At 70.2% G+C, this 115343-nt stretch carries 85 protein-coding genes (2 of these 85 cut by a window edge); 48 read left to right on the top strand and 37 right to left on the bottom strand.

Translation table 11 applies throughout. The features are described from left to right. The 5 genes from EOE66_RS05565 to EOE66_RS05545 all read left to right on the top strand — a co-directional run. Positions 1-643, top strand: partial view of a TolC family protein gene (locus EOE66_RS05565; RefSeq protein ID WP_128227691.1) — the 3' portion only. The gene continues 758 nt to the left of window position 1, outside the view; the window shows 643 of its 1401 coding nt (coding positions 759-1401); its start codon lies off the left edge, out of view; it ends in the stop codon at positions 641-643. 58 nt (positions 644-701) lie between these two features. Continuing rightward, on the top strand, positions 702-1328 hold the full coding sequence (locus EOE66_RS05560) for a class I SAM-dependent methyltransferase (RefSeq protein ID WP_128227690.1): 627 nt from the start codon (positions 702-704) through the stop codon (positions 1326-1328). After that, the gene (locus EOE66_RS05555; protein ID WP_128227689.1) at positions 1325-2116 is read left to right on the top strand and encodes a DUF4422 domain-containing protein; all 792 of its coding nucleotides are present in this window, start codon (positions 1325-1327) and stop codon (positions 2114-2116) included. Before EOE66_RS05560 ends, EOE66_RS05555 begins: the two co-directional genes overlap by 4 nt. Before the next feature lie 25 nt (positions 2117-2141). Further along, on the top strand, positions 2142-3254 hold the full coding sequence (locus tag EOE66_RS05550; RefSeq protein WP_310733093.1) for a UDP-galactopyranose/dTDP-fucopyranose mutase family protein: 1113 nt from the start codon (positions 2142-2144) through the stop codon (positions 3252-3254). A 100-nt stretch (positions 3255-3354) separates the two neighbouring features. Beyond that, on the top strand, positions 3355-4185 hold the full coding sequence (locus tag EOE66_RS05545; RefSeq protein WP_128227688.1) for an ABC transporter substrate-binding protein: 831 nt from the start codon (positions 3355-3357) through the stop codon (positions 4183-4185). 104 nt (positions 4186-4289) lie between these two features. Here EOE66_RS05545 and EOE66_RS05540 read toward each other — a convergent pair whose 3' ends face one another. The 7 genes from EOE66_RS05540 to guaD all read right to left on the bottom strand — a co-directional run bounded on the left by EOE66_RS05540 (position 4290) and on the right by guaD (position 25532). Continuing rightward, positions 4290-17228: an SPM autocatalytic domain-containing protein gene (locus EOE66_RS05540; protein ID WP_128227687.1), complete on the bottom strand. Its 12939-nt coding sequence runs from the start codon at positions 17226-17228 to the stop codon at positions 4290-4292. 403 nt (positions 17229-17631) lie between these two features. Beyond that, the gene (locus EOE66_RS05535) at positions 17632-18789 is read right to left on the bottom strand and encodes a BMP family ABC transporter substrate-binding protein (RefSeq protein ID WP_128227686.1); all 1158 of its coding nucleotides are present in this window, start codon (positions 18787-18789) and stop codon (positions 17632-17634) included. A gap of 45 nt (positions 18790-18834) precedes the next feature. Continuing rightward, entirely contained in the window at positions 18835-19755 is a 921-nt protein-coding gene (locus tag EOE66_RS05530; RefSeq protein ID WP_128227685.1) for an ABC transporter permease, read from the bottom strand. Between the two features lie 553 nt (positions 19756-20308). After that, complete coding sequence (locus EOE66_RS05525; protein ID WP_128227684.1) at positions 20309-21397, bottom strand: ABC transporter permease; 1089 nt, start codon at positions 21395-21397, stop codon at positions 20309-20311. Beyond that, entirely contained in the window at positions 21391-22929 is a 1539-nt protein-coding gene (locus EOE66_RS05520; protein ID WP_128227683.1) for an ABC transporter ATP-binding protein, read from the bottom strand. Before EOE66_RS05520 ends, EOE66_RS05525 begins: the two co-directional genes overlap by 7 nt. A 69-nt stretch (positions 22930-22998) precedes the next feature. Continuing rightward, complete coding sequence (locus tag EOE66_RS05515) at positions 22999-24063, bottom strand: porin (protein WP_128227682.1); 1065 nt, start codon at positions 24061-24063, stop codon at positions 22999-23001. A 116-nt stretch (positions 24064-24179) separates the two neighbouring features. Further along, a complete protein-coding gene (gene guaD, locus EOE66_RS05510; RefSeq protein ID WP_128227681.1) occupies positions 24180-25532 on the bottom strand; it encodes a guanine deaminase in 1353 nt (450 codons plus the stop codon). Positions 25533-25628: 96 nt separating this feature from the next. Between guaD and xdhA the strand changes: the two genes are divergently transcribed. From xdhA to EOE66_RS05490, 4 genes are all read left to right on the top strand, one after another. Next, entirely contained in the window at positions 25629-27143 is a 1515-nt protein-coding gene (gene xdhA, locus EOE66_RS05505; protein ID WP_128227680.1) for a xanthine dehydrogenase small subunit, read from the top strand. Further along, entirely contained in the window at positions 27140-29506 is a 2367-nt protein-coding gene (gene xdhB, locus EOE66_RS05500; RefSeq protein ID WP_245478924.1) for a xanthine dehydrogenase molybdopterin binding subunit, read from the top strand. The genes xdhA and xdhB overlap by 4 nt, the downstream gene beginning before the upstream one ends. Beyond that, positions 29506-30303, top strand: a complete 798-nt coding sequence (gene xdhC, locus EOE66_RS05495; RefSeq protein ID WP_128227678.1) for a xanthine dehydrogenase accessory protein XdhC — start codon at positions 29506-29508, stop codon at positions 30301-30303. The genes xdhB and xdhC overlap by 1 nt, the downstream gene beginning before the upstream one ends. A gap of 130 nt (positions 30304-30433) precedes the next feature. After that, positions 30434-31366 (top strand): zinc metalloprotease, encoded by a 933-nt coding sequence (locus EOE66_RS05490; RefSeq protein WP_205702640.1) that lies wholly within the window; start codon positions 30434-30436, stop codon positions 31364-31366. A gap of 34 nt (positions 31367-31400) precedes the next feature. Here EOE66_RS05490 and EOE66_RS05485 read toward each other — a convergent pair whose 3' ends face one another. Genes EOE66_RS05485 through EOE66_RS05475 form a run of 3 tightly spaced genes read right to left on the bottom strand, consistent with a single transcriptional unit; the run spans position 31401 to position 34879 of the window. Next, positions 31401-32738, bottom strand: a complete 1338-nt coding sequence (locus EOE66_RS05485) for a vWA domain-containing protein (RefSeq protein ID WP_128227677.1) — start codon at positions 32736-32738, stop codon at positions 31401-31403. A 1-nt stretch (position 32739) separates the two neighbouring features. Next, a complete protein-coding gene (locus EOE66_RS05480; RefSeq protein ID WP_245478923.1) occupies positions 32740-33831 on the bottom strand; it encodes an AAA family ATPase in 1092 nt (363 codons plus the stop codon). Between the two features lie 40 nt (positions 33832-33871). Then, positions 33872-34879, bottom strand: a complete 1008-nt coding sequence (locus EOE66_RS05475) for a hypothetical protein (RefSeq protein ID WP_128227675.1) — start codon at positions 34877-34879, stop codon at positions 33872-33874. A gap of 168 nt (positions 34880-35047) precedes the next feature. Between EOE66_RS05475 and EOE66_RS05470 the strand changes: the two genes are divergently transcribed. Continuing rightward, complete coding sequence (locus tag EOE66_RS05470) at positions 35048-36232, top strand: acetyl-CoA C-acyltransferase family protein (protein ID WP_128227674.1); 1185 nt, start codon at positions 35048-35050, stop codon at positions 36230-36232. 2 nt (positions 36233-36234) lie between these two features. Continuing rightward, entirely contained in the window at positions 36235-37665 is a 1431-nt protein-coding gene (locus EOE66_RS05465) for a serine hydrolase domain-containing protein (protein WP_128227673.1), read from the top strand. A gap of 21 nt (positions 37666-37686) precedes the next feature. Here the strand turns inward: EOE66_RS05465 and EOE66_RS05460 are convergent, their stop codons facing one another. The 7 genes from EOE66_RS05460 to serC form a co-directional block, all read right to left on the bottom strand. Beyond that, positions 37687-39144 (bottom strand): hypothetical protein, encoded by a 1458-nt coding sequence (locus EOE66_RS05460; protein ID WP_128227672.1) that lies wholly within the window; start codon positions 39142-39144, stop codon positions 37687-37689. Then, positions 39141-40037 (bottom strand): ABC transporter ATP-binding protein, encoded by an 897-nt coding sequence (locus EOE66_RS05455; protein WP_128227671.1) that lies wholly within the window; start codon positions 40035-40037, stop codon positions 39141-39143. Before EOE66_RS05455 ends, EOE66_RS05460 begins: the two co-directional genes overlap by 4 nt. Next, positions 40024-40440, bottom strand: coding sequence for a GntR family transcriptional regulator (locus EOE66_RS05450; RefSeq protein ID WP_128227670.1), 417 nt, complete (start codon positions 40438-40440; stop codon positions 40024-40026). The genes EOE66_RS05455 and EOE66_RS05450 overlap by 14 nt, the downstream gene beginning before the upstream one ends. A 142-nt stretch (positions 40441-40582) precedes the next feature. Then, positions 40583-42331, bottom strand: a complete 1749-nt coding sequence (locus EOE66_RS05445) for a DUF305 domain-containing protein (RefSeq protein WP_128227669.1) — start codon at positions 42329-42331, stop codon at positions 40583-40585. Between the two features lie 115 nt (positions 42332-42446). After that, complete coding sequence (locus EOE66_RS05440; RefSeq protein ID WP_128227668.1) at positions 42447-43472, bottom strand: PEP-CTERM sorting domain-containing protein; 1026 nt, start codon at positions 43470-43472, stop codon at positions 42447-42449. A gap of 89 nt (positions 43473-43561) precedes the next feature. After that, complete coding sequence (locus tag EOE66_RS05435) at positions 43562-44332, bottom strand: enoyl-CoA hydratase/isomerase family protein (protein WP_128227667.1); 771 nt, start codon at positions 44330-44332, stop codon at positions 43562-43564. Positions 44333-44338: 6 nt separating this feature from the next. Further along, the gene (serC, locus tag EOE66_RS05430; RefSeq protein ID WP_128227666.1) at positions 44339-45421 is read right to left on the bottom strand and encodes a 3-phosphoserine/phosphohydroxythreonine transaminase; all 1083 of its coding nucleotides are present in this window, start codon (positions 45419-45421) and stop codon (positions 44339-44341) included. A gap of 314 nt (positions 45422-45735) precedes the next feature. Between serC and EOE66_RS05425 the strand changes: the two genes are divergently transcribed. Continuing rightward, a complete protein-coding gene (locus EOE66_RS05425; protein WP_205702638.1) occupies positions 45736-47499 on the top strand; it encodes a S8 family peptidase in 1764 nt (587 codons plus the stop codon). 7 nt (positions 47500-47506) lie between these two features. Continuing rightward, positions 47507-47929, top strand: coding sequence for a hypothetical protein (locus tag EOE66_RS05420; RefSeq protein ID WP_128227665.1), 423 nt, complete (start codon positions 47507-47509; stop codon positions 47927-47929). Between the two features lie 35 nt (positions 47930-47964). On the opposite strand, the gene EOE66_RS05415 is transcribed toward EOE66_RS05420, so the two are convergent. Then, on the bottom strand, positions 47965-49221 hold the full coding sequence (locus EOE66_RS05415) for a hypothetical protein (protein WP_128227664.1): 1257 nt from the start codon (positions 49219-49221) through the stop codon (positions 47965-47967). Then, positions 49218-50111: a hypothetical protein gene (locus EOE66_RS05410; protein WP_205702637.1), complete on the bottom strand. Its 894-nt coding sequence runs from the start codon at positions 50109-50111 to the stop codon at positions 49218-49220. Before EOE66_RS05410 ends, EOE66_RS05415 begins: the two co-directional genes overlap by 4 nt. A gap of 193 nt (positions 50112-50304) precedes the next feature. Between EOE66_RS05410 and EOE66_RS05405 the strand changes: the two genes are divergently transcribed. From EOE66_RS05405 to EOE66_RS05395, 3 genes are read left to right on the top strand one after another with little or no spacing between them, the layout of a single operon-like run. After that, positions 50305-50748 (top strand): universal stress protein, encoded by a 444-nt coding sequence (locus tag EOE66_RS05405; protein ID WP_128227663.1) that lies wholly within the window; start codon positions 50305-50307, stop codon positions 50746-50748. Further along, entirely contained in the window at positions 50745-51992 is a 1248-nt protein-coding gene (locus EOE66_RS05400; RefSeq protein WP_245478922.1) for an NAD(P)H-dependent flavin oxidoreductase, read from the top strand. Before EOE66_RS05405 ends, EOE66_RS05400 begins: the two co-directional genes overlap by 4 nt. A gap of 19 nt (positions 51993-52011) precedes the next feature. Continuing rightward, complete coding sequence (locus tag EOE66_RS05395) at positions 52012-52692, top strand: DUF6781 family protein (RefSeq protein WP_128227662.1); 681 nt, start codon at positions 52012-52014, stop codon at positions 52690-52692. A gap of 39 nt (positions 52693-52731) precedes the next feature. Here EOE66_RS05395 and EOE66_RS05390 read toward each other — a convergent pair whose 3' ends face one another. Beyond that, on the bottom strand, positions 52732-54207 hold the full coding sequence (locus tag EOE66_RS05390; protein ID WP_128227661.1) for a hypothetical protein: 1476 nt from the start codon (positions 54205-54207) through the stop codon (positions 52732-52734). A 112-nt stretch (positions 54208-54319) separates the two neighbouring features. Here EOE66_RS05390 and EOE66_RS05385 point away from each other — a divergent pair, with 112 nt between their 5' ends. Beyond that, on the top strand, positions 54320-55441 hold the full coding sequence (locus EOE66_RS05385; RefSeq protein WP_128227660.1) for a beta-ketoacyl-ACP synthase III: 1122 nt from the start codon (positions 54320-54322) through the stop codon (positions 55439-55441). A 45-nt stretch (positions 55442-55486) separates the two neighbouring features. Here the strand turns inward: EOE66_RS05385 and EOE66_RS05380 are convergent, their stop codons facing one another. After that, complete coding sequence (locus EOE66_RS05380; RefSeq protein ID WP_128227659.1) at positions 55487-57505, bottom strand: M13 family metallopeptidase; 2019 nt, start codon at positions 57503-57505, stop codon at positions 55487-55489. Positions 57506-57612: 107 nt separating this feature from the next. Between EOE66_RS05380 and sbcB the strand changes: the two genes are divergently transcribed. Beyond that, positions 57613-59079, top strand: a complete 1467-nt coding sequence (gene sbcB, locus EOE66_RS05375; protein ID WP_128227658.1) for an exodeoxyribonuclease I — start codon at positions 57613-57615, stop codon at positions 59077-59079. Between the two features lie 52 nt (positions 59080-59131). Here the strand turns inward: sbcB and EOE66_RS05370 are convergent, their stop codons facing one another. Genes EOE66_RS05370 through EOE66_RS05360 form a run of 3 tightly spaced genes read right to left on the bottom strand, consistent with a single transcriptional unit; the run spans position 59132 to position 64477 of the window. Next, positions 59132-61525: a penicillin-binding protein 1A gene (locus tag EOE66_RS05370; RefSeq protein ID WP_205702636.1), complete on the bottom strand. Its 2394-nt coding sequence runs from the start codon at positions 61523-61525 to the stop codon at positions 59132-59134. Continuing rightward, positions 61525-63450 carry a bifunctional 2',3'-cyclic-nucleotide 2'-phosphodiesterase/3'-nucleotidase gene (locus EOE66_RS05365; protein WP_128227657.1) on the bottom strand — a complete coding sequence of 642 codons (1926 nt, stop codon included), beginning with the start codon at positions 63448-63450 and terminating at the stop codon, positions 61525-61527. The genes EOE66_RS05370 and EOE66_RS05365 overlap by 1 nt, the downstream gene beginning before the upstream one ends. A 22-nt stretch (positions 63451-63472) precedes the next feature. Continuing rightward, positions 63473-64477, bottom strand: coding sequence for an HpcH/HpaI aldolase/citrate lyase family protein (locus EOE66_RS05360; protein ID WP_128227656.1), 1005 nt, complete (start codon positions 64475-64477; stop codon positions 63473-63475). 282 nt (positions 64478-64759) lie between these two features. On the opposite strand from EOE66_RS05360, the gene EOE66_RS05355 reads away from it, so the two are divergent. After that, positions 64760-65434 carry a PEP-CTERM sorting domain-containing protein gene (locus EOE66_RS05355; RefSeq protein WP_245478921.1) on the top strand — a complete coding sequence of 225 codons (675 nt, stop codon included), beginning with the start codon at positions 64760-64762 and terminating at the stop codon, positions 65432-65434. Positions 65435-65537: 103 nt separating this feature from the next. Here the strand turns inward: EOE66_RS05355 and EOE66_RS05350 are convergent, their stop codons facing one another. Beyond that, a complete protein-coding gene (locus EOE66_RS05350) occupies positions 65538-66524 on the bottom strand; it encodes a malate dehydrogenase (protein WP_128227654.1) in 987 nt (328 codons plus the stop codon). A 122-nt stretch (positions 66525-66646) separates the two neighbouring features. On the opposite strand from EOE66_RS05350, the gene EOE66_RS05345 reads away from it, so the two are divergent. The 7 genes from EOE66_RS05345 (at position 66647) to gltA (ending at position 72641) form a co-directional block, all read left to right on the top strand. After that, positions 66647-67465, top strand: coding sequence for a GntR family transcriptional regulator (locus EOE66_RS05345; protein ID WP_128227653.1), 819 nt, complete (start codon positions 66647-66649; stop codon positions 67463-67465). 93 nt (positions 67466-67558) lie between these two features. Then, complete coding sequence (gene sdhC / locus EOE66_RS05340; RefSeq protein WP_128227652.1) at positions 67559-67981, top strand: succinate dehydrogenase, cytochrome b556 subunit; 423 nt, start codon at positions 67559-67561, stop codon at positions 67979-67981. 12 nt (positions 67982-67993) lie between these two features. After that, positions 67994-68359, top strand: coding sequence for a succinate dehydrogenase, hydrophobic membrane anchor protein (gene sdhD, locus EOE66_RS05335; protein ID WP_128227651.1), 366 nt, complete (start codon positions 67994-67996; stop codon positions 68357-68359). Between the two features lie 115 nt (positions 68360-68474). Then, positions 68475-70268 (top strand): succinate dehydrogenase flavoprotein subunit, encoded by a 1794-nt coding sequence (gene sdhA, locus EOE66_RS05330; RefSeq protein WP_128227650.1) that lies wholly within the window; start codon positions 68475-68477, stop codon positions 70266-70268. 17 nt (positions 70269-70285) lie between these two features. Further along, positions 70286-70990, top strand: a complete 705-nt coding sequence (locus tag EOE66_RS05325) for a succinate dehydrogenase iron-sulfur subunit (protein ID WP_128227649.1) — start codon at positions 70286-70288, stop codon at positions 70988-70990. A gap of 4 nt (positions 70991-70994) precedes the next feature. Then, positions 70995-71276 (top strand): FAD assembly factor SdhE, encoded by a 282-nt coding sequence (locus EOE66_RS05320; RefSeq protein ID WP_128227648.1) that lies wholly within the window; start codon positions 70995-70997, stop codon positions 71274-71276. A 54-nt stretch (positions 71277-71330) separates the two neighbouring features. Next, complete coding sequence (gene gltA, locus EOE66_RS05315; protein ID WP_128227647.1) at positions 71331-72641, top strand: citrate synthase; 1311 nt, start codon at positions 71331-71333, stop codon at positions 72639-72641. A 120-nt stretch (positions 72642-72761) separates the two neighbouring features. Here the strand turns inward: gltA and bamC are convergent, their stop codons facing one another. The 5 genes from bamC to EOE66_RS05295 all read right to left on the bottom strand — a co-directional run bounded on the left by bamC (position 72762) and on the right by EOE66_RS05295 (position 76880). Further along, entirely contained in the window at positions 72762-73946 is a 1185-nt protein-coding gene (gene bamC / locus EOE66_RS05310) for an NlpB/DapX family lipoprotein (protein ID WP_245478920.1), read from the bottom strand. Positions 73947-74022: 76 nt separating this feature from the next. Next, a complete protein-coding gene (gene dapA, locus EOE66_RS05305) occupies positions 74023-74910 on the bottom strand; it encodes a 4-hydroxy-tetrahydrodipicolinate synthase (protein WP_128227646.1) in 888 nt (295 codons plus the stop codon). 64 nt (positions 74911-74974) lie between these two features. Continuing rightward, the gene (locus EOE66_RS05300) at positions 74975-75556 is read right to left on the bottom strand and encodes a class I SAM-dependent methyltransferase (RefSeq protein ID WP_245478919.1); all 582 of its coding nucleotides are present in this window, start codon (positions 75554-75556) and stop codon (positions 74975-74977) included. After that, positions 75556-75684, bottom strand: a complete 129-nt coding sequence (locus EOE66_RS22280; RefSeq protein WP_259376387.1) for a hypothetical protein — start codon at positions 75682-75684, stop codon at positions 75556-75558. The genes EOE66_RS05300 and EOE66_RS22280 overlap by 1 nt, the downstream gene beginning before the upstream one ends. Positions 75685-75689: 5 nt before the next feature. Continuing rightward, positions 75690-76880 (bottom strand): MFS transporter, encoded by a 1191-nt coding sequence (locus tag EOE66_RS05295; protein ID WP_128228253.1) that lies wholly within the window; start codon positions 76878-76880, stop codon positions 75690-75692. Positions 76881-77014: 134 nt separating this feature from the next. Between EOE66_RS05295 and EOE66_RS05290 the strand changes: the two genes are divergently transcribed. The 6 genes from EOE66_RS05290 to parC all read left to right on the top strand — a co-directional run bounded on the left by EOE66_RS05290 (position 77015) and on the right by parC (position 86344). Beyond that, the gene (locus tag EOE66_RS05290) at positions 77015-78271 is read left to right on the top strand and encodes a D-amino acid dehydrogenase (RefSeq protein WP_128227645.1); all 1257 of its coding nucleotides are present in this window, start codon (positions 77015-77017) and stop codon (positions 78269-78271) included. Between the two features lie 57 nt (positions 78272-78328). Next, entirely contained in the window at positions 78329-80320 is a 1992-nt protein-coding gene (locus tag EOE66_RS05285; protein ID WP_128227644.1) for a DNA topoisomerase IV subunit B, read from the top strand. After that, complete coding sequence (locus tag EOE66_RS05280; RefSeq protein WP_259376391.1) at positions 80317-81264, top strand: SDR family NAD(P)-dependent oxidoreductase; 948 nt, start codon at positions 80317-80319, stop codon at positions 81262-81264. The genes EOE66_RS05285 and EOE66_RS05280 overlap by 4 nt, the downstream gene beginning before the upstream one ends. Then, the gene (locus EOE66_RS05275; RefSeq protein WP_128227642.1) at positions 81258-81803 is read left to right on the top strand and encodes a GNAT family N-acetyltransferase; all 546 of its coding nucleotides are present in this window, start codon (positions 81258-81260) and stop codon (positions 81801-81803) included. The genes EOE66_RS05280 and EOE66_RS05275 overlap by 7 nt, the downstream gene beginning before the upstream one ends. A gap of 135 nt (positions 81804-81938) precedes the next feature. Continuing rightward, positions 81939-83951 carry a M3 family metallopeptidase gene (locus EOE66_RS05270; RefSeq protein ID WP_164885007.1) on the top strand — a complete coding sequence of 671 codons (2013 nt, stop codon included), beginning with the start codon at positions 81939-81941 and terminating at the stop codon, positions 83949-83951. 83 nt (positions 83952-84034) lie between these two features. Beyond that, complete coding sequence (gene parC, locus EOE66_RS05265; RefSeq protein WP_128227640.1) at positions 84035-86344, top strand: DNA topoisomerase IV subunit A; 2310 nt, start codon at positions 84035-84037, stop codon at positions 86342-86344. 73 nt (positions 86345-86417) lie between these two features. Here parC and EOE66_RS05260 read toward each other — a convergent pair whose 3' ends face one another. After that, positions 86418-86927: a disulfide bond formation protein B gene (locus tag EOE66_RS05260; RefSeq protein WP_128227639.1), complete on the bottom strand. Its 510-nt coding sequence runs from the start codon at positions 86925-86927 to the stop codon at positions 86418-86420. Between the two features lie 8 nt (positions 86928-86935). Beyond that, the gene (locus EOE66_RS05255) at positions 86936-87400 is read right to left on the bottom strand and encodes a RidA family protein (RefSeq protein ID WP_128227638.1); all 465 of its coding nucleotides are present in this window, start codon (positions 87398-87400) and stop codon (positions 86936-86938) included. A gap of 128 nt (positions 87401-87528) precedes the next feature. On the opposite strand from EOE66_RS05255, the gene EOE66_RS05250 reads away from it, so the two are divergent. The 6 genes from EOE66_RS05250 (at position 87529) to EOE66_RS05225 (ending at position 92956) form a co-directional block, all read left to right on the top strand. Then, the gene (locus EOE66_RS05250) at positions 87529-88500 is read left to right on the top strand and encodes a ComEC/Rec2 family competence protein (RefSeq protein WP_128227637.1); all 972 of its coding nucleotides are present in this window, start codon (positions 87529-87531) and stop codon (positions 88498-88500) included. 688 nt (positions 88501-89188) lie between these two features. Next, positions 89189-89431 (top strand): DUF2188 domain-containing protein, encoded by a 243-nt coding sequence (locus tag EOE66_RS05245; RefSeq protein ID WP_128227636.1) that lies wholly within the window; start codon positions 89189-89191, stop codon positions 89429-89431. Between the two features lie 16 nt (positions 89432-89447). Continuing rightward, on the top strand, positions 89448-90512 hold the full coding sequence (locus tag EOE66_RS05240; RefSeq protein WP_128227635.1) for a hypothetical protein: 1065 nt from the start codon (positions 89448-89450) through the stop codon (positions 90510-90512). Continuing rightward, positions 90505-91017, top strand: a complete 513-nt coding sequence (locus EOE66_RS05235) for a gamma-glutamylcyclotransferase family protein (RefSeq protein ID WP_164885006.1) — start codon at positions 90505-90507, stop codon at positions 91015-91017. Before EOE66_RS05240 ends, EOE66_RS05235 begins: the two co-directional genes overlap by 8 nt. 129 nt (positions 91018-91146) lie before the next feature. Then, the gene (locus tag EOE66_RS05230; protein ID WP_128227633.1) at positions 91147-91863 is read left to right on the top strand and encodes an SIR2 family protein; all 717 of its coding nucleotides are present in this window, start codon (positions 91147-91149) and stop codon (positions 91861-91863) included. Positions 91864-91873: 10 nt separating this feature from the next. Further along, positions 91874-92956: a DUF3322 domain-containing protein gene (locus EOE66_RS05225; protein WP_128227632.1), complete on the top strand. Its 1083-nt coding sequence runs from the start codon at positions 91874-91876 to the stop codon at positions 92954-92956. A gap of 311 nt (positions 92957-93267) precedes the next feature. Here the strand turns inward: EOE66_RS05225 and EOE66_RS22445 are convergent, their stop codons facing one another. After that, positions 93268-93684: an antirestriction protein gene (locus EOE66_RS22445; protein WP_375137465.1), complete on the bottom strand. Its 417-nt coding sequence runs from the start codon at positions 93682-93684 to the stop codon at positions 93268-93270. A gap of 843 nt (positions 93685-94527) precedes the next feature. Between EOE66_RS22445 and EOE66_RS05215 the strand changes: the two genes are divergently transcribed. The 10 genes from EOE66_RS05215 to EOE66_RS05170 all read left to right on the top strand — a co-directional run bounded on the left by EOE66_RS05215 (position 94528) and on the right by EOE66_RS05170 (position 110313). After that, on the top strand, positions 94528-94941 hold the full coding sequence (locus tag EOE66_RS05215) for a hypothetical protein (protein WP_128227630.1): 414 nt from the start codon (positions 94528-94530) through the stop codon (positions 94939-94941). A 472-nt stretch (positions 94942-95413) separates the two neighbouring features. Next, entirely contained in the window at positions 95414-97144 is a 1731-nt protein-coding gene (locus EOE66_RS05210) for a DNA internalization-related competence protein ComEC/Rec2 (RefSeq protein WP_128227629.1), read from the top strand. A gap of 94 nt (positions 97145-97238) precedes the next feature. Then, complete coding sequence (locus EOE66_RS05205) at positions 97239-100751, top strand: transglutaminase family protein (RefSeq protein ID WP_128227628.1); 3513 nt, start codon at positions 97239-97241, stop codon at positions 100749-100751. A gap of 41 nt (positions 100752-100792) precedes the next feature. Further along, positions 100793-103465 (top strand): circularly permuted type 2 ATP-grasp protein, encoded by a 2673-nt coding sequence (locus tag EOE66_RS05200; protein WP_128227627.1) that lies wholly within the window; start codon positions 100793-100795, stop codon positions 103463-103465. Between the two features lie 8 nt (positions 103466-103473). Further along, positions 103474-104430: a transglutaminase family protein gene (locus tag EOE66_RS05195; RefSeq protein ID WP_128227626.1), complete on the top strand. Its 957-nt coding sequence runs from the start codon at positions 103474-103476 to the stop codon at positions 104428-104430. 16 nt (positions 104431-104446) lie between these two features. Continuing rightward, positions 104447-105886: a circularly permuted type 2 ATP-grasp protein gene (locus EOE66_RS05190; RefSeq protein ID WP_128227625.1), complete on the top strand. Its 1440-nt coding sequence runs from the start codon at positions 104447-104449 to the stop codon at positions 105884-105886. A gap of 17 nt (positions 105887-105903) precedes the next feature. Beyond that, on the top strand, positions 105904-106869 hold the full coding sequence (locus tag EOE66_RS05185) for an alpha-E domain-containing protein (RefSeq protein ID WP_128227624.1): 966 nt from the start codon (positions 105904-105906) through the stop codon (positions 106867-106869). A gap of 170 nt (positions 106870-107039) precedes the next feature. Then, positions 107040-107429: a hypothetical protein gene (locus EOE66_RS05180; protein ID WP_128227623.1), complete on the top strand. Its 390-nt coding sequence runs from the start codon at positions 107040-107042 to the stop codon at positions 107427-107429. Between the two features lie 59 nt (positions 107430-107488). Further along, the gene (locus EOE66_RS05175) at positions 107489-108157 is read left to right on the top strand and encodes an energy transducer TonB (RefSeq protein WP_128227622.1); all 669 of its coding nucleotides are present in this window, start codon (positions 107489-107491) and stop codon (positions 108155-108157) included. Between the two features lie 2 nt (positions 108158-108159). Then, positions 108160-110313: a S9 family peptidase gene (locus EOE66_RS05170; RefSeq protein ID WP_164885005.1), complete on the top strand. Its 2154-nt coding sequence runs from the start codon at positions 108160-108162 to the stop codon at positions 110311-110313. 25 nt (positions 110314-110338) lie between these two features. Here the strand turns inward: EOE66_RS05170 and mltB are convergent, their stop codons facing one another. The 4 genes in view from mltB to EOE66_RS05150 are tightly spaced (each overlapping or abutting the next) and all read right to left on the bottom strand, a layout consistent with a single transcriptional unit that may run on beyond the window. Then, positions 110339-111487: a lytic murein transglycosylase B gene (mltB, locus tag EOE66_RS05165; RefSeq protein ID WP_245478917.1), complete on the bottom strand. Its 1149-nt coding sequence runs from the start codon at positions 111485-111487 to the stop codon at positions 110339-110341. Then, positions 111484-113532 (bottom strand): transglutaminase TgpA family protein, encoded by a 2049-nt coding sequence (locus EOE66_RS05160; protein ID WP_245478916.1) that lies wholly within the window; start codon positions 113530-113532, stop codon positions 111484-111486. The genes mltB and EOE66_RS05160 overlap by 4 nt, the downstream gene beginning before the upstream one ends. Beyond that, positions 113529-114503, bottom strand: a complete 975-nt coding sequence (locus EOE66_RS05155) for a DUF58 domain-containing protein (RefSeq protein ID WP_128227621.1) — start codon at positions 114501-114503, stop codon at positions 113529-113531. Before EOE66_RS05155 ends, EOE66_RS05160 begins: the two co-directional genes overlap by 4 nt. Then, a protein-coding gene (locus EOE66_RS05150) for an AAA family ATPase (protein WP_128227620.1) crosses the window boundary here: on the bottom strand, positions 114500-115343 show its 3' portion. It continues 83 nt past the right edge of the window; 844 of the gene's 927 nt are visible here — the last part of the coding sequence; the start codon falls outside the window, past its right edge — the gene reads right to left on this strand; the stop codon is at positions 114500-114502. The genes EOE66_RS05155 and EOE66_RS05150 overlap by 4 nt, the downstream gene beginning before the upstream one ends.

The raw sequence follows: 115343 nt of genomic DNA, 5'->3' as shown, positions 1-115343 counted from the left end.
GTTCCTGGGCGTGCCCGAGCTGCCGCAACTGGTGGCCGACGTGGAACGCTCGGCCGAGATCGCGCAGTACGACGCGCAGGAACGCGCCGCGCGGCGCTACGCCGAGGCCGTGGCCGCCGGCACCAAGCCGCAGCTCAGCTGGAACTTGCGCGGGGACGTGATGGCCTCCACCGGCAACCGCAGCAACCAGGGCGGCGAAGAGCCGGGCGGCCCCGGCGGGCCGACGGCATCGCGCCGCAATGGCAGCTACTCGCTGGGGCTGAGCGTCAGCGTGCCGCTGATCAGCCCGGGCCAGGAAGCCGCCACCGGCGCTGCGCGCCTGCGCGCCGAGGCCGCGCGGCTGCAGCGCGCCGAGGCGCTGGAATCGCGGCGCTTCCGCGTGGCCGAGGTGCACGAGCAGGCCACCGCCGCCGCCGAACGCGCGCGCCGCCTGGCCGAGGTGCTGAAGAACAGCGACCAGGTGCGCAGCTTCACGCTGCAGCAGTGGCAGCAGCTCGGGCGCCGCAGCCTCTTCGACGTGATGGCCGCCGAGGCCGACCACTACAGCATGCGCATCGCCTACGTGAACGCACTGCACGACGTGCAGCAGCTCAACGCCAACCTGCTGACGCTCGGGCGCGGCGTCATCGAGTGGCTGCGCTGAACGCGCCGGCCGCAATCTCAGCCCTCTCCAGCCTCTTCCAACCGAAGGAACAGTCCCCATGAGCCAGAAGAAGGTCCTCAACGTCGGCGGCAACAACAAGTCCATCCCGCTGCCGCCGCAGTACGCCGGTTTCGAGCACCTGCTGCTGGACATCGACCCCACCGGCAAGCCCGACATCTGCTGCGATGCCCGCAAGCTGGCCACGCTGGACGCGGGGCAGTTCGATGCCATCTACAACTCGCACAACCTGGAGCACTACTACCGCCACGACGTGGGCGCGGTGCTCTCGGGCTTCCGGCATGTGCTGAAGGACGGCGGCTTCATCCAGATCCGCGTGCCCGACATGGCCGAGGTCTTCCGCCGCATCGTCGAGGGCAACCTGGACATCGACGACACGCTCTACCAGAGTGCAGCCGGTCCCATCATGGCGCTGGACGTGATCTACGGCTTCCAGCTGCAGATCGAGCGCAGCGGGCAGGAGTTCTTCGCGCACAAGACCGGTTTCACGCAGAAGTCGCTGATGCGGGCACTGCAGCGCGCCGGCTTCACCAAGGTCTACAGCAGCGTGGGCAATCTCGAAGTGAATGCCGTGGCCTTCAAGGGCCAGCCGAGCAACGAGACGCTGGCGCTGTGGGGCCTGCCGCCCGAGACCACCGTGGCCGAGCCCGCCGAGGCGCTGGCATGAGCGCGCGCCAGGCCCCGTTCGCGGCTGCGCTGCCACCCGCCGTGGCCGCACCCAGCATCAAGATCTACCAGACCTTCCACAAGGACCACGTCCACAACGCCCAGGCAGAGTGGCTGCGCCCGGTGGGCGTGGGCGGCTACACGCATGAGGGTTTCGAGTCGGACGCACAGGGCGACAACATCGCCGCGCTGAACCCGGCCTACTGCGAGCTGACCGTGCAGTACTGGGCGTGGAAGAACACGCGCAGCGACTACGTGGGCCTGTGCCACTACCGCCGGCTGATGAACTTCGTCGTCGACCAGTCGTGGCTGGCCGCAGGCAACTCCAGCGTCGCGCCAGACCAGGCCATGGTGGACTACCTCACGTCGCCGGCGCAGCTGCAGCGCCTGCAGGCGCTGCTGACGCAATACGACGTGGTGGTGCCGCGCCAGGTGCGCACCGTGCCTTCCATCGAGCACCAGTACCTGGCCTGCGTCGAACGCGCCCCGTGGGAGGCCTTCCTGCGCGTGCTGCGGCTGGTGTATTCGCAGCATGCCGGCGTGGAGGACTACTTCCGCCTCGCGCCGCAGGCCCCGATGTGGAACATGTTCGTGATGCGGCGTGATCTCTTCGAGGCCTACAGCCGCGAGCTCTTCCTGGTGCTGGACGCCGTCTACGAGCAGATCGGCATGCCCTACGACACCTACCAGAACCGCTATCCGGGCTTCCTGGGCGAGCGCTTCCTGGGCCTGTGGCTGCACCTGAACCGGCCTCGCACCTGCGAAGTGCCGATGCTGCACCTGGGCTGAACGCCCGCACGCAAGGAGAACCGCCGTGGCGAAGACCCTGAACATCGGCATGGCCGGCGCCGGCCTTTCGTGCGCGGTGATCGCGCGCGAGCTGGCCGAGGCCGGCCACCGCATCACCGTGCTGGAAAAGCGCCTGCACGTGGCGGGCAACTGCCACACCGAGCGCGACCCGCGCTCGGGCGTGCTGGTGCATGTCTACGGGCCGCACATCTTCCACACCGATGACGAAGAGGTGTGGAACCTGGTCAACCGCTACGTGACCTTCAGGCCCTACGTGAACCGGGTCAAGGCCACCACCGGCGGGCGCGTGTTCTCGCTGCCCATCAACCTGCTGACCATCAACCAGTTCTTCGGCAAGACCTTCAGCCCCTCGGAAGCGCGCGCCTTCATCGAAAGCCGCGCCGACCGTTCGATCACCGAGCCGAAGAGCTTCGAGGAGCAGGCGCTGCGCTTCATCGGCCCCGAGCTCTACGAGGCCTTCTTCAAGGGCTACACGCTCAAGCAGTGGGAAGTCGACCCCAAGCGCCTGCCCGCTTCCATCCTGAAGCGGCTGCCGGTGCGCTTCAACTACGACGACAACTACTTCTTCCACCGCTTCCAGGGCATGCCCGAAGAGGGCTACACGCCCCTGGTGCAGCGGCTGCTGGACCACCCGAACATCACCGTGCACCTCGGTGAAGGCCTGGCCGCCGCCGACGTGGCGCGCTTCGACCACGTCTACTGGTCGGGGCCGCTGGACGGCTACTACGGTTTCGACGAAGGCCGGCTGCCCTACCGCACGCTCGATTTCGAGCGCTTCGAGGGCGAGGGCGACATCCAGGGCTGCGCGGTGATGAACTACACCGACGCCTCGGTGCCCTACACCCGCATCACCGAGCACAAGCACTTCGCGCCCTGGGAGAGCCACGAACGCTCGGTGTGCTACCGCGAGTTCAGCCGCCACTGCGGGCCCGAGGACATTCCGTACTACCCGGTGCACCTGACCGAGGGCGACGCGCTGCTGCAGCGCTACCAGGCGCGTGCCCGCAACGAGCGCGGGGTCACCTTCGTCGGCCGCCTGGGCACCTACCGTTACATGGACATGGACGTGACCATCCGCGCCGCGCTGGACGTGGCACGCGCGGCGCTGGCGGGTTGAGGCGGCGGCCGCCTATGCGCGGCTGAACATATCGCGCAGCACGCGGGTGCTGGGAAGAATCGCGGGCTGGTTCCATCACGCCCGCGTCGGGCCTCTTGCCATGCGCACCCGCAGAAGTCTCTGGTCCCTGATCGCCGGCACGGCCGTGCTGGCCTTGTCTGGCGCCGTCGGCGTCGCCCAGGCGCAGGACAAGTTCATCGTCGTGGCCAGCACCACGTCCACCGAGCAGTCGGGCCTCTTCGGCCACCTGCTGCCCCTGTACAAGCAGGCCAGCGGCGTGAGCGTGCGCGTGGTGGCCCTGGGCACCGGCCAGGCGCTGGACAGCGCGCGGCGTGGCGACGCCGATGTCGTCTTCGTGCACGACCAGGCGGCCGAAGAGAAGTTCGTGGCCGAAGGCTTCGGCTTGAAGCGCCTGCCGGTCATGTACAACGACTTCGTGCTCATCGGCCCCAAGGCCGACCCTGCCGGCACGCGCGGCCTGGACATCGCTGCAGCGCTCAAGAAGCTCGCCGCCACGCCGCAGCCCTTCGTCTCGCGCGGCGACAAGAGCGGCACCCACGCCGCCGAGTTGCGCTACTGGAAGGGCGCCGGCATCGATGTGGCCGCCACCAGGCCCGCCGGCTACCGCGAATGCGGCTGCGGCATGGGCCCTGCGCTGAACATGGCCTCGTCCATGAACGGCTACGTGCTGGCCGACCGCGGCACCTGGCTGAACTTCAGGAATCGCGGCGAACTGGCGGTGCTGGTGCAAGGCGACCCGCGCCTCTTCAACCAATACGGCGTGATGGTGGTCAACCCCGCCCGGCATCCGCACGTGAAGACCGAACTCGCGCAAGGCTTCGTGGACTGGCTGGTTTCGCCGGCCGGCCAGGCGACCATCGCCGGCTACAAGATCGGCGGCGAGCAGCTCTTCTTCCCGAACGCCCGGTGACAACGGCCTCGTGAAAGCACCGCAGCGCCGGGCCCTGCACGGGCACCGGCGCTGCGGTGGCTGAAGCCGGCGGTGTGCCCCGCGAAGGGCACGCCGCTTCAGCCTCAGATCAGCGGCACCTGGCTGCGCAGCAGCTCGTCGTCGAGCGCGCCGCGGTTCATCACCAGGCCACCGACGCCACCCGCCGTGGCTGCGGCCGGGGTGTGGCCCGCGTCGCTGCCCAGCAGCTCGGCGGCAGGGCCGCTGAGCAGTTCGGCCGCCGTCGGCGTGGCCGCTTCCTTGGCGAACCACACGTCCACCATCGCCGCCTGCGTGCCGTCGGTCTTGGTGTAGTTGCCCACCAGGCCCATCAGGTTGCCGGCGTTGAGGTCGCTGGTCTTGGTGTAGTCGAGGTTCAGCTCGGCCACGCCCATCTCCAGCAGGCCCTTCAGTTCGCCGGCGTCGGTGACACCGTCGCTGTCGGCGTCCACCCACAGCTTCAGTTCGCCGAAGGCATCGTCGGCGGCGCTGAGCTTGCCGTCGCCGTTGCTGTCCAGCGCGGCCATGGCGCGGTAGCCGTCACCCGCACGCTGCCCGTTGGCCAGCTGCGTGGCGCCGCCGAAGAGCTCGGTGCCGTCGTTGATGACACCGTCGCCGTTGAGGTCGCGCACCAGCAGGCCGTCCTGCGCGCTGGCCCAGCCCACCTTCGAGGCCGTGCCCGTGCCGGTGAGGTCGAAGTTCACGCCTTCGGCGGCCGAGAGGGTCTGCACGCCGTCGCCGTTGAGGTCCAGCACGATCGGGGTCACCGCCTGCAGCGCGAAGAACTGCGCCGTGCTCATGGCCCCGAAGTCCTCGCCCTCGAAGGCGTTGTACTGCGTCATGGTCATGGCGCCGAGGTCCTGCGTCTCGAAGGCCACCACCTGCGTGGTGGTCAGCGCGACGATCTGCTCCTCGGTCAGGGCGCGGGCCTGGGCCGTGGTCAGGGCCACGATGTCCTGGGTCTCCAGGCCTGCGATCTGCGCGGTGCTCAGGGCCACGATCTGCGCCGTGGTCAGCGCCGCGAACTGCTGCGTGCTGAAGGCGGCGATCTCGGCGGTGTCGAAGGTTTCCAGCTGTTCCAGGGTCAGCGCCGCCACCTGCGTGGTGGTGAGCTGGCCGAGCTGTGCGTTGGTCAGCGCTTCGATCTGTGCCGTGGTCAGCGCCGCGATCTGCGCCGTCGTGAAGGCCTGCAGGTCGGCGTTCTCCATCTGCACCAGGTCAGCCGTCTCGATCGCCACCACCTGCTGGGTGCTCAGCGCGGCCACCTGTGCGGTGGTCAGGCCGGCCACCTGGGCGGTGGTCAGGGCTTCGATGGCCGCCGTGCCCAGGCCGCGGATCTGGGCCGTGGTCATGGCCGCGATGTCGGCCACGGCCAGCGTGGAGATCTGCGCCGTGCTCAGGCTGTTGACCTGGGCCGTGCTCATGGCCGCGATCTGCGCCGAGCTGAAGTTCGACAGGTCCGCGCCGGTCAGCGCCGTCAGTTGCGTGACGGTGAGTGCGGCCACCTGGGCGGTGGTCAGCGCAGCCAGCTGGCTGCCGGTCAGCGCGTCGATCTGCGCCGTGCCGAAGGCGGCCACCTGGGTGGCGCTCATCGCGGCCAGGTCGGCGTTCTCCAGCACCGCGACGTCGGCCGTCTCCAGCGCAAACACCTGGGCGGTGGTCAGCGCCGCGGCCTGCGCCGTGGTCAGGGCCTGGATCGAGGCCGTGCTCAGCGCCGCCATGGCCGCCGTGCCCAGCGAGCGGATCTGCGCCGTGCTCAGCACCGCCAGGTCGGCCGTCTCGAAGCCGGCCGCCTGGGCCGAGCTGATGGCGCCGATCTGTGCGGCGGTCATCGCCACGAACTGCGCGGTGGTGAACTGCGCCAGGTCGCCGGCACTGATGCCGCCGATCTGCCCGACGCTCAGCCCGGCCACCTGGCGGGTGGTCATGGCGGCGAACTGGCCGGCCGTCATGGCGCCGAGCTGGTCGACGTTGAAGGCGGCCACCTGGGTGACGCTCATCGCGGCCAGGTCGGCGGTTTCCAGGGCGGTGATGTTGGCCGTGGCCAGGGCACGCACCTGCTGCGTGCTCAGTGCCATCACCTGGGCGCTGCTCAGTGCGGTGAGCCCGGCGCCCGACAGGGCGTTGATGCCGGCCGTGCTGAAGCCGCGGATCTGCGAGCTGCTCAGCGCCGCCAGGTCCTCCGTCTGCAGGTTGCTCACCTGCGCGGTGCTCAGCTGGCCGAGCTGCGCCGTGGTCAGGGCCTGGAACTGCGTGGAGCTCAGCGCGTTCAGCGTGGCGGTGCCTATCGAGGCGATCTGCGCCGAGCCGATGGCTGCCAACTGGGCCGTGCCCATGTTGGTGAGCTGCGAGTCGCTCAGCGCGGCCACCTGGCCGGCCGTCAGCGCCCGCACCTGGGCCGTGCCCAGCGCGGCGATGTCCTCGGTCTGCATCACCGCCAGGTCAGAGGTCTGGATGGCCGTGATCTGGTTGGTGCGCAGTGCCGCCACCTGGGCCGTGCCCAGGGCCTGCAGCTGGCCGGCCGACAGCGCGACGATGTCTTCCGTGTCGAGCGCACGCACCTGGTCGGTGGTGAGCGCGGCGAGGTCGACGGTGTCGAGCGCGGCCACCTGGGCGGTGCCCAGCGCAGCGATCTGGGCCGTGGTCAGCACCTGGAACTGGGCCGTGCTCAGGGTGTTGAGCTTGGAAGAATCCAGGCCCGCCACCTGCGCCGTGGTGAGGTAGCTCAGCTGGCTGTCGGTCAGCGTGGTGAGCTGGTCGGTCGTCAGCGCGGCCACCTGGGCGGTGCTCAGGCCGGCGATCTGGCTCTGGCTCAGCTGGGTCAGGTCAGCGGTCTCCAGCAGCGCAAAGTTGGCGTTGCTGATGGCGCGCAGCTGGGCCGTGGTGAGGCCCGGGATCTGGTTCGTGGCCAGGGCCTGCAGCTGGGCCGAGCTCAGCGCTGCAATGCCGGCGGTGCTGATGCCGCGCAGTTGCAGGTCGCTCAGCGAAGCCAGGTCCTCGGTCTGCATCGCCTGCACCTGGGCCGTGGTCAGGCCGCCAAGCTGCGCCGCGCTGAGCGCTGCGAACTCGGACGTGCCCAGCGACTGCAGGCGGGTGGGGTCGATGGCGGCCAGCTGGGCCGTGCCCATGCTGCCCAGCAGCGTGTCGGTGAGGTTGGACAGCTGCGCCGTCGTGAGGGCTGCCACCTGGGTGGTGGACAGCGCGGCGAACTGCGTCGGGCTCAGCGCGTTCAGGTCTTCCGTGGCCATGGCCACCAGGGTGGCGGTGGGGATGGCACGCAGCTGTGCGGCCGTCAGCACCGCGGCCTGCGCCGTGCTCAGGGCCTCGAACTGGGCCTGGGTCAGCGCGCCGATGGCGGCCGTGTTCAGGGCCTCGATCTGGGCCGTGCCCATCTGGGCGATGTCCACCGTGTCCAGGCCCACGATCTGCGTCGCGCTCAGGCTGGCCACTTGCGTGGCGCTCAGGGCCGGCACCTGGGTGGAGGTGAGCGCGGCGATGTCGGCCGAGCTCAGGGCGCGCAGCTGGCCGGTGCTCAGGAAGCCCAGGCGGGTGTTGTCCAGGGCCGCGAGCTGGGCGGTGGTGAGGTCGGCGATCTGCACCGTGGTCAGGGCGGCCACCTGGGCGCTGCCCATGGCGTTGAGGTCTTCGGTCGCGATGGCCTGCACCTGCGCCGCCGTCAGGGCGCGCAGCTGCGCCGAGGTCAGCGCGGCCACCTGTTCGGTGCTCATGCCGTTGATCACGGCGGTGCTCAGCGCGGCCACCGCGGCCGTGCCGATGGCGGCCACCTGCGTGGCCGAGAGGAAGCCCACGTCGGTGCTGTCCAGCGCACCGGCCTGGCTGGCCGTCAGTGCCGGCAGCTGGGTGGTGGTGATGGCCTGCAGCTGGGTGCTGGTCATGGCGCTCAGGTCACCGGCCTCGATGGCGGCGAACTGCGCCGTGCTCAGGGCCTGCACCTGTTCGGTCAGCAGCGCGGCGGCGCCGGCTGCGGTCAGCGCGGCGATCGCCGCGGTGCCCAGGGCCTGCACCTGCGTGGTCGTCAGCGCGATCACGTCGGCCGTTTCCAGGTTGGCCACCTGGTCTTCGGTCAGGCGGGCGATCTGCGCCGTGCTCAGCGCCTGGATCTGCGTGCTGTTGAAGGCGGCCAGCACGGCCGGCTCCAGGGCGGCGATCTGCGTCGAGGTCAGCAGCGGCACTTGCGCGGCGGTGAGGCCGGCCACGGCCGCCGTGGTCAGCGCGGCGATGGCCGCGGTGTTCAGCGAGGCGATGGTCGTGGTGCCGAAGGCGGCGAGGTCGGCCGAGGTCAGCAGCGCGGCCTGTGCGTCGGTGAGGGCGCCCACCTGGGCCGCCGTCATGCCGGTGAGCTGGCCGGCCGTCAGGGCCGCCACGTCGTCGGCTTCCAGCTGCGTGATCTGCAGCGTGCTGAGCGCCGCGATCTGCGCGGTGCCCATGGCAGCGATGCCGCCGGTGGTCAGCGCGGCCAGCTGTTCGGCGCTGAGCGCACGCAGCTGGGCCGAGCCCAGGGCGGCGAGGTCGGCCGTCTCCAGGTTGGCGATCTGGTCCACCGTCAGCGCCGAGATCTGGCGCGTGGTGAGGGCCTGGAACTGCGCCGTGCCCAGCGAGTTCAGGCCGGTCACGCTCAGCTCGGAGATCTGCGTCGTGGTCAGCGCGGCGGCCTGACCCGTGGTCAGCGCGTTGATCTGTGCCGTGCTCAGCGCGGCCAGCTGCTCACCGCGCAGCGCGGCGATCTGGACCGTGCCGAGCAGGGCCACGTCGGCGGTGTCCATCGAGGCCAGAGCGGCAGCGTCCAGCGCGGCGATCTGGGCCGTGGTCAGCACCGGCACCTGGGCAGAGGTCAGGGCCTTGATGCCGTCGCCCGTCAGCGAGGCGATGACTTCCGGCGTGATGGCCCGCAGTTGGGCGCTGGTCAGCACCGAGAGGTCGACCGTGTCCATCGCGGACAGCTGGTCGGCGCTCAGGCTGGCCATCTGGGCGGTGGTCAGGGCCTGGAACTGGGCCGTGCCCATGCCGGTGAAGTCGGCGATGTCCAGCGCGGCGAGCTGGTTGGTCGTCAGCGCGGCCACCTGGGCGGTGGTGAGCGCAGCCACCTGCACCGCCGTCAGCGCGGTGACCTGGCTGTCGGTCAGCGAGCGCAGCTGCGTGCTGCCCAGCGCCCGCAGGTCAACCGTCTGCAGGCTGCTCACCTGGTCTTCGGTCAGGGCCGTGAGCTGGTTGGCCGTGAGCGCGGCGAACTGGGCGGTGGTCAGGGTGTTCAGCGTGTCGGTGCTCAGCGTGGCCAGCAGGCCGGCGTCGATGGTGGACACCTGGCTGGTGCTCAGCGCCGCGAGCTGGGCGCTGCTCAGCAGCGTCAGGCCTTCGGCGCCCAGGGCGTTGATCTGGGCGCTGCCCAGCTTGACGAGGTCGACGGTCTCCAGCGCGCTCAGGTTGCCCGAGGCGAGCGAGGCGACCTGGCCCACGCTCAGCGCGGCGGCCTGGGCCGTGGTCAGCGCGGTCACGGCGGCGGCCGAGAGTGCGCCCACGGTGTCAGGCGTCAGCGCCCGCACCTGGGTCACGCTCAGCGCGGCCACGTCGGCGGCTTCCAGCGCGGCAGCCTGCTCGGTGCTCAGCACCGCGAGCTGGGCGGTGGTGAGCGCGGCGTACTGCGCCGTCGTCATGGTGGCCAGGTTGCTGGCTTCCAGGCCGGCGATCTGCGTGGTGGTCAGCGCGGCCACCTGGCGCGAGGTGAGCGCACCGAGCTGCGTGCTGCTGAACTGGTTCAGCTGCTCGGCGGCGAAGGCGCCCACCTGTTCGGTGGTCATCGCGGCCAGGTCGACGGTCTGCAGCGCGGTCAGCACGTTGGCGCCGAGGCCCAGCACCTGGGCGGTGCCCAGCGCGGCCACCTGGGCCGTGGTGAGGGCCTGCACCGAGGCGCTGCCCAGGCCCGCCAGGGCCTCGGTGCTGAAGGCGCGCACCTGGGCCGTGGTCAGCGAGGCCAGCACTTCGGTGCTCAGCGCGCCGGCCTGTTCGGCCGTCATCGCGGCGATCTGGGCGGTGCTCAGCGAGAAGTACTGCGCGCTGCCCAGGGCCGCCTGGTCGGCGGCGTCGAGCGCGGCGAACTGGGCCGTCGTCAGCGCGGCCAGCTGGGCCGTGCTCAGCGAACCCACCTGGGTGCTGGACAGGGCCTCGATCTGCGCCGTGCTCAGCAGCTGGATCTGGGCGGTGCTGAGCGCACGCAGGTCGGCCGTTTCCAGCGCCGCCACCTGGCCGCCGGTGAGGGCGGCGATCTGTGCGTCGCTCAGGGCCTTGACCTGCGCCGTGGTCAGCGAAGGAATGGCGGCTTCGCTGATGGCAGCCAGCGCGGCGGTGCTCATCGCACGCAGCTGCGCGGTGCCCAGCACGGCCAGGTCGGCGGCCTGCAGGCCGGCGGCCTGGTCGGCGGTCATGGCGGCGATCTGCGCCGTGGTCATGGCCGCGTACTGCGCGGTGCCCATGGCGGCCAGGTCGGCCACCTCGATGGCGGCGAACTGTGCGGCCGTCAGCGCCGCCACCTGGCGGGTGCCCAGGCCGGCGAGCTGGGCGCTGCTCATGGCTTCCACCTGCGTGGAGCTCAGCGTGGCGAGCACCGGGGCGCCGATGGCAGCCAGGTCGACGGTTTCCAGCGCGGCGATCTGCTCGATGTTCAGCGTGCCCAGCTGGCTGCTCGTGAGCGCGCCGGCCTGCAGCGTGCCCATGCCGGCCAGTGCGGCGGTGGACAGCGCGCCGACGGCGGCGTCGCTCAGCGCCCGCACCTGCAGGGCGGTGAGTGCTGCGAAGTCGGCCGCTTCCATCGCCGCGGCCTGGGCCGTGGTGAGGGCGGCCAGCTGTGCCGTGGTCAAGGCGCGGAACTGCGCCGTGCCCATGGCGGCGAAGTCGTTGGCGTCGAGCGAAGCAAGTTGCAGCGTCGACAGCGAGGCCACCTGGCGCGTGGTGAGCGCGGCCACCTGGGCGCTGCTCAGCGCGTCGAGCTGGGCCGTGTTCAGCACTGCGAGCTGGGCCGTGTTCAGGGCGGCCAGGTCGGCGGTCTGCATGGCAGCCAGCTGCTCCAGCGTCATCGCCTGCACCTGCGAGGTCTGCAGCGCGGCGGCCTGCGCGGTGGTCAGCGCGGCGATGCCGTCGGCCGTCAGCGCGGCGAAGGCGGCGGTGGTCAGCGCGCGGATCTGCGCCGTGCTCAGCGCTGCGATGTCCACCGTCTCCAGCACCGGAGCCTGGGTCGAGGTGATGGCGGCAATCTCGGCGGTGCCCAGCGACTGGAACTGGGTGGAGCTCAACGCCGCCAGGTTCTCGGGCGTCATGCCCGCGATCTGGGCCGGCGTCCAGCCGTTGACCTGGCCGCTGCTGATGGCACCCAGCTGCGCCGAGGTGAACGCGGCGAACTGCGCCGAGCTCAGCGCGCCGAGCTGCGCCGTGGTGAGGGCTGCGACGTCGGCGGTTTCCATGCCGGCGATCTGCTCGGCCGTCAGCGCGGCCACCTGGGCCGTGCCCAGCGAGGCCACCTGGGCCGTGCTGAGGCCCTGGATGGCGGCCACCGAGAGCTGGGCCACGCGGTTGGCGCCCAGGGCGGCCAGTTGCGTGGTGGTCAGCGCGGTGACATCGGCGGCCTGCAGCTCAGCGGCCTGGGCCGTGGTGATGGCGGCGATCTGCGCCGTGCCCATGGCACGGAACTGCTCGGTCGTCATCGCGGCCAGGTCGGTCGGCGTGAGGCTGGCCACCTGGCCTGCCGTGAGCGCGGCCACCTGGGCCGTGGTCAGCGCGGCGATCTGGTCGGCGTCGAACACGTCGAGCTGCGCCGTGCTCAGGGCCTTGACGGCCGCGGTGTTCAGCAGCACCAGGTTGGCGGTGGTCAGGCTGCCCAACGAATCGGTGTCGATGGCGGCGGCCTGGTCGGAGGTCATGGCCTGGGCCTGGGCGGTGCTCAGCGCGGCGATGTGCACGCCTTCCAGCGCGGCCACGGCGGCGGTGCCCAGCGCGGCGAAGCGCGCGGCGCCCAGCGCGGTGACGTCGGCGGCGTCCATGCCCGCGGCCTGGGCCGCGGTGATGGCGGCCACCTGGGCCGTGCCCATGGCGGCGAAATGCTCGGTGCCCAGGGCAGACAGGTTGCCGGCGTCGATGTCGGCGATCTGCTCGGTGGTGAGCGCGGCCACCTGCGTGGTGGTCAGCGTGGCCAGCGAGGTGGCGCCCAGCGCATCGAGCTGCGCTTCACTCAGCGCACGCACCTGGGCCGTGCCGAGGGCACGCAGGTTGGCGCTGCTCATCAGGGCCAGGTCGCCGGTCTCCAGCACCGCCACCTGGGCGGTGGTGAGGGCCGCGGCCTGCGCCGTGGTCAGGCCCGAGATGCCGTCGGCCGACAGTGCAGCCACGTTCGTCGGGCTCAGCGCGGCGATCTGCAGCGTGGACATGGCGGCCACGTCGGCAGCCTCCATCGCGGCCACCTGGGCCGGCGTCAACGCAGCCACCTGCGCGGTGGTGAGCGCACCGATCTGCGTGGGCGTCAGCGAGGCGATGTCGTCGGCGCTCAGCAGCCCGAGCTGGGCCACGGTGAGGGCGCGCACCTGGGCCGTGCCGAGCGCGGCCAGCTGGTCGGCCGTCAGCGCGTTGATCTGCGTGTCGGCCAGTGCGGCCACCTGGGCGGTGCCCAGGGCGGCGAGGTCGGCCGTCTCCAGCTGGGCCAGCACGGCCGGCTCGATGGCGCGGACCTGGGCGGTGCTCAGCGCGGCGGCCTGCTCGGTGGTCAGCGAGAGCATCGTCTCGCCGGTGACGGCGGCGATCTGCGTGGGGCTCAGCGCGCGGATCTGCGTGGGCGTCAGCGCCGCGAAGTCGGCGGCTTCCAGCTGGCCCATCTGCTCGGCCGTGATGGCCGCCACCTGCGCGGTGGTGAGCTTGGCGAACTGGGCTGCGCTCAGCGCGTTGAGCTGGTCGGGCGACATGCCGGCAATCTGCGCCGTGCTCAGGCCGCTGACCTGCGCCGTGCTCAGCGCGGCCAGCTGGTCGGCCGACAGCGCGGCGAGCTGGGCGCTGCTCAGCGCCAGCACCTGGTCGCCGTCCAGCGCCGAGAGGGCCAGCGTGGTGACGCCGGCGAGGTCGTCGGCATCGATGGCGCGCAGCTGGGCGCTGCTCAGCGCGGCAGCCTGCGAAGAGGTGAGGGCGGCGATCTGCCCGCCGTCCAGCGCGGCGATGTTGGCCGTGCTCAGCGCGGCATAGCGGTCGGAGGCCAGCGCGGCCAGGTCGGCAGCTTCCAGCGCCACGGCCTGCGCGGTGGTGAGGGCGGCGATCTGCGCGGAGGTGAAGCCGGCGTACTGGGCGCTGGTCAGCGAGGCCAGGTCACCGGCCTCCATGGCCGCCACCTGCGCGGTGGTCAGCTGCGAGATCTGCAGCGTGCTCAGGCCGGCCAGCTGCTCGGGCGACAGCGCCTCGAGCTGGGCCGAGGAGAGCGTGCGCAGCTGGCTGCTGGAGAGCTGGCCGATCTGCGCGCTGCTGAAGGCGGTGAAGTCGTCGGCGTCGAGCGCACGCAGCTGGGTGGTCGTCAGCGCGGCCATCTGGGCGGTGCCCAGGTCCTTGCCGAGCGCGGCCACCTGGTCGGCGTTCAGCGCGGCGAGGGCGGCGGTGCTGAAGGCACGCACCTGGTTGGAGCTCAGCACGGCCAGGTCGGCCGTCTGCATCGCCACGGCCTGGTCGGTGGTGAACGAAGCGATCTGCGTCGTGGCCATGGCCGCGAAGGCCGCGGTGCCCAGGCCCGCGAGTTCATCGGCGGCAATGGCGCGCAGCTGTGCGGTGGTGAGGGCGGCGATGCGGGTCGGATCCAGCGCAGCCAGTTGCGCGCCGCTCAGTGCTTCGATCTGCGTCGTGGTCAGCGAGGCCACCTGGGCCGTGCCGAGGGCGGCAAGCTTGGCAGTGGGCAGCGCGGCGAGGTCTTCGGCGTCGATGGCACGCACCTGTTGCGTGCTCAGCGCCGCGACCTGTTCGGTCTTCAGCGCGCCCAGCGTCTCGGCGCTCATCGCGGTGATGGCGCTGCTGCTCAGGCCGCGGATGGCCGCGCTGCTGATGGCGGCGAGGTCTTCGGTCTGCAGCGAGGCGGCCTGCTCGGTGCTCAGGCGGGCGATCTGGCCCGAGCTCATCACCGAGAACTGCAGCGTGCTCAGCGCATTCAGGCGCTCCGGCGTCAGGCTGGCGATCTGTGCGCTGCTCAGGCCCGGGATCTGGGTGGAGGTGAGCGCGGCCAGCTCGGCGGTGTCGAAGGTGTCGATCTGCTCGGTGGTCATCGCACCGATCTGTGCCGACGTGAAGGCGGTCAGCTTGGCGGTGGTGAGCACCGCGAGGTCTTCGGTCTCCAGCGCACGCACCTGGGCCGTGGACATGCCGGCCAGCTGGGCGGTGCTCAGGCCGGCCACCTGGGCGGTGGTCAGCGCGGCGATGCCGGCGGCGCTGAGGCCGCCGATCTGCGTGGGCGACAGGCCCGAGAGGTCGATCGTGCTGCCGGCGTTGTCGGCGAACAGCGCGCCGAGCTGGGCCGAGCTCAGCGCGGCGAGCTGTGCCGAGCCGAAGTAGGTGGCTTGCTGCGTGCTCAGCGCGGCCAGCATGGCGGTGCTCAGGCCGCGCATCTGCGAAGCCGTGAGCGCGGCGAGGTCGGCGCTTTCGAAGGCCGCGAAGTCGGCGGTGCCCATGGCCGTGAAGTGGCCGACGGTCAGGCCCTGCACCTGCGCGGTGGTCAGCGAGTTGAGCTGGTCCGTGCCCATGGCGGCCACGGCCTGCGTGCTCAGCGCGCCGATCTGGCGCGAGTCGAGCGCGCCCAGGTCGGCGCCCGAGAGGTTGGTGACCTGCGTGGTGGTCAGCGCCCCCAGCTGCGAAGGCGTGAGCGCGGCGAACTGTGCCGTGCTCAGCAGGCCGATGTTGTTGCCCAGCGCGACGATGTGCTCACGCGTCAGGCCGGCCACCTGGGTGGAGCCCAGTTGGGCGAAGTCGGCCGTCAGGCCCGCCACCTGTGCGGTGGTCAGTGCGGCCACCTGCGCGGCGCTCAGCGCGGCGAGGTCGCCGTTGAGTTCGTTGACGTTGGCACCCAGCGCGGTGACCTGGCCGGCGCTCAGCGCGGCCACCTGGGCCGAGGTGAGGGCGCCGACTTCGGTGCCGTCCAGCGAGCCGATGACGGCCGTGCTCAGCGCGCGGATCTGCGGCACGCCCAGCGCGGCGATGGCGGCCGTGCCCAGCTGGGCGAACTGCGCCGTGGTGATGCCGGCCATGGGCCCGGCCGACAGGGTGACGATGTCGTCAGACGCCAGCGCCGTGCCCAGCGCGGCGATGGCTGCGCTGCTCAGGCCGTTGATCTGCGTGCTGGTCAGCACGCCGATGTCGGTGGTCAGGCCCACGGCCTGGGCACTGCTCAGCGTGGCCAGCTGGGCGCTGGTCAGCGCGGCCAGGCGCTCGGTGGCCAGGGCGTCCAGGTCGTCGGCGCTCAGGCCGTCCATCTGCACGCCGTTGAGCGCGCGAACCTGGGCGGTGGTCAGGGCGTTGAGCTGCGCGGTGGTGAAGGCGCCGAGCTGCGTGCTGGTGAGCGCGCTGATGCGAGAGGTGCCCAGACCGACGATGTCGTCAGTGGACAGACCGGCCAGTGCGGCAGTGTTGATGGCGCCCAGCTGGGCCAGCGACAGGGCGTTCAGCTGGTCGGAGCTGAGCACGTTGATGTCGGCGCTTTCCAGGCCCGAGATGGCGCCGGTGCTCAGCAGGCGCAGCGAGGCCGTCGACATCGCGGCGATCTCGGCCGTGGTCAGCGAGGTGCCGTAGGCGGCACCCAGCGAGGCCACCTGCGTGGTCGTCAGTGCAGCGAGCTGGGCTTCGGTGATGGTGTCCAGGCGCGCCAGTTGCGCGGTGGTCATGGCGGCCACTTGCGCGGGCGTCAGCGACTCGATCTGGGCCGTGGTCAGCGCGTCGATGGCGGCGGTGCCGAGGGCGCGGATCTGCGCCGTGCCCAGCACGGCCAGGTCGGCGGTCTCCAGGGCCGCGGCCTGCGGGCCGCTGAAGCCGGCCAGCTGCGCCGTGGTCATCGCAGCGAGGTCGGCGGTCTCCAGCGCGTCGATGGATGCGGTGGCGATGGCGCGGATCTGCGCCGAGCTGAGGGCGGCGATCTGCGAGGTGCGCAGCGCAGCGATGGCGTCGTCGCCCAGGCCCGGGATGGCGGCCGTGCTCAGCGCCTGGATCTGCGCGCTGCTCAGGGCGGCGATGTCGTCGGTGCCCAAAGCGGCCAGCTGCGCGCTGGTGAGCTGGCGGATCTGCGTGGTGCCCAGGCCCGCGATCTGCTGCGTGCTCAGCGCCGAGATCTGCTGGGTGGTGAGGGCGCCGAACTGCGCGCTGGAGAGCGCGGAAAGACCGGTGGTGCCCAGCGCGGCGATGTCACCGCTGCTGATGGCCTGGATGTCTGCCGTGCCCAGCGCCCGCAGCTGGGTGGAGGTCAGCGAGGCGATCTGCGCCGAGGTCATGGCGGTGAAGTCGGCCTCCGACATCGCCACCAGCTGGGCGCTGCTCAGGGCGCGCACTGCGCCGGTGGACAGCGAGCCGATCTGCGCGGTGTCCAGAGCCACGACGCCCGCGGTCCCCAACGCGGCGATCTGGCTGGCCGTCAACGCCGAGACGGCGTTGGTGGAGATGGCGGCGATGTCCACCGTCTGCATCGACGCGATCTGGCCGGTCGTCAGCGCCGCCACCTGCTGCGAGGCCAGGGCGTTGATCTGCTGCGTGGTGAAGGCCTGCACCTGCGTGGTGGACAGGGCCTGCACCTGCGTGGCCGTGAACTGCGTCACATCAGGCGCGTCGATCGCGGCGATCTGCGCTGCCGTGAACACCCGCAGCCCGGCCACCGCGATGGCCGGCATCTGCGCGGTGGTCAGCGCGGCCACCTGTGCCGTGCTGAAGGCCGCCCAGTCTTCGGTCGTCAGGGCCGCGATCTGCTCCGTCGTCATGACGGCGATCTGCGCGGGAGTGAAGTTCGGGATGTTCGAGGCCATGGAGCTGTCCTTTGGGGTACCGGGGGGCTACGACGGCGGGCTTCGGGTTCGGCCCGACCGCCTTCCGGGTCATGTCCTCGGGGTATCGGTGTCCATGGACCGCGACTTGAGGGGGAAGCGGCGGGCTTTTCAGCCGCTTTTTCACGCTGCGCACCTGGCAGGCCCGTGCTGGGGCCGCGCCGGGGCCTTGCGCCCCGGGGGAAGCGCCGCGCCAGGCCGGCGCAGCGAAACAGCAGCAGTGAAGCGGCGGGACGGTGACCCGCTCGCCTGTTGCATTTCGGCAGCTCCAAACGGAACTTGAGGGCCGCCGCACAAAAAAAGTCCGGCCCTGCGCACGCGGTGCGGCAGGGCCGGTTTCGGGGCCGGGGCGGCGCCCCGGGCCGGTGCGCTCAGCGCGGCGGCATCACTTGCCGGCGGGCACCTTGCCCTCCACGCCCTTGATATAGAAGTTCACGCCGCCGAGGAACTTGTCGTCGGCCACGGCGCCGGCGGCCAGCACTTCCTTGCCGTCCTGGCCGATGATCGGGCCCTTCCAGATCTGGAAGCTGCCGTCCTTCAGGCCGGCCTTGACCTTGGCGACCTGCTCCTGCGTCTCGGCCGGCACCATGGCGTTGATGCTCACGATGTCGATGGCGCCTTCCTTCACGCCCCACCACACGCCGCCGGTGGACCAGGTGCCTTCCAGCGCCTCCTTGGTCGCCTTGATGTAGTACGGCGCCCAGTTGATGATGGCGCTGGCCAGGTGGGCCTCGGGCGCGTAGGCCGTCATGTCGCTGTCCCAGCCGAAGGCCAGCTTCTTGTTCTTGGCGGCGGTCTGCAGCACCGCCGAGCTGTCGGTGTTCTGGAACAGCACGTCGGCACCCTGGTTGATCAGGCTCTGCGCGGCTTCGGTTTCCTTGGGCGGGTTGAACCACTCGTTGACCCAGACCACCTTGGTCTTGATCTTCGGGTTCACGCTCTGTGCGCCCAGGGTGAAGCTGTTGATGTTGCGGATGACCTCGGGGATGGGGATGCTGCCCACCACGCCCACCACGCCGGCTTTGCTCATCTTGCCGGCGATGATGCCGGCCATGTAGGCGCCCTCGTAGGTGCGGCTGTCGTAGGTGCGCATGTTGGCCGCCGTCTTGTAGCCGGTGGCGTGCTCGAACTTGATGGCCGGGTGGTCGGCCGCGACCTTGAGCATGGGCTCCATGTAGCCGAAGGTGGTGCCGAAGATCAGCTGAGCGCCCTGGCTGGCCATGTCGCGGAACACGCGCTCGGCGTCGGCGCTTTCGGGCACCTGTTCGACGAAGCTGGTGACGACGCGGTTGCCGAACTCCTTCTCGATGGCCTTGCGGCCGTTGTCGTGCGCGAAGGTCCAGCCACCGTCGCCCACGGGGCCGACGTAGGCGAAGGCGATCTTCAGCGGCGCAGGTGCGGCAGCCGAAGCGGCGGCCGAGGCCGGGGCCGCGGCCGCGGGGGCTTCTGCCTTCTTGCCGCAGCCGGCCAGCAGCGTGGCCGCGGCGGCCAGCGTGGCCCCTGCAGCGGTGCGCAGCAGCGTGCGCCGGGTGGTGGGGATCATGGGCTCTCTCCTGGTGGTGGTCGAAACAAGACAGTCGGCCGGCCTTCAGCCGCCCGGGAAAAACGGTTTGCCCAGCGCCGCGGGCATGTTGGCGCGCACCCAGCCCGCGTTGCGCGAGATGAGCACCAGCACCACGATGGTGGCGATGTAGGGCAGCATGCTCAGCAGCTGGCTGGCCACTTCCACGCCCTGGCCCTGCAGGTGGAACTGCAGCATCGTCACGCCGCCGAAGACATAGGCCCCCAGCAGCACCCGGCCGGGCCGCCAGGTGGCGAAGGTGGTCAGGGCCAGGGCGATCCAGCCCTTGCCCGCGACCATGCCTTCCACCCACAGCGGCGTGTAGATCACGCTCAGGTAGGCCCCGGCCAGTCCGCACAGCGCGCCGCCGGCCAGCACCGCCAGGAAGCGGATGCGCCGCACGGGGTAACCCAGCGCGTGCGCCGATTCGGGCGACTCGCCCACCGCGCGCAGCACCAGCCCGGCACGGCTGCGGTAGAGAAACCAGCCCAGCGCGAAGGCCAGCAGCAGCGCGACGTAGACCATCGGGTGCTGGCGGAAGAGGGCCGGGCCGAGGAAGGGGATGTCGGCCAGCACCGGCACCTGGAAGTTCAGGCGGGGGCCCAGTTGCGCCTGCACGAAGCCCACACCCACGAAGGCCGAGAAGCCGCCGCCGAAGAGGCTGAGCGCCAGGCCCGTGGCCACCTGGTTGGTGTTCAAGCCGATGGCCAGGGCGCCAAACAGTGCGGCCATGCCGGCACCGGCCAGAGCGCCGGCGCCGAAGGCCAGGATGTCGCTGCCGGTGGCCACGCCGGTGGCGAAGCCGGCGATGGCGGCCACGAGCATCATGCCTTCTGCACCCAGGTTGACGACACCGGCGCGTTCGTTGATGAGCAGGCCCAGGCCGGCGAGGGCGAGCACCGTGCCGGCGTTGAAGGTGGCGGCGATGAGGAGGGCTAGGGCGTCCATGGGCTCTTGTTCTGGATGCGGCTGCGCCTCGCGTCGCGGCGGGCGGTGCCCGCTGTGGGCGCAGGCTGGGGCGGTCGGCGCACAGCGCCCACTCCGCTGCGGTGCTCGGGCCCAGGGCGTGCCGCATAACTCGCTGCGTTCGCTGCGCTCACTCCGCTCAAACAGGATGCGGCAGAAATGATGTTGATGCGCGCTGCGCGCGCCGCCCTGGGCCCTGCGCTCCTCGCCGCCCCAGACAGCGCCCACAGCGGGCACCGCCCGCCGCTCTGGCGACGAGGCGGCGTTCGTGGGCGCGCTGCCGTGCTGCTGCAAAGGGTGGGGCGGGCTGGCTGCCGCGGGCGTGGGAAGCGCCGAGGAGCGCAGGGCCCGGGGCGGCGCGCGCAGCGCGCATCCACCTCTGACTGGCCGCAGCCTGTTTGAACGCAGCGAACGCAGTGAGCGAAGTGAGTTCTGCGGCCCGCCCCGGGGCCGAGCACCGCAGGGCAGTCGGCCGCAGGCCGACCGCTTCCGTCGACCGCGGCAGCCAGCCCGCCCCGCCCTTTGCTGCGAGGTCTCATGATCGCGCTCCCCGAGCCACCCACCGCACCCGGTAGGCAATCAAGGTGTCGCAAGCCAGCAGCGTGAACAGCAGCAGCCCCTGGAACACGCCCGTCAGCGATTTCGGCAGCCCCAAGCGAGACTGCGCCAGTTCGCCCCCGATGTAGAACATGCTCATCAGCACACCCGCGAACACGATGCCCACCGGGTGCAGCCGGCCCACGTAGGCCACGATGATGGCGGCGAAGCCGTAGCCGGCTGGCAGTTGCGGTGTCAGCTGGCCCAGCGGCCCGGCAGCTTCCAGCCCACCGGCCAGCCCGGCCAGGCCGCCGCTGAGCAGCAGCGCCGTCCACAGCGCGCTGCGCGACGAAAAACCCGCGTAACGCGCCGCCGCTGGCGCCAGCCCGCCCACCTGCAGGGCAAAGCCGCGGTAGCTGCGGAAGAGGAACACCCACACCAGCACCACCGCCACCAGCGCCACCAGCAGCCCGGCATGCATGCGCCAGGGCGGCGCCAGCCGCGGCACGCGCGCCTCGGCCGCGAAGGTGGCGGTCTGCGGGAAGTTGTAGCCGGCCGGGTCTTTCCACGGGCCATAGACCAGGTAGCTGAGCAGCAGGCCGGCCACGTAGACCAGCATCAGGCTCACCAGAATCTCGTTGGCATTGAAGCGGTCGCGCAGCAGCGCCACGATGGCCGCCCAGGCCATGCCCCCGGCCACGCCGGCCAGCAGCACCGGCACCACCCACCAGGGGCCGAAACCCAGGCCCCCACTGCCGCTGGCACCGGCCTGCAACGCCACCCAGCCCGCACACAGCGCGCCCACGATGTACTGCCCCTCGGCGCCGATGTTCCACACCTGGCTGCGGAAACACACCGCCAGCCCCAGTGCGATCAGCACCAGCGGCGTGGCCTTCACGCTCAGCTCCGACAGCGCGTAGCCACTGGAGAGTGGCAGCACGAAAAACACCTCCAGCCCGCGCAGCGGGTCGCGGCCCAGCAGCGCAAACAGGCCCGTGCCCACCAGCACTGTCAGCGCCAGGGCCAGCAGCGGGCTGGCCAGCGACATCCACTGCGAAGGCTGCGCACGCGGCTCCAGCTTCAGCATGCGGCGGCCTCCGCGCCGGCCGGGGTTTCGTCCCACAGCCCGCTCATCCAGACCCCGATCTGCGCCACGCTGGCCTGCGCCACCGGCACCGCGGGCGAGAGCCGCCCCTGCGCCATCACGCACAGCCGGTCGGCCAGCTGGAACAGTTCGTCGAGCTCTTCGCTCACCACCAGCAGCGCGCAGCCCGCCTCGCGCAAAGCCAGCAACTCGCCGCGGATCTGCGCCGCCGCGCCCACGTCCACGCCCCAGGTGGGCTGACTCACGATCAGCAGCTTCGGTTTTGCATCGATCTCGCGCCCCACGATGAACTTCTGCAGGTTGCCGCCCGACAGGCTCTTGGCCGCAGCACCCGCGCCGCCGGTGCGCACGCCGAAGCGCGCGATCAGGCTTTCGGCCAGGCGCTGCGCCTGCCCGTTGCGCAGCCAACCCCCGCGGCCCACGGCCTCGGTGCGCGTGAGCAGGGTGTTCTGCGCCAGGCTCAGCGTGGGCACGGCGCCGCGGCCCAGGCGTTCTTCGGGCACGAAGTGCAGGCCCAAGGCGCGGCGCTGGCGCGGGCCGGCGCGTGCGATGTCGGTGCTGCCCAGCGTGATGCTGCCCGGCGCCGCACGCGGGTCTTCGCCCGAGAGCGCGGCCATCAGCTCTTGCTGCCCGTTGCCCGAGACGCCCGCGATGCCCAGCACCTCACCGGCGCGCAGTTGCAGCGTCACGCCTTGCAGGTCGGTGCCGAAGGGGTCTTGCCGCGGCAGGCAGAGCTGCTGCACACGCAGCACCGTCTCGCCCTGCGTGGCGGCGCGCGGCTGCAGCGCCGGCGGCTCGGCGCCGATCATCAGGCGCGAGAGGCTGGCGTTGCTCTCTTCGCGCGGGTCCACCACGCCCGTGACCCGGCCGCCGCGCAGCACGGTGCAGCGCTGGCAGAGCGCGCGGATCTCGTCGAGCTTGTGGCTGATGTACAGGATGCTGCAGCCCTGTTCCGCCAGCCGCCGCAGCGTGACGAAGAGCTGCTCCACCGCCTGCGGCGTGAGCACCGAGGTCGGCTCGTCCAGGATCAGCAGCTGCGGCTTCGTCATCAGCGCGCGCACGATCTCCACGCGCTGGCGCTCGCCCACGCTCAACGTGTGCACCGGGCGTTGCGGCTCCACCGCGAGGCCGTAGCTGGCGGCGAGCTCGGTGATGCGCTGGGTCACCTCGGGCAGCTTCGGGCCGCGGTCCAGACCCAGCCAGACGTTTTCGGCCACGGTCAGCGTGTCGAACAGGCTGAAGTGCTGGTAGACCATGCTGATGCCCAGCGCGCGCGCCTGCGCAGGGCTCTGCAGCGCCACGCGCTGGCCGTTGAAGTGCATCTGGCCGGCGTCGGGCTGCACCGCGCCGTAGATGATCTTCATCAGCGTGCTCTTGCCCGCACCGTTTTCGCCCAGCACGGCGTGGATCTCACCCGGGGCCACGGTGAGGTGCACGCCGTCGTTGGCGCGCACGGCGGGGTACTGCTTGCTGATGCCGGCGAGTTCGAGGCGGGGGGTGGCCACGCTGTTCATGAGGCAGGCATTGTCACCATGGCGCCGGCCCGCCCCGCGCAGGCGGGGGCAGGCCGGCGAAGGCCGGCCTCAGAAGCGGTGGCGCATGCCGGCGGCCAGCGTGGTGCCGGTGCTGCGGCCGGTGTACTTGTCGCTCATGAAGATGCCGTAGAGCTCGGTGCGCTTGCTCAGGTTGTGGGTGTAGCCCAGCGTGATCATGTCGCTCTCGGGCTTCAGCGCCACGCCGCGGGTGGCAATGCTGCCCATGCCGTAGGCGGCCAGGAAGGCGCCCGTGCTGCCCACTGGCATGCTGGCGCTGAGGTTGATGTTCTTCACTTTCACCTTCGCCGTGGCGCTGGTTTCGATGACGCCGTACTGCACGAAGAACTTGGCGAACTTGGCGTCGAAGCTGCCGCCGAACTGGTAGGCGGTCTGGTCAGAGAAGCCCGGGAAAGCCGAGATGCCGCGGCCCAGCGTGCCCTGGGCCTGCACCTTCTGCCACGCCGCCGTGAAGCCGATGGGCCCGCCGAAGTACACCAGGTTGGCGCCCCAGTTCGGCCCGCGGGCCGTGGCAGCGCCTTCGCCAGCGGCCACCTGCACGTTGCCCGACAGGCCGCCGAAGCGCGGCGAGCTGTAGCCGATGCTGTTGTTCCAGCCCGAGTCGCCCACCAGCGGTGTGCCGTAGGGCGCGTTGTAGTACTGGCGGATGCTGGGCGAGTAGCCGAAGCTGTCGCCGAAGCTGTTGAACAGCAGCGTGCTGACGAACAGCGGCGGGCCCATGCGGCCGAAGCGCAGCGTGCCGAAGCCGCCCGAGATGCCCACGTTGGCGTTGCGGCCCCAGAAGCCGTCGACGCCGTTGACGCGGCCGGCCGTGCCGGCATCCACCAGCAGGAAGCTCTCGAGCGCGAAGTTCACCTTCAGGCCGCCGCCCAGGTCTTCGGTGCCGCGGAAGCCGATGTAGCTGGTGCTGAAGTTGCCGCTGTCCAGGCGCTTGACCTTGGCGCCGCCGGCCACCTGGAACTGGCCGGCGGCCACGTCGAGCAGGCCGTAGGCGGTGACGGTGGATTGCGCCTGCGCGCTGCCGGCGGCCAGCAGGGCGGCGGTGGCCAGGGCGGCCAGCGTCAGGGGGGACGGTGCGGTTCTCGTGGGGTGCATGTGGGGCCTCCTCGGGGCTTCGGGTCTGTCGGTCTTGTCGGGTTGCTGGCAGTCGTCTGCAGCGCCCTCCGACCAGCCCTCAGCAAGAAGCAGGCCTCATTTGTCATTGCGGTCGATCATCCGCCCCCACCGCGTCCTGCACGGCGTCGGCCGGCGACGTAGGTGGCCGCCAGCTGCCGCTCGTCGGCCAGCGTCAGCCAGGCGAAGACGCGCGCATGCAGCGGCTGGGCCGCCAGGCCCGGCACGGCACCGGTGGCCACGGCATCGCGGTGGTGTCCCACCGGGCCTTCGGCCCAGCGCCAGACGGCGAGGTCGGCCGTGGCGCCGGGGTCGAGGTGCCCGATCTCTCGGGACAGGCCCAGCGCCTCGGCCGCGCCGCGTGTGGCGGCGTGCAGCAAGGTCCAGGCGCTCAGCGTCGTGCCGCGCAGCGCCTGCACCTTGTAGGCCTCGGCCAGCGTGCGCGTCAGGCTCAGGCTGGTGCCGCCGCCCACGTCAGAGGCGATGCTGACGCCGTGGCCGCTGTCGACGGCCGCCTGCCAGTCGAAGAGGCCGCTGCCGAGGAAGAGGTTGCTGCTCGGGCTGTGCGCGATGTGTGCACCGGTGTCGCGCAGCAATGCCCTGTCCTGGGCATCCAGCCAGATGCCGTGCGCCAGCACGGCGCGTTCGTGCAGCAGGCCGGCGCGGTGGTAGACGTCGAGGTAGCTGCGGGCTTCCGGGAAGAGCCGGGCCACCCAGGCCACCTCGTCGCGGTTCTCGGCCACGTGGGTCTGCATGTAAAGGCCGGGGTGGTGGCGCCCCAGTTCGCCAGCCATCGCCAATTGTTCGGGCGTGCTGGTGACGGCAAAGCGCACCGTCACGGCGTAGGCGTTGCGGCCCTGGCCATGCCAGCGCTGGATCAGCGCCTCGCAGTCGGCTCGGGCGCCGTCCACGTCGTCGCGCAGACCCTCGGGCGCGTGGCGGTTCATCAGCACCTTGCCGGTGATCAGGCGCATGCCGCGCTGCGAGGCGGCTTCGAAAAGCGCCTCGGCACTCGCGCGGTGCACGGTGGGGAACACGACGGCCGCGGTGGTGCCGTGGGCCAGCAGCGCGTCGAGAAAGCGCGCCGCGCCCTCGGCGGCCACGGCCGGGTCGGCATAACGCTGCTCGGCCGGGAACGTGTAGGTGTTCAGCCAGTCCAGCAGCGTGGCGCCCCAGCTGGCGATCACGTCCAGCTGCGGCGCGTGCACGTGGGTGTCGATGAAGCCCGGCATCAGCAGGTGGCCGCGGTGGTCGTGCTGCTGCCAGTCGGGCCCCGGCGTGAACGTGGCCGCAGGCTCGGCACCCTGGATGCGGCCGTCGGCACCGACCAGCAGCCAGTGGTCGGGCCGGAAGCGCACGCCTTGCAGCGTGGGGCTGCCCCAGCTGGGCGGGGCGGTGAAGTCGAGCAGGTCGGCGCGCAGCGCCTGGGGGGCAAGGGCAGAAGAGGTCACGGGCGCATCATCGCCCAGACCTGGGCCCAAGCGGCAGGCCGAGCCCGGCGCGGGCCTTGCATCTGGCTTACCCTTGCGCCCGAAGTGAGTGAGCCCATGCCTGTCGAAGAAGTCCGCCCCGTCCGCTTTGTCCACCGCGGTGCCATCGTGGAGGTGGCCGACGCCGCGCCCACGCGCACGGTGCTGGAGTGGCTGCGCGAAGACGCCCGCTGCACCGGCACGAAAGAAGGCTGTGCCGAAGGCGACTGCGGCGCCTGCACCGTGGTGCTGGGCGACCTGGATGCGCAAGGCCAGCTGCAGCTGCGCCCGGTGAACGCCTGCATCCAGTTCCTGCCCACGCTGGACGGCCGCGCGCTCTTCACGGTGGAAGACCTGGCGCCGATGGCGCAGCGCTGCGGGGCTGGCGCCCTGCACCCGGTGCAGCAGGCGATGGTGGACTGCCACGGCTCGCAATGCGGTTTCTGCACGCCGGGCTTCGTGATGAGCCTGTGGGCCGGTTACGAGTTGCGCGTCGGCAGCGGTGCCGTGCCGACCCGGCAGGCGCTGGCCGACGAGCTCTCGGGCAACCTCTGCCGCTGCACGGGCTACCGCCCCATCCTCGACGCCGGCCTGGCCGCCCACGCCGCGCCCCCGGTGGCGCTGCCGCGCGAGCCGGTGCGGGCTGCGCTGGCCACGCTGGCGCAAGACCCGCCCCTGCACCACCAGGCCGGCGGCGTGCACTTCCACGCGCCGCGCACGCTGGCCGACTTTGCGGCTCTGCGGCTGGCGAAGCCGCAGGCGCGGGTGCTGGCCGGCAGCACCGACGTGGGGCTGTGGGTCACCAAGCAGTTCCGCGATCTCGGCGACATCCTCTACCTTGGCCGCGTGGCCGAACTGCAGGCGGTGCAGACCACGGCCACGCACATCCAGATCGGCGCCGGGGCCACGTTGCAGGCCGCCTGGGCGGCACTCGCGGCCGAGTGGCCGAGCCTGCGCGATGTGTGGCTGCGCTTCGCCGGGCTGCCGGTGCGGCTGAGCGGCACCATGGGCGGCAACGTGGCCAACGGCTCGCCCATCGGCGATTCGGCGCCGGTGCTCATCGCTTTGGGCGCAGCCATCGTGCTGCGCCAGGGTGAACGTGTGCGCGAAATGCTCCTGGAAGACTTCTATGTCGACTACATGAAGAACCGCCTGGAGCCTGGCGAGTTCGTGCAGGCGCTGCGCGTGCCGCGTGCCGTGCCAGGGCAGGTGGTGCGCGTCTACAAGATCAGCAAGCGCTTCGATTGCGACATCTCGGCCGTTTGCGCGGCCTACAGCCTGCATTTGGCCCAGGGCCGCGTGCAGCAGGCCCGCATCGCCCACGGCGGCATGGCCGGCACCGTGCGCCGCGCCCCGCAGGCCGAGGCGGCGCTGCAAGGCCAGCCTTGGGGTGGCGACGGCGAACCCGCCCTGCAGGCCGCCATGGCCGCGCTGGCGCAGGACTACACGCCGCTGACTGACATGCGCGCCAGCGCCGCCTACCGCCTGCAGGTGGCACAGAACCTCTTGCGCCGCTGCTGGCTGGAAACGCGCACCGACGCGCCTTGGCCCGAGTCGGCCGTGAACGTGTTTGCGCGGGAGGCCGCGCTGTGAACAAGCCTGCCGAGTTACCTGTGCAGACCACGCAGCCCGGCGCCGTCGGCCAGACGCGCCCGCACGAATCGGCCCATCTGCACGTGGCCGGTGCGGCGCCCTATACCGACGACATTCCTGAACTCGCCGGCACGCTGCACGCCGCGCTCGGCCTCTCGCCGCTGGCGCACGGTGTGATCGAAAGCCTGGACCTCGAGCGCATCCGCCAGCAGCCCGGCGTGGTGGACGTGTTCAGCGCGCGCGAGATCCCCGGCGCCAACCAGTGCGGTGCGCTGCTGCAAGACGAGCCCATCCTGGCGGGTGAAACCGGCGACACCCTGCGCTACCGCGGCCAGCCGGTCTTTGCCGTCATCGCCACCACGCGCGACGCGGCGCGCCGCGCGGCCGCGCTGGCGAAAGAGGTGGTGCGTGCAACGCCGCTGCCGCCGCTGCTGACACCCCAGGCGGCGCACGCCGCCCAGCAGTACGTGGTACCGCCCATGCACCTGGCGCGTGGCGATGCCGCCACCGCGATGGCCGCCGCGCCGCAACGCCTGGCCGTGGCCTTCGAACTCGGCGGGCAGGAACAGTTCTACCTGGAAGGCCAGATCAGCTACGCCGTGCCGCAGGAAGACGGCGGCATGAAGCTCTTCTGCAGCACCCAGCACCCCAGCGAGATGCAGCACCACGTGGCGCACGCACTGCACCGGCCGCTGCACGCGGTGCAGGTGGAGTGCCGGCGCATGGGCGGCGGCTTCGGCGGCAAGGAGTCGCAGAGCGCCGCCTTCGCCTGCGTGGCCGCGGTGGCCGCAGCGCGGCTGGGCCGCCCCGTGAAGCTGCGCGTGGACCGCGACGACGATTTCCTCATCACCGGCCGCCGGCACTGCTTCCATGTCGAAGCCGAAGCGGGCTTCGACACCGAAGGCCGGCTGCTCGGGGCCGAGGCCACGCTGGTCTCGCGCGCCGGGCATTGCGCCGATCTCTCGGGCCCGGTGATGACGCGGGCGCTCTGCCACTTCGACAACGCCTACTGGCTGCCGAACGTGGCGCTGCACGGCTACAGCGCGAAGACGAACACGCAGAGCAACACCGCCTTCCGTGGCTTCGGCGGGCCGCAGGGCGCGTTCGCGGTCGAGTACCTGCTCGACAGCGTGGCGCGCCGCCTGGGCCGCGATGCGCTGGACGTGCGGCGCGCCAACTTCTACGGCGTGGCCGAACGCAACGTCACGCCCTACGGCCAGACGGTCGACGACAACATCCTGCACCCGCTGGTGGCCGAGTTGGAGGCCAGCAGCGACTACCGCGCGCGCCGCGCTGCCGTGCATGCCTTCAACGCGCAGAGCCCGGTGCTGAAGAAAGGCCTGGCGCTCACGCCGCTGAAGTTCGGCATCAGCTTCAACGTCACGCACCTGAACCAGGCCGGCGCGCTGGTGCACGTGTACACCGACGGCAGCGTGCTCGTGAACCACGGCGGTACCGAGATGGGCCAGGGCCTCAACACCAAGGTGGCCCAGGTGGTGGCGCACGAGCTGGGCCTGCCGCTGGCCGCCGTGCGCTGCAGCGCCACCGACACGCAGAAGATCGCCAACACCTCGGCCACCGCCGCCAGCACCGGCAGCGACCTGAACGGCAAGGCCGCGCAGGACGCCGCGGCGCAGGTGAAGCGGCGGCTGGTGGCCTTCATCGCCGCGAAGTGGGGCTGCGCCGAAGCCGCGGTGGTGTTCGATGAGGGCCGCGTGCGTGCCCCGGGGCAGGACGCCGGCTTTGCCGAGGTGGTGCAGCAGGCCTACCTGGCCCGCGTGCAGCTGTGGAGCGACGGCTTCTACGCCACGCCCGGCCTGCACTGGGACAAGGCGAAGCTGCAGGGCCGGCCCTTCTTCTACTTCGCTTACGGCGCCGCCTGCAGCGAGGTGCTGCTGGACACGCTGACCGGCGAATGGAAGCTGCTGCGCGCCGACGTGCTGCACGACGTGGGCCGCAGCCTGAACCCGGCCATCGACATCGGCCAGATCGAAGGCGCCTTCATCCAGGGCATGGGCTGGCTGACGATGGAAGAGCTGATCTGGCATCCGGCCGACGGCTCGCCGCGCGCGGGCCTCTTGATGACCCACGCCCCCAGCACCTACAAGGTGCCCACGGCCAACGACTGCCCGGCCGACTTCCGCGTGAAGCTCTACGAGGGCGAGAACCGCCACGACAGCATCCACCGCAGCAAGGCGGTGGGCGAGCCGCCACTGCTGCTGCCCTTCAGCGTGTTCTTCGCGCTGCGCGACGCGGTCTCGGCGGTGGGCGGGCACCGCGTCGACCCGCCGCTGCAGGCCCCGGCCACCGGCGAGGCGCTGCTGCGCGCCATCACCGCCGTGCAGCGGGCCCCGGCCGACTGATGCTCGACCTGCGCAGCCTGGCGCTGCAATGGCAGGCTGCGGGCCGGCCGGCCGTGGTGGTGAGCGTGGGCGCCACGCAAGGCAGCGTGCCGCGCGAGAGCGGCACGCGTTTGCTGGTGGCGGCCGACGAGGTGCTCGGCACCATCGGTGGCGGGCACCTGGAACTGCAGGCCATCGCCGACGCCCGCGCGCTGCTTTCGAGCGGTGGCGCGGCCTTCGAGCAGCGCATCGCGCTCGGCCCCAGCCTGGGCCAGTGTTGCGGCGGCGCGCTCACGCTGCACTTCGCCCCCCTGGCGCAGGACGAGCCGGCCGCCTGGCAAGGCGAGCACCCGCGCTTCTTCCTGCAGCTCTACGGTGCCGGCCATGTCGGCCGGGCGATCGTGAAGCTGCTGGCCGACCTGCCTTGCCGCGTGCAGTGGGTGGACGAGCGTGAGAGCGAGTTCCCGCCCGGCCCCCTGCCGCCGCACATCGAAAGCGTCTGTGTCGATCCCGTGCAGGCCGAGGTGGCCGCCGCGCCGCCGGGGGCCTTCTTCCTCGTGCTGACGCACAGCCACGCGCTCGACCTCGCACTGGCCGAAGCCATCCTCGCTCGCGGCGACGCGGCCTGGTTCGGGCTCATCGGCTCCAAGACCAAGCGCGCGCGCTTCGAGCACCGGCTGCTGGCCCGCGGCTTTGCCCCCGAGGCGGTGGGCCGGATGGTCTGCCCCATCGGCCTGCCGGGCCTGGCGGGCAAGCAGCCCGAGGTGCTGGCGGTCTCGGTGGTGGCGCAGCTGCTGCTGGCGGCGCCGCCCCCGTGAACGCGGGTTGCGCCGCCGCAACGGCGCGGCGGTGCGGCCCGATTGACGCTGGCGCAGAGCGCCCTCCACACTTCAAAAGCCCCGCCATTTGTGGGGCAAAACAACCAGGAGTGAGGAAATGAGTCATCGCATGCTGCGTTCCATCACCGCATTGGCCATGAGCCTGTGCGCCTTCACGGCCAGCGCGCAAACCCGCGCGCCCTTCGTGATCGATGGCCACGCGTTCACCAGCCAGGACGCCTTCGTGAAGGCCGGCAAACGTTGTGCTTCGCCCGTCTTCGACATCGACCAGATGATGGAGATCGACACCTTCATCCTCAACAACCGCGGCGGGCCGAACAACCCCTTCCGCCCGGGCATGACGGAGCCGCCGCAGTCGGCCGTCACAGGCGGGCAGATCCAGGTCTACGTGCACGTCATCACCCGGGCCAACGGCACCGGCGGCGTGACGACGGCGCAGATCCAGCAGCAGATCCAGGTGCTGAACACCGGTTTCGCCAGCACCGGCTGGACCTACAACCTCGCCGGCGTGACCACCACCGCCAACGACGCCTGGTACACCATGCAGCCGGGCACCGTGGCCGAGACGCAAGCCAAGAACGCGCTGCGCGTGGGCACGGCCGAGACGCTGAACATGTACATCGCCGGCATCGGCGGCGGCCTGCTGGGCTGGGCCACCTTCCCGTCCAGCTACGCCGGCGCGCCCAAGATGGACGGCGTGGTGCTGCTGAACCAGTCGCTGCCCGGCGGCACGGCCGCGCCCTATAACCTGGGCGACACCGGCACGCACGAGGTGGGCCACTGGATGGGGCTGTACCACACCTTCCAGGGCGGCTGCTCGCGCAACGCCACCGGTGGCGGTGACCTCGTGGCCGACACGCCGGCCGAACGCTCGGCCGCCTACGGCTGCCCGACGGGCCGCAACAGCTGCACCAACATCGCCGGCAACGACCCGATCACGAACTTCATGGACTACACCGACGACGCGTGCATGTTCCAGTTCACCGCGGGTCAAGACGCGCGCATGGACGCCGCGTTCTCCGCCTACCGCTTCGGCCGGTGACCCCACGCAAGCGGGGCCACCGGCCCCGCTTGCGTCAGTCCAGCACCAGCAGTTTGCCGAAAGGCGGCAGCGCTGCGGCGTGCTGGGCCTGCACGGCCCAGATCACGGGCCAGCGTGGGCGGTAGTTCGCGGGGCCTTCCAGGTCGGTGAGCACCACGCCGATGTCGGGGCGGTGGCGGTCGGCCTCCTCCAGCATCGGCGTGAAGTCGGTGCCACCGCCGCCTTCGAACACGAGCTCGGCCAGCTGTGAACGGCCGGGCTCGCAGTGCGTTACCGCGCGCACGCGGTCGTCGCCCACCACCAGCGTGAGGCCGGCCTCCAGCCGGCGCGTGATCGCGTCGATCTCGCTGGCGAAGCGCCGCAGCACCGGCTCTTCGATGCTGCCCGAGACGTCCACCACCACCACCAGCCGCGGCACGCGGCGTGACAGGCTGAAGCCCGGCTCCCAGGGCAGGCGGTGGCCGGCGGCGTTGCGGCCCTGGTTGGCGATGTAGCTGCGCGCCGGGCGCGACCAGGCCACGCCCAGCTTGGGCGTCAAGGCCCGCGCCAGCTGCGTGCGGAGCACCTGCTGCCAGGGCGTGCGTGTGCGTGGCAGGTCGGCCAGCAGCGTGCGCAGCATCGAGAACTCGCCATCGCCGGCGTGCGCGCGCAGCAGGCGCTCGCCCCATTCGCGCGCGGCCTCGGCTTCGGCTTCGGGGGCTTCGCGCACCGCGGCGCTGGGGCGCAGGTCGCGCGCGGTGGCGGCGCCCAGCGCACGGGCGCGTGCGGCGCGCGGGCCGTCTTCGCGGGGCGCTTGTCTCGATGCTTGCGGGCTGCGCCCTTCGCCCTCTCGGCCGCCCTGGTGCGCCTGTGCATCGGGGTCGCGGCTGTTGCCACCACCACCGGCCGGGCGGCGGTCGTCCAGCGCGCGGTACAGGCGCTCGACGTCCCATTCGAGCAGCGATTTCTCCACCGGCTGTGCCAGCGCCAGCGTGGCTTCCAGCAGCTTGTCCAGCGTCACGCCGTCTTCGGGCAGCTGCAGCCAGGCCAGGTGCGAGAGCGCGCTGTTCACCACCGCATCGGCGCAGGTGTTGAAGAGCGTGAGGTCGACATCGCCCAGCACCGCCTGCAGCGCGAGAAAGCGCTGCGGGTGGCGCAGCGCGATGTGCAGCACCTCGTGCGCCACCCAGCCGGTCTGCTGCGCCAACGGCAGCGCGGCGAAGCCGGGGCCGTAGCGCAGTGTCAGGCCGTCGGTGGTGACGGGCGGCGGCGCTTCCGGCCCGGTGTCGTCCCGCGCGCCGGCATCGTGATGCCGCACCCACAGCGCCAGCCCGCCGGTGGAGGGGGCGTACTCCACCATGCGCTGCACGGCGCGCGTGCCGCGGTGGTCCATCTCAAGCGTTGGCTTGGCGCTGGGCCGAATAGCGGCGGTAGGCCGCGCTGTCCATCACGGTGGCCTCCAGCCCGGTCTCCAGCGCCTTCTGGAAGAGCAACTCCATCGCCAGCGTCTGCGCTTCGCGCAGCGGCAGGCCCGCGGCGGCGCCGGCGGTGTGCGTGGGCAGGGCTTCGACGATGTCCAGCGCCCGCGCCAGCACCGGTGCTTCGGTGCAGGCCGCCACCAGGCCGTAGATCAGGCCGTAAAGACCGTCCAGCGTGGTGGGCAGCAGCGCCAGCGTGGCCGCGCCGGGCGCGGCGGCCAGGATCTGCAGCACGTCGGCCCCGGCGCGCAGCTCGCGCAGCACGCCGAAGAACTCGGCCGCGTTGGCCGCGCCGATGCGGCCCTGCACGAAATGGCGCTGCACGGCCTCGCTCAGGCCGCTCTTCAGCACGTTGGAGATGTCTTCCCAGCCGCGCGGGCTGGCGCCCACCAGGTGATCGGCGGCCAGTTGTGCGGCGGTGTCGTCCAGCTTGTCGGGCCGCACCTTCAGGTAAGCCATCACCTCGGGCGCAAAACCCTGGGCCAGCGCGTGCGCGAGGAAGGCGTCGATGGTGGCCTGCACGTTGAAGTGGAAGAGCCGGTCGGCCAGCGCCGTGCCCATGTCGTGGCTGACGGCGCCGTGAAAACTCGCGTTGCCGGCGGCCACCACCATCCAGCCCTCGGGCAGGCGGTAGTGGCCCACCTGGCGGTCGAGGATCAGCGAGTAGGCGCTGATCTGCAGGCGCTGGTCGGCCGCGGTGAGTTCGTCCAGGAACAGGATGCCGGCCGGCATTTCGGGCCCGGGCAGGAACTCGGGCGGGAACCACACCGTCTTGCCCTGCACCTCGTCGGCATAGATGGCGCCGCGGATGTCCACCGGCTCGATGGTGGTCAGCCGCAGGTCCACCAGCGGCACGCCATGCTGCGCCGCCACCTGGCGCACGATGGACGACTTGCCCACGCCGCGCGGCCCCCACAGCATGGTGGCGCGCCGGCGCAGCAGCGGCTGCGCGAACTGCTCGGCCAGCGCCGCCTTGGCCGCCGCGATGCTGAGCGGCGGGATGTTCATCGGGTTGCTGTGCATGGGGCCCTTTGCCGCGTCGGCATCGTCAAGTGCTGCGCCACTGCGCCTGGCGCAGGCGCCGCGGCAGCGGCGGTATCTCCACGCGCGGCAGTTCGTTCAGGCAGAACAGCGCCACCATGATGATGGGCGGCGCGTGGAAGATCAGCATTCGGAACACCGATTCCTGCGGCAGGTCGGGCTCCAGCTTCGCGAAGGCCCAGGCGCCGATGATCATCAGGATGGCGCCCAGCAGCGGGATGCTGCGCCGCCCCGCCGCGGCCCAGCGCGCCGCGGCCTGCCGCTCGTGGAAACGCGCCGGTGGCTCGGCCAGGGTCTGCGCCAGGTGGTGCACGGCCCGTTCCAGCTTCAGTTCGCCGTCGCGGCTGCGCTTGAAACCCTCGCCCTGCAGGCGCAGGCGCGTCGTCCAGCCGTTCTGGCGCTTCACCAGCCGCGCCCAGCTCCAGCCCAGCACGGCCAGCAGGTCGTCGGGCAGGGCCAGGGGCTGGCCGTCGGCGGCCTCCAGCTCGAACTCGGCCGAGATGCCCTTCACCGGACTTTGCTTGTAGCGCAGCACCAGGCCGCCGGCGTGGGCCACGTGGGCCGTGGCCTGGCTCATCAGCAGCGGGGCGCTGGCGTCGGGCGCTGCCGCGCCCTTGGCTTCGAAGGCCAGGGTCTTGGCCACCAGCAGGCCAGGCCCGCACAGCAGCTGGCGCTGCAGCGGAACGGCGGCCACGCGCGCCAGCAGTTCGGCCGGCGTGCCGCCTTCGGCCACCAGCACGGCTTGCAGGCCGCCGGGCAGGTGCAGCGTGCGCGTCAGGCGCGGTGGGGCAGGGTTGCGGCCGCCGGGGCTGGGGATGTCGAGCTGCAGCACTTCCTGCAGCGCGGGGTGGCTGTCGGTGGCGGCGTGTTCGAGCGGCTTGAAGAGCAGCCGGCGCGCCGCGCGGTCGCTGGCGGGCAGGTCGATGCCGCGGCCGGCGCGCGTGAAGGGCTCCACCAGGCCCAGGATCTCGTGATGGCTGAGCGGTGTGACGGGGGGAGGGGGCGCGCTTCGCACGGGCGGCGGTGCCGCCAGCCGAACGGGCCTGGGGGGCTGCTCAAAGATGGCACGATTCTGCCCAAGCACGCCCGGGCGTGCCGGCGTGGGGCTGCGTCAGCCCTGCGCCAGCCGCCGGGCGCCCACTCGGTGCCGCACTTCTTTCAACACCCCCAGGAGACTTTCACCATGAGCACCCGCGACGTCGTCGTTCTTGCCGCCGCCCGTTCCGCCATCGGCACCTTCAACGGCAGCCTGGCCGAGCTGGAGCCCGCCGAACTGGCCGGCACCGTGATGAAAGAGGCCGTGCAGCGCTCGGGCGTCGACCCGAAGGCCATCAACTACGTGACGGTGGGCAACACCATCCCCACGGAAAGCCGCTTCGCCTACGTGGCGCGCGTGGCCAGCATCCAGGCCGGCCTGCCGATGGACAGCGTGGCCATGGCGGTCAACCGCCTGTGCAGCAGCGGGCTGCAGGGCATCGTCACCACCGCGCAGAACATCCTGCTGGGCGATTGCGATTACGGCATCGGCGGCGGCGTGGAGGTGATGAGCCGCGGCGGCTACCTGAGCCCCGCCATGCGCAGCGGCGCGCGCATGGGCCACACGCAGATGCTCGACATGATGGTGGCCACCCTCACCGACCCCTTCGGCGTGGGCCACATGGGCATCACCGCCGAGAACCTGGCCACCAAGTGGGGCATCACGCGCGAGGAGCAGGACGCCTTCGCGGTGGAGAGCCACCGCAAGGCCGCTGCTGCGATCGCCGAGGGCCGCTTCAAGAGCCAGATCGTGCCCATCGTCAAGCAGACGAAGAAGGGCGAGGTGGTCTTCGACACCGACGAACACGTCAAGCCCGCCACCACGATGGAGACGCTCGCCAAGATGAAGCCGGCCTTCAAGAAGGACGGCTCGGTGACGGCCGGCAACGCCAGCGGCATCAACGACGGCGCGGCGTTCTTCGTGCTGGCCGATGCCAGCGTGGCCGCGGCCCACGGCCACAAGCCCATGGCGCGCCTGGCCGGCTACGCCGTGGCCGGGGTGCCCAACGAGATCATGGGCGAAGGTCCCATCCCGGCCACCAAGCTGGCGCTGAAGAAGGCCGGCCTCACGCTGCAGCAGATGGACGTGATCGAAAGCAACGAGGCCTTCGCCGCCCAGGCCCTGGCCGTGGCGCGCGGGCTGGAGTTCGACATGGCCAAGGTCAACCCCAACGGCGGTGCCATTGCGCTGGGCCACCCCATCGGCTGCAGCGGCGCTTTCCTCGCCACCAAGGCCGTTTACGAACTGCACCGCACGGGCGCACGTTATGCGCTGGTGACCATGTGCATCGGCGGCGGCCAAGGCATCGCGGCCATCTTCGAGCGCCTTTGAGCATGGCCGCTTCAAAGAAGAAGGCCGCCTCCCCCAGCACCGAGCCCGCCTGGGCGGCGGCGCTGCCCTACCTGCAGCCCTGGCTGGCGCACCAGCTGCGCACCACCGAACAGCCGGGCGTCAGCGTGGCCGTGGCCCACCGGGGCCGCGTGCTGCTGAGCTTCGCGCAGGGGCAGGGTGGTGACGGCGCCAGGCTCACGCCGCGCCACCGCTTCCGCGTGGCTTCGCACTCCAAGACCTTCACCGCGGTGGCGGTGCTGAAGCTGCGCGAGCAGGGCCGGTTGAAGCTGGACGACGCCGTGGGCGCCTACGTGCCCGGGCTGCCGGCCGATGTGGCGGCGGCCACGCTCGCGCAGCTGCTCAGCCACACCGCCGGCCTGGTGCGCGACGGCTACGACGCCGGCCAATGGAGCGACCGCCGGCCCTTCCTGGACGAAGCGGCGCTGCGCGACGACCTGGCCCGCGGCGCGGTGCTGCCGGCCAACACGCGCTTCAAGTACAGCAACCACGGCTACGGCCTGCTGGGGCTGGTGGTCGAGGCCGTGACGGGCGAGCCCTACACCGCCTGGGTGCAACGCGAGGTGGTGCAGGCCGCCGGCCTGAAGGACACCGTGCCCGATGCGCCGCAGCTGGCCGACAGCACGCCTTTCGCCCAGGGCCACAGCGCCAAGTGGCCGCTGGGCCGGCGCGTGGGCATCCCGGGCCGCAACCCGACGAACGTGCTGGCCGCGGCCACCGGCTTCATCAGCACCGCGGCCGACCTGGCGCGCTTCTTTGCCAGCCTCGACCCCGACGCCGCCGACAGCGTGCTGACCCCCGCCAGCCGCCGCGAGCTGGTGCGCCGCCAGTGGCGCGACCCCTACGGCAGCGTGGAGCGCTGGTACGGCCTGGGCACGCTGAGCGGCGGCACGCCCGGTGGCGGCGCGGCGTGGGACCACTTCGGCCACACCGGCGGCTTCCAGGGCACGCTCACGCGCACCGTGTGCGTGCCGGCGCAGGGCCTGAGCCTGTCCATCCTCACCAACGCCGCCGACGGCATGGCCGGCGTGTGGGTGGACGGCGCGCTGCAGCTGCTGCGCACCGCGGCCGAACACGGCGCGCCCAGCGCCGCCGCGGCCGGCTGGGGCGGGCGCTGGTGGAGCCTGTGGGGCGCCAGCGACCTGCTGCCCCTGGGCAGGCGGGTGTTCGTGGCGAACCCGGGGCTCACGAACCCCTTGCTCGATGCGCCGCAGATCGAACCGGCGGCTGCGGTGGATGGCAGCACGCGCCATGGCCGTTTCGTGCAGGCCGGTGGTTTTGCGAGCTTCGGCGAAGCCGCGCGCCTGGAACACGACGCCCGCGGCCGTGCGCAGGCGCTGTGGCTGGGCGGCACGCGGCTGCAGACCGAGGCGCAGGCGGCGAAGGAGCTGGCGCGGCGCTACGGCGGGGGCTGAGCGCTGGGGCTTGCGCCCCGCTCAGGTCTCGACGTCGCCGGGCCTCGTCGGCGGGCGGCGCATCAGCGGCGCGAGGTCGGCGCGGCGCCAGGCCCGGCGGGCCAGCGCCGTGCACAGCGCGGCTAGCGCGAACTGCACGAAGAGGTAGGTGCCGTCGCGCGTGCCGAGCTCCGCAAGGAAGGCGGCCCCGGGACCCGGCGTCTGGGCCCAGGCCCACCGGGCGCAAAACCACAGCAGCGCGGCCCCGCCGATCACGAGCGCCGCCCGTTTCTGCGTGCCGAGTGCAGCGCGCAGCCACGCGGCCAGCGCCACGGCCAAGGCGAGATCGGCCACGACGGGTGGGGCGTAGCGCAGCGTCAGCTCTGGCAGCCGAGCCCAGGGCACGCCGGGCAGGAAGGGCAGCAGCGTGAACATCAGGCCCAGCACCGTCAGCACGAAGAGCAGCAGCGCCGTCATCGAGAGCAGCGTCGTGCCCACGATGCGCAGGCCCAGGTCGCGGCGGAAGTGCCCGCCGGGCGCGAGCAGCAGGCGCCAGTGCGGCGTGGCCCCGCGCAGCAGCAGCAAGGCCAGCAGCGTGAGCGTGGCCATGCGCAGGCCGTGCATCGCCGTGATGCTGCTGCCCCAGGCCTGGAAGACGTGCATCTGCGGGTTCGGGTTGCTGAGGTTCCCGGGCAATTGGCCCAGGATGATGGTCAGCCCCACGCCGGCCTTGCCGCCATCCACCAGCCGCCAGCGTTCGATGAAGGCCTGCCACCGCCGCCGCCAGGGCAGCAGCACGGCCGGGGCCAGCGGCAGTGCGCTCGGCGCCTGCTGCAGGCGCTGGTGCACCGTGTGCAGCGTGAGGGCGCCGGTGGCGAACAGCAGCATCAGCAAGACCAGGCCGTAGCCCTGCAGCCAGCCCCCCAGCCCCAGCGCGGGCAGCGCCGCGCGCGGCACACCGCCGGCCTCGGGCATCACCAGCACCAGCAAGGCCAGCCCCGCCAGCGCGCCCCAGGCCGCGGGCAGCAGCCGGGCCAGGGCCGCGGCCGCGGCGAGGGCCAGGCCCATCAGCGCAGCCAGCAGCGCGGCGGGCCACGCGGCCTCCAGCAGGGTCGCGCCCCAGGTCTCGGCTTCGGGCCGCGTCAGCACGCGCAGCAGCGCCAGCGGCAGGGCCACCAGGGCCCAGCTCAGCAGCAGTGCGCGGCGATGGTCGTGCAGCGCGCGCTGCCACGCTGGCAGCGGGGCCACGCGGCCCAGCCACACCGCGCGCTCGGCCCGCAACTGCGGCACGGTGAAGAGCGGCAGCGGCATCAGCAGCACGCAGGCCAGTGCGGTGAGGCCCGTCTGCCAGCCGGGCGAGACCACCTCGCCCTGGGCGGCAGCGGCCATCACCAGCAACACCGTCACGCCGTGCAGCAGCACGCACAGCCCCCAGAACACGAGCAGGCCCGACGGCACGCGGCCGAGGAAGCCCCGCTTCGACACCGCCCCTGCGCTCATGCGTTGAGCTCCGCAAAGAGGTCGTCCAAGCCCAGCGGGTGACCGGCAGCGGGCGGGGCGATGGCCGTGCGCGCGTCGAAGAGCACACGCACGCGGCCGTCCTTCTCGCGCCGGTGCAGCACGCCGGGGCCTTGCTGCAGATCCAGCAGCACGGCGGCGTGGGCCGGCAGTTCCAGCAGCCGCACGTGCTCAGTCAGCGCATCCCATTCGTCCACCAGCTGCAGCCGGCCCTGGCGCAGGAAGGCCACGTGCGTGACCACGCGTTCCAGGTCGCTGAGCAGGTGGCTGCTGATGAGCACGGTCCGCGGCGGCTGGTAGGGCGCGCGGCGTTCGAAGAGCGAGCGCATGAAGTCGCGCCGGGCCAGCGGGTCGAGGCTGGCCACGGGCTCGTCCAGGATGAGCAGGTCGGGGTCGTGCGCCAGGGCCAGCAGCACGCTGAGCTTCTGCTGGTCACCGCCCGAGAGCCGGCTGGCGCGCACGCCCAGCGGCAGTTCCAGCCGCGCGGCCAGCATCAGCGCGCGCCGCTCGTCGTAACCAGGGTAGAGCGCGCTGAAGCGCTGCAGGTGCTGCTCGCCATTGAGCCAATCGAAGAGGTCGGGCGTCTGCGCGCCGTAGCCCAGGCGCGCGCGCACGGTGTCGGGCAGGTCGAGCGAGGGCGCGCCCAGCAGAGTGCTTTGGCCCTCGCTGGGCGCGCTCAGCCCCACCAGGCAGCGCAGCAGGCTGCTTTTGCCGGCGCCGTTGCGGCCGACCAGGCCGACCACGGCGCCGGCCGGCACCTGCAGCGTCACGCCGCTCAGCGCGGTGTGCTGGGCGCCGGCCTGGCGGTAGCGCAGGCCCAGGCCTTGGGCTGCGATGGCGATGGGCGCGCCGTCGGGCGCTTCAACGGGGTTCATCGTCCCGGTCTCCGGAGGTGGGTGTGTGTTGAAGGCAGCGCTGGAAGAGCGACAGCGCCTCGCCGTCGGCAAAGCCCAGCTGGCGCGCCTGAAGTGCCGCGGCTTGCAGCGCGGGCTCGAGCAGCGCTTCACGCCGGGCTGCGCCCGCTGCACCGCCGGGCGAACGCCGCGCGGCCACGACCATGCCCATGCCCCGGCGGCGTTCGAGCAGGCCTTCGGCTTCCAGCAGGCTGTAGGCCTTGCTCACCGTCATCGGGTTGATGGCGTGCTCTTGCGCCAGCGCGCGCACGCTCGGCAGTTCGTCGCCGGCGCGCCACTGCCCACTGGCGACGTGACGGCGCACCTGCTCGACGATCTGCCGGTAGATGGGCTCGGGCGCCGAGGGCTGGATGCTGAAGCGCATCCATCTACTGTATTACTGCAGTAATACGGTAGTCAAGAAAGAACCCCGTCATGCAAGCCGCGGCAGCAGCGCAGCCTGCCGGCGGTGGCGATCGGGGCCCGGGCAGGCCGGCTGGATGGCCTGCCGCGGCCTGGGCTCTCTGTCAGCGATCGGGGCGCAGGAACTGCAGCGGCGCCGAGACGAAGACGCCCCACTTCAGCCCCGCCTCGCCGCTGCTGCGGCTGATCACGATGCCGGCGGCGAAGGGGTTCTTCTTGGCGGAGCCGTCGTTGGTGCGGAACAGGTAGAACGGCACCTCGGCATCGACCTTGTCGGTCTCCAGGTCCTGCTTGATCCGCAGGCCGACATCGAAGGCGGGCATGTGCTGGCGGATCTCCAGGCTCACCAGGCGGCCGTAGGTGCGCTTGGGAGCCCCCCATGAGCCGGTGTAGCAGCCCACCAAGGTGGCGGCCGTGCCGGTGGGGTCGACGGGGCACCGGGTCTGCACGTCGCTGTTCTTGTACCGGCGCTGGCTCTCCTGACCGAACACGAGCAAGGTCTTGTAGTCGCTGGTCGGATTCGCCAGAAAGACCCACTTGACCCCGAGACTCACCACCACATAGCTCTTCTCGACCTTGGTGACCTGCACGGGTGTTGCAGGGTCTGAGAGGTAATGGCTGCGCGTATCCTGGGCGGCCGCCACCGAGAACCCGAAGTCGTTGAGCGTGCCGATCGCAGGAAATCGGAAGGGCATGTTGGTCAGCTGGAAGCCGTACTTCACCGAGGCCAGGTTCTGCAGCGCATCGGTGCTGTCGGCGAAGCGCGTCACCCCGCTTTTGTCCTTGTTGGTGGGCGCTGAAAACACGAGGCTGGAGCGGTTCAGCCGGCCCAGCCACTTGCCGTCACCTTCCCACACGTAGCGGAAGCTCAGGTTCGAATCCTGCGCGCCGGCCGTGATGCCCACGGCGTCGCCGCCGAAGTAGGACTTCACGTCGGGATTGCTGTCCAGCAGCTTGCGGAAGGCCACCGCGCCTGGCAACTGCTCGGGCCGGATGTCCGGTTGCTGCTTGATCACTGCCAGCCCGTAGGCCGCCGTGCTCAGATCGGCATCGGCCTTGTCCGCTGCGTCGTGATGCTGGTCGAAGGCGAGCTTGGCGATCATGCCGGTCACCAGCGGCTCTTGCTGGCAGGCGTAGCGCCCCGGCTCTTCGCAGGCCAGGTAGGTGATCGCCGCCTTGACCAACTTGTCGGCCTCGGCCTGCGCTGCGGACAGGCTTTTCCTGAAGGTTCTGGGCAGGCGCTCGGCATCCTGGGCCCAGCGCCGCACTTCCGCCGAGACCGTGGCGCGGTCGGCGCCGGTGCCCACACGCGAGAAGTCGTTCAGGTCGATGGCGACCGAAGCGCCCGTATCGCCCCGTTCGTACGCGGTCTGGAACTTGGCCCGCAGCTTGTCGACCTTGGCCTGGGCATCTCGTGCCGCTTTCAACATGACGGCTTCGGGCGGCGGATCCGTCGGCTTGAGCTTCGAGGCGGCTTCCTTCAGGCTGGAGAGTTGGCAGAACTGCCGCAAGTCCTCGGCAGCTGGCTTGGGCAAGGCGGCTGCCTGGCGCTCCAGCTCTTCGGCCGGATCGCAGGCTTTGGCGAGGACGACGCCCTGCCCGGCCAGACTGCGCTCCAGCGGGGCCAGGCGCTCTTGCAAGAGCGCCGGGAATCCGTCCATGGTCTTCGGCCATTGGGCCCAGGCGGTGCCGCTGGCGAGCCCGGTGCAAAGCAGCCCCAGCGCAGCCCATTGTTGTCGTTTCACTTCTGCTCCTCGGTGTGGATGGATCGTCAGGGCGCATTCTTCGGTGCCGCGCCCGGGCGTCGTCAGCAAGGCTGGTGACGTGCAGGACGAGGCGGCCCAGGTCGGCAAGGGGCGGCTCAGGCGCTCGCCTGCCGTGGGGCGGGCGGCGCGGCGCGCGTTCTCTTGCGCTGGATGCGCTGGGCTCGGGGCGATGGCGGGCTCCGGTGCGGAACCCGAAGCTGTCTCAGCTTGCGGGCACCACCCGCCGCCGCGCCACGCCCACCACCGCCAGCAGCCCGGCGGCCATCAGCGCCCAGGTGCCTGGCTCGGGCACGGGCAGCACGGCAGCACTGATCCAGCCGCCATTCACACTGCCCAGCACCAGCGAGAAGTTGCTGTTGTTGGCCGGGCCGGCGGGGTCGATGGTGCCCAGGCCGCGCGCGGCGTTGGCGCCGCCCGACTCGCTGATGAGGTAGCGGCCGTTGCCCAGCTCGGCCACGCCGCGCACGCCCAGGCCAGGGGTGCCCGTCCAGCTGCTGACCAGGCTGCCGTTGGCGCCGAACTCGTACAGGCCGAAGCTGGCCAGCGGCTGCGAGCCGTTGGCCGCGGAGAGCACGTTGCCGTTGGCGCGAACGAACATCTGCTGCGGGATGTTGTTGAAGGCCGCCGTGAAGGCACCGCTGTAGCTGCCGTCGGTGTTGTAGAGCTGCAGCGCGCGCGAGGTGCCGTCGGACACCAGCAGCTGCCCGTTGTAGCTGACCACGTCCCACGGCGAGTTGCCCAGGGTGCCGCCGCTGGCGCTGGTGCTGAAGGCGCCCAGGATGTTGCCCGCGGTGTCGATGCGCACCAGCGAGGCGCCTGGCGCACCGTTGTCGGTGCCGGCGTTGACCGCGTAGACCACGCCGTCGATGAAACGCAGGCCTCGCACGTTGCTCAGGCCACCGCCGGGCACGTTGCCGCCGATGCGGCCGACATAGCCGCCGCCCAGGTCGAAGCGGTAGATGGCGTTGACGTTGGGGCTCTGGTCGCTGACCCAGATCTCCTGCCCCACCTGGATGGCGGCGCGCGGGGTCTGGAAGTCGAAGGGGCTGCCGGCGCCGATGTCGACGATGAAGTTCGCGTTGAGCACCGCGCCTGTTTGCGGGTCGAGCGTCATCACGCGGTTGCGGCCGGTGTCCACGGCCAGCAGCACGTTCTGCGTCGGCACGGGCTGGGCCGCGGCGAGCATCGAGCACAGGGTGGCACCGAGCGCGACCAGGATCTTCTTCATCACATCCTCCTGCATGAATAACGCCAGCGTTGATGGTAGGCGGCGCGGCGGGTTGCCGGCAGGGCGTCCCCGCGAACCCGGGGGCGCTGTCAGCGGCCTTGGAAGCGCGGCGCGCGGCGCGCGGCCCAGGCGGCCAGGCCTTCCTGCAGATCGGCACTGACGGCGCAACGCGCCACGCGCTCGGCGATGCGCGCCGCCGCCGCGGCATCGGGGCCGCGTGCGGTGTCGTCGAGCGAGAGCTTCATGCCCTGCAGCGCCAGGGGCGCGCCGGCCAGCAGCGCCTGCACGGTGGCGTCGGTGGCAGCGTCCAGCGCCTCGGCCGGCACCTGCTGGTCGAGGTAGCCGATGCGCAGCAGCTCGTCGGAACGCACCGCCTGCGCCAGCAGGAACAGGCGCTTGGCCGCCTGCAGCCCCAGGCGCGAGACGTAGCGTTGCAGCCCGCTGGGGTAGTAGTGCAGGCCCAGGCGCGCCGCGGGCATGCGCAGTTCCATCCCTTGCACGCCGATGCGGAAGTCGCAGGCCAGCGCCAGGTCGGTGGCGCCGCCATAGACGCTGCCGTTCAGGCGCGCCACGGTGGGCAGGGGCAGCGCCTCCAGTGCATCCACCGCGTGCTCGAAGAGCTGCGGGTCGGCGGCGCCGGCCTCGGCCTCTTCCAGTTCACCGAGGTGAAAGCCGCTGCAGAACACAGGGCCGCTGGCGGTGAGGACGAGCACGCGTGCGCGCGGCTCCTGCGCCAGCGCGCGCAGGTGCTGCTGCAGCGCGTGCAGGTCTTCGCGGTGCAGGCGGTGGTGGTGCTGCGGGCGTTGCAGCGTGAGGGTGGCGCGGCCGTCTTCGGCCAGGTGCAGCAGCGGCGGGCCCACCGCGGCTCAGCCTTGCGTCTTCTCGAACTCGCGCAGCCAGTCCACCAGCGCCTGTACGCCGGCCAGCGGCATGGCGTTGTAGAGCGAGGCGCGCATGCCGCCCACCACGCGGTGGCCCTTGAGCTGCACGAGGCCGCGCGCCTCGGCGCCCTTCAGGAAGGCGGCGTCCAGGCGCTCGTCGGGCAGGCGGAAGGTCACGTTCATGCGGCTGCGGCACTCGCGCGCCACGGGCGTGCTGTAGAAATCGCTGGCGTCCAGCGCACCGTACAGCAGCGCGGCCTTGGCGGCGTTGTGCTGCTCCATCGCGGCCAGCCCGCCCTGGGCCTTGATCCAGTTGAACACCAGCCCGGCGATGTAGATCGCGTAGGTGGGCGGCGTGTTGTACATGCTGCCGTTGTCGGCCACCACCTGGTAGTTGAAGGCCGTGGGCGTGCAGGGCAGGGCCTGGCCGAGCAGGTCTTCGCGCACGATCACCAGCGTAAGGCCGGCCGGGCCGATGTTCTTCTGCGCGCCGCCGTAGATCAGCCCGTACTTCGATACATCCACCGGCCGGCTGAGGATGCTGCTGCTCATGTCGGCCACCAGCGGCACCTCACCCACGTCGGGTGTGAAGTGGTACTCCAGGCCGCCGATGGTCTCGTTGCTGCAGATGTGCACGTAGGCGGCTTGCGGGTCGAGCTGCCAGGTCTCGCGCGCGGGGATGGCGGTGTAGCCGCTGCCCGCGCCGCTGGCGGCGATGTTCACGCCGCCGTAGCGCCGCGCTTCCTGTGCCGACTTCTTGCTCCACTCGCCGGTGTCGATGTAGTCGGCGCTGGCGCGGCCGCGCAGCATGTTCATCGGCACGATGGCGTTTTCGGCCAGCGCACCCCCCTGCATGAAGAGCAGCTTGTAGTTCGGCGGGGCCTGCAGCAGTTCGCGCAGCAGACTCTCGGCCTCGGCGGCGATCTGCGTGAACTGCGGGCCGCGGTGGCTCATCTCCATCACGCCCATGCCGCTGCCGCGCCAATCCAGCATCTCGGCGGCCGCCTGCTGCAGCACGCTCTCGGGCAGCGCCGCGGGGCCGGCGCTGAAATTGTGAACACGGGTCATGGTGGTGCTTGCCAGGGCCGGCCTGGGGGCGGAGGCGGAATTGCGGAAACAGGCCAGCCCGCGGCGGGAAGTGTAGCCAGCACCCGCAGGCGGTGACCGAGGGCAAGACTTGTCACCAGCATCGGCCGGCCTGCGGGTTGACCCTGGATGCGCGATCGCAGGGCGGGCCGAACAATGGCCTGCGGCAAAGGCTGCAGCACGCGCCGACGGGCATGGTGATGCCCGTGGCTCGTCGAGGCGCTAACGCTCGAAAAGCATGCATCCGGCCCCCCAACGGCAAAAACCTTCAACCGACTGCACAGCGAGGAATTGAGATGTCTCGACAAGTTCAACCCCAGCGTCACCTGATCGCCTGCGCCTTGGCGGCCCTGTGGGCGCTCGGCCCGCAGGCCCACGCGGGCCAGGAAGAGTTCCAGCCGATGCGCGAGGCCGTGCAACTGCCTGCGCAGGGCCTGATCGTGAAGTACCGCGACGGCGCGGCCGCGGCCGAACTGCGCGGCAGCGACGCCTCGTTCGCGGCGCGCACCCGCGTGATGCAGCGGCTGGAGGCGCTGTCGGCGCGCAGCGGCACGCCGCTGAAGCACGTGCGCGCGCTGGCCATCGGCGCGCAGCTGATCGACGTGGTCGAGACCAGCGGCGACACCCGCAGCACCCGCAAGCCCGACCTGGCGGCCCTGGCCGAGCAACTGCGCCAAGACCCCGAGGTGCTGTCGGTCGAACTCAACGCGATGATGCAGCCGCTGCTCACGCCCAACGACACGCGCTACCCCGAGCAATGGCATTACTTCGAAGCCACCGGCGGCATCAACGCCGTGCCCGCCTGGGACCGCGCCAGGGGCACGGGTGTGGCGGTGGCCATCATCGACACCGGCATCGTGCCGCACAGCGACCTGAACGCCAACGTGCTGCCCGGCTACGACTTCGTCTCCGACGCCGCAGCTGCGCGCGACGGCAACGGCCGTGACAGCAACCCGCGCGACGAGGGCGACTGGTCGCTGGCCGGCGAGTGCGGCCGGCCCACCGCCGCCAACAGTTCCTGGCACGGCACGCACGTGGCAGGCACCGTGGCCGCCGTCACCAACAACGCCGCGGGCGTGGCCGGCGTGGCCTTCGGCGCGAAGATCGTCCCGGTGCGTGCACTGGCCAAGTGCGGCGGCACGCTGGCCGACATTGCCGACGCCATCGTGTGGTCGGCCGGCGGCAGCGTGCCCGGCGTGCCGGCCAACGCCAACCCGGCCAAGGTCATCAACATGAGCCTCGGGGGCAGCGGCGCCTGCGGCACCACCTACCAGACGGCCATCAACACCGCGCGCTCGCTCGGCGCGGCCGTGGTGGTGGCGGCGGGCAACAGCAACGTCGACGCCGTCAACGCGCGCCCGGCGAACTGCACCGGCGTGATCACCGTGGCGGCCACCACGCGCAGCGGCGGCAAGGCCAGCTTCTCGAACTTCGGCACCGTGGTGGACGTGGCGGCGCCGGGCGCGGGCATCCTCTCCACGCTGAACAGCGGCACCACCGTGCCGGCGGCCGAAAGCTACGCCAGCTACAACGGCACCAGCATGGCCACGCCGCACGTGGCCGGTGTGGCGGCGCTGCTGTTCCAGGCCAAGCCCACGGCCACGCCCACCGAGATCGAGACCGCGCTGCGCAACTCGGCCCGCGTGTTCCCGCAGGCCTGCAGCGGCTGCGGCACCGGCATCGTCGATGCCAACGCGGCCCTCACCGCCATCAGCGGCACCACGCCGCCCCCGCCGCCGCCCGCGGGCAACGTGCTGCAGAACAACGTGGGCCGCGTGATCTCGGGCGCCACCGGCACCGACAACCGCTTCACGATGGTGGTGCCCGCCGGCCGCACGAGCCTGAGCTTCTCGATCAGCGGCGGCACGGGCGATGCCGACCTCTACGTGCGGTTCGGCACCGCGCCCACCACCACCACCTACGACTGCCGGCCCTTCCGCAGCGGCAACACCGAGACCTGCACCATCACCAACATCCAGGCGGGCACCTACCACGTGAACGTGCGCGCCTACTCGGCGTACTCGAACGTCACGCTGGTGGGCCGCTACACGCCGCAGTGAGTGGGCGGTGTTGACCAGGCGCCGCTGGGGCCGGGTGCTGGTGGCCGGCGTGGTGGCCAGCGCCGTGGGGCCGGCGGCCACAGCGGGGGCGCCTGCCCCCGCGCCGCGCCCGGCGGCCCCTGTGCAGGCTGACGAGCTCATCCTGCAGTTCAAGCGCCCCGAACTGCAGGCGGCTTTGCTGCAGGCCCAGGGCGACGCTGGCGCGCGCGGCACCGTGCAGCGCGCCCTGGACGCCCTGGCCCGCCGTCACGGCGTGGCGCTGCACTACCTGCAGACGCTGGGCGTGGGCAGCGCGCTGGTGGCGATGACCCCCGCAGCGGCGCAGGCCGCCGCGCTGCAGGCGCGGCTGGCGCGCCTGGCGGCCGATGCCGAGGTGCAGGCGGTGGAACTCAACGCCCGCATGAAGCACTTCCAGCCTGGCGGGCGCTGAGAAGACGCCACGGCGCCGGTGCCGCATCCGGCCGGTCAGGGTTGCAGCTGGCGCACCTTCTGCTCGGCCTCGGCCACATCCTTGCCCAGTTCGGTGAGGTAGCGCGTGCGCTCCTCGCTTTGCCACTCGGCCTCGGAGAAGCTCGCCAGCGCGTAGCTGCGAGAGCGGTGCTGCTCGCCGATGCGGCGCGCCAGCATCACGCGGTCTGGGAAGGTGTCGGGCTTCAGCAGGAAGCCCTCCACGTCGCGCAGCACCAGCGGAAACTCGGGCTTGGCGTCGCGGATGAGCTTGCCGAAGACCGGCAGCTTGAACTCCACGGCACCCGCGCCCACCTCGCCATTGAACTGCACCAGCGCCACGGGCGTGCCGCGTGCATCGTCGACGCGGCCGGTGACGACGTAGCGGCCGGGCTTGTGCACCTGCGCCTTCACGAAGAAATCGAGACCGGCGGGCGTGGCGGCCTCGCGCACGCCAGGAAGCCAGGTGGCGGCTTGCTCGGGGCTGTAGACGAGGTCGAAGTAGAGGAAGCCGGGCTGGCCGGCGTACTCCAGGTTCAGTTCCAGGCGCACCGTGCCGGCGAAGCCGGCGAAACCCTGCGCGCCGGGCTGCATCAGCACCGACCAGGTGCCGTCGCCGGCCACCAGGTCGCCCTGGGTGCCGGTGTCGTTGACGGCCAGCGCCACCTCGGCCGTGCGTGCCGTGGCGCCGGGGGGCGTCACTTCCTTCTGAACCGCGCGTTGCACGCGCAGGGGCAGCGTGCGGCCCTGCTCGTCGGTGAGCGTGATCGTGATGCGGTTGCTCTCCATGCCGCTGGCAAACACGCGCTCCTGCGTGGTGCGCAGGCGCACGCCCTGGGTGGTGCTGCCGCCCGGCATGCGCAGCGCGCGCTCTTCGGTGATGGGCGCGAAGGGGCGCAGCTGGTCCGGGTGTTCGCTCAGCGGCCGCGATTCGTGGGGGTACTGCGCCGCGGCCTGGTAGCCCTGCAGCGCCTCACGCGCGCGCTCGAGGCGGCCTTGCCAGAGTTCCAGCTGTTCGCGCCGCTGGGCCAGGCCCAGCGGGCTCAGGGGCGCCCCCAGGCTGCGTGAAGCGGGCGCTGCCGCGGGGCTGGGGGCTGCGGCGGGCGCTGGTGCCGCAGCCTGCGGTGCCAGCAGCTGCGCCGGCGTGGCGGCCCGCAGTTCGCCCAGCGCGCCCTGCCACCAGGCGAAGAGCGCCAGTGCAGCGGCCAGCACCGCCACGCCCAGCCAGGCTGCGCGCCCCTGTTGCGGGCGCTGGCGGCCCGGCCGTGGCTTCACTGCGCGTTGGCCACCATGTCGGCACGCACCTTCGAGACGATGCCCGCCCAGTTGCCGCGCGTGTAGTGGTCCAGCGCCTCGCCGTCATCGCGGAAGCGCACCGAGTGGTAGCTCCACTTCGCGCGGCCGCCCTGGTTGGCCGCGGTGCCCAGCGTGAGGTCGTTGCACAGCCAGTCGCTGGGGTTGCAGAACGAGGCGCCGCTGCTGCCCGAGACGCCGCCGCTGGAGTGGTAGGCGATGGCCTCGTCGTCCTGCCCCGGCAGCACGAAGCTGTACAGCGTGCCCTTGCTGCCGGCGTACATGTAGAACCACTTGCCGGTGGTGGCGTTGTGGTTGTACAGCGCGCGTGCCGTGCTGGTCTTCAGGTCGCTCACCAGCGGCTCGCTCAGCGCCCAGTCACCGGCATCGGCCAGTTCGCTGCCGCCGCCGGCGCCGCCGGCCACGTTCACCCACTTGATGTTCCAGCCCGTCTGCGTGCCGGCGCCACTGTTGCTGCATTGGCCGGCGCTGTTCGGCGTGGGTGTCTTGATGCTGCGGCTGCTGGTGCCGTAGAGCGACAGTGCGTAGCCGATCTGCAGGTTGCCGGCGGAGTGGGCCGCCACGTAACACCAGTTCGGCCCCGTGCAGTAGCAATCCAGTGCGTCGCGGATGTTGCCGTTGGTGGTGCTGATGCGGTTGTAGCCGTCCCAGTTCACGGCCTTCTTGTTGACGCCGGCGGCGGTGGTCGCCGGGCCCCAGTAGGTGAAGTCGGCGTGGTTGCCGACCTGGCCGCCGCCGGTGCGGCCGTTGATCCAGAGGCTGTAGTTGGTGGCCTGGGCCAGGGCCAGCCAGGCGCCCGCGCTCAGCAGGCCCAGCGCGGCCAGCCAACGCCATGGGGTGGTCTTGCGCATGCGTGTCTCCTCCTCGTTAGGTTCTGCGCTGGATCATCGGTGCGCCCTGGCGCTGGCAACAACGGGCGTTTTCCCGGAGCGCGGGCAGGGTTTCTTGCGGCTGCCCTTGACCCGCGTCAACCCTGCCTTGCCCCGTGTTTCCTAGACTGGGTTCGAAGTTCCGGTCCCTTGCCGGACACCCCGAGGCTGCCCCATGTACACCCATCTCTTCGTGCCGGTCGATGGCAGCGAGCTGTCCGAACGCACTTTCGTGCACAGCGTTCATCTGGCCAGCAAGCTGGGCGCCCGCATCACCGGCTTTGTGGCCGAGCCCATGCCACCACTGCCCACCGAGAGCTCGGCGATGACCTCCTACCTGCGCCAGGCCGATGAACACCGCCAGCGCACCGAAGCCCACGCTCAAGCCACGCTCGACCGATTCGCCGCCCATGCCGCGGCGGCCGGTGTGCCTTTCGAGGGCTGCTTCAAGCGCAGCGATGCGGTGGACAACACCATCGTCTCCACCGCCGTGGAGCATGGCTGCGATCTGCTGGTGATGGCCACGCACGGCCGAGGCGCACTGGGCGAGCTGATCTTCGGGTCTCACACCAAGAGCGTGATCTCGCGCAGCACACTGCCGGTGCTGGTGCTGCATTGAGCGCCGAGGCGGCCGATCGGCTGGCCGGACTGCTGGCGCGCAGCGGCCTGCGGCCGCTGCAGCTTGCGGGCCGCACCTTGCTGCCCGTCGTTCAAGGCGGCATGGGCGTGGGTGTGTCGGCCCAGCGCCTGGCCGGCGCGGTGGCGGCGGCCGGCGGCATGGGCACGATCAGCAGCGTCGACCTTCGGCGCCTCCATCCTGACCTGATGGCGCAGACGCGCGGCCTGGGCACTGGCGAGGCCGCCAAGGCCGCGATCGACGATGCCAACCTGGAAGCGCTGTCCCGGGAGATCGCGGCAGCGCGCCAGCGCAGCGGTGGCCGTGGCCTGCTTGCCGTCAACGTGATGCGCGCGGTGAGCGCCTACGCGGCCCAGGTGCGCCGCGCGCTGGAAGCCGGCATCGACGCCGTGGTGGTGGGCGCTGGCCTGCCGCTGGACCTGCCCGACCTGGCGCAAGACCACCCGCGCGCCGCACTCGTGCCCATCCTCAGCGATGCACGCGGCGTACAGCTCATCGTGAAGAAGTGGGAGCGCAAGAAGCGCCTGCCCGACGCCATCGTCATCGAGCACCCGCGCCTGGCCGGCGGCCACCTGGGCGCGGCGCGCGTGGCCGACCTGCAAGACCCGCGTTTCGATTTCGAGAACGTCATCCCGCAGAGCCTGGCCTTCCTGCGCAGCGCAGGACTGGAGCGCGAGGTGCCTTTGATCGCCGCGGGGGGCATCCGCCGCTTCGAGCAGATCGCCGGGCTGCAGGCGCTGGGCGCCGCCGCGGTGCAACTGGGCACGCCCTTTGCCGTCACCGCCGAGGCCGACGCCGACCCGGTGTTCAAGCGTGTGCTGGCCGAAGCACGCGAGGAGGACGTGGTCGAGTTCACCAGCGTCGCCGGCCTGCCGGCCCGCGCTGTGGCCACCCCCTGGCTGCGCCAGTACCTGGCGCACGAAGGGCGCCTGCAGGCCGTGGCCCACGCGAAGGCGCGCTGCACCAAGGCCTTCGATTGCCTGGCCCAGTGCGGGCTGCGCGACGGCTTGAAGGGTTGGGGCCAGTTCTGCATCGACCACCAGCTCGCTGCCGCTCTGCGAGGCGACGAGAAGAAGGGCCTGTTCTTCCGTGGCGCGGGCGAACTGCCCTTCGGCGCCCAGATCCGCAGCGTGCGCGAGCTGCTGGAACGCTTGCTCACCCCCGGCGAGGCGACGGGCTTGCCGTCGGCCGCACCGGGTGCGAGCATCGCGGCCCACGCCACCTGAACGCTGAAGGACCTGCCCCATGGCCAAGCCGATGTTCGACGCCGACGCGCTCATCTCGATGTTCGAGAGCGCCACCGCCCAGCAAGGCGCGCAGTTGCGCAAGGCCACCACCGAGGCCACGCTGGCCGCGCTGCAGGGCCGCGAGCTGACGCTGAAGAACATCCGCGGCGCGCTCAAGCAGGTGGCCGAGGCCGCCAGCACCGGCATCGCGAAGAACCCGCTGCCCGGCATCGACCCCGAGAGCCTGCTCGACCAGGCCGTCACCGGCATGGACCAGGCATTGCTCAAGGCCGTGGAGGCCAACCGTGTGGCCCTCAGCACGCTGGTGACGCAGGGCGCCGACCTGCGCGAGAAGCACCTGGGCAAGGCCCTGGCCGACCTGGAGAAGATGGAAGACACGATGTTCGCCGCCATGAAGAAGGCCGCGGCCGGGGCCGGGGCGCCGATGGCCGATGCCTGGGCGCCCATCCTCGAGAAGATGCAGGCCGGTGGCACGCTCAGCGGCGCGCAGGCCGCCACCACGGCCGAGGCCATGGCCGAGCAGATGCACAGTGCCATGCGCAGCAGCCGCGCCGCCAGCATGCGCGCTGCGCAGGTGCTGGCCGAGAGCTACACGGCCATGGTCAGCGGCGTGCTCATCGGCATGAGCGATGCGCTCAGCAGCGGCGGCAGCGCCGCGCGCAAGACCAAGGCGAAGTGAGGGGCGGGGCGATCAGCGCGCTTGTCCGGCGCGACCGCCTCACACCTTGAAGTCGGCCGGCCCCAAGCCGACGATGCGCGATTTGTCCACCTTGGGCAGCGGCGTGCCGCTGCCCAGCACACGTTCGATGCCGCCCGAGATGGCGTCGGCCACAGAGCCAAGCGCCGCGCCCGGCGCCGAGGTCACCTTGTCCAGGCCGGTCTTGTGGCTCCAGTTCGCCTCGCGGATGCCCTTGGCGTTTTCCATGCGCGGGATCTCGAAGCGCGAGACCTTGATGTAGTGCCGCGCCTTCTCCAGCACGAGCTGGATCTGCTTGACCAGGCGCTCCACGTCCAGCATCCAGTTCGGTGTGCCGTAGTCGGCCACGGCGAAGTTGATGATGCTGCTGTGGTCCTGCACCACCAGAAAGTAGCAACCCAGCACCGGACAGGTGCGGAAGAGGTCGATGTTCAGCGCGCCGAGCTGCAGCGCGCGGTTGGCGCGCTGCACTTCCTTGTAGTCGCGCACGTATTCCACGATGGTCTGGAAGATCTGCGCCAGCGTCTCCAGCGCGCCCAGCACCGGGCCCGTGACAGCGCCGCCATCCGCGAACACACCCAGCGCCTTGCCGGTGAAGGCCACGCTGTGCACCGCGGCCTTCTGGCTGGTGGCGGCGATTTCGCGGTCGAGCAGCAGCAGCACGGCCTCGAAGGCGGCCTCGGGGTCGCCGGGGCGGATGGCGTAGCGACGGTCGCGCACCTCCGAGCGGTCGTAGGCCAGCTTGGCCACGCTGGCCCAGCCGATGAGCGCCTTGCCGCCCGAGGAGATGGTGCCCAGGAAGGGCGCGAGGTTGGCCGCGAACTGCTCCACCGCGCCGAGGTTCAGCGCGTCGAAGACCCCCTGCGGCTCGACCCCCGGGCACAGCTCCTTGATGAAGGCGATGATCTTGGGCCTCAGCGACATCGCGTCGCTCTGCGCCGCCTGGTGCACCGCGCTCACACCGCCGCTTTGCAGCGCAGCCACGCGGGAGGGCATCTGCGCGAGTGAACGCCCGGCGATGGCGCCCTTCACCGCAAGGCCGCCGCCATCCACCACCACCGTGCTGGCACCGGTCTTGAAGCGTTCCCAGTTCGTGCGCGCCGAACTCGCCATGCCCAGCACGGTGTTGCGCTTGAACTGCAGCTGGCGCCCCATGAACTGCTTCTGCAGTGCCAGGCGCTGCTGCAACGCGATGTAGGCCAGCGCATCGCGCTCCTCGGGGCTGAGCTGGCGCTTGTCCACCTGGTTCAGTGCGCGGTGCAGCGCCGTGACGGCACCTTTCTGGTTGCGCACGCTCTTCGTCCAGTCCTTGCCCTGGCGGCTTTGGTCGAAGCGCCAGCGGTCCAGGGCCTCGCGCAGGGCCTTCAGGTTCGCTTCGCCGGGTTGCTTCTCGTGGGCCAGCAGCGCGGCGTCCACGCGCTTGAGCAACTCGCTGCGCGGCGAGGTCAGCGAGTAGGTGTCGGCCATCCAGCGCGTGTGGGCAATGATCTGGGCCATGGTCGGCAGTGGCGGTGATCGGAAAGTTGCCGAATGTATCCGCCGCCGCCGGCCGCGCCGGTTGGCAAATCCCCCGAAGCCCTCGGCCCGGGGCGCCGCCTACACTGCCGGCATGAAAAAAGTCGTCATTTCCGGGACCGGGCTGTTCCAGCCTTCGCAGGTGATCAGCAACGCTGAACTGGTGGCCAGCTACAACGCCTACGCTGACCTGCAGAACGCCAGGTACGCCGAGGAAATCGCCGCCGGCACGCGGCAGCCGCTGCCGCACTCCAGCGTCGAGTTCATCGAAAAGGCCTCGGGCATCCAGCAGCGCTACGTGCTCGAGAAAGAGGGCGTGCTCGACCCCACGCGCATGAAGCCGCGCTTCGCGCCGCGTGCCGATGGCGAGCTCAGCCTGATGGCCGAAATCGCCGTGGCCGCCGCGAAGCAGGCCCTGGCCGCTGCCGGCAAGCAGGGCAGCGACATCGACGGCGTGCTCTGCGCCGCCGCCAACATGCAGCGCGCCTACCCGGCGATGGCCTGCGAGATCCAGGCCGCCATCGGCGCCCGCGGCTACGGCTTCGACATGAACGTGGCCTGCAGCAGCGCCACCTTCGCCATCGAGCAGGCCGTCAACGCCATCAAGTGCGGCAGCGCGAAGTGCGTGCTGGTCGTCAACCCCGAGATCACCTCGGCCCACCTGGAGTGGCGCGACCGCGACTGCCACTTCATCTTCGGCGATGTCTGCACCGCCGTCATCGTGGAAGCCGCCGACACCGCCACCAGCACCGACCAGTGGGAGGTGCTGGGCACCCACCTCGTCACGCAGTACAGCAACAACATCCGCAACAACGCGGGTTTCATGAACCGCTGCGAGGACACCGACCCCGACGCGCGCGACAAGACCTTCATGCAGGAAGGCCGCAAGGTCTTCAAGGAGGTGGTGCCCATGGCCGCCGCGCACATCGAGGCCCACCTGCACACCCTGGGCTTCGAGCCCACCTCGGTGCGCCGCTTCTGGCTGCACCAGGCCAACCTGGGCATGAACCAGCTGGTGCTGAAGAAGCTGGTGGGGCGCGAGGTCGGCGATGACATCGCGCCCATCATCCTCAGCGAGTACGCCAACACGGCCAGTGCCGGCAGCATCATCGCCTTCCACGAGCACCACGCCGACCTGGCGGCTGGCAGCCTGGGCGTGATCTGCAGCTTTGGCGCCGGCTACTCGATCGGCAGCGTGGTGATCAGGCGGGCCTGAGGCCCGCGCTTGCAGGTTCGGCGGGCCTGAGGCCCGCGCGAAGAGTCACCACACCACGATGGGGTTGGCGGCCACCATCGGGTCGCCCGGCTTGCAGTTGAAGGCCTGCGCAAAGGCCGGGATGTTCGACAGCGGCCCCAGGATGCGCCAGCGCCCCGGCGAGTGCTGGCCGGTGCGCAGCTGGTCCACCAGCGCCTCGGTGCGGTACTTGCCGCGCCAGACCGTGGCGTGCGAGAGGAAGAAGCGCTGCTCGGGCGTGCGGCCGTCGATGAGCGGCGCCGGCTTGCCGGCTGCGCGCTGGCGCTGCAGCGCGATCTGCAGACCATCGAACGCGATCTGGATGCCCGCCAGATCGGAGATGTTCTCGCCCAGCGTCTGGCGGCCGTTGATGCGCACGCCGGGCACGGGCTCGTAGCTGCTGTAGAGCGCGGCCACCTGGTCGGCGCGTGCCTTGTAGGCGGCGGCGTCGGCGGGCTGCCACCAGTCGCGCAGGTTGCCCACGGCGTCGAACTGGCGGCCGCGGTCGTCGAAGTGGTGCGTGATCTCGTGGCCGATGACCATGCCGATGCCGCCGTAGTTGCTGGCGTCGTCGGCCTTCTCGTCGAAGAAGGGCGGCTGCAGGATGCCGGCCGGGAAGACGATCTGGTTGCCACCGGCCGCGAAGGCATTGACGATGTGCGGGCTGGTGTTCCAGCGGCTGCGGTCCACGGGCTGGTTCAGGTCGGCCAGGCGCTGCGCGGTGTGCCAGGCGTTGACCTTCAGCAGGTTGCCCGCGAAATCATCGGGCTGCAGCACCAGGCCGTCGTAGGTCTTCCACTTCTCGGGGCCACCGATCTTCACCGACATCGCCGCCAGCTTGGCCTGGGCCAGGGCCTTGGTGGGCGCGCTCATCCACGGCAGCGCGTCGATGCGGCGCTGCATGGCCAGCTTGATGTCGGCCACCATGGCCAGTGCGCGTTCTTGCGCGGCCGGCGAGAAGGCCTTGGTGACGAACAGTTCGCCCAGCGTCTCGCCCAGCGGCGAGCCGCCCGTGCGGCCGCCGATCATCAGGATGAGCTGCTCCACGCGCGGCGGTGCGGCCTTCAGGCCGCGGATGGCGCCTTGCGTGTAGTCGAAGTGCGGCTGCGCCACGGATTGCGGGCCGTGCTCGGCGATGGCGTCGAGCGCGCGCACACGCAGGTAGCTGCGCCAGGCTTCCAGTGGCGCCTTCTCGGCCAGCGCGGCCACGCCTTGTGCAAAGGCCGGTTGCCCGACGATGAGGGCCTGGTTCGCACCCAGCCCGGCGTAGGCCTGCAGCCAGGCCGCCCAGTCGAAGCCCGGGGCCTGCTGCTGCAGCTGCGCCACCGTCATGGGGTTGTAGACGGCGTTGGGGTCGCGGCGCTGCACGCGCGTCATCGAGGCCTGCGCCAGGTCGCGCTCGAAGGCCATCAGCGCGTCGATGGTCGCGGCATCGGCGGGCTCGCCTGCAGCCTTCAGCAGGCGCTCGGCGTAGACGCGGTAGGCGGCCTGCAGCTTGCGGCTGTTGTCGTCGGTGCCGAAGTAGTCGTCGCGGTCGGGCAGGCCCAGGCCGGCCTGGCTGAGCTGCAGGGCGTGGCGCGTGGCGTCCTTGGCGTCGACACCCACGAACACCGCCACCGGCGCGCTGACCTGCAGCCGCGCCATCTCGCCGATGAGCGCCGGCAGTTGCGCGCGTTCGAGCTTGGCGATGCGCGCCAGCCAGGGCTGCACGGCGCTCAGGCCGCGCTTCTCGATGCTGGCGGTGTCGAGCCCGGCGCGGTAGTAGGCCGAAAGCAGCTTCAGACCCGGCGTGCGCGCGCGGCTGGGGTCGGCCGCGATCTCGCGCAGGCCCTGTTCCAGCAGGCGGTCGTTGGCCACGCGCAGCGCGTCGAAGCTGCCGATGCGGGCGCGGTCGGGCGGCAGTTCGGTGCGGGCCATCCACTCGGCGTTGGCGTAGGCGTCGAAATCGGTGCACGCGCCGGGCTTGGCGGCGGGCTGCTGGGCCAGCGCGGCGCTGGCCAGGCCGGCGGCCAGCAGGGCGGTGGTGAGGCGGTGCAGGTGGGGCATGGGGTGTGTTCGGGGCGAAGGTGAGGACAGCGAAGCGGCGCAGTCTAGGGGCCGGCGCAGCCCCTTGCACACCGGGGATGCACGGGGCCTTGCGCTATCGTGCCCGCATGAGCGAACTCAGCTTCTACTGGCACGACTACGAGACCTTCGGCCGCGTGCCGCGCCGCGACCGGCCTTCGCAGTTCGCCGGCGTGCGCACCGATGCGGACTTGAACGAGATCGGCGAGCCGCTGATGCTGTTCTGCCAGCCCGCGCCCGACAGCCTGCCCGACCCCGAAAGCGTGCTGCTCACCGGCATCACGCCGCAGCAGGCGCTGCAGCAGGGCGTGCCCGAGCACGCCTTCGCCGCCGCCATCGAGCGTGAACTGGCGCAGGACGGCACCGTGGGCCTGGGCTACAACAGCATCCGCTTCGACGACGAGGTCACGCGCCACCTCTTCTGGCGCAACCTGATCGACCCCTACGCGCGTGAATGGCAGAACGGCTGCGGCCGCTGGGACCTGCTGGACGTGGTGCGCTGCTGCTGGGCGCTGCGGCCCGAGGGCATCCAGTGGCCCGTGCACACCGCGCCCGAGATGGCCGGCCGGCCTTCCTTCAAGCTGGAGCACCTCACCGCCGCCAACGGCCTGGCCCACGAGGCGGCGCACGACGCGCTGAGCGACGTGCGCGCCACCATCGCGATGGCGCGTTTGATCAAGTCCAAGCAGCCGCGGCTGTGGGATTTCTGTCTGAAGCTGCGCAGGAAAGACGCCGTGGCCGCCGAGATCGGCGTGGGCCGGCCCTTCGTGCACCTCTCGGGCATGTACCCCGTGGAACGCGGCTGCCTCGCCGTGGTGTGGCCGCTGGGCATGCACCCGACGAAAAAGAACGAGCTCATCGTCTGGGACTTGGCGCACGACCCGCGCGCGCTCGACGGCCTGGACGCCGACACCGTGCGCCGGCGCATGTTCACGCGCCAGGCCGAGCTCGATGCGGCGGGCCAGGGCGAGCAGCGCCTGCCCATCAAGACCATCCACCTCAACAAGAGCCCCATCGTCATCGGCAACCTGAAGACGCTGGGCGGCGCGGCCGAGCGCTGGGGCCTGGACCTGCCGGCGGCCATGGCGCATGCCGAAGCCGCCGCGGCGCTGGGCGCTGGCGGCGCCTTCGATGCGCTGTGGCCGCAGGTCTTCGTGCGGCCCGCGCCCGCCGAGGCGCCCGATGTCGACGAAGACCTCTACGGCGGCTTCGTCGGCAACGACGACCGCCGCACGCTGCAGCGCCTGCGCGGCCTGTCGCCCGAAAAGCTGGCGGGCCAGCGCGTGGCCTTCAACGACGCGCGGCTGGACGAATTGCTCTTCCGCTACCGCGCACGCAACTTCCCGCAGACGCTGAACGCCGAGGAACAGCAGCGCTGGGAAGAACACCGCACCGAACGCCTGCACCACGGGCGCGGCGGCGCGCTCACGCTGGAGGCGTTCTTCGAGCGCATCGACCAACTGGCCGAAGCCGCCGACACCGCCGGCGACGAACGCGCGCAGGGCCTGCTGGAAGCGCTGTACGACTACGCCGAAGGCATCGCCCCCGAGTTGTGACGGCAGGCGGGCTCGGCGCCTGCTGCTGGGCGGGATGGCCGCCGGTGTGCCTTCAGCGGCCGCTGGCAGCGGCCGCAGGCGCAGAGGCCGCACCTGCAGGCGCCACGCCCGAGGCCGCGGGCTCGCTGGGCGGCGGCACCTCGGGCTCGCCCACCTTCACGACGAAGCCGCCGGCCTCGAACTCGACATAGCGCCAGTCGCCATCGATGGCGACCACGTCGTCGGGTTGGTAGAGCGGCTGGAAGTTCACGCCGCGCAGGCTGCGCGCCAGCGCGTCAATCCACACCGGCAGCGCCAGGCCGCCGCCCGATTCGCGCTCGCCCAGGCTCCTGGGCTCGTCGTGCCCGATCCACGCGACGGCGGCCACGCCTGGGCCCCAGCCGGCGAACCAGGCGTCCACCGCGTCGTTGGTGGTGCCGGTTTTGCCATAGACGTCGCTGCGGCCCAGAGCGCCCTGTGCGCGCGCCGCGGTGCCGCGCGCGGTGACGTCGCGCATCAGCGTGTTGGTGAGAAAGGCGTTGCGCGCAGGGATCGCACGCGTGCTGCCGTCCAGCGGCACGGGTGGCGGGGCTTCGAAGATGACCTGGCCCTTCGCGTCGACGATCTTCTCGATGAGCACCGGTGTCACACGGTGGCCGCCGTTGGCGAACACCGCGTAGGCCGCGGCCATCTGCAAGGGCGTGACGCTGCCGGTGCCGAGCGCCAGCGTCAGGTTGTTGGGGTGGCGGTTGAGCTCGAAACCGAAGCGCGTGATCCACTGCCGCGCCGCACTCATGCCGATGTGATCGAGCACGCGGATGCTCACCAGGTTCTTGCTGCGCACCAGGCCTTCGCGAACGCTGATCTCGCCGTCGAAGCGGCCGTCGCTGTTCTGCGGGTTCCAGTTGCCCGGGCGCAGGCCGGGGCTGGCGTTGCCGGCGGCGTCGATCAGCGGTGCGTCGTTCACCAGCGTCTCGGGCATCACGCCCTGCTCCAGCGCCGCCGAGTACAGGAAGGGCTTGAAGCTCGAGCCCGGCTGGCGCCAGGCGCTGGTGACGCGGTTGAACTGGTTGCGCGTGAACGAGAAACCGCCCACCAGCGCGCGGATGCGGCCGGTGGTGGGGTCCAGCGCGACATAGGCACCTTCGGCCTGTGGCCATTGCGCCAGCGTCCAGCTGGCCGGCGTGGGTTTGCCCTCGGCGTCGGGCCGGGCGGGCTGGGCCAGCAGGCGCACGATGCTGCCTCGGCGCAGCGCCAGGTTCTGCGGCGCACCCGGGGCCAGCGCGGCCTGCACCCAGCGCAGGGCGTCGCCGCGCAGCGTGACACGTTCGCCGCTGACCACCTGCGCCACCAGCTCGCGCGGGCTGGCGGCCAGCACGATGGCCAGGCGCAGGTCGTCGTCGTCGCGGCCGTCCTTCAGCGCCAGGCCCGCTGCACGCGCCGCTTCTTCTGGGTCGGCGGGCAGGGCCTCGAAACCTTCGGGGCCGCGCCAGGGCTGGCGGCGTTCGTGCGCCAGCAGCGCGCGGCGCAGCGCGGCGTGGGCGGCGCGCTGGTCGTCGGCCACCAGCGAGGTGTAGACACGCACACCTTCGGTGTAGGCCTTCTCGCCCAGGCGCTCCACCACCGCGCGGCGCGCCATCTCGGCCACGTGCTGGGCCTGCACGTCCACGAACGCCGGCTTGCGGTAGACCAGCTTGGTGGCCAGGGCTTCGGCTTCCTGCGCCTCGGTGATGGCGCCGGTGCGCTGCATGCGTTCCAGCACCCAGCGCTGGCGCTTGGTGGCGGCCGCTGCGTTGTTGATGGGGTTGGCGTAGATCGGGTTCTGCTGCAGCCCGGCGAGCATGGCGCTTTCGGCGAGGTTCAGCTGCGACAGCGGCTTGCCGAAGTAGACCTGCGCCGCCGCGCCATAGCCGTAGGCGCGCTGGCCGAGGTAGATCTGGTTCAGGTAGAGCTCGAGGATCTCGTCCTTGCTCAGCGTCTTCTCCAACTGGCGCGCGATCAGCGCTTCCTTCACCTTGCGCTCCAGCGTGCGCTGCGTGCTCAGGAAGAAGGTGCGCGAGACCTGCTGCGTGATGGTGCTGGCCCCGCCGCCGATGCCGCCGGTGAGGTTGGACCACACCGCGCGCACCACGCCCTTCCAGCTGATCCCTTCGTGCTCGTAGAAGCCGGCGTCTTCCACGGCCAGCACGGCCTGCTTCAGCGCCTGCGGCGTCTGCGCGATGGGCACGAAGACGCGCCGCTCGCTGCCGAATTGCGCGATCTCGCTGCCATCGGCGGCCAGCACCTGCAGGTGCTGGCGCGGGCGGTAGTCCACTGCTTTGTCCAGCGGCGGCAGGTCGAAGCTCCACCACAAGGTCAGCAGCGAGAGCACCAGCACCGCCAGCACGGCCAGGCCGGCCAGCAGGGCCAAGGTGCCCAGCACCACCAGGCCGGCAGGGCGCTGCCGCAGTTCGCGCAGGCGTTGCATCACGGTCCAGGCTGCAGTTCGAAGAGCGCGCTGCCATCACCCCGGTCCTGCACCAGGCGAACCTGCGGCGTGCGCGCCAGGTGTGCGATGCCGCCCGCCCCCGAGGCGAAACGCAGCGAGACGCCGGGCACGGGCAGGATGCGCCAGTTGCCATCGGCCGCCGGGTCCACCGTGCGTGCCGCCTGCAGGTACTGCGTCAGCGCCTCGCGGTTCTCGTCGGGCGCGTCAAGCACGATGGTGCTGCCGTCCAGCGCGGGAAAACTGCCGCCGCCCGAGGCGCGGTAGTTGTTGGTGACGACGAGGAACTCGGCCTGGTCGTCCACCGGCCGGCCCTGGTAGCGCAGGTCGACGATGCGGCGCGCCTGCGGCGCCACGAGCTGGCCGCTGCGCTCGTAGCGCGCGGGCTGCGTCACGTCGATGCGGTAGCTCACGCCGTCGATGGTGTCGAAGTTGAAGCTGGGGAAGGCGGGGTTGAGCAGGTTCTGCTCTTTCGGGCCGGCGGGGTCGATGCGGTTGAAGGCGCCGGCGGCGAACTCCAGCCATTCGCGCACCTGCGTGCCACTGAGCTTCACCACCTTCACGGTGTTGGGGTAGATGTAGAGGTCGGCCACGTTGCGCAGCGCGATGGGGCCGGCCGGGATGTCGGTGTAGTAGCCGGTGCCGCCGCGCCCGCCCGTCTTGAAGGGCGCCGAAGCCGAGAGCAGCGGCAGCTTCTCCAGCGGCGTGCCGGCCAGCGCCTTGCGCGCATAGGCCAGCTGCGCCTGGCTGACGATCTGCACGCTGGGGTCGTCGGCCACCTGCGCGAAATAGCTGTGGATGGGTGCGGTGGTGCGCGCCACCTCGGCGCGCATGTGCAGCACCGTGCCATCGTGCTCGGCCTGCACCAGCGCTGCCACCATCGGGTCGGGCGCCACCAGCGCCTTGCGCGTGGCGCGGTCGCGGATGGGGCGGATCTCGGCGCGCGCATCGCTCACCTGCCAGCCGCTGCCTTCCTTCTTCAGCACCAGGTCCACCACGCCGAGGTGGCTGCCCCAGGCGCCGGGCATGGCCGCGGGCACGCCGTTGATGGTGCCCTTGGCGATGTCGACCTTCGGGTAGCCGGCGAAGGCCGAGCCCGGGAACTCGCCGTGCGCGTGCCCGAAGAGGATGGCGTTGAGGCCCGGAACCTCGGCGAGCGCGCCCACCACGTTCTCGGCCATCGGGGCCGGTGGTGTGCGCGAGAAGCCTGTGTGGGCCAGCACCACCACCACATCGGCGCCTTCGGCCTTCAGGCGCGGCACCAGCGCACGCGCGCTGGCCACCATGTCGAGCACCTTCACGCGGCCCTGCAGGTGCTGGCGGTCCCATTGCAGGATCTGCGGCGGCACCAGGCCGATGACGCCGATCTTCAGCGTGTGCGGGGCGCCGGTGTCGTCGACGAAGCGGCGTTCCAGCAGCACGTGGGTCGGGAACGCCGGTTTCGCCTTTTCGGCCGGTCCGCCGTCGTCGACCACGACGTTGCTGCTGACCACGGGAAAGGCCGCGCCGGCCAGCGCCTGGCGCAGGAAGGGCAGGCCGAAGTTGAACTCGTGGTTGCCCAAGGTGGCGGCGTCGACCTTCAGTGCGTTCAGCACCTTGAAGGCCGGGTGCACCGCGCCGGGCTGCAGCGGCTTGACCTTGGCCACGAAGTCGCCCAGCGGGCTGCCCTGCAGCAGGTCGCCGTTGTCGAAGAGCAGGGTGTTGGGCTTCTCGGCGCGCGCGGCCTTGATCAGCGTGGCGGTTCGGTCCAGACCGAACTCTTCGGTGGGCCGGTCCTGGTAGTAGTCCCAGCCCAGCAGGTTCATGTGCAGGTCGCTGGTGTGCAGCACACGCAAGTGCAGTTGCTGGGCGTGGACGCTGCCCCACGCCAGGGCCAGGGCGAGCAGGTAAGCGGCGCGTGGTTTCATGCGGGCAAGGAGGAAGAAGGTTTCAGCCGAACCAGGCCAGGCGCAATTCGGCCGGCAGCTGCGGGCCGTCGGCCAGACTCGCGCGGTGAGCGCGTTCGATGACCTGCCAGAAGTAACGGTAGCTCGCACGGTCGTGCAGGGTGTCGTGGTGGCGGATGGGCGCCCACTGTGCGGCCTGCGCGGCGGTGATGATCTCGATGGCGTCCTCGATCTCCGCGGCCGTGGGCGAGAAGGCCTCGACGATGGGGCGGATCTGCGCCGGGTGGATGCTCCACATGCGCGTGTAGCCCAACTCGCGGCTGGCCTTCTCCGCGGCTTCACGCAGCGCGCGTTCGTTCCTGAACTCGGTGACGACGCAGTGCGAAGGCGTCTTGCCCGCAGCGTGGCAGGCCGCGGCGATCTCCAGCTTCGCGCGCAGCACCAGCGGGTGCGCGAACTGGCCGCCTGCAGGCGACATGCCCATGGCCGCCTGCGGTATGGCGCCGCGGTGGGCCGAGACGAAGTCCATCAGCCCGAAGGACAACGATTGCACCCGGGGCAGCGCGGCGATGGCGAACACGTCGCGCAGCGCGCCGTGGGTCTCGATCAGCACGTGCACCGGCACCGCGCCGCCGCCCAGCGCGTCGAGCGTCTGCACCGCGCGCTGCACGTCGGCCAGGCCTTCAGGCTTGGGCAGCATCAGATAAGCCGGCGCACGCGATGCGCCCAGCACCGCGGCGGCCACCTCGCTGAACAGGCGGTGCTGCACCGGCAGCAGGCGCACGCCGACACGGCCCCAGCGGTTGTCGGGGCCTGCCAGCAGGCTGGCGATCAACTGCGCCTGATCGAACTCGCCGCCCACGGGCGCGCCGTCTTCGTTGTCGAGCGTGACGTCGAACACCGGGCCCATCTCGGCCTGCAACTGCAGGCTCTTGGTCATGCGTGGCTCCACGCCGGCGTAGTGGTCGCACACGGGCAGCGCCGCCAGGCTCACTTCGTCGGGGTCGAAAAGCGCTTGGCGCGGGGTGGCGGGAACGGTCGGGCTCATCGCGGTTCGGGGGCGGGTCTCGCAGGTAGCGGACTGTAGGGCAGCGCGCCGGGCCGGCCGCGCCGGGCTGGGCCGGGGCGCCGGCGTTTACGTTTGCGCACGTCTGGGGCCGCGCCGAGGGGGGCGTTCTCCCTGAGCCGCGGGGTGCAGACGTAACAGCAGCGGTGTCGTGACAATCTGCGTGGGCGTTTTCCGCCGCGATGTAGTGAAATCTGGGATGGTTGTGCCCTTGGCGCGGTGTGCGCCTGCCTGAGGCCAGAAAGCGAGACGAAGATCATGATGATGAACAAGCTGTTGAAGGGCCTGTGCGCCAGCGTGGTGTTCTGTGCCTCGATGGGCGCGATGGCCGAAGGCGTGTCGCTGATCGGTTCCAAGGTGGCCATCGGGCAGGGCGGTGCCCAGACCTGGTATGTCGGCACCCTGGCCGGCTTTCAGTCGAACGGCAACAACCTCGGTGATTTCGAAGCCGCCAACCTCGGCAGCTACACCCTGGGCAGTACCGGCTACCTGTCGGGCGCGCAGGTGCAGACCTTCACGGTCCAGGCCCCGAGCTCGGCAACGGTCACGGGGGCCAGCCTGTTCTGGCGCGTGGGCAGCACCGGGGCCTTCAACGAAGTCGGCCTGGGCTTCACCACGAACGCTCCCTTCACCGATGTCGCTGGCGATCTTTTCGACCAGCCGGGTCAGCAGCAGTGGGCGGGTTGGGGCAGCGACATTGATTTCCTGGCTGGCGTGGGCGTGGGCTCGCACACCCTGGAGGTCTACTTCGGTGCAGCGGCCACGCTCGTGGGCGGCGGCAGCCTGAACCTGGTGGAAGACAACAGCGGCAACTATTTCCGAGCCAACTTCACCGTCACTGGTGGTGGTCAAGGGGGCAGCGTCCCAGAGCCCTCGGCGCTGGCCCTGGCGGGCCTGAGCCTCGCGCTGCTGGCCGCTTCGCGCCGCCGCGGCGCCTGATCGGAGAGCCGCCTCCCGGAGCCGGCCGCCTGCCGGCCGAGCAAAAGAAAGGGCCCCATGACGGGGCCCTTCTTCTTGGGTCAGGGCGCCACGCGCCCCGGCTTCACAGCAGGTGCTTCACACCGTCCTGCTCGCCCACCAGCTCGGCCAGCGTCTTGTCGATGCAGCCCTGGCTGAACTCGTCCACCGGCAGGCCTTCGACGATCTTGTACTTGCCCCCTTCGCAGGTGACGGGGTAGCCGAACATCGTGTCCTTGGGGATCCCGTACTCGCCGTTGCTGGGCACGCCCATCGTGACCCAGCCGCCGTTGGTGCCCAGGGCCCAGTCGCGCATGTGGTCGATGGCGGCGTTGGCGGCCGAAGCTGCCGACGAGAGGCCGCGCGCCTCGATGATGGCCGCGCCACGCTTGCCCACGGTGGGCAGGAACACGTCCTTGTTCCAGGCGTGGTCGTTGATCATGTCCTTCACGCTGGCGCCCTCGATGGTGGCGAAGCGGTAGTCGGCGTACATGGTCGGGCTGTGGTTGCCCCACACGGCCAGCTTCTGGATGCTGGCCACGGGCTTGCCGGTCTTGGCAGCCAGCTGGCTGAGGGCGCGGTTGTGGTCCAGGCGCAGCATGGCGGTGAAGTTCTCGCGCGGCAGGCTGGGCGCGCTCTTCATCGCGATCCAGGCGTTGGTGTTGGCGGGGTTGCCCACCACCAGCACCTTCACGTCGCGGCTGGCCACGGCGTCGAGCGCCTTGCCCTGGCCGATGAAGATCTGGCCGTTGATGCTGAGCAGCTCGGCGCGCTCCATGCCGGCCTTGCGCGGCATCGAGCCCACGAGCAGCGCGTAGTCGGTGTCCTTGAAGGCGGTCATGGGGTCGCTGTGCGCTTCCATGCCGGCCAGCAGCGGGAAGGCGCAGTCGTCCAGTTCCATCATCACGCCCTTCAGCGCCTTCTGCGGGCCTTCGACGGGCACTTCCAGCAGCTGCAGGATGACCGGCTGGTCCTTGCCCAGCATTTCGCCGCTGGCAATGCGGAAGAGCAGGGCGTAGCCGATCTGGCCGGCGGCGCCGGTGACAGCCACGCGAACGGGCTTCTTGGACATGGAGGTCTCCTGGATCAAAAAGGGGTGTGAACGTGCAGGGAACACGAAGCCCGGATTCTAGTCGTCGCACCCTGACTGAATTCTTATGTCTTATGCAAGACTTCTGAGGGAGAATGCCCACCATGTCTTCGGTCCTGCCTACCTCCGGCCCTGCGGCCTCGCCTGCCGTGTCGGGCACGCCGGTTGCGTCCCCGGTGGCATCGGGCCTGGGCACGCCGGCCTTCAGCCCGCTGTACCAGCAGATCAAGGCGCTGCTGCTGCAAAGCCTGCAGGCCGGCGAGTGGCTGCCGGGCCAGGCCATCCCCAGCGAGGTGGAGCTGGCCGCGCGTTTCCGCGTCAGCCAGGGCACCGTGCGCAAGGCCATCGACGAGATGGCGACCGACAACGTGCTCGTGCGGCGCCAGGGCAAGGGCACTTTCGTGGCCACGCACGCCGAGCGTGCCACGCAGTTCCGCTTCCTGCGCCTCTTGCCCGACGACGGCACCGCGCCGCAGCTGCAGCGCCGCCTGCTGGAATGCCGCCGCATGCGTGCGCCGGCCGAAGTGGCGCGCCTGCTCGCCCTGAGCTCGGGAGAGGCCGCCGTGCAGGTGCGCCGGCTGCTGCTGGCGCCCGAAGGCAGCGAGCTGCGGCCCGTGGTGCTGGACGACATCTGGCTGCCCGGCACGCTGTTCAAGGGACTGACGGCCGAACGACTGCAGGCCTGGCGCGGGCCGATGTACCGGCTGTTCGAGGCCGAATTCAATGTGCACATGATCCGTGCCGAAGAGAAGTTGCGCGCGGTGGGCGCCAGTGCCACCGAAGCGGCCCTGCTGGCCGTGCGCGAAGGCGAGCCGCTGCTGTCGGTCGAGCGGCTGGCCTACACCTATGGCGACCGCCCCGTGGAACTGCGCCGCGGCCTCTATCACACCGCAGGCCACCACTACCGCAACGAGCTCAGTTGAAGCCTGTCAACATGCCCTGACCAGCTCCGCGTAAGCCTGTTGCATTGCAATAAACTCCGAGGGTTTCACCCGGTTTCACCACGAGAAGTACAAATGCCTGAGATGAGCAGACAAAGACCCGGCACCATGCGCCTGGTCGACGCCACGAAGTACCGTCTTCCACTGGCAGCCTGGGTGTCCATCCTCCACCGCGTCAGCGGCGGTTTGATGTTCGTGTTGCTGCCCTTCGTGATCTGGCTCTTCGACGTCAGCGTCACTTCCGAGATCAGCTACGAGCGCTTCACCAGCGCCTTCAGCGCCGGCATCGGCTTCGTGCCGGGCTGGTTCGTCAAGCTCACCGTGCTGGGCCTGATCTGGGCCTACCTGCACCACTTCATCGCCGGTGTGCGCCACCTCTGGATGGACATGACGCACAGCGTCACCAAGGCCCACGGCAAGAACTCGGCCGTCGTCACGCTGGTGCTGAGCCTCACGCTCACCGCCGCGCTGGGCGCCAAGCTCTTCGGCCTGTACTGAAGGGGCGCAGACATGTCGGTCAACTACGGTTCGAAGCGCGTCGTCACGGGCGCCCACTACGGCATGCGCGACTGGCTGAGCCAGCGCGTCACCGCCACGCTGATGGCCATCTACACGGTGGTGCTGCTCGCGCAGGTGCTGTTCACCAGCGGCCCCATCGGCTACGACGCCTGGGCGGGCATCTTCGCCGCGCAGTGGATGAAGGTGCTCACGCTCGTGCTCTTCGTCGCCCTGGGCTGGCACGCCTGGGTGGGCGTGCGCGACATCTGGATGGATTACGTCAAGGCTGCAGCGGTTCGCCTGGTGCTGCAGGTGTTCACCATCGTCTGGCTCATCGGCTGCATGGGCTGGGCCATTCAAGTGCTCTGGAGGCTGTGAGCTTGGCCCACCCCCTACGGGCTGCGCCCGCTCCCTCCCGGGGGCAACGCCAGCGGCCCGGCAGAGCCGGCTCCGCGGCCTTCGCTTGATTTCCTGCTGTACGAGGCAACTTCACATGGGTACTGCATCTCTTCCGCGTCGCAAGTTCGACGTCGTCATCGTGGGTGCCGGCGGTTCCGGCATGCGCGCTTCGCTGCAGCTCGCGCTGGCCGGCCTGAACGTGGCGGTGCTGAGCAAGGTCTTCCCGACGCGCAGCCACACGGTGGCGGCGCAGGGCGGCATCGGGGCCTCTCTCGGCAACATGGCCGAGGACAACTGGCACTACCACTTCTACGACACCGTCAAGGGTTCTGACTGGCTGGGCGACCAGGATGCCATCGAGTTCATGTGCCGCGAAGCACCGAAGGTGGTGTATGAGCTCGAGCACATGGGCATGCCCTTCGACCGCAACCCCGACGGCACGATCTACCAGCGCCCCTTCGGCGGCCACACCGCCAACTACGGCGAGAAGCCCGTGCAGCGCGCCTGCGCCGCAGCCGACCGCACCGGCCACGCGATGCTGCACACGCTGTACCAGCAGAACGTGAAGGCGCGCACCAATTTCTTCGTCGAGTGGATGGCGCTGGACCTGATCCGCGACAGCGAAGGCGACGTGCTGGGTGTCACCGCGCTGGAGATGGAGACGGGCGACGTCTACATCCTCGAAGCCAAGACCACGCTGTTCGCCACCGGCGGCGCCGGCCGCATCTTCGCCGCCAGCACCAACGCCTTCATCAACACCGGTGACGGCCTGGGCATGGCCGCGCGTTCGGGCATCCCGCTCGAAGACATGGAGTTCTGGCAGTTCCACCCCACCGGCGTGCATAACGCCGGCGTGCTGCTGACCGAAGGCTGCCGCGGCGAAGGCGCCATCCTGCGCAACGCCAACGGCGAGCGTTTCATGGAGCGCTACGCCCCGACGCTGAAGGACCTGGCGCCGCGCGATTTCGTCAGCCGCTGCATGGACCAGGAGATCAAGGAAGGTCGCGGTTGCGGTCCGAACAAGGACTACATCAACCTCGACATGACGCACCTGGGTGGCGACACCATCCTCAAGCGCCTGCCCAGCGTCTTCGAGATCGGCCACAACTTCGCCAACGTCGACATCACCAAGGAACCCATTCCCGTGGTGCCGACCATCCACTACCAGATGGGCGGCATCCCCACCAACATCCACGGCCAGGTGGTGGCGCCGAAGAACGGCAACCCCAACAGCGTCGTGGGTGGCTTCTACGCCGTGGGCGAGTGCAGCTGCGTCAGCGTGCACGGCGCCAACCGCCTGGGCACGAACTCGCTGCTCGACCTGCTGGTCTTCGGCCGCGCGGCCGGCAACCACATCGTCGACAGCGGCCTGAAGAAGCAGAGCCACAAGCCGCTGCCGGCCGATGCAGCAGATGCCAGCCTGGCCCGCCTGGCGCGCCTGGACAGCAGCACCAACGGCGAGTACGCGCAAGACGTGGCCAACGACCTGCGCGACACCATGCAGCGCCACGCCAGCGTCTTCCGCACCCAGGCGCTGATGGACGAAGGCGTGAAGAAGGTGGCCGACCTGGCCGAGCGCGTGAAGGCCATCGGCCTGAAGGACAAGAGCAAGGTCTTCAACACCGCGCGCATCGAGGCGCTGGAAGTCGACAACCTGATCGAGAGCGCCCAGGCCACGATGGTGAGCGCCGCCGCGCGCAAGGAAAGCCGCGGCGCCCACACCGTGAATGACTACGGCGACACCCCCGAGCACCCGAACGGCCGCAACGACGAGGTGTGGATGAAGCACACGCTCTGGTACTCGGAAGGCAACCGCCTCGAATACAAGCCTGTGAACCTGAAGCCGCTGACGGTCGAATCCGTGCCGCCCAAGGTCCGCACTTTCTGAGTCAGGAGCAGTACCCCATGACGCTACGCACCTTCCAGATCTACCGCTACGACCCCGACACCGACGCCAAGCCCCGCATGCAGACCCTGCAGGTGGAGCTCGACGGCAACGAGCGCATGCTGCTCGACGCGCTGAACAAGCTCAAGGCCGTGGACCCGACGCTGAGCTTCCGCCGCAGCTGCCGCGAAGGCGTGTGCGGTTCGGACGCGATGAACATCAACGGCAAGAACGGCCTCGCTTGCCTGACCAACATGCGCACGCTGCCGGGCACCATCGTGCTCAAGCCGCTGCCGGGCCTGCCCGTCATCCGCGACCTGATCGTGGACATGACGCTGTTCTTCAAGCAGTACCACAGCATCAAGCCTTACCTGGTGAACGAGACGCAGCCGCCCGAGAAGGAGCGCCTGCAGAGCCCGGAAGAGCGCGACGAGCTCAACGGCCTGTACGAGTGCATCCTGTGCGCCAGCTGCAGCACCAGCTGCCCGAGCTTCTGGTGGAACCCCGACAAGTTCGTCGGCCCCGCCGGCCTGCTGCAGGCCTACCGCTTCATCGCCGACAGCCGCGATCAAGACACGGCCGGCCGCCTGGACAACCTGGAAGACCCGTACCGGCTCTTCCGTTGCCACACCATCATGAACTGCGTCGATGTCTGCCCCAAGGGTCTGAACCCCACCAAGGCCATCGGCAAGATCAAGGAGTTGATGGTCCGTCGCGCCATCTGATGCCATGGACGCGCTGCTCGACGAACGCTCGCTCTCCAAGCTGAAGTGGCGCTGCCGCCGCGGCCTGCTGGAGAACGACCTCTTCGTGCAGCGCTTCTTCGAGCGCCATGAAGCCACGCTCACCGTGCGCCAAGCCGAAGGTCTGCAGGCGCTGATGGCGCTGGCCGACAACGACCTGCTCGACCTGCTGCTCTCTCGCAAGCAGCCGCACGATCTGAAAGAAGAGCCCTGCGACACCCCCGAGGTGCACGAGGTGCTGGCGCTGATGCGTGTGCAGCGCCACTGAACGAACCCTGCCGAATCCGTCCCTGCTGTCCGAACCCGAAGAAAGGCCCAGCCCATGACCCCCTCCGACGTGAAAGCCACCCTGTCCTTCTCGGACGGCAGCCCCAGCATGGAACTGCCCTTGTACAAGGGCAGCATCGGGCCCGATGTCATCGACATCCGCAAGCTCTACGCGCAGACCGGCAAGTTCACCTACGACCCGGGCTTCCTCAGCACCGCCAGCTGCAACAGCACCATCACCTACATCGACGGTGACAAGGGCGAGCTGCTGTACCGCGGCTACCCCATCGAGCAACTCGCCACGCAATGCGACTTCCTCGAGACCTGCTACCTGCTGCTGAAGGGCGAACTGCCCAACGCCGAGCAGCGCACCGACTTCACCAAGCTCGTCACCAACCACACGATGGTGAACGAGCAGATGCAGTTCTTCCTGCGCGGCTTCCGCCGTGATGCCCACCCGATGGCCGTGATGACGGGCCTGGTGGGCGCGCTGTCGGCCTTCTATCACGACAGCACCGACATCACGAACCCGCAGCACCGCGAGATCAGCGCCATCCGCCTGATCGCGAAGATGCCCACGCTGGTGGCCATGGCCTACAAGTACGGCATCGGCCAGCCCTTCATCTACCCGAAGAACTCGCTGAGCTACAGCGCGAACTTCATGCGCATGATGTTCGCCACGCCATGCGAAGAGTACGAGCCCGACGACGTGCTGGTGCGCGCCATCGACCGCATCTTCATCCTGCACGCCGACCACGAGCAGAACGCCAGCACCTCCACCGTGCGCCTGTGCGGCAGCTCGGGCACCAACCCGTTTGCCGCCATCGCGGCGGGCGTGGCCTGCCTCTGGGGCCCGGCACACGGCGGCGCCAACGAAGCCGCACTGAACATGCTGAAGGACATCCAGCGCCAGGGTGGCGTGGAGAAGATCGGCGAGTTCATCAAGCAGGTCAAGGACAAGAACAGCAACGTCAAGCTGATGGGCTTCGGCCACCGGGTCTACAAGAACTACGACCCGCGCGCCAAGCTGATGCGCGAAACCTGCCACGAGGTGCTGCAAGCCACCGGCCTGCACGACGACCCGCTGTTCAAGCTGGCCATGGCGCTGGAGAAGATTGCGCTGGAAGACGACTACTTCGTCAGCCGCAAGCTCTACCCCAACGTCGACTTCTACTCGGGCATCGTGCAGAGCGCGCTGGGCATTCCGGTCAGCCTCTTCACCGCCATCTTCGCGCTGGCCCGTACGGTCGGCTGGATCGCCCAGCTCAACGAGATGATCGGCGACCCCGAGTACAAGATCGGCCGTCCGCGCCAGCTCTTCGTGGGCTCGGTCGCGCGCAACGTCAAGCCGATCGGCGAGCGTTGATGAGACGGGTGCTGCCCAACGGCCGCGCCCCAACCAAGCTTCCCGCCGCGGAACCGGCTCTGCCGGGCCGCTGGCGGACTGCCCCCTCGGGGGGTGGCGAGCGCTAGCGAGCCCGGGGGCTCACTTCAGCTCTTGGGCCAGGCGCGCGATGATGGCCTTGGCGTTGGCACCCAGTTCAGGGTTGCCAGCCGAACTTTGGACGGTCACTTCGCTCACGCCGGCCGCGCTCTTGAGCACGACGCGGTAGCGCACGGCGGCCAGCGGGTTGGTGTCGTTGCCGAACAGGCGCGACCAGAAGCCCGGCTCTTCCTTGCCGGCACTCTTCGGGTCGACGTAGCGCACGTAGTAGATGCCGGCCGAGCGGTCGCGGTCTTCGACGGTGAAGCCGCTGCGGTCCAGCGCCACGCCCAGGCGGCGCCACGCGCGGTCGAAGGGCTCGGCGATGCTCAACGACGTGGCCTGCGCCGCGACCACGGCCTGCGGCGCAGGCGCCGCCGGGGCAGCGGCCGAAGCGGCGGTTGCCGCGGCCACGGCGCTGCGCGCGGGCTGCTCGGCGGCGCCCAGCGTCACCAGCAGCCGGCTCAGCATCTCTGCTTCGAGCTCGGGGTCTGAAGGCCGGGCGCGCCAGGTGGTGCCGCTGTCACGCTGCTGCGTGGTGAAGACCTCTTCCACACCGCGGTGGCTGAGATAGATCTCGGTGCCGCTGGGCGTGCGCTCCAGCCGCGTGCGGTAGCTGTCGCGCTCGCCGGTGTCGTAGAGGTTGCCCAGCAGGCGGCCGACGGTGTTGCGAATGATGTCGTTGGGCAGCTTGGCGCGGTTTTCCGACCAGTTGGTCTCCATGACACCGGCCGCCGCGTTGTCTTCAACCAGCGTGAAGCCGCGCTCCTGCCAGAAGGTCTTCAGGCGCGGCCACAGCTGTTCGGGCGTTTGCGGCACGACCAGCCAGCGGCGCTGGCCGTCGCGCACCACGCGCATCTCGCCCAGGTTGTTGAGCGCGACGGTTGCCGGGGCCGCGATGCCCGCCGCCGGCACGGCTGCCGCTGTGCCGCCTGCCGCCGCAGCGCTGACCACGCCGCCCTGGGGCTGGTAGCGCGATTCGCGAGAGAGCTGCGTCAGGTCGGGCGGCACTTCGAGGGGCTGCGCCTTCACGACGGTCGAGCGGTAGTCGACCTTGTCGTTCGAAAACAGGCCATCGCCCACGGTGGTGCAGCCGGTGGCGCCCAGCACCACGATGGCCAGGGCCACGGCACTCAGGGGGCGGGCCGGATGGGCGGCAGGGGCCGGGGCAAGAGCAACAGGTTTCACGTTCAAGGTCTCCGCAGCGGCCTGGTGCAGGCCCTGCCAGCAAGGATGGGGTGGCGTTGGAAAGGGCGGGCGCCGTTCAGACGGCGTGCACACCGGCGTCGCGCAGGGCCTGGCCGACGGCCGCCTGGCCCGCCGCCGTGAGCGGCACGATGGGCAGCCGCACGTGCGGCGCGCAGCGGCCCAGTTGGGCCAGGGCCCACTTGGCCGGCGCCGGGCTGGGTTCGCAGAACAGTTGCTTGTGCAGCGGCAGCAGGCGCAGGTGGATCTCACGCGCGGTGGCCACGTCGCCGGCAATGGCGGCCTTGCACAACTCGTGCATCAGCCGCGGCGCGATGTTGGCGGTGACGCTGACGTTGCCGTCGCCGCCCAGCAGCATCAGCGCCACCGCGGTGCCGTCGTCGCCGGAGTAGACGGCGAATCCTTCAGGCCGGTGCTTGATGAGCTGGCAGGCGCGTTCGATGTTGCCCGTGGCTTCCTTGATGCCAACGATGCCGGGCAGTTCCGCCAGGCGCAGCGTGGTCTCGGGCTGCATGTCGGCCACGGTGCGGCCGGGCACGTTGTAAAGCACCAGCGGCAGGTCCACCGCTTCGCTGATGGCCTTGAAGTGCTGGTAGATGCCTTCCTGCGAAGGCTTGTTGTAGTAGGGCACCACCGAGAGGTGGCAGTCGGCGCCCACCTGCTTGGCGAAGCGCGTGAGCTCGATGGCCTCGGCCGTGGAGTTGGCACCCGTGCCGGCCATGATGGGCACGCGCCCGGCGGCATGTTCCACCGCCACGCGGATGACCTCGCAGTTCTCGGCCATCGACACCGTGGGCGATTCGCCGGTGGTGCCGACCACGCCGATGCAGTCGGTGCCCTCGGCGATGTGCCAGTCGATGAGGCGGCGCAGGGCATCGAAGTCGATGCCGCCGTCCGCGTGCATCGGGGTCACGAGCGCGACGATGCTGCCTTGGATGGGGTTCATGCGGGTGGGGGACAAGGTGAATCGGCGGATTTTAGCCGCCCGGGCCTGGGCGCCGGCTGCGCGCCTACCCCAGGGGCCAGCGCGCTTCGATACCGCCCGCCGCGGTTTCGTTCACCGCCACGATGCGCTGCACGCAACGGCCGCTGCCGGCGGGGTCTGCCGGGGCTTCGAAGCCGTCTTCGAAGGCGACCACACGCAGACCGGCACACACCCGCAACAGTTCACCGCGCTGCAGCAGGAAATCCGGCCGGCTGGGGCGGCCGATGTGCTGGTGGCCGTCAGCGAAGGTCTCGTGCAGGTAGATGCCGCCGGGCGCCAGCGCAGCCAGCAGTGCCGGGAACAGCGGGCGCCAGAGGTAGTTGGTGACGACGATGGCGTCGAAGCGGCGGCCGGGCAGCGGCCAGGGGGCGCCTTCGAGATCGGCCTGCAGCAACTCGGCCGCGGGCAGGGCCTGGGCCACCAGCGCCAGCGCGGTGGGGTCGCGGTCCACGCCCATCACGCGGTGGCCTTGTGACGCCAGCCACTGCAGGTGGCGGCCGCCACCGCAGGCCACGTCCAACACCGTGGCGCCGGCGGGCAGCAGCGGCGTGAAGCGCCGCACCCAGGCCGAAGGCGCACCCAGGCCGTGCATCGCCGCAGGCTGCATCAGAAGCAGCTCCACACGCGGTTGGCGAGGTCCACCACCGTGTGCGGGTTCAGGTAGGCCATGAAGACGGCCGCCAGAACGGCCGCAGCCAGGGCGGCCATCAACAGGGGCAGGGCGCGTCGTTTCATGACACTCAGGCGGCCTTGGGCACCGGGCCGCCGCGCACCAGGGCCACCTCGCGCACCGGCAGGTTCACCAGCGCAGCAAACACCCCCAGGCCGACGGCGATCCACCACACCACGTCGTAGCTGCCGGTGGCATCGAAGAGCTTGCCGCCCAGCCACACGCCCAGGAAGCTGCCCACCTGGTGGCTGAGGAAGACGAAGCCGCCCAGCATGCTCATGTATTGCACGCCGAAGATCTGCGCGACGATGGCGTTGGTGGGCGGCACAGTGCTGAGCCAGAGGAAGCCCATCACCGCGGCGAAGATGTAGACGCTGGTGGGCGTCAGCGGTGCCAGCAGGAAGGCCACGATGGCCACCGAGCGCAGCGCGTAGATGGCGCTGAGGATGTAGCGCTTGGGCAGGCGCTGCCCCAGGCTGCCGGCGGCATAGGTGCCGAACACGTTGAACAGGCCGATGAGGGCCAGCGCCCCGGTGGCCACCTCGGGGCTGAGGCCCTGGTCCTTCAGGTAGCTGGGCATGTGCACGCCGATGAACACCACCTGGAAGCCGCAGACGAAGTAGCCCGCCATCAAGAGGCCGAAGCTGGGCGTGGTGAAGGCCTCGCGCAGCGCCGCGGCCACGCTCTGCTTGGGGCCGCTGCTGGCCGCCTTGGGCGGCTCGCGCATGCCGAGAGCCAGCGGCGCGATGATCAGCGCCATGCAGGCCAGCACAAAGAGCGCGTTCTGCCAGCCCAGCCCGCCGATGAGCCCGTTTTCCACCGGCACCATCAGGAACTGGCCGAAGCTGCCCGCCGCTGCCGTGATGCCCATGGCCCACGAGCGTTTCTCAGGCGCGACCTGGCGCGCGATCACGCCGTAAACCACCGCGTAGGTGGTGCCGCTCTGCGCCAGCCCCAACACGATGCCCGCACCGCCCATGAAGGCCAGGCCGCTGCTGGCCAGGCCCATGAACACCAGCCCCAGCGCGTAGAGCACAGCGCCCACCACCAGCACCCGGAAGGCGCCGAAGCGGTCGGCCAAGCCGCCGGCAATCGGCCCGGCCAGGCCCCAGGCCAGGTTCTGGATGGCCAGCGCGAAGGCGAAGGTCTCGCGCGACCAGCCGCGCTCCATGGTAATGGGCTGCAGCCACAGGCCGAAGCCGTGGCGGATGCCCATGCTCAGCGTGACGATCAAGGCGCCGCAGATGAGCACTTGCTTCATCGACAGCGTGGGCGACGGCATATGTGTCGCCCGGTCTGGCGCGGAAGCTGCATTCATTCGGGCATTGTCTCGGAAAACGCTGCAAGTCGTCGGCGCCGGGCTGGCTAGAGTGACACCACTTTCCGGAGGTCGTGATGAAGGTGCTGGTGCTGGGTGGCGGTGTGATCGGGGTCTCGACGGCCTACTATCTGGCGAAAGCCGGCCACGAGGTGGAACTGGTCGACCGCCAGAGCGGCGCCGCGCTGGAGACGAGCTTCGGCAACGCCGGCGAGGTGAGCCCCGGCTACAGCGCGCCTTGGGCGGGCCCGGGCGTGCCCATCAAGGCCATCAAGTGGATGCTGATGCAGCACAGCCCGCTGGTGATCTGGCCGCTGCTCGACCCTGCCATGTGGCGCTGGGGCGCGCAGATGCTGGCCAACTGCACCGAGAAGGCCTATGCGCTGAACAAGAGCCGCATGGTGCCGATTGCCGAGTACAGCCGCGATTGCCTGAAAGCGCTGCGCGCCGAGACCGGTATCGCCTACGACGACCGCGCGCAAGGCACGCTGCAGCTCTTCCGCACCCAGAAGCAACTCGACAGCATCGGCGGCGACGTGGCCGTGCTCAAGCAGTACGGCGTGCCCTTCGAGGTGCTCGACCGTGCCGGCTTCTGCGCCGTGGAGCCTGCGCTCAAGCTCACGCAGGAGAAGTTCGTCGGCGCACTGCGCCTGCCCAACGACGAAACCGGCGACTGCCACCTTTTCACCAACCGCCTGGCCGAGATGGCCGCGGCGCTCGGTGTGAAGTTCCGCTGGAACACGCGCATCCAGGCGTTGCAGGTGGGCGGCGGCGCCATCACCGGCGTGCACACCGACGCCGGCCTGCTGCAGGCCGACAAGGTGGTGCTGGCCCTGGGCAGCTTCAGCCCCCAGTTGCTGGAGCCGGTGGGCCTCCGAATCCCCGTCTACCCGGTCAAGGGCTACAGCATCACGGTGCCCATCACCGACGCGCAGTACGCGCCCGAGAGCACCATCATGGACGAGACGCACAAGGTGGCCGTCACACGCCTGGGCGACCGCATCCGTGTGGGCGGCACGGCCGAACTGGCCGGCTACAGCCTGAACCTGCGCGAAGGCCGCCGCGCCACGCTGAACCACGTGGTGAGCGACCTCTTCCCTCGCGGCGGCGATGTCAGCAAGGCCAGCTTCTGGTGCGGCCTGCGCCCCATGACGCCCGATGGCACGCCCATCGTCGGCCCCACGCCGGTGCAGAACTTGCTGCTGGCCACCGGCCACGGCACGCTGGGCTGGACCATGGCGGCCGGTACCGGCCGCGTGATCGCCGATCTGGTGAGCGGCAAGCAGCCCGAGATCGACGTCAGCGGGCTGGCGATGTCGCGCTACCGGCAGTAAGCCGGGCGCGGCCTCGGCCACGGCTTCCGCGTCAGGGCCCCACCTAAAATCGGGCCCATGCCTTCCATCAAGCAGAACAACAGTTACGGCGAAGCCTCGATCCGCGTGCTCAAGGGCCTGGAGCCCGTCAAGCAGCGGCCGGGCATGTACACGCGCACCGACAACCCCCTGCACATCATCCAGGAGGTCATCGACAACGCCGCCGACGAAGCCCTGGCCGGCCATGGCAGCCGCATCGGCGTGACGCTGCATGCCGACGGCAGCATCAGCGTGGAAGACGACGGCCGCGGCATCCCCTTCGGCCTGCACCCGGAAGAACAGGTGCCGGTGATCGAGATCGTCTACACACGCCTGCATGCCGGCGGCAAGTTCGACAAGGGCGCCGGCGGCGCCTACAGCTTCAGCGGCGGCCTGCACGGCGTGGGTGTGAGCGTGACCAACGCGCTGGCCAAACGCCTGCAGGTGACGGTGTGGCGCGAAGGCCAGGTGGCCGCGCTGTGCTTTGGCAACGGTGGCGATGTGATCGAACCGCTGGTGCTGCGCAAGGCCAGTGCGGGTGACCGCAAACACGGCACCACCGTGCGCGTGTGGCCCGATGCCAAGTACTTCGAGAGCGCCGATCTGCCGCGGGCCGAGCTGCTGCACCTGCTGCGCAGCAAGGCCGTGCTGATGCCCGGCGTGACGGTGACGCTGACGGTGGAGAAGGCGGGCCAGAAAGACCCGGAAGTCACCACCTGGAAGTACGCCGCCGGCCTGCGCGACTACTTGCAGCAGAGCCTGGTGGCCGACCCGCTGATCCCGCTGTTCGAAGGTGCGCAGTACGCCAGCGCCAGCGAAAGCGAGAACTTCGCCGAAGGCGAGGGCGCTGCCTGGTGTGTGGCTTTCACCGACGAAGGCACGCTGCTGCGCGAGAGCTACGTCAACCTCATCCCCACGGTGGCCGGCGGCACGCACGAAAGTGGCTTAAAGGACGGCCTCTTCGGCGCCATCAAGGGTTTCATCGACCTGCACAGCCTGCTGCCCAAGGGCGTGAAGCTGATGCCGGAAGACGTGTTCTCGCGCGCCAGCTTCGTGCTGAGCGCCAAGGTGCTGGACCCGCAGTTCCAGGGCCAGATCAAGGAGCGCCTGAACAGCCGTGACGCGTTGCGCCTGGTGTCGGCCTACGTGAAGCCGGCGCTGGAGCTGTGGCTGAACCAGCACGTGGATCTCGGCAAGAAGCTGGCCGAGCTCGTCATCCGCCAGGCGCAGACGCGCCAGCGGGCCTCGCAGAAGGTGGAAAAGCGCAAGGGCAGTGGTGTGGCCGTGCTGCCGGGCAAGCTGACCGATTGCGAAAGCCGCGACCTGCTGTTCAACGAGGTGTTTCTCGTCGAGGGCGACAGCGCCGGTGGCAGCGCCAAGATGGGCCGAAACAAGGAAACCCAGGCCGTGCTGCCCTTGCGCGGCAAGGTGCTCAACACCTGGGAGGTCGACCGCGACCGGCTCTTCGGCAACACCGAGATCCACGACATCGCCGTGGCCGTGGGCGTGGACCCGCACGGCCCCAACGACGAACCCGATTTCAGCGGCCTGCGCTACGGCAAGGTCTGCATCCTGAGCGACGCCGATGTCGACGGCTCGCACATCCAGGTGCTGCTGCTCACGCTCTTCTTCCGCCACTTCCCGAAGCTGGTGGAGCGCGGCCATGTCTACATCGCGCGGCCGCCGCTGTACCGCATCGACGCCCCGGCGCGCGGCAAGCGCCCGGCCGCCAAGCTGTACGCACTGGACGAAGGCGAACTCGAAGCCGCGCTCGACAAGCTGCGCAAGGAAGGCGCCAAGGAAGGCAGCTGGAGCATCAGCCGCTTCAAGGGCCTGGGCGAGATGAACGCCGAGCAGCTGTGGGAAACCACGCTCAACCCCGAAACGCGCCGGCTGCTGCCCGTGAGCTGGCTGGACCGCGGGTTCGATGCCACTGGCACGCTGCTGGGCAAGCTGATGGGCAAGGGCGAAGCGCAGGCGCGGCGCGACCTGATGGAGCTGCGCGGCGACGAGGTCGAGGTGGACGTCTGAAACACGTCGTCGTCACCGGCGCCGGGGCTGGCATCGGCCGCTGTGTGGCCGAGACCCTGGCCGGCCAAGGCCACCGCGTCTGGGCCTGCGCCCGCCAACCGGCTGACCTGGCGGCCCTGGGAGCCATCGCTGGCATCGAGCCCGTGGCGCTGGACGTGCGCCAGCCGGCACAGGTGCAGGCCCTGGCCGAGCGCCTGCCGGTGCTGCACGGGCTGGTGAACAACGCCGGTGTCGGCGGCCTGGGCTGGCTGCACACCTTCAGCGACGACGAGTTCCAGGACATCCTCGACACCAACCTGCTGGGCCCGCAGCGCCTGAGCCGCGCCTTGCTGCCGGCGCTGCTGGCCGCAGGGGCCGGGCAGGGCCGCATCGTGCACATCGGTTCGATGGGCGGCAGCATCACGAGCCCGCTCTACGGCCCCTACACCGCGAGCAAACACGCACTGGAAGCCTTGGCGCAGTGCCAGCGCCTGGAGCTGGCGCCACACGGTGTGTCGGTCAGCATCGTGCAACCGGGCGCCGTGGCCACAGGTATCGGCCAGCGGGGCGCGGCCGGCCTGCGCGCGCGGCTGCAGCGCGCCGGGCCGCCGTTTGCGGAGGCCGCGGCCGCTCTGCTGGCGCAGCTCGACGGCGATGGCGGTGCGCCCGCGCCCTTCGGCCCCTCGCAGCCCGAATCCGCCAGCAACCGCCGCCAGTCGCCGCCCGCAGCGGTGGCCGCAGCGGTGTTGCACGCGCTGTTCGACGGCGCGCCGCGGGCCCGCTATCTGGTCGGCAGCCGCTGGGAAGGCGACCGGGTGGTCCACCAACTCATCGAGCGCCTGCTCGATGCCAACGAAGGCGAGGCGATGCAGATGGGTCGGGATGAACTGGTGGCGCGCCTGGACGCCGCGCTCGCACAGCGCGCCGCGGCAGGCGCAGATGCCAAGGCGGGGCGGCCATGCTGAGCTTGCGGCCGACCATGCTGTCCGACCTCGACTACGTGGCCAGCGTCGAGAGCGATCCCGCCAACCTGCCCTTCATCACCCCCTGGGAACGCACGCAACACGAGAGCGCGGTGCGTTTTCCGGATTTCCGTCACTTCATCATCGACGCCAGTGCGGGGGTGGCGGGTGAAGCTGGGGGCCGCGACGGCTTCGTCATCCTGCAAGGCTGCCGCAACCCGCACAAGAGCGTGGAACTCAAGCGCCTGGTGCTGCAGCCCAAGGGCCGCGGCCTGGGCCGGCAGTGCGTGCGCGTGCTCAAGCGCCTGGCCTTCCGCGACCTGGGCGCGCACCGCTTCTGGCTCGATGTGAAGAGCCTCAACACGCGCGCGCTGGCGCTCTATGCGAGCGAAGGCTTTGTCGAAGAAGGCCGCCTGCGCGAAAGCGTGCGCCTGCAGCCCGGCCCGGGGCAGCCGGCCGATGGCTACGACACGCTGGTGGTGATGAGCCTGCTGGACCGCGAGTACCAGGCGCGCGTGGCGCTCGGGCTGGAAGGCGGCTGATCGCACGCTCGGCCCCTGTGGAGCCGGATTCATCGCAATGCTTTGCAGTTGGTCGCAGCCGGCATGCCACGCAGCCCCCTGGCGCCTATCCTGCAACTTGGTCTCATTACGCCGGCCCGCCCGGCGCGCCCCACCATGAACACTTCACCCCGCTTGCGCTCCCTCTGGCCGCTGCTGTGCAGCGCCCCGGCTTTGCTGCTGCCCACCCTGGCCCAAGCCCAAAGCCCGGCGCCGGCCCCGGCCGGCCGCTCGCTGGTGGCCTTGTACGACGCGCCCACCATCACGCGCCGCTGCACGGCCGAGCTGAAGGCCACGCGCACGGCCATCGCCGCGATGGAAAAGGGCCGCGACCCCGCGCGCCTGCTGGCCGACTTCAACCGCCTGCAACTGCGCAGCGCGAGTTTCGGCAACCCGGTCTACCTGCTGGCCAACGTCTCGCCCAGCAAGACCGTGCGCGATGCGGCGCAGGCCTGCGTGGAGAAGCTCAGCCCGCTGAGCACCGAGCTCTACCAGAGCGTGCCGCTGTACCGCCGCGTGCAGGCGCTGCAGCCGGCCGATGCCGTGGATGCGCGTTACCGCGAAGAGCTGCTCGAGAACTTCGAAGACAGCGGCGCCTCGCTGCCGGCCGACAAGCGCGCCCGCGCCAAGGCCATCAGCGACGAGCTGGAGGTGCTGGGCCTGGCTTTCCAGAAGGCCGTCAACGAAGACCCGAGCACCGTGACGATCACCGTGGCCGAAGCCGCCGGCCTGCCCGAGGCCTGGCTGAAGGAGCGCAAGCGCGACGCCGAGGGCCGCCTGGTGCTGGGCATGGACTACCCGACCGTGGTGCCCTTCCTCACCAACGCCAGCAACGAAGAAGCGCGCCGCAAGCTGTGGACGATGTTCCAGAACCAGGGCGGCGAGGCCAACCTGCAGCGCCTGGACCGCGCGCTCAAGCTTCGCCACGAACTCGCGCAACTGCACGGCCAGCCCGACTACGCCACCATGGTGCTCAAGCGCCGCATGGCGCAGACGCCGCAGGCGGTGGAAGACTTTCTGCAAGGCGTGCGCAAGGCCTTGGATGCGGGTGAACTGCGCGAACTGGCCGAACTGCGCGCCGAGAAGGCCGCGCAACTGGGCCTGCCGCTGGAGCAGGTGCAGGTGCAGCGCTGGGACACCAGCTTCCTGCAAGAGCGGCTGAAGCGTTCGCGCTACGCCGTCGATCAGGAGAAGCTGCGGGCCTACTTCCCCACCGACGCTTCGGTGGCCTTCGCCATCCGCCTGGCCGAGCGCCTGTACGGCGTGCGTTTCGTCGCCGCGAAGGTGCCGGTGTGGCACCCCGAGGTGCGCTACTACGACGTCTTCGAAGCCGACGGCAAGACCTTCGTGGGCAGCGTCTACCTCGATCTCTTCCCGCGCGAGGGCAAGTACAACCACGCGGCGGCCTTCGGTGTGGTGCCCGGTTCCAGCCTCGCCAAGTTGCGGCCTGCCTCGGTGCTGGTGACCAACTTCAACCGCCAGGGCCTGGACCACAACGAGCTGGAAACCTTGCTGCACGAGTTCGGCCACGTGCTGCACGGCGTGTTCTCGCAGACACGTTATGCCGACCAGGCCGGCACCTCGGTGAAGCGCGATTTCGTCGAGGCGCCCTCGCAGATGTTCGAGGAATGGGCGCGCCGCCCCGAGACCCTGGCCGTGCTGGCCGAGGTGTGCAAGGACTGCCCGCGCCTGAGCGCCGAGCAGTTGCAGCAGCTGGACCGCGCCCGCACCTTCGGGCGCGCCATGCGCTACAGCCGCCAGTGGCAATACGCCAGCTACGACATGGCCCTGCACACCGGCACGCCGAAACCAGCCCTGGCCACCTGGGTGGCGTTGGAGAAGAGCCTGCCGCTGGGCTACGTGGAAGGCACGCGCTTCCCGGCCGGCTTCGGCCACCTGATGGGCGGTTACGGCGCGGGCTACTACGGCTACCTGTGGTCGGAGGTGATGGCGCTGGACATGCTCTCGGCCTTCCAGGGCCGGCTCATGGACCCGGCCGTGGGCCGGCGCTACCGCGAGCTCATCCTGTCGCGTGGCGGCGAGGTGCCGCCGCAGGCCATGGTGGAGGCTTTCCTCGGCCGCAAGCCGGGCACCGAGGCCTTCTTCCGCGAGATCGCCGGCCAGCGCTGACAGGGCGGGCCCGGCAGGGCCGCGGCGCGCAGGCGAAAATGCGCGTTTCGCCCGAGTGAGACGCGCCCCAGCGGCGCCTGCCGATGCCTGACGATCTGTTTTCCCAGCCCGCCGATCCGGCGGACGCCCTGGCCCTGGCCGACTACGCCGAACGCGCCTACCTCGAGTACGCGCTGAGCGTGGTGAAGGGCCGCGCGCTGCCCGATGTGTGCGACGGCAACAAGCCGGTGCAGCGGCGCATCCTGTACTCGATGTTCCGCATGGGCCTGGCCTACACCGGCAGCGGCGGTGCCAAGCCCGTGAAGAGCGCGCGTGTGGTGGGCGATGTGCTGGGCCGCTACCACCCGCACGGCGACACCGCGGCCTACGACGCGCTGGTGCGCATGGCGCAGAACTTCAGCCAGCGCTACCCGCTGATCGACGGCCAGGGCAACTTTGGCAGCCGCGATGGCGACGGCGCCGCGGCCATGCGCTACACCGAGGCGCGCCTGAGCCCCATCGCGCGCCTGCTGCTGGACGAGATCGACGAAGGCACCATCGATTTCCAGCCCAACTACGACGGCAGCACCGAAGAGCCGAAGCAGCTGCCGGCACGCCTGCCCTTCGTGCTGCTGAACGGCGCCAGCGGCATCGCCGTGGGCCTGGCCACCGAGGTGCCCAGCCACAACCTGCGCGAGGTGGCCGCGGCCAGCATCGCGCTGATCAAGGACGAGAAGCTCAGCGACGACGAACTCTTCGCGTTGCTGCCCGCGCCCGATTTCCCGGGCGGCGGCCAGATCATCAGCAGCGCCGCCGACATCCGTGACGCCTACGCGGGCGGCCGCGGCAGCCTGAAGGTGCGCGCCCGCTGGATCATCGAAGACCTGGCGCGCGGCCAGTGGCAGCTGGTGGTGACCGAGCTGCCGCCGCAGACCAGCGCGCAGAAGGTGCTGGAAGAGATCGAGGAACTGACCAACCCCAAGGTCAAGACCGGCAAGAAGGCGCTGGCGCCCGAGCAACTGCAGCTCAAGGCCGCGGTGCTGAGCGTGCTGGACACGGTGCGCGACGAGAGCAGCAAAGACGCCCCGGTGCGCCTGGTCTTCGAGCCCAAGAGCCGCACGGTGGAGCAGGCCGAGCTCATCACCACGCTGCTGGCGCACACCAGCCTGGAAAGCAGCGTGCCCATGAACCTGACCATGGTGGGCCTGGACGGCCGCCCGGTGCAGAAGGGGCTGCGCAAGATCCTCACCGAGTGGATCGCGTTCCGCCTCGGCACGGTGGAGCGCCGCACGCGCCACCGCCTGGCCAAGGTGCTGGACCGCATCCACATCCTCGAGGGCCGGCAGGCGGTGCTGCTGAACATCGACGAGGTGATCCGCATCATCCGCAACAGCGACGAGCCTAAGCCGGCGCTGATCGAACGTTTCCGCTTGAGCGACCGCCAGGCCGAAGACATCCTCGAAATCCGGCTGCGCCAACTGGCGCGGCTGGAGGCCATCAAGATCGAGCAGGAGCTGAAGGAACTGCGCGAACAGCAAGGCAAGCTCGAAGACATCCTCGGCAACCCCAGCGCCCTCAAGCGTGTGGTGATCAAGGAGATCGAAGCCGACGCCAAGGCCCACGGCGACGACCGCCGCACGCTGGTGCAGGAAGAGAAGAAGGCCGTGGCCGAGGTGAAGGTGGTGGACGAGCCGGTGACGGTGGTCGTCAGCACCAAGGGCTGGGTGCGTGCGCTCAAGGGTCACGAGGTGGACGCCAGCACGCTGGCCTTCAAGCCGGGCGATGGGCTCTACGCCACCTTCCAAGCCCGCACGGTGGACGTGCTGCTGGTCTTCGGCAGCAACGGGCGTGTGTACAGCGTGGCGGTGAGCCTGCTGCCGGGCGGGCGCGGCGACGGCGTGCCCATCACCACGCTCATCGACCTGGAAGCGGGTTCACAGATCACCCACTACTTCGCGGGCGCTGCTGCCACCAAGCTGCTGCTGGCCAACAGCGGCGGCTACGGCCTGCTGGCGCTGGCCGGCGACATGGTGGGCCGCAACCGCGGCGGCAAGGCTTTCCTCACGTTGGAGGCCGGCGACCAACTGCTGCCGCCGGTGCCCGTGGCCGCCGCGCACAAGCAGGTGGCTTGCCTGGCGGCCGACGGCCGGCTGCTGGTCTACGGCCTGGACGAACTCAAGCTGCAGCCCGGCGGTGGCCGCGGCCTGACGCTGATGGACGTGGACGCGAAAACGCCGCTGGTGAGCATTGCCACGTTGGCCGATGCGCTGAAGGTGCTGGGCCTGGGGCGCGGGCAGAAGCCCAAGGAAGAGGTCTTCAAGTGGTCGGCGCTGGCCGATCACATCGGCAAGCGCGCGCGCAAGGGCCGCGCGGTGGCGGCTTTCCAGAAGGTGCTGAAGGTGGTGGCGGCCTGAGGCCGCTGCCGGCCCGGGCCCCGCGGTGGGCCCGGCCGCTTCAGGGGAGGCTGGCCCGCCCGGGCTAGCCGTGTCAGCGGCGCGCGCGCATCACGCGCAGCGCCACGAAGGCCAGCAGCGCAAACAGCGCCAGGCTGTAGAACTCGTAAGGCACGCCGAGGAGGTTCACCTTCGCATCGGCGCAGCTGGCGTAGGCGGCAAAGAGCTGCGGCGCCAGTTCGTCCAGGCCTGAAGCGCGCATCCAGCGGTCGGCCAAGGTCATGGCGCAAGAGGCGCTCTGCGCCGCCACGAAGTGCTGCCACAGCGCGGCGGTGGCACCGGCGATGGCCAGCAAGGCCATCGCACCACCGCCCAGCCAGCGCATCCACGGGTTGCGCACGAAGACGCCCGGCAGTGCCACCAGCGCGATGGCGACGAAGACCACGCGCTGCAGCACGCACCAGGCGCAGGGTTGCATGTCCCACGCATACTGCGTGAAGAGCGCGGCGCCCACGGCGCCCAGCGACAGCAGCACCGCCAGCGCGCACCACACGCGCGCCGAAATGCCGCCGCGCGAATGCGAACCCACGCCCGAACCGCGCATCGCCAGCCTCACTCGATCTCGGCGATGAGCTCGATCTCCACGCAGGCGCCCATGGGCAGCTGTGCCACGCCGAAGGCGCTGCGCGCGTGCGCGCCGATCTCGGCGCCGCAGACCTGGCCGATCAGCTCGCTGGCGCCGTTGGTGACGAGGTGGTGCTCGGTGTAGGTGGGCGCGCTGTTCACCAGGCTCAGCAGCTTGACGATGCGCTTGACCTTCGAGAGATCGCCCACTGCGGCCTGCAGCGTGCCCAGCAGGTCGATGGCCACGGCGCGCGCGGCGGCCTTGGCGGTCTCGGTGTCCATGTCGGTGCCGAGCTGGCCGACCCAGGGCTTGCCGTCGCGCTTGGCGATGTGGCCCGACAGGAAGACCAGCGAGCCGGTGCGCACGAAAGGCACGTAGGCCGCGGCGGGCACGGCCACGGGCGGCAGCGTGATGCCCAGGGCTTGCAGGCGTTCGGCGATGGGGGTGCTCATGCGGGTCTCCGGCGGGAAAAAGGGGTGTGCTGCGTGCCGCCGCGCGGTGCTGCGGGTGAGGGTGCCAACGCGAGAGGGAGCCCCTCTGGGGGGCCTGTGCGGGGCCGCGGAATCCTACACTGGCCCGCATGCAAACCCGGCCTGCCGCCATCGCCCCGCTGGGCTGGGCGGCACCGGCCGCGGCGCTGGCCTGGGGGCTGCTCGGCGGGGTGCTGCTGCAGTTGCAGCAGGCGGCCTTGCCTGGGTTCGCGGCCCTGGCCGGGACATTCGTTGTGGCCGCGGTGGTGGGCGTTGCGGTGCTGTGGGGCTGGCGCTGGCAAAGCATGCGGCCGCCTCGCGCCGGTGGGCCGTGGGCGCTGCTGGCGCTGCTGTTGCTGTCTGCGGCCACGCTGGGCTACGCCAGCACCGCAGCGCGCGCGCAGCTGAAGCTGCAAGACCGCCTGCCGGCCGCGCTGGAAGGCGTGGACCTGCAGGTCACCGGCCTCATCGCCGACCTGCCGCGCCACGGCCTGCAGGGCACGCGCTTCGTCTTCGAGCCCGAAGCTGCCACGCTGCGCGGCGCGCCGGTGCGTGTGCCCGAGCGCCTGTCGCTGGGCTGGTACCGCGGCTTCGACGAAGACAGCCTGCTCGCCGGCCCCGAAGAACCGCTGCGCGCCGGCCAGCGCTGGCGCCTCACGCTGCGGCTGCGCCAACCGCACGGCGCGGTGAACCCGCACGGCTTCGACCTGGAGCTGTGGATGTTCGAGCGCGGCCTGGGCGCCAGCGGCTATGTTCGAGCGCGGCCCGAGAGCCCGCCCGAGAAGCTGGCGGAGGCCGCCGGCGCCCCCGTGCAGCGTGCGCGCCAGGCGCTGCGCGACGCGCTGCAGCGCCAGGTGGGCGAGGGCGCAGCGGCCGATGTGCTGGCGGCTTTGTTGATCGGCGACCAGGCCGCCATCTGGAGGCGCCCAAAAGAGTTGGAACCTTGTCGACCTCGCCCGCCTACGAGGGAAAACCCCGCAACCAACACTGCTTACCGCCATGGCTCGCCAAAAGTGTCAGGTTCCTTGGTCTGCAGGATTTGGCTTCTCGGAACCAATCGTGCCAACAAAAGAGTCGTGTAGAGGGCGCGCTAACCTCTTGATCGCAAAGGCGAATGCTGGGAAGAAGCGAGCACAGCAAATCCAACGATTGCGGCCTAGTGGTTCCCCAACCTCACCTCGAGAACGACCCCCGAGAATTGCAGGTCCCTCGCTGCTCGGTCACCCTGAATGTCTAGGAGTCGTGCGTCGAGGCGCGGTTCCGCCTCAGGCGCTACTTAAAGCAACAAGCACACGGCCGCTAGCCAGCTTCCTCGCCGCCTGCACTGCAAAGCCTACGTCCGCCTCGGCGGTAGGCACGCAAGAGAACGACAAAGGCGATATGACCACATGCCGCCAGCTCAAGGCCTTGCCTCGAGAAGGCCTGGAGTAGGTTCGACGGCAGGTTTGCCCTCAGGTGATCTCGAAGTGTCGGCGCAGTGCTGAACATCGGCTTGCGACGACCAGCGGCGGAGTTGCAGCGGTTGCTGTCGTTGGCCGCCGGCGTGCGAACTCAGGCTTACTGCCACCAAGCGGTCGTTGGGTTTGGCGACCGCGGGCTGCGCGTTTGGCAGCAGTACTAGGTTGTGCACCGCGGACCCCGCGTTCCTGCGCGGGTCGCTTGACACGCCGCATCTTGCACTGGATACAATAACAGTGTCGCCTTGAATTCGTGTCCGACGCCTCGGCAAGGCGCGTGTGCTGTGCTCCCGAACGTCAACAAGGAATTGCGATGGCGAAGCTACCCAAATTCACGCTCGGCTACGACAAGGCGCGGGACGCCTGGCAATTGCGTAATGGCGCCAAGCACGTCGTTCGATCGTTCGACACCAAGACTGAGGCCATCAAGGGCGGCGTGCTGGAGAAGACCGTGGGTACTGGCGGAGGATCGGTTCAGATCCGCAAGCTAGACGGCACGATTCAGGAAGAGCGTACCTATCCAGGCTCTGCTGATCCCAAACGCTCGCCCGGCTGATAGCGTGCGCGGCGCAATGACGCGCAAACTCTTTCGACCGGGTGGGCCGCTGGGCATCCAGGATCTCGGCAATCACCAGTACCGGATGAACATTTCGCTGCCCCCCGACCAGGACGGCCGGATAGCGCGGGAATGTCCGAGGTCGGGCTGCTCGCCGGCCTACTTCAAGGTGCGTCCGGGGACAGGGCTCGCGGGTATGGCTGTCGCGTACTGTCCCTACTGCCGCCATGATTCCGCGCCCAATGACTTCGCAACGCGCGAACAGGTCCGCTATGCCAAGGACCTAGCTGTGCGAGAGGCCCACAAGGGACTCGATGGCATCGTCAAGGATGCGCTTGGCATCGGGCGAAGCGGCAAGCGCACGTTCGGCGGCGGGATGCTGTCGATGACGATGACTTACAAGCCAGGTGCTTTGCCCAGCGTCCGCCGCCCCTACGAGGATGAGGTGAGGCGCGATGTGGTTTGCCCGCACTGCGCGCTCGACCACACGGTGTTTGGACTCGCCACCTGGTGTTCTGACTGTGGAGAGGACATCTTCCTGACCCATGTGCAGGCCGAACTCGCGGTAACGCGAAGCATGGTGGGCGACATGGAGCGCAGACGAGAAACACTTGGGCCCCGCGTTGCTGCAAAAGACCTTGAGAACTGCTTGGAGGATGCCGTCTCGCTGTTCGAAGCGGCGATGAAGGCCTTGAGCCGACGCCGGCTGGCTTCGACGGGTGCTTCCGAGGAAGAGGTCGAGGCGCGGCTTCGCAAGCTGGGTAACGGCTACCAGAACATCGCGAGGACGAAGGAACTGCTCCCCGATGTGCTCGGCATCGATCTTCCTCCTGGTGTCGAATGGGATCGCCTCGGCGAAGCGTTCGAGAAGCGCCATCCGATCACACACAACCTCGGCGTCGTGGACCGCAAGTACTTGGAGCGCTCACAGAGCCATGACCGGCATGGCCGCGAGGTTCGCATCACGGCGTCCGAGGTCCAGACGCTGCTTGACGATGTGATGGCGGCCGTGTCGGCATCGCACGCGGCGCGATTCGGATCAACTCCGCCGAGCGGGGCGGTAGAGGATGGGCATGGATGAAGCGGTGACGTTTCTGAGCTTCGCCTACGGCTCGAACATGCTGACGGCTCGGCTGCGCGAGCGTGTCTCCTCCGCGCGGCCCGTGGGCACGGCCTGCCTGCCCGGGTTCTCGCTGCACTGGCATAAAGTCAGCGTGGATGGTTCGGGCAAGTGCGACGTGGTGGAGGACGCAACATCAGGCGCTTGCGTCTGGGGCGTTGTCTTCGCGATCGAATCCGCGCAGAAGGACTCGCTGGACAAGTCCGAAGGCCTGGGTAACGGCTATGGAGATCGCAAGATCAGCGTCATGCTGGGGGGCGCGACGCTGACAGCCCAGGCCTATGTCGCGACGCGCACGGATGTGGCATACCTTCCCTACGACTGGTACAAGGCTCTCGTCGTCGCCGGTGCCCACGAGCATGCATTGCCACCGCACTATGTCGCTGCGCTGGAGGCGCAGCCGTTCACGGTCGACGCCAACGAAGAGCGTCGGCGGAAGAACCTGCTACTGATCAACGCCAGATAAGTCGGCTCGCCCTCACGGCGTCGGGCATGGTATCGGGGGATGAAACGCGTCGCAGGGCCAGACTTGATCCTAGATCGAAGCATCAGTACGGGCTACAAGGGATCGCGCAAAACAAGGGGCATAGCACCCATGAGCACAACTGATCTTGACTCTTTCGTCGACGCATATGTCGCCGCACTACGCGATCAGACGGCTGCCGTATTCGCTGGTGCAGGGCTATCGATTCCGACCGGGATGGTCGACTGGCGGACGCTGCTTAAGGGCATTGCACGTGACCTTGGCCTCGACGTGGCAAAGGAAACGGATCTGGTCACGCTCGCACAGTTCCATGTGAACGAGCGACGTGGCCGCCACCAGCTCAATCAGGCGCTGATCATCGAGTTCAACAAGCGCGCAAAGCTCTCAGTAAATCATGAGCTGCTGGCTTCATTGCCGATACAGACCTACTGGACGACGAACTACGACGCGCTCATCGAAGAGTCGCTTGCCAAGGCAGGTCGTCTCGCCGACGTAAAGCGTACCGTGGCGAACCTCGCGACCAAGGGGCTTGAGCACACCATCGGTTGCGCGGGTGACGGGGCGGCCAGTAAAGGAGAGTCCGACGGCTTCGATAAGGTTGGGCATGGACAGAGGGCTGTTCCCAGCAAGAGGTTTGTCTCCTGTAGGTATCGGTGCATTCCGTGCCCTCTGAAGGGATGTCGCCCTCCGCTGCAGTGGCGCTGTAAAGGATCCTTCCGTCTGGCCTCCAAGGCCCCTTGTCTAGTCCCAGGAGTGAGGTACCGATGGGGAGCAAGGCCCGTGTGGCGGCGAGTGGCCGCTTGCCATCAGCCTGGGAGCACCGACTGAGGCGGAAGTGATGGCTGACCTCACCGCGGTGCAGGGCTGGGCACAGGCCTGGCGGCAGTGGGCGGGGCCCGGCGCAGTGGAGTTTGAGCCCAGGAAGTGGGCGCGCCTTGGGAGCCAGGACCTGCCAGCAAGGCTCTTGCTTGGCAGCCCCGGGGAGGTCGCGGCGCTTTGCGGGCAAGACAAGCGGTGGGCGAAGGCTGTTGCCAGGCGCGAGGCAATGCTGGCGGTCTGGCCAGGCCTTGCGACCAATGTCAGGCTCGGGCGCTACTTTGATGTTCTGGCCGACTATGCCGACAGCGACTTCGAGCGACTCGTCGCGGTCTTGAGGTGGCTTGAGGCCAATCCGGCTTCCAACCTGTACATCCGACAGCTCCCGATCGTGGGGGTCGACACAAAGTGGCTGGAGAAGCGCCAGGGTTTGGTCGCTGAGCTCTTGAGCCTGGTTGCCGGTACGGAGCAAGCTGGTGACTTCTTCGAGGTCACTGGGCTTAGGCGCCTAGCGCACCGCGTGCGCGTGCTGGTGCTGTGTCCCGAACTCAGGCGATCGGTGGGTGGGCTGCGCGACTTTGAAGCTCCCATGGAGGACGTCGTGCAGCTTGGCTTGGCGCCAAAGCGCATTTTGGTGGTGGAGAACCACGCTTGCGCCACGGCGCTTGGCGACATGCCTGGCTGCGTCGCCTTTGCGGGCCTTGGTAAGGCGGTAGGAGTGCTTGGCCGGGTGGGTTGGGCGCAGGGCGTCCCCGCACTCTACTGGGGTGACATTGATACCCATGGGTTGGTCATCTTGAACTCAGCCAGGGCGGCCTTGCCGGGCTTGAGGTCGGTTCTGATGGACATTGAGACGTTGGTTGAGTTCAAGGAACTGGCAGTGCACGAATCTGTTCAAGCGGTTGAGACGGGGCAGGAGCACTTGACAGCAGAGGAGGTTGAGCTGCTCGAGGGCCTACGGTCTGGGCGGTGGGGGTTGAAGCCAAGGCTCGAACAGGAGCGGCTGCCCTGGGTAGTGGTCGAAGCTGCGCTGGCGGCAGCTGCTGCGCCTGGCAAGGAGGTGCACCGCGCGGCGCATCAACTGAAAGATGGGGCGTTGGGGTAAGACTCGAGCCCGCGCCAGTCGCGCCTCACACTGTTCGTTGCGTCGCCGCGCACAGGCACGATGTTGTCGATCTGTGATTCATCCAGAGCCGCAACGGCCCGAACGCTTCATCAGCCTTGAATGGCACTCCGTAGCGATCGGGCGTCACCAATGCCACGCGAGCGCTGCGGCTCACGTGGGTCAAGGTGGACCTCTTTCACCTATGGTACGGGCCTTGATGCTGCGGTAGGGGAGTCAGAGTCGAACTTCACGTAATGGATCTGGACGCAAGGAGGTCGGGACACATGTCCGCTTGACCCGGAGGCCGGCATCTACTCCCTCAGCAATTGGTAGATCTGGTCGCGTTCCGGATGTTGCCTCACGAACGCAGACAGCTGGCTTGCCATCACACTTGCCTCGACGGCCAGCTCTACCCTTTTGTGCAGCAGCCGAGTGTGAAAGGCATGCAACGAGAAGAGCGTCGCGCAAAGACCGGTTGCATCTGCAGACGTGTCGGGGCGAAAGGGTTCGCCAGAGCGCCTACACCTAAAGTGAGTTCGGCCACCAAAGGGCACGACGTAAGCCACGCCTGACTCAAGCTCCGTGATGGCAACAAGGTTGGGCTTCTGCCTTTCGTCGGTCAGCCACCAGATGACGTGCGGTACTGCTAACCCCAGCCAGCGAAAGATCTCAAGAGAGTGAAGCTGCAGAACCCGACTGTTGTCAGAGTTCGGGTCGTGCACTCGCATTCCGATCGGCTTCTCTCTACGCTGGCTAATGTGCAATCGAGTTGGGTCAAAGAAGGTCCAGCTGGGAGTGGCTGAGAGTGGGTCGGTCTGAGTGCTCACGAACAATGTCCGATCAGTCTGCCCGCGACTTGTGCTCGGCGACGCCGATCGCGAGACGTTGAAGGTGTCGCTGACAACTTACTTGCATGGGCCTGCGTGTGCGATTACGTCGGTTCGAGTCGCCTTGCTTTGCAACCGAAAAGCACATCGTCGACAGCTGACCGTAGCTTCATTCTGATGTGAAGCCATTGCTTTCGCAATTTGTTCGGTAGGTCGTAAAGGGTGTTCTTGAAGTGCTTAACCAATAAGACTGGCGGGATTGATTTAAGGTTTGCCCGTCTAGTGCTTGATAAGTGTCGTCAGTCTTGCTCTGGCTTTTGGCCGCAAGTAAGCGATAGCGGCGAAAGTGGAGTACGATCCGAGTCCCCGCAAGTCCGCTTGCGCCGAATGAGTGCGACCTTAGTGTTGGGCTATCGACTTCAATTTGTGGCCACGTGAGTGAGCGGCTGCCGACGGTTCTTGAAGTTGATCTTCGTGGCGTAAAGACTCTCTGCGTTTATTGACATTCTTCGAGCAAGAGTTTCATGTCCCATCTCCCAGCCTAGTCCGAGCACTCTGAACTTGCGAGAACCTGCGATGGTGTCGCAAGTGACCTAGAGTCCATCGCGCTACCACGAGGGCTGGGTGGCAGGTTTCCTGCTGCATCCGTTTCTCTTGTGAGGGTGCAACGTGAGACTACAAGCTGTTCTTGGTGAAGTCTTTTGTCTTGGAGATTCGACTCGACTTGCCTATACACGGGGCTATTTGATCCTCAAACACGAGGAGCGAGTTCGGGAAATCAAGTTCGTGCGCTTGGAGTGCAGGCACATCCAGGCCGCGCTTGCGGCACGTCAGCTCAATCAGCCAGGTTCGGCTGAACTGGCTGCCGCACTGCGCGAGATAGTGCATCGCGACTGTCTGACGTGGCGGCAGATACACACTCCCAGAGAGCACGTGGTCTTGTTCGCGCAACGACTTGCTGGTGTGGCTGGTGCGTATCAGGGGTTGGTGTTCAGCAGTCCAGAGGTTCTGCATCAAGAGCTCCGCGTCTACTGGAAACAGGCGCTGGAGTCAGGTTGGCGAACACCTATCGAGCGGTTCCCCTCGATTCAAGACGTCACCGCGGCCGTAGGGCATCTTCTTTGCGGCTCCCGCAATGCGCCTTCGCAGTTGATCTGAACTTGTCATGCCATCTCGTCTGAGGGGGCTGCGCCTATCGCTTGGGAGCCTTCGTGACAACACTTGTCAGGTCGGCTCTGCGGTGGACGGCCACACGGTCCATCGGCCTAGCAAAAGCAGGCTGACGTCTGACCGGGTTGAAGAGCTCCTGGATCGAGCACGTCGGTGATGGCAACGCCCCACTTGCTGGAGTACCTCTGTGGCATGTGTGGCATCAGGTTTACGAAGTGCGGCGCCAGCGTCCGCATCGGAGGATGCGCCTGACGCCTGCGTTGGCGCCGCGTGCAAGTCGTTGGTGCGCCTAGAGTTTTTCAGACATTTCGCAGTCTTGGAGGATGCTGTGGTTCCGCTTCTTTTGTTGGGCGCTGGCAAATCTGCACCCTGGAACCCGGCCGGCGATTTGACTCTCTTGTCATAGGGGCTCAAACGACCCGACTCTCGTCTAGGTTTCGACTCTTTTGTAGCCCTCCACATCGCGCGCGAGGACTGGGAGGTCTTCCGCCTCACGGGCGTGGCCCACCTCATGTCGATCTCGGGCTTGCACGTGACCATGTTCGCGTGGCTGGCCGGCACCGTCATCGGCTGGCTGTGGCGGCGCTCGGCCCGCGCGCCGCTGTGGCTGCCGGCGCCGCAGGCGGCACGTTGGGGCGGCTTGGTGTGCGCGCTGGCCTACGCCTTGTTGGCCGGCTGGGGCGTGCCTGCGCAGCGCACGGTGGGCATGATCGCCGTGGTGGTGCTGCTGCGCACGGTCGGTGCGCGCTGGCCGCTGCACGCGGTGCTGCTGGCCGTGGCGCTGGCGGTGGCGATGGGCGACCCCTGGGCGCTGCTGCAGCCGGGCTTCTGGCTCAGCTTCGTGGCGGTGGCCTTGCTGGTGGCTTCTGAGCCGGCACAGGCCGCGCCAGAAGCGACGGCCGCCGGTTGGCGCGCTGCCGCCCTGCAGGCGCTGCGCGGCGGCCTGCGCACGCAAGCCGTGGCCACGGTGGGCCTGGCGCCCCTGACGCTGGTGTTCTTCCAGCAGCTTTCGCTGGTGGGTTTTGCGGCCAACCTGGTGGCCATCCCGCTCGTCACGCTGCTCGTGGTGCCGCTGGCGATGGCGGGCGTGCTGCTGCCGCCGCTGTGGAGCCTGGCCGCGGCTTTTGTGGAAGGCCTGATGGTGCTGCTGCACGCGATGGCCGCCTGGCCCTGGGCGCTGTGGCAGACCGCCGCCGCGCCGCTCTGGGCCCTGGCCTGCGGGCTGCTGGCCGGCGCGCTGGCGGTGCTGCCGCTGCCGCCGCGGTGGCGCTGGCTGGCGCTGCCCCTGCTGCTGCCCTTGCTGTGGCCGCCGGTGCCGCGCCCCGGGCCGGGGCAGTTCGAGCTGGTGGCGGCCGACGTCGGCCAGGGCACGGCGGTGCTGGTGCGCACGCAGCGGCACTTGCTGGTCTACGACGCCGGCCCGGCCTACACGCCCGAGGCCGATGCCGGCAGCCGCGTGCTGCTGCCGCTGCTGCGCGCGCGGGGTGAGCGCCACATCAGTCTGTTGATGCTCAGCCACCGCGACACCGACCACACCGGCGGTGCCGCCGCCCTGCTGGACGGCCTGCCGGTGCGGGCGCTGGCTTCCTCGCTGGAAAACGGCCACCCGCTGCTGGCCAACGCAGCCGCGCGCCAGGTCCCGCACAGCGCCTGCAACGCCGGCCAACGCTGGGTGTGGGACGGCGTGCAGTTCGACGTGCTGCACCCGCCTGCCGAAGCGCTGGCGGCCGAGCGCCGCGGCAAGCCCAACACGCTGAGCTGCGTGCTGCGGGTGCAGGCCACGGCCCCGGGCCTCGGCGGCGGGCCGCCGCCCAGCGCGCTGCTGACCGGCGACATCGAAGCCGCGCAGGAAGCCGCCCTGGTGCAGCAGCACGGCGCTGCGCTGGCCAGCCGGCTGCTGCTGGTGCCGCACCATGGCAGCAAGACCTCGTCCACGCCCGCCTTCCTGCAGGCCGTGCGGCCGGCACAGGCCGTGGTGCAGGCGGCCTACCGCAGCCGCTACGGCCACCCGGCGCCCGCCGTGATGGCGCGCTACGAGGCGCTGGGCGTGCAGCCGCTGCGCAGCGACCGCTGCGGCGCCTACGTGCAGGCCGCCGACGGCAGCGGGCACTGCCAGCGGCAGATGGGCAGGCGTTACTGGCATCATGGCTCTGCGGCGCCGCACCCGGCGCCGCCGGCCGGCCGCCCATGAGGCGCCTGGCCACCCCCGGCGCCACGAGGTGGCCCGCCGCTTGCAAGCAGCACGGGGTCTCGCCCCCCGTACCCTGGCCCAGGAGCCTCTGCCCGTGTCCATCCATGTCGCGCTGAACCACGTCACGCACTACCGCTACGACCGCCGCGTCTCGCTCTCGCCGCAGGTGGTGCGCCTGCGCCCGGCCCCGCACTGCCGCACGCGCATCCTGAGCTACTCGCTGCGCGTGGAGCCGGCGAACCACTTCATCAACTGGATGCAGGACCCCTTTGCCAACCACCTGGCGCGGCTGGTCTTCCCGGAAAAGACGCGCGAGTTCAAGGTCACGGTCGATCTCGTGGCCGAGATGTCGGTGCTCAACCCGTTTGACTTCTTCCTCGAGCCCGAGGCCGAGAACTTCCCCTTCGCCTACAGCCCCGAGACGCAGGCCGACCTGCTGCCCTACCTGGCCAAGGGCGAGCTCACGCCCAAGTTCAAGGCGTTCGTGGAAAGCGTGTCGCTGGAGAAGCAGCGCACCATCGATTTCCTGGTGGGCATCAACCAGCGGCTGCAGAACGACATCAGCTACCTCATCCGCATGGAGCCGGGCGTGCAGACGCCCGAGGTCACGCTGACCAACGGCAGCGGTTCCTGCCGCGACACCGGCTGGCTGCTGGTGCAGACGCTGCGCCACCTGGGCCTGGCGGCGCGTTTCGTCTCGGGCTACCTCATCCAGCTCAAGCCCGACGTGAAGGCGCTCGACGGCCCCAGCGGCGCCGAGACCGACTTCACCGACCTGCACGCCTGGTGTGAGGTCTTCCTGCCCGGCGCCGGCTGGATCGGCCTGGACCCCACCAGTGGCCTGCTGGCTGGCGAAGGCCACATCCCCGTGGCCTGCACGCCCGAGCCCAGCACGGCCGCGCCCGTCAGCGGCGCGGTGGACGAGTGCGAGGTCGAGTTCAGCCACCACATGGAGGTCACGCGCATCCACGAATCGCCGCGCGTGACCAAGCCCTACACCGAAGACCAGTGGGCGGCCATCGAGCAGCTGGGCCATGCGGTGGACGCCCAGCTGGCCGCGCAGGACGTGCGCCTGACCATGGGCGGCGAGCCCACCTTCGTGGCCGTGGCCGACCGCGACGCGCCCGAGTGGAACACCGACGCCCTGGGCCCGACCAAGCGCGGCCTGGCCACCGAGCTGGTGCACCGCCTGCGCGAGAAGTACGGCCAAGGCGCCTTCCTGCACTTCGGCCAGGGCAAGTGGTACCCCGGCGAGCAACTGCCGCGCTGGGCGCTGAGCATCTGCTGGCGTGCCGACGGCCAGCCCTGCTGGCACGACCCTTCGTGGTTCGCCGACGAGCGCGAGCCGCACCGCTACACCGCGGCCGATGCCGAGACCTTCCTCCACACGCTGACGCGCCGCCTGGGCCTGGACACGAAGTTCGTGCAGCCGGCGTTCGAAGACACCTACTACTACCTCTGGCGCGAGCGCCGGCTGCCGGTGAACGTCGACCCCTTCGACGCCCGGCTCGACGACGAGATGGAGCGCGCGCGCCTGCACCGCGTCTTCAACCAGGGGCTGAAGGCCGTGGTGGGGCACGTGCTGCCGCTCAGCCGGGAGTGGCACGTGGGCCTGGCGGGCCCGGCCTGGAAAACCGGCCCCTGGTTCCTGCGCGACGACCGCATGTACCTGATCCCGGGTGATTCGCCGATGGGCTTCCGCCTGCCGCTCGATTCGCAGGCCTGGGCCGCCAAGGACGACCGGCCCTTCCCGATGCTGCAAGACCCGTTCGCCACGCCCGCCGCGCTGCCGCCGGCCGCGGCCTTGCGCCGGCAGCACGCCACCGGGTCGGCCAGCACCCCCAGCGGCCTGGAGGGCGCCGAGGGCGGCCTGGATGCCGAGGGCTTCCACGCCGACGCCGGACCGCAGGGCCCCGAAGCCGCCGCCGGCGGCCGCCCCGGTGAAGGCCGCATGGCCACCGAACACAGCCCGGCCTATGCCTTCAGCCGCGACCCGATGGCGGTGCCCTCGCGCTTCGAGTCGGCCGGCGAGCTGATCCGCACCGCGCTGTGCGTCGAGGTGCGCGACCCCCAGCGCGGCAACGGCCCCAAGGCCGAGCGCGAACACGGCGGCAAGGCCGGCGTGCTCTACCTCTTCATGCCGCCCCTGCGCTTCCTGGAGGACTACCTCGAACTGCTGGCCGCCATCGAGGCCACCTGCGCCGAGACGGGCATGAAGATCGTCATCGAGGGCTACGGCCCGCCGCGCGACGCCCGCCTCAAGACCCTGGCCGTCACGCCCGACCCGGGCGTCATCGAGGTCAACATCCACCCGGCGCACGATTGGGCCGAACTCGTCGACCACACCGAGTTCCTGTACGAGGCCGCGCACCAGACGCGCCTGTCCACCGAGAAGTTCATGCTGGATGGCCGCCACACCGGCACCGGTGGCGGCAACCACTTCGTGCTGGGCGGCGCCACGCCGGCCGACAGCCCCTTCCTGCGCCGGCCCGACGTGCTGGCCAGCCTCATCACCTACTGGCACAACCACCCGGCGCTGAGCTACCTGTTCAGCGGCATGTTCATCGGCCCCACCAGCCAGGCGCCGCGTTTCGACGAGGCGCGTGGCGACCAGGTGTACGAGGTGGAGATCGGGTTGAACGAGCTGGAGCGGCAGCTGGGCCTGTACGGCAACGTGCCACCCTGGATCGTCGACCGCACGCTGCGCAACCTGCTGGTGGACGTGACCGGCAACACCCACCGCAGCGAGTTCTGCATCGACAAGCTCTACAGCCCCGACGGTCCCACCGGCCGCCTGGGCCTGCTGGAACTGCGCGCCTTCGAGATGCCGCCGCATGCGCGCATGAGCCTGGCGCAGCAGCTCTTGCTGCGCGCGCTGCTGGCGTGGTTCTGGCGCGAGCCCTACCGCGGCCGCGGCGCCACGCGCCTGACGCGCTGGGGCACCGGCCTGCACGATCGCTTCCTGCTGCCGAGCTTCGTGCAGATGGACTTCGACGACGTGATGGCCGACCTGAACGCCGCCGGTTTCGCCTTCGACAGCGCCTGGTTCGCGCCGCACTTCGCCTTCCGCTTCCCGCTCATCGGCGACGTCAAGGTGATGGGCATGGCGCTGACGCTGCGCAACGCACTGGAGCCCTGGCACGTGATGGGTGAAGAAGGCTCGGCCGGCGGCACGGTGCGTTATGTCGATTCGTCGCTGGAGCGGCTGGAGGTCAAGGCCACGGGCCTGAACGGCAACCGCCACGTCGTCACCGTCAACGGCCGCGCGCTGCCGCTGCAGCCCACCGGGCGCGTGGGCGAGTACGTCTGCGGCGTGCGCTACCGGGCCTGGCAGCCGCCTTCGGCGCTGCACCCGACGATCAAGGTGCACGCGCCGCTCACCTTCGACATCGTCGACAGCTGGCAGCACCGCAGCCTGGGCGGCTGCCGCTACCACGTGGCCCACCCGGGCGGGCGCAATCACGACGCCTTCCCGGTGAACGCCTACGAGGCTGAGAGCCGCCGGCTGGCGCGCTTCTTCCGTTTTGGCCACACGCCCGGCCGCATGGACGTGCAGCCCGCTGCGCCGAGCCTGGAGCATCCCTTCACGCTCGACCTGCGGGTCTAGCCCGTGCCGGCCCCACGCCCCCGCCGTGTAGCCTAGCGCGCATGCCGTCCAGCCAGAGCCAGAGCCAGAGCCAGAGCCCGCAGCCGGGCCTGGCGCAGACCGCGTCGCAGGGCTCGCTGCCTTTCGAGGCCGCGCCCGGCGCCGGGGCGGCCGGCGTGCACACGCTGGGCAGCCGCACCCTGCCGGCCGACAGCGGCGTCTGGGACGAACTGCGCCAGCCCGACGGCACCCTGCGGCCCGCCTGGGACGCCTTTGCCCGCGCACTGCCGGGCACGAGCGAAGGCGACCTGGCCGACGACCTCGACCGCCGCGTCGGCCAGGTGGCGCAGCGCATCCGCCAGGACGGTGTCACGCACAACGTCTTCAGCGACGACCCGGCCGTGGCTGCGGCCTCTCGCCCGTGGAGCCTGGAACTGCTGCCGTTGCTCATCGAGCCGGCCGACTGGGCCCACATCGAAGCCGGCGTGGCGCAGCGGGCCGACCTGCTGCAGCGCATGCTGGCCGACCTGTACGGCACCGGCCCGGGCAGCCAGCGGCTGCTGCACGAGGGCCTGCTGCCGCCGGCGCTGCTGCTGCGCCACCCCGGCTGGCTGCGGCCGATGGTGGGCGTGAAACCGCCGCCCGGGCCCGGCGGGGTGGAGGGGGAGGAAGGCCTGCGCCTATTCATCGTGGCCTTCGACCTCGCGCGCGGGCCCGACGGCCGCTGGTGGCAGGTGGCGCAGCGCACACAGGGCCCCTCGGGCCTGGGCTATGTGCTGCACAACCGCATGGTGGTGGCGCGGCAGTTCCCCGAGGCCTTCCGCGAACTGCGCGTGCAGCGCATCGCCAGCAGCTACCGGCGCCTGCTCGACACGCTGGAAACCGCCGCTGCCGAGGTCGCGCGCCGCCTGGGCGACGGCCACACGCCCCGCGTGGTGCTGCTCACGCCCGGGCCCTACAGCGAAACCTATTTCGAGCACGCCTACCTGGCGCGTTACCTCGGCCTGCCGCTGGTGGAAGGCGGCGACCTCACCGTGCGCGGCGACCGCCTGTTCCTGAAGACCGTCGAAGGCCTGGAGCCCGTGCACGGCCTCATGCGCCGCCTGGACGACGACTGGTGCGACCCGCTGGAACTGCGCCCCGACAGCACCCTGGGCGTGCCCGGCCTGCTGCAGGCCGCGCGGGCCGGCACGGTGGTGATGGCCAACGCCCTGGGCAGTGCCTTCCTCGAATCACCGGCGGTGCAGGGTTTCCTGCCCGCCATCGCGCGGCGGCTGACCGGGCAGGAACTGCTGCTGCCGTCGCTGCCCACCTGGTGGTGCGGCGAAGCGGCGGCCTGGAACGACGTGCGCGAACAGCTCGACGACAAGCTCGTGCGCAGCACCTTCCCGCGCGGCGGGCGCACCTCGCAGCTGCGCGATGCGCAGGCCGCCGCGGTGGATGAAGACCCCGACGCCTGGACGGTGCAGGGCCGGCTGCGCTTCTCTCGCGCACCCATCTGGGGCGCCGGGGTGGTGGCGCCGCGCCCGGCCATGGTGCGTGTCTACGCCGTGGCCGATGCGCAAGGCCGCTGGCATGTGCTGCCCGGCGGCATGACGCGTGTGGCCCGCCGTGAAGAGGCCAGCGTCAGCATGCAGCGTGGCGGCACCAGCCTCGACACCTGGGTGCTGACCGAGGGCCCCATCGACGCCTTTAGCATGCTGCCGCAGCGGCTCGAGGTCGACGACATCGCCCAGCGCCGCCGCCCCGTGAGCAGCCGCACCGGCGAAAACCTGTTTTGGCTGGGCCGCTACACCGAGCGCACCGAGCAGCTGGTGCGCCTGGCACGCGCCACGCTGATGTTCCTGGACGCCGACAACGAGGCCGCGCCGGCGGTGCGCCAGGTGCTGTCGGCGCTGGCGGTGCAGACCGGCCTGGCCCCGCCCGGCGTGCCCACGCTCACACAGAGCGCGCACCTGTTCGAGCGCGCCGTGCTTGCCGGCCTGGGTGACCCCTACGGCAAGGACGGCACCACCAGCATCGCCTACAACCTGGCGGCGCTGGAGCGCGCCTCGATGGCGCTGCGCGAGCGCTTGTCCTCTGAACACTGGGGCGTGATCCGGGCCATGCGCGAAGGCTTCGCGCGCGAGCTGGAAACCGCGAGCGGCCAGCTGCCCGGCCTGGCCCAGGTGCTGCCCGCGCTGGACCGCCTGGCGCTGCAACTGGCCGCCGTGACCGGCGCGCAGACCGACCGCATGACGCGCGACCACGGCTGGCGCCTGCTGACCGTGGGCCGGCTGATCGAGCGCCTGATCGGCGTGGCCACGCGCTTGCGCGCCTTTCTCGACGCGCAGGCCCTGGGCACCGCCGAGGGCGCCGAATTGCTGCTGGAGCTCTTCGACAGCCTGATCACCTTCCGCGCCCGCTACCAGCGCCACGAAGACCTGCTGGCGCTCACCGACCTGCTGGTGCTGGACAGCACCAACCCGCGCGCCTTCGCCGGCGTGCTGCGCCGCCTGCGCACCGAGCTCGGCAAGCTGCCGGGCGAGCCCGAGGTGCTGGCCGAACTGCTGTCACAGCTGCCGGCCGAGGGTGCGGGCCTGACGCTGGACGAGCTGCGCGAAGCCGACGAAGCCGACACCGCGCGCCGCCTGCGCCAGCTGGCGCAGACGCTGGGCGGTGCCGCTTCGCGGCTGGCCGAGCGCGTGAGCGAGCGCTACTTCACGCTGGCGCAGGGCGTCGACCAACGGGTGTGAGCCGGGGCATGCGTCTGCACATCGAGCACCTCACGCGCTACGACTACAGCGCGCCGGTGTCGCTGGCCCACCACCTGGCGCACCTGCAGCCGCTGAACGACGCCCACCAGCAGCTGCTGGCCTTCGACCTGTCGGTCGAACCGGCCCCGGGCGCGCTGAATGTCGGCACCGATGCGCAGGGCAACGCCGAGCACCACTTCAGCCTGGCGCAGCCGCACCGCAGCCTGAGCGTGCGGGCCACCAGCGTCGTGCAGGTGCAGCCGCGTTTCACGGCGCTGGAGACGGCCGCCTCGCCGGCCTGGGACACGCTGGCCGAGCGCCTGCGCTACGTGGCGCGCAAGGCCTTCGAGCCAGCGGGCGAGTTCGCGCTGCCGTCGCCCTACGTGCCGCGCCTGGCGCCCTTGAAGGACTACGCCGCCGAGAGCTTCAAGCCTGGCCGCCCGCTGGCCGAAGCCGCCATCGAGCTGATGCAGCGTGTGCACGCCGACTTCGAGTACCGCAGCCGCAGCACCGACATCGACACCCCGCTCGCGGCGGTGTGGGAGCAGCGCCGCGGTGTCTGCCAGGACTTCGCGCACCTGATGGCCGGCGCCATGCGCATGCTGGGCCTGCCGGTGCGTTATGTCAGCGGCTACCTGCTCACGCGTGCGCCCGATCGCGAGCCCGAAGGCGGCCGGCTGATGACGGGCGCCGATGCCTCGCACGCCTGGGTGCAGGTGTGGTGCCCCGGCACGCCGGGCGTGCCCACGAGCGGGCCGGGCGCGGGCTGGTTGTGCCTGGACCCCACCAACGACCTGGTGCCTGGCAGCGGCCACGTGCGCGTGGCCGTGGGGCGCGATTTCGGTGACGTGACCCCGCTGCGCGGGGTCATCCGCGGCGGCGGCCGGCACACGCTGACCGTGGGCGTGAACACACGCGTTCTCGACGAAGCCAGGTCGGAACGAGGCTTGCTAGAGACATCCTGATGGAGAACGAGAGACCATGAAGACGGCCTTCGACGAGATGCACGGTGCCGAGGGTGCGGTGCGCGAACAGTACGAGGTCTACGCCCGCTGGCTGGCGCAGCAGCCGCGCGACGTGATGCAGTCGCGGCGCGAGGAGGCCGAGGTCATCTTCCGCCGCGTGGGCATCACCTTCGCGGTGTACGGCGCGAAGGACGAAGACGGCTCGGGCACCGAGCGGCTGATCCCTTTCGACCTGATCCCGCGCGTGATCCCGCAGCGCGAGTGGGCGGCCATGGAAAAGGGCCTGGCGCAGCGCGTGACGGCGCTCAACCGCTTCATCCACGACGTCTACCACGGGCAGGAGATCCTGAAGGCCGGCATCGTGCCTGCCGAGCAGGTGCTGGGCAATGCGCAGTTCCGCCCCGAGATGATGGGTGTGAACGTGCCGGGCGATGTGTATTCGCACATCTCGGGCATCGACATCGTGCGTGCGGGCCAAGCCGACGGCAGCGGCGAGTACTACGTGCTGGAAGACAACCTGCGGGTGCCCAGCGGCGTGAGCTACATGCTGGAAAACCGCAAGATGATGATGCGGCTCTTCCCCGACCTCTTCAGCATGCACCGCGTGGAGCCGGTGGCGCATTACCCCGACCTGCTGCTGGAAACGCTGCGCGCCGTGGCCCCCAGCGGCGTGAACGAGCCCACCGTGGTGGTGCTGACGCCCGGCATGTACAACAGCGCCTACTTCGAGCACGCCTTCCTGGCGCAGCAGATGGGCGTGGAGCTGGTGGAGGGGCAGGACCTCTTCGTCAAGGAAGGCTTCGTCTACATGCGCACCACGCAGGGCCCGCGCCGCGTGGACGTGGTCTACCGCCGTGTGGACGACGACTTCCTCGACCCCAAGGCCTTCCGCCCCGACAGCACGCTGGGCTGCGCCGGGCTGCTGGACGTGTACCGCGCCGGCAACATCGCGCTGTGCAATGCCGTGGGCACCGGCATCGCCGACGACAAGAGCATCTATCCCTACGTGCCGAAGATGATCGAGTTCTATCTCGGCGAGAAGCCCATCCTCAACAACGTGCCCACCTGGCTGTGCCGGGAGAAGGACGACCTCGCCTACGTGCTCGACCACATGCACGAACTGGTGGTGAAAGAGGTGCACGGCGCCGGTGGCTACGGCATGTTGGTCGGCCCGGCGGCCACCAAAGCCGAGGTGGCCGAATTCCGCGAGGTGGTCAAGGCCAAGCCCACCAACTACATCGCACAGCCCACGCTGAGCTTGAGTACCTGCCCCACCTTCGTAGACAGCGGCGTCGCGCCGCGCCACATCGACCTGCGCCCCTATGTGCTGAGCAGCGGCAAGACCGTGCAGACCGTGCCCGGCGGCCTGACGCGCGTGGCGCTGAAGGAAGGCTCGCTCGTCGTCAACTCGTCGCAGGGCGGGGGCACGAAAGACACCTGGGTGCTGGAAGACTGAAGGAAGGGAGAACGACCATGCTGTCACGCACCGCCGACCACCTGTTCTGGATGGCTCGCTACATGGAGCGGGCCGAGAACACCGCGCGCATGCTCGACGTGAACTACCAGACCAGCCTGCTGCCGCAGAGCGCCGACACGGTAGAGCAGGGCTGGCGCGGCTTGCTGTCCATCAGCGAACTGACCTGGAGCTTCTCGCAGAAGTACAGCGAGGTCACGCCGCGCAACGTCATGGACTTCATGGTGCGCGACGAGACCAACCCGTCCAGCATCGTCTCGTGCCTGCGCGCCGCGCGCGAGAACGCACGCGCGGTGCGCGGCGCACTCACCACCGAGGTGTGGGAGACGCAGAACCAGACCTGGCTGGAGTTCAACCGCCTGATCCGCGGCGACGGCTTCGAGCGCGATCCGAGCAGCCTCTTCGAGTGGGTGAAGTTCCGCAGCCACCTGAGCCGTGGCGTGACCGTGGGCACCATGCTGCAGGACGAGGCGCTGCACTTCCTGCGCATCGGCACCTTCCTGGAGCGTGCCGACAACACCGCGCGGCTGCTGGACGTGAAGTTCCAGGCGCTGTCGGGTGGCGACTACTTCGGCCCCGGCGCCACCAAGGAAGGCCACGAAGTGGACTTCTACCACTGGAGCGCGATCCTGCGTTCGGTGAGCGGCTTCGAGATCTACCGCAAGGTCTACCGTAACGTGATCCACCCCGAGAAGGTGGCCGAGCTGCTCATCCTGCGCCCGGACATGCCGCGTTCGCTGGCCGCCTGCCTGAACGAGCTGGTGATGAACCTGGAGATGGTGGCCAACCAGCACAGCCGCGAAACCCTGCGCCGCGCCGGCCGCCTGCGTTCTGACCTGCAGTACGCGCGCATCGACGAGATCCTCGCCACGGGCCTGCACGCCTACCTCACGCAGTTCCTCGACCGCGTCAACGACATCGGCGTGGGCATCAGCCAGGACTTCCTGGTGCCGATGGCGGCTTGAGGGCTGGCGACAGGCCGATCAGCCTGTGGCGCGCTGCACGCCGTCCTTGGCGCCTGCCGAAGTCAGGGTGGGGTGAGCCTCCCCCCCCCCCACTTTCCCCCCAGCGGGGGGTGGGGTCGGCGTGCTGCCCGTCGCAGCATGAGCGCCTGCCCCATTGCCGGAGTGCCGCCATGCCCACCGATCCGCAGGATGCGGCGCGCCATCCTTCCCCACCCGACGCCCGCGAAGATACGGGCCCGCCGCTGAGCTTTTCAGCGTCTTTCGTGCGCTGGCACGTGGCCCTTTCTGTGGCGATCGCCGCTGTGGCTTCGGGTGTGCTGTGGTGGCCCCAGGGCTGGCCGCTGGAGGGGCGCGGTCATGTGCACACGGCGCTGCTGCTGCTGGTTTCGGCCTCGCTCTACATCGATTGGCGCGTCGGCCTGCTGGGCTTGACGCCGCACCAGATCTACCTGTGCTTCCGCCAGCCGGGCAGCCTGCTGCACCGCTGGTGCGGACGGCTGCACAACCTCGCGCTGGTGCTCTTCCTCGCAGCGGCGCTCACACACTCGTGCACCGGCTGAGCGAAACGCCGCGGCCCGTTTTCGGCCAAGCCGGCCCGCATCCGGGCCAGAATGCCGGCATGAACCTCCGCAAGACCTTCGCCATGGCCGCCCTGGGGCAGGTGCTGGCCTTCGCCCTCGCCGCGGCCGCGACCGGATCGGCCGGGGCCCAGACCCCCGACAAGCCCTACACCGTCGAGATCTGGTCCGACGCCACCTTCGGCCCTGACGGCAAGCTGCAGAAGCTGGAAGTGGCCGATGCCGCCGCGCAGCCGGCGGCCTTCGTCGAGCGCGTGAAGAAGCAACTGGCCAGCGCGCGCATTCCGCCCGTCACCGACAGTGCGGGGCAGCCCGCCACCTTCGAGACCGGCGTGCGCGTGATGTACCTCGTCACGCCCGCGGCCAGCGGCGGCACCGTGCGCATGACGGGCATGACCATCGAGCCGCGGCCGGTGAAGCGCTATGGCGCTTCCGAGCCCGACGGTCTGCCTTACGACACCACGCTGAACGTGCGCCTGGTCTGCACCATCGACACCGCCGGCGAGTGCAAGGAGCCCAAAGTGCTGGAAGCCGATGGCACCTACCCGGTGCTGCGTCGCTGGGCCATCGCCTCCTTGCAAGGCTGGCGCTTCGCACCGCAACGCATCAACGGGCAAGCCGTGCCGGCGGAGGTGGACGTGACCCTCTCGCTGCGCATCGACAACTACCGCCCCGCCGATTTCCGCAACCCGCTGAAGATCGGCAACTGAGCATGAAACCCCTGTTCACCCTGCCCTTGCTGATCGGGCCCTTGCTGGCCTGCGCCCAGATGACCTCACCCTCCCAGATGCTGCAAGTCGCTGCCACGCCCCCGTTCGCCCGCCAGGTGCCGCACACCGTCAAGAGCCCGAACGGTGACCGCATCGACGAGTACTACTGGCTGCGCGACGACGATCCGAAGACCAAGCGGCCCGAGGTCATCCAGTACCTCGAGGCCGAAAACGCCTACACCGACGCCAAGCTCGCGCCGCTGGCCGGCCTGCAGAAGCAACTGGTGGCGGAGATGCGTGCGCGCATCAAGGAAGACGACAGCACCCCGCCGGTCTACGACCGCGGCTGGTGGTACTGGCGCGAGTTCAAGGCCGGCGACGAGTACCCCCGCCTGATGCGCCAGCGCGGCAATGCCGAGCGCATGGATGCCAAGGCCAAGCCCGAGCTGCTGCTCGACCAGCCGGCGCTGGCCAAGGGCCAGGCCTACTACCGCGTGGGCGCCACCGCCGTCAGCCCCAACGGCCAGCTGCTCGCCTGGACCGAAGACACCACCGGCCGCCGCATCCACACGCTGCGCTTCAAGAACCTCGCAACAGGCCAGATCTACCCCGACGCGGTGCCCGGCACTTTGGAGGGCATGGCCTGGGCCAACGACAACCGCACGGTCTTCTACATCCTGCAAGACCCGGTGACGCTGCAGAGCGGCCCCGTCTACCGCCACGTGCTGGGCACCGACGCGAAGAGCGACGTGAAGGTCTATGAAGAAGCCGACAAGACGCTCTTCGTCGGCGTCGACCGCACGGCCTCGGGCAAGTACGTTGTCATCGGCGTGCGCGGCACCGAAACCGCCGAGACCCTGGTGGTGCCGGCCGACAAGCCCGCCACGCCCGTGAAGGTGCTGCTCAAGCGGCGCGACAAGGTGCGCCACAGCGCCGATCACTTGAACGGCCGCTGGGTCATCCGCACCAACGAGAACGCGCTGAACTTCAAGCTCGTCAGCGCGCCCGAGAACGCCGCCGACGTGCGCAGCCTCTGGCGCACGCTGGTGCCGGCGCGTGATCAGGCCACGCTGGAAGGTTTTGCGCTCACCACGCGCGGCATCGCGGTGGAAGAGCGCGTGAATGCCGACACGCGCGTGCGCCTGCTCGGCCAGGCTGCCGGCAAGGCGCTGGACCTGCCCGCTGGCACCGTGGTGGCGCTGGGCGAGCACCGCGACCCGGCGGCGGCCCACCTGCGCTACACCGTCACCTCGATGGTGCAGCCCACGGCCACCTACGACCTGCACCTGAAGAGCGGGAAGCCCGTGCTGCGCAAGCTGCGCGAGGTGCCGGGCTACGACGCCAAGCTCTACGCCACCGAGCGCCTCTGGGCGCCCTCGCGCGACGGCAAGCGCATCCCGGTGACGGTGGCCTGGCGCAAGGACAAGGCCCAGGCCAACGGCCAGGCGCCCTTGCTGGTGGTGGGCTACGGCAGCTACGGCTACAGCTACGACCCCAACTTCTCGTCGAACCGCCCGAGCCTGATGGACCGCGGCTTCGTCATCGCCATCGCGCACGTGCGCGGCGGCGCCGAGCTGGGCGAGGGCTGGTACGCCGATGGCCGCATGATGAACAAGAAGAACAGCTTCAACGACTTCGTCGACGCCACGCAGGCGCTGCTGAAGGCCGGCTGGGGCGCGCCCGACAAGGTGTTCGCCAACGGCGGTTCGGCCGGCGGCCTGCTGATGGGCGCGGTGGCCAACCAGGCGCCGCAGCTCTACAAGGGCATGGTGCTGGACGTGCCCTTCGTCGATGTGGTGACGACCATGCTCGACGAGAGCATCCCGCTCACCGCCAACGAATGGCAGCAGTGGGGCGACCCGCGCGAGAAGCCCGCCTACGACTACATGCTGAGCTACTCGCCCTACGACAACATCGAGGCCAAGGCCTACCCCGCGATGCTCGTCACCACGGGCCTGTGGGATTCGCAGGTTCAGTACTACGAGCCCGCCAAGTACGTGGCCCGCATGCGCGCCCGGCGCACCGACAGCAACCCTTTGCTGCTGGCCACCAACATGAAGGCCGGCCACGGCGGAGCTTCGGGGCGTTTCGAGATCCTGAACGAGATCGCGCGCGAGTACGTCTTCCTGCTGGATCTGGCGGGCGCCGCGAAGTAGGCCGCAGCAATGCGCGCGGTCGGTCTCAGCCCGGCCCGCGCCCCTGTCGCAGCGCGGCGGCCAGGTCGATGACGGCCATCGCGTAGTACGCGCTCCAGTTGTAGCGCGTGATGACGTAGAAGTTGGCCGTGCCCGCCACGTGCGTGGCCGGCGCCTCGCCGTTCTGCAGTTCCACCAGGGCCAGCAGGCCTTCGTGGCCCTGCGCCTCCTTCGGCAGCGTGGCGCCGTGGGCCGCGAACTCGGCGGCGGTGAAGCTGGGGCGGATGTCGGGGGCCAGCAGCATGGCCGCGTTCGCGGGCTCGGCGGGCAGTGTCACCGCGTAGTGCGTGGGCAGGCCGCGCTCCCAGCCATGGGCGGCCAGGAAGTGGGCCACGCTGCCCACCACGTCGGCACCGCTGTCCATCAGGTCGACATGGTCGTCGCCGTCGAAATCGAGCGCCCAGCGGTTCACGCTGCCGGGCATGAACTGCGGCAGGCCCCAGGCGCCGGCGAAGCTGCCCTTCATGCTCTGCGGGTCGCGGCCCTCGCGCGCGCAAAGCACGAAGAACTCCGCCAGCTCGCTGCGGAAGAAGGCGCTGCGGTCGCGGCGGCCGGTGGGGAAATCGAAGCTCAGCGTGGCCAGCGCGTCGATGAGGCGGAAGTTGCCGGTGATGCGGCCGTAGAAGGTTTCCACGCCCACGATGGCGGCCACGATCTCGGGTGGCACGCCCCAGCGCGCCTCGGCCTCGGCCAGCCAGCGCGCGTGCTGCTGCCAGAAGGCCAGGCCGGCGTTGATGCGCTGCGGCTCGATGAAACGCGCGCGGTAGGCCGCCCAGTTCTTGGGCACGCCCACCGGCGGCGGCATGATGAGTTGTTGGACTGCCGGCAGTTGCCGCGCCTGCCCCAGCTGCTGGCGCAGCCAGTCGGCGCTCAGGCCGCGCTCGGTGGCCACTTCCTCGGCAAAGGCCATCGCCGCCGGGTGGCCGACGTAGGCCGGGCCGGCGGGTCGGCTGCGGCGCCGGGCCGAGGGTTTGGCGGCGGCTTTGGCGCGGGGCTTCTTGGCCGGTGCCTGGGTCTGCGCTTGTGCTGCGGCGGCCTGCAAGCCCAGCATCGCTGGCGCCGCACCCCAACCCAGCACAGCCAGCGCCGCCAGCCATCGCCGACGTGCGGGCAGGCCTCCGTGGGATGAACTCATGCCCTGGATTTCACCGCACGCGGCAAAGCCCCCTGGAAGCGCCGCCACCAGCCCCGCTCCGGCGGCGCCGGCGGGCCGCTCTGGGCGTAACGCTCGCGGTCCAGTGCATCGAGCATGGCGGCGGCTTCGACGCCGGCCTCGCCCAACGCTGCGCGCAGGCGTTGCGCGCGTTCACGCGGCCCGTGGTGGGGCTGCACGTCCACGCCCAGCGCGCGCAGCCGCTGCAGCACCTGCTGCTGCAGGCGCAGCCAGGGGTCTTGCCGGCGGCGGTCCCACCAGGCCCAGCTGGCGCCCACCAGCGCCGCGCTGGCCAGCAGCACGCCCAGCAGCTGCGCCAGGTCTCGCCAGCTCGGCGCTTCGAAGCCCAGCTCGCGCAGCAGGTCGAACTGCTGGCCGCGGCTGTAGTTCAGCACCCATTGGTTCCAGCGGTTGTTGACGATCTCCCAGGCGTCGCGCAGGCGCGTGGCCAGCGCCGGGTCCAGCGCGTTGACGGCCCCGGCCACGAGCCCGGGCGGTGGCGCCAGGCGGTTGCCGCGCTGCACGCGGTCGGGCGCCACGGCCGTGGTGGGGTCCACGCGCACCCAGCCCTCGCCGGCCACCCAGATCTCGGCCCAGGCGTGCGCGTTGCGCTGGCGTACGACGTACCAGCCGTCCTGCGGCTGGGGGTCGGTGCCCTGGTAGCCCGTGACGATGCGAGCCGGCACGTCCATCGCGCGCATCACCACCACGAAGGCGCTGGCGAAGTGTTCGCAGAAGCCGAGCTTGCGGTCGAGCCAGAACTCGTCGATGGCGTTCTCGTCGTAGGGCCCGGGCTCCAGCGTGTAGGTGTAGCCGCCCTCGCGGATGTGGCGCAGCACCTGGTTGGCCAGGCTGCGCGCGTCGGCCGTCAGGTTGCCGGGGCGGGCGCGCAGGTCGGCGGCCCACTGCAGCGTGCGCGGGTTGGTGTTGGGCGGCAGGTCGACGAGATCGCGCAGACCGACGATGTCTTCGCGCGGGCCGTGGCGGTGCTGCAGGTGGGCGCTGGCCTGCACACGCACGCGGTCGATCAGCGGGCGGTCCAGCTGCCATTGGCCGTCTTGGCGCAGCTGCAGCTGCCAGCCCGGCAGCTCGGGCGCGCTGCCGGGGGTGTTGGGCGTCATCTCCAGCAGCGGCAGCAGCGGCAGGCGGCTGGGTTCCAACGTCATCTCGTAGCGCAGCGGTTGCCCGCGCACTTCCAGCTGCAGCGGCGGGCGCAGCGAAGGCGCGAAGCTGGACTGCAGCCGCGTCCATTCACGCCCGTTGAAGCCGCCCAGCACCGGGCCGCGGAAGTACATCTGCTCGGGGCTGGGCACGGGCCCGAAGAAGCGCAGACGCAGCGCGATGCTGTCGTCTTCGGCCAGGCTGGCCACGCCGCCCAGCCGCAGGCTGCCCGAAAGACCCGTGCGGCCCTGCGCGTCCTGCGGCAGGCCCCAAAGCGGCCCGATGCGCGGGAACAGCACGAAGAGCACCAGCATCAGCGGCACACCCAAGGCCGCCGCACGCGCCGCCACCTTGCCGGCCCGCCACAGCGGCGGGCGGCCCACCGGCAGGTGCGCCAGCGTCAGCGCCGTGAGCAGGCCCCACACCGAGATCAGCAGCCACAGGCCGGTGAGCAGGCTCTGTGAATAGAGGAAGTGCGTCAGCACCAGGAAGAAGCCGAGGAAGAACACCACCAGCGCGTCACGCCTGGCGCGCAGCTCCAGCGTCTTCAGCGCCATCAGCACCACCAGCAGCGTGATGCCGGCTTCCTTGCCCAGCAGCGTGCGTTCGCTCCACCAGGTCAGCGCACCGGCCACCAGCAGCAGCCCGGCCACCAGCCAGCGGCTGGGCAGGGCGCCCCCGGTCAGGGCGAGATGGCCGCGCCACAGCAGCAGCGCTGCCGCCATGCCACCGCACCACAGTGGCAGGTGCAGCGTGTGCGGCGCGATGGCCAGCGCGATGACGGCCAGGTGGAAGAGCGTGTCGCGCGTTTCGCGCGGCAGCTGCAGCACACGCAGCCGTGTCAGCAGGGGGATGGCGGCGGTCATGGGTGCAGGGCCAGCCATTCCAGCGCCGTGCGGCGCTGGGTGTCGCCGCTGCCGGGCGGCAACTCGCGGCCGGCCAGGCGCAGGCCGTAGTCCATGCCGGCCTGCTCGGCGGCCAGCACCCAGGCGGCCAGGCGCGAGAGGCGGGCTTCGCTGCCGCCGATGCCGGTGTTTTGCGCATCGAGCCAGAGCTCGCGCTGCGCGTTGCCGGTGGTCTCTCGGCTGACGAGCTCGCCGCTGCGCGCCACCTTCTTCCACACCACCTGGCGCATGGTGTCGCCGCGGCGCCAGGGGCGCACGCCGTCGAGCTCACCGCCGCTGCCGCGCGGGCTGCTGTGCTCTTCGCCGTGGCGGGCGCTGCTCAGCGGCAGCGGCGGCGCGGGGTGCTCGGGTTTCGGCCAAGCCAGCACACGCGCGGCCGGGCGCCACACCGTCCAGGCGCGGAAGAGGCCGAAGGGAAACAGCGTCTCCACCACCAGCGCCGGCACCGGCTGCCAGCCGCGGCGTGCCGGCACCAGGCTCAGCTGAACGCTGGCATGGCCGCCGGCGGGTGCGTCACACCAGGCCAGGCCGCCGTCCTCATCGCTCTCGAAGCGCAGGCCCAGGGCCGGGCGTTCGTGGCTGGGGTTCTGCAGCACCACGTCCAGCAGCGCCGGCTCGCCCACGAACACCGGCTGCGCCGGCCGCAGGTGCAGCGTCAAGCCGCGCAGGTTGCCGTGCGTGATGTGCATGCTGACCAGCGCCGCGCCGGCCAGCAGGAAGGTGAGGGCGTAGCCCAGGTTCAGCTGGTAGTTGATGCTGGCCAGCAGCATCACCGCCAGCGTGGCCAGGAAGGTGAAGCCGGCTCTGGTCGGCAGGATGTAGACGTTGCGCTGGCCCAGCACCCAGGTGTCGGTCAGCGGCAGGCGGGCCTGCCACCAGTGCCGGAAACGCTGGCGCACCGAGAGGCCGGCAAGCACCCCCGCGGCGTTCATGGAATCGGTGTGGCTTCCACCATGGCGCGCACTTGCGCGACGGCGCCGCGGCCCGCACCGGCCACGGGCGTGAGCCGGTGGGCCACGGCCTGCGGCAGGATGGCCTGGATGTCGTCGGGCGCCACGTAGTCGCGCCCGCCCATCAGCGCACGCGCCTTGGCCACGCGAAGCACGGCAATGCCTGCGCGTGGCGACAGCCCTTCCACGAACCAGGCGCCCGAGCGCGTGGCCGCGATCAAGGCCTGCAGGTAGTCGAGCAAGGCCTCGCTGGCACGCACCCGCTGCACCACGTCTTGCGCACGCAGCAGTTCTTCCGGCGTCATCACCGCCGGCAGGCTCAGCGCGGCATGGCGGCGGTCGCCGCCCGAGAGCAGCTCACGCTCGGCGGCACGGTCGGGGTAGCCGAGCGTGATGCGCAGCAGGAAGCGGTCGAGCTGGCTTTCGGGCAGCGGGTAGGTACCGAGCTGGTCGCTGGGGTTCTGCGTGCCGATCACGAAGAAGGGTTTGGGCAGCTTGAGCGTCTGGTTCTCCACCGAGACCTGCTGCTCTTCCATGGCCTCGAGCAGCGCGCTTTGCGTTTTCGGGCCGGCGCGGTTGATCTCGTCGGCCAGCAGCACCTGCGCGAACACCGGGCCGGGGTGGAAGACGAACTGGTCTTTGGCGCGTTCGAAGACGCTCACGCCGATGAGGTCGCTGGGCATGAGGTCGGCGGTGAACTGCACGCGCCGGAAATCCAGGCCCAGGCTGGCCGCCAGCGTGTGGGCCAGCGTGGTCTTGCCGACGCCCGGCACGTCCTCGATGAGCAGGTGGCCGCCGGCCAGCAGGCAGGCGATGCAGTCT

Source organism: Rubrivivax rivuli (genome assembly GCF_004016505.1).
GTDB classification, from domain to species: Bacteria; Pseudomonadota; Gammaproteobacteria; order Burkholderiales; family Burkholderiaceae_C; genus Rubrivivax; species Rubrivivax rivuli.
The sequence above is the reverse complement of the archived record's forward strand: the minus strand, read 5'-3'. Positions and strand labels throughout refer to the sequence as shown.

Bases quoted from the DNA above. Each gene is read 5' to 3' on its own strand.
- EOE66_RS05560 (WP_128227690.1), top strand. From the start codon at position 702: ATGAGCCAGAAGAAGGTCCTCAACGTCGGCGGCAACAACAAGTCCATC.
- EOE66_RS05555 (WP_128227689.1), top strand. From the start codon at position 1,325: ATGAGCGCGCGCCAGGCCCCGTTCGCGGCTGCGCTGCCACCCGCCGTG.
- EOE66_RS05545 (WP_128227688.1), top strand. From the start codon at position 3,355: ATGCGCACCCGCAGAAGTCTCTGGTCCCTGATCGCCGGCACGGCCGTG.
- EOE66_RS05540 (WP_128227687.1), bottom strand. From the start codon at position 17,228: ATGGCCTCGAACATCCCGAACTTCACTCCCGCGCAGATCGCCGTCATG.
- EOE66_RS05535 (WP_128227686.1), bottom strand. From the start codon at position 18,789: ATGATCCCCACCACCCGGCGCACGCTGCTGCGCACCGCTGCAGGGGCC.
- EOE66_RS05530 (WP_128227685.1), bottom strand. From the start codon at position 19,755: ATGGACGCCCTAGCCCTCCTCATCGCCGCCACCTTCAACGCCGGCACG.
- EOE66_RS05525 (WP_128227684.1), bottom strand. From the start codon at position 21,397: ATGCTGAAGCTGGAGCCGCGTGCGCAGCCTTCGCAGTGGATGTCGCTG.
- EOE66_RS05520 (WP_128227683.1), bottom strand. From the start codon at position 22,929: ATGAACAGCGTGGCCACCCCCCGCCTCGAACTCGCCGGCATCAGCAAG.
- EOE66_RS05515 (WP_128227682.1), bottom strand. From the start codon at position 24,063: ATGCACCCCACGAGAACCGCACCGTCCCCCCTGACGCTGGCCGCCCTG.
- xdhA (WP_128227680.1), top strand. From the start codon at position 25,629: ATGCCTGTCGAAGAAGTCCGCCCCGTCCGCTTTGTCCACCGCGGTGCC.
- xdhC (WP_128227678.1), top strand. From the start codon at position 29,506: ATGCTCGACCTGCGCAGCCTGGCGCTGCAATGGCAGGCTGCGGGCCGG.
- EOE66_RS05490 (WP_205702640.1), top strand. From the start codon at position 30,434: ATGCTGCGTTCCATCACCGCATTGGCCATGAGCCTGTGCGCCTTCACG.
- EOE66_RS05485 (WP_128227677.1), bottom strand. From the start codon at position 32,738: ATGGACCACCGCGGCACGCGCGCCGTGCAGCGCATGGTGGAGTACGCC.
- EOE66_RS05480 (WP_245478923.1), bottom strand. From the start codon at position 33,831: ATGAACATCCCGCCGCTCAGCATCGCGGCGGCCAAGGCGGCGCTGGCC.
- EOE66_RS05470 (WP_128227674.1), top strand. From the start codon at position 35,048: ATGAGCACCCGCGACGTCGTCGTTCTTGCCGCCGCCCGTTCCGCCATC.
- EOE66_RS05465 (WP_128227673.1), top strand. From the start codon at position 36,235: ATGGCCGCTTCAAAGAAGAAGGCCGCCTCCCCCAGCACCGAGCCCGCC.
- EOE66_RS05460 (WP_128227672.1), bottom strand. From the start codon at position 39,144: ATGAGCGCAGGGGCGGTGTCGAAGCGGGGCTTCCTCGGCCGCGTGCCG.
- EOE66_RS05455 (WP_128227671.1), bottom strand. From the start codon at position 40,037: ATGAACCCCGTTGAAGCGCCCGACGGCGCGCCCATCGCCATCGCAGCC.
- EOE66_RS05450 (WP_128227670.1), bottom strand. From the start codon at position 40,440: ATGCGCTTCAGCATCCAGCCCTCGGCGCCCGAGCCCATCTACCGGCAG.
- EOE66_RS05440 (WP_128227668.1), bottom strand. From the start codon at position 43,472: ATGAAGAAGATCCTGGTCGCGCTCGGTGCCACCCTGTGCTCGATGCTC.
- serC (WP_128227666.1), bottom strand. From the start codon at position 45,421: ATGACCCGTGTTCACAATTTCAGCGCCGGCCCCGCGGCGCTGCCCGAG.
- EOE66_RS05425 (WP_205702638.1), top strand. From the start codon at position 45,736: ATGTCTCGACAAGTTCAACCCCAGCGTCACCTGATCGCCTGCGCCTTG.
- EOE66_RS05410 (WP_205702637.1), bottom strand. From the start codon at position 50,111: ATGCGCAAGACCACCCCATGGCGTTGGCTGGCCGCGCTGGGCCTGCTG.
- EOE66_RS05405 (WP_128227663.1), top strand. From the start codon at position 50,305: ATGTACACCCATCTCTTCGTGCCGGTCGATGGCAGCGAGCTGTCCGAA.
- EOE66_RS05395 (WP_128227662.1), top strand. From the start codon at position 52,012: ATGGCCAAGCCGATGTTCGACGCCGACGCGCTCATCTCGATGTTCGAG.
- EOE66_RS05390 (WP_128227661.1), bottom strand. From the start codon at position 54,207: ATGGCCCAGATCATTGCCCACACGCGCTGGATGGCCGACACCTACTCG.
- EOE66_RS05385 (WP_128227660.1), top strand. From the start codon at position 54,320: ATGAAAAAAGTCGTCATTTCCGGGACCGGGCTGTTCCAGCCTTCGCAG.
- EOE66_RS05380 (WP_128227659.1), bottom strand. From the start codon at position 57,505: ATGCCCCACCTGCACCGCCTCACCACCGCCCTGCTGGCCGCCGGCCTG.
- sbcB (WP_128227658.1), top strand. From the start codon at position 57,613: ATGAGCGAACTCAGCTTCTACTGGCACGACTACGAGACCTTCGGCCGC.
- EOE66_RS05370 (WP_205702636.1), bottom strand. From the start codon at position 61,525: ATGCAACGCCTGCGCGAACTGCGGCAGCGCCCTGCCGGCCTGGTGGTG.
- EOE66_RS05365 (WP_128227657.1), bottom strand. From the start codon at position 63,450: ATGAAACCACGCGCCGCTTACCTGCTCGCCCTGGCCCTGGCGTGGGGC.
- EOE66_RS05360 (WP_128227656.1), bottom strand. From the start codon at position 64,477: ATGAGCCCGACCGTTCCCGCCACCCCGCGCCAAGCGCTTTTCGACCCC.
- EOE66_RS05355 (WP_245478921.1), top strand. From the start codon at position 64,760: ATGAACAAGCTGTTGAAGGGCCTGTGCGCCAGCGTGGTGTTCTGTGCC.
- EOE66_RS05350 (WP_128227654.1), bottom strand. From the start codon at position 66,524: ATGTCCAAGAAGCCCGTTCGCGTGGCTGTCACCGGCGCCGCCGGCCAG.
- EOE66_RS05345 (WP_128227653.1), top strand. From the start codon at position 66,647: ATGTCTTCGGTCCTGCCTACCTCCGGCCCTGCGGCCTCGCCTGCCGTG.
- sdhC (WP_128227652.1), top strand. From the start codon at position 67,559: ATGCCTGAGATGAGCAGACAAAGACCCGGCACCATGCGCCTGGTCGAC.
- sdhD (WP_128227651.1), top strand. From the start codon at position 67,994: ATGTCGGTCAACTACGGTTCGAAGCGCGTCGTCACGGGCGCCCACTAC.
- sdhA (WP_128227650.1), top strand. From the start codon at position 68,475: ATGGGTACTGCATCTCTTCCGCGTCGCAAGTTCGACGTCGTCATCGTG.
- EOE66_RS05325 (WP_128227649.1), top strand. From the start codon at position 70,286: ATGACGCTACGCACCTTCCAGATCTACCGCTACGACCCCGACACCGAC.
- EOE66_RS05320 (WP_128227648.1), top strand. From the start codon at position 70,995: ATGGACGCGCTGCTCGACGAACGCTCGCTCTCCAAGCTGAAGTGGCGC.
- gltA (WP_128227647.1), top strand. From the start codon at position 71,331: ATGACCCCCTCCGACGTGAAAGCCACCCTGTCCTTCTCGGACGGCAGC.
- dapA (WP_128227646.1), bottom strand. From the start codon at position 74,910: ATGAACCCCATCCAAGGCAGCATCGTCGCGCTCGTGACCCCGATGCAC.
- EOE66_RS05300 (WP_245478919.1), bottom strand. From the start codon at position 75,556: ATGCAGCCTGCGGCGATGCACGGCCTGGGTGCGCCTTCGGCCTGGGTG.
- EOE66_RS22280 (WP_259376387.1), bottom strand. From the start codon at position 75,684: ATGAAACGACGCGCCCTGCCCCTGTTGATGGCCGCCCTGGCTGCGGCC.
- EOE66_RS05295 (WP_128228253.1), bottom strand. From the start codon at position 76,880: ATGAAGCAAGTGCTCATCTGCGGCGCCTTGATCGTCACGCTGAGCATG.
- EOE66_RS05290 (WP_128227645.1), top strand. From the start codon at position 77,015: ATGAAGGTGCTGGTGCTGGGTGGCGGTGTGATCGGGGTCTCGACGGCC.
- EOE66_RS05285 (WP_128227644.1), top strand. From the start codon at position 78,329: ATGCCTTCCATCAAGCAGAACAACAGTTACGGCGAAGCCTCGATCCGC.
- EOE66_RS05275 (WP_128227642.1), top strand. From the start codon at position 81,258: ATGCTGAGCTTGCGGCCGACCATGCTGTCCGACCTCGACTACGTGGCC.
- EOE66_RS05270 (WP_164885007.1), top strand. From the start codon at position 81,939: ATGAACACTTCACCCCGCTTGCGCTCCCTCTGGCCGCTGCTGTGCAGC.
- parC (WP_128227640.1), top strand. From the start codon at position 84,035: ATGCCTGACGATCTGTTTTCCCAGCCCGCCGATCCGGCGGACGCCCTG.
- EOE66_RS05260 (WP_128227639.1), bottom strand. From the start codon at position 86,927: ATGCGCGGTTCGGGCGTGGGTTCGCATTCGCGCGGCGGCATTTCGGCG.
- EOE66_RS05255 (WP_128227638.1), bottom strand. From the start codon at position 87,400: ATGAGCACCCCCATCGCCGAACGCCTGCAAGCCCTGGGCATCACGCTG.
- EOE66_RS05250 (WP_128227637.1), top strand. From the start codon at position 87,529: ATGCAAACCCGGCCTGCCGCCATCGCCCCGCTGGGCTGGGCGGCACCG.
- EOE66_RS05245 (WP_128227636.1), top strand. From the start codon at position 89,189: ATGGCGAAGCTACCCAAATTCACGCTCGGCTACGACAAGGCGCGGGAC.
- EOE66_RS05240 (WP_128227635.1), top strand. From the start codon at position 89,448: ATGACGCGCAAACTCTTTCGACCGGGTGGGCCGCTGGGCATCCAGGAT.
- EOE66_RS05235 (WP_164885006.1), top strand. From the start codon at position 90,505: ATGGATGAAGCGGTGACGTTTCTGAGCTTCGCCTACGGCTCGAACATG.
- EOE66_RS05230 (WP_128227633.1), top strand. From the start codon at position 91,147: ATGAGCACAACTGATCTTGACTCTTTCGTCGACGCATATGTCGCCGCA.
- EOE66_RS05225 (WP_128227632.1), top strand. From the start codon at position 91,874: ATGGCTGACCTCACCGCGGTGCAGGGCTGGGCACAGGCCTGGCGGCAG.
- EOE66_RS22445 (WP_375137465.1), bottom strand. From the start codon at position 93,684: ATGCGAGTGCACGACCCGAACTCTGACAACAGTCGGGTTCTGCAGCTT.
- EOE66_RS05200 (WP_128227627.1), top strand. From the start codon at position 100,793: ATGCCGTCCAGCCAGAGCCAGAGCCAGAGCCAGAGCCCGCAGCCGGGC.
- EOE66_RS05195 (WP_128227626.1), top strand. From the start codon at position 103,474: ATGCGTCTGCACATCGAGCACCTCACGCGCTACGACTACAGCGCGCCG.
- EOE66_RS05190 (WP_128227625.1), top strand. From the start codon at position 104,447: ATGAAGACGGCCTTCGACGAGATGCACGGTGCCGAGGGTGCGGTGCGC.
- EOE66_RS05185 (WP_128227624.1), top strand. From the start codon at position 105,904: ATGCTGTCACGCACCGCCGACCACCTGTTCTGGATGGCTCGCTACATG.
- EOE66_RS05180 (WP_128227623.1), top strand. From the start codon at position 107,040: ATGCCCACCGATCCGCAGGATGCGGCGCGCCATCCTTCCCCACCCGAC.
- EOE66_RS05175 (WP_128227622.1), top strand. From the start codon at position 107,489: ATGAACCTCCGCAAGACCTTCGCCATGGCCGCCCTGGGGCAGGTGCTG.
- EOE66_RS05170 (WP_164885005.1), top strand. From the start codon at position 108,160: ATGAAACCCCTGTTCACCCTGCCCTTGCTGATCGGGCCCTTGCTGGCC.
- mltB (WP_245478917.1), bottom strand. From the start codon at position 111,487: ATGAGTTCATCCCACGGAGGCCTGCCCGCACGTCGGCGATGGCTGGCG.
- EOE66_RS05160 (WP_245478916.1), bottom strand. From the start codon at position 113,532: ATGACCGCCGCCATCCCCCTGCTGACACGGCTGCGTGTGCTGCAGCTG.
- EOE66_RS05155 (WP_128227621.1), bottom strand. From the start codon at position 114,503: ATGAACGCCGCGGGGGTGCTTGCCGGCCTCTCGGTGCGCCAGCGTTTC.